The organism is Duganella paludis (genome assembly GCF_054461335.1).
In genome coordinates this window covers 5,731,922-5,842,442 of sequence record NZ_CM136922.1, presented here as the reverse complement: position 1 = coordinate 5,842,442, position 110,521 = coordinate 5,731,922, and the positions used below count along the sequence as shown (strand labels likewise).

At 63.7% G+C, this 110,521-nt stretch carries 106 protein-coding genes, 1 tRNA gene and 1 pseudogene (2 of these 108 cut by a window edge); 49 read left to right on the top strand and 59 right to left on the bottom strand.

Annotated elements, in window-relative coordinates:
* Window positions 1-2,030: the 5' portion of an ATP-binding protein gene (locus ACXZ1M_RS25895; RefSeq protein ID WP_459050468.1), read on the bottom strand. It extends 367 nt beyond the left edge of the window; the window shows 2,030 of its 2,397 coding nt (coding positions 1-2,030); it begins with the start codon at window positions 2,028-2,030; its stop codon lies off the left edge, out of view.
* A gap of 197 nt (window positions 2,031-2,227) precedes the next feature.
* On the opposite strand from ACXZ1M_RS25895, the gene ACXZ1M_RS25890 reads away from it, so the two are divergent.
* Window positions 2,228-3,361, top strand: coding sequence for a sensor histidine kinase (locus ACXZ1M_RS25890; protein WP_459050467.1), 1,134 nt, complete (start codon window positions 2,228-2,230; stop codon window positions 3,359-3,361).
* Between the two features lie 61 nt (window positions 3,362-3,422).
* On the opposite strand, the gene ACXZ1M_RS25885 is transcribed toward ACXZ1M_RS25890, so the two are convergent.
* Window positions 3,423-3,629 carry a hypothetical protein gene (locus ACXZ1M_RS25885; RefSeq protein WP_459050466.1) on the bottom strand — a complete coding sequence of 69 codons (207 nt, stop codon included), beginning with the start codon at window positions 3,627-3,629 and terminating at the stop codon, window positions 3,423-3,425.
* 315 nt (window positions 3,630-3,944) lie between these two features.
* Between ACXZ1M_RS25885 and ACXZ1M_RS25880 the strand changes: the two genes are divergently transcribed.
* The 3 genes from ACXZ1M_RS25880 to ACXZ1M_RS25870 are packed head-to-tail and all read left to right on the top strand — an operon-like array spanning window position 3,945 to window position 7,119.
* Window positions 3,945-5,267, top strand: a complete 1,323-nt coding sequence (locus ACXZ1M_RS25880) for a hybrid sensor histidine kinase/response regulator (RefSeq protein WP_459050465.1) — start codon at window positions 3,945-3,947, stop codon at window positions 5,265-5,267.
* Window positions 5,267-5,683, top strand: a complete 417-nt coding sequence (locus tag ACXZ1M_RS25875) for a hypothetical protein (protein WP_459050464.1) — start codon at window positions 5,267-5,269, stop codon at window positions 5,681-5,683. The genes ACXZ1M_RS25880 and ACXZ1M_RS25875 overlap by 1 nt, the downstream gene beginning before the upstream one ends.
* Entirely contained in the window at window positions 5,680-7,119 is a 1,440-nt protein-coding gene (locus ACXZ1M_RS25870; RefSeq protein WP_459050463.1) for an ATPase domain-containing protein, read from the top strand. Before ACXZ1M_RS25875 ends, ACXZ1M_RS25870 begins: the two co-directional genes overlap by 4 nt.
* A gap of 7 nt (window positions 7,120-7,126) precedes the next feature.
* On the opposite strand, the gene ACXZ1M_RS25865 is transcribed toward ACXZ1M_RS25870, so the two are convergent.
* Entirely contained in the window at window positions 7,127-8,104 is a 978-nt protein-coding gene (locus ACXZ1M_RS25865) for a proline iminopeptidase-family hydrolase (RefSeq protein WP_459050462.1), read from the bottom strand.
* Between the two features lie 86 nt (window positions 8,105-8,190).
* A complete protein-coding gene (locus ACXZ1M_RS25860) occupies window positions 8,191-8,991 on the bottom strand; it encodes a GNAT family N-acetyltransferase (protein WP_459050461.1) in 801 nt (266 codons plus the stop codon).
* Between the two features lie 95 nt (window positions 8,992-9,086).
* Here ACXZ1M_RS25860 and ACXZ1M_RS25855 point away from each other — a divergent pair, with 95 nt between their 5' ends.
* Complete coding sequence (locus ACXZ1M_RS25855) at window positions 9,087-9,725, top strand: TetR/AcrR family transcriptional regulator (RefSeq protein ID WP_459050460.1); 639 nt, start codon at window positions 9,087-9,089, stop codon at window positions 9,723-9,725.
* Window positions 9,726-9,727: 2 nt separating this feature from the next.
* On the opposite strand, the gene ACXZ1M_RS25850 is transcribed toward ACXZ1M_RS25855, so the two are convergent.
* Entirely contained in the window at window positions 9,728-10,453 is a 726-nt protein-coding gene (locus ACXZ1M_RS25850) for a DUF6624 domain-containing protein (RefSeq protein WP_459050459.1), read from the bottom strand.
* A gap of 204 nt (window positions 10,454-10,657) precedes the next feature.
* Between ACXZ1M_RS25850 and ACXZ1M_RS25845 the strand changes: the two genes are divergently transcribed.
* Window positions 10,658-12,985 (top strand): hypothetical protein, encoded by a 2,328-nt coding sequence (locus ACXZ1M_RS25845; protein WP_459050458.1) that lies wholly within the window; start codon window positions 10,658-10,660, stop codon window positions 12,983-12,985.
* A gap of 83 nt (window positions 12,986-13,068) precedes the next feature.
* Here ACXZ1M_RS25845 and ACXZ1M_RS25840 read toward each other — a convergent pair.
* Window positions 13,069-13,153, bottom strand: a tRNA-Leu gene (locus ACXZ1M_RS25840).
* A 104-nt stretch (window positions 13,154-13,257) separates the two neighbouring features.
* Here ACXZ1M_RS25840 and ACXZ1M_RS25835 point away from each other — a divergent pair.
* A complete protein-coding gene (locus tag ACXZ1M_RS25835; RefSeq protein ID WP_459050457.1) occupies window positions 13,258-14,895 on the top strand; it encodes a mechanosensitive ion channel family protein in 1,638 nt (545 codons plus the stop codon).
* Window positions 14,896-15,393: 498 nt separating this feature from the next.
* Here the strand turns inward: ACXZ1M_RS25835 and ACXZ1M_RS25830 are convergent, their stop codons facing one another.
* The gene (locus ACXZ1M_RS25830) at window positions 15,394-16,659 is read right to left on the bottom strand and encodes a voltage-gated chloride channel family protein (protein WP_459050456.1); all 1,266 of its coding nucleotides are present in this window, start codon (window positions 16,657-16,659) and stop codon (window positions 15,394-15,396) included.
* Between the two features lie 109 nt (window positions 16,660-16,768).
* Between ACXZ1M_RS25830 and ACXZ1M_RS25825 the strand changes: the two genes are divergently transcribed.
* Complete coding sequence (locus ACXZ1M_RS25825) at window positions 16,769-17,434, top strand: hypothetical protein (protein WP_459050455.1); 666 nt, start codon at window positions 16,769-16,771, stop codon at window positions 17,432-17,434.
* On the opposite strand, the gene ACXZ1M_RS25820 is transcribed toward ACXZ1M_RS25825, so the two are convergent.
* The 5 genes from ACXZ1M_RS25820 to ACXZ1M_RS25800 are packed head-to-tail and all read right to left on the bottom strand — an operon-like array spanning window position 17,431 to window position 22,395.
* A complete protein-coding gene (locus tag ACXZ1M_RS25820) occupies window positions 17,431-18,801 on the bottom strand; it encodes a multicopper oxidase family protein (protein WP_459050454.1) in 1,371 nt (456 codons plus the stop codon). The genes ACXZ1M_RS25825 and ACXZ1M_RS25820 overlap by 4 nt on opposite strands.
* Entirely contained in the window at window positions 18,798-20,180 is a 1,383-nt protein-coding gene (locus tag ACXZ1M_RS25815) for a TolC family protein (RefSeq protein ID WP_459050453.1), read from the bottom strand. Before ACXZ1M_RS25815 ends, ACXZ1M_RS25820 begins: the two co-directional genes overlap by 4 nt.
* Before the next feature lie 57 nt (window positions 20,181-20,237).
* Entirely contained in the window at window positions 20,238-20,627 is a 390-nt protein-coding gene (locus tag ACXZ1M_RS25810; RefSeq protein ID WP_459050452.1) for a hypothetical protein, read from the bottom strand.
* A 31-nt stretch (window positions 20,628-20,658) separates the two neighbouring features.
* Window positions 20,659-20,898, bottom strand: coding sequence for a hypothetical protein (locus ACXZ1M_RS25805; protein ID WP_459050451.1), 240 nt, complete (start codon window positions 20,896-20,898; stop codon window positions 20,659-20,661).
* Window positions 20,899-20,958: 60 nt separating this feature from the next.
* Entirely contained in the window at window positions 20,959-22,395 is a 1,437-nt protein-coding gene (locus tag ACXZ1M_RS25800; RefSeq protein ID WP_459050450.1) for a M20/M25/M40 family metallo-hydrolase, read from the bottom strand.
* Between the two features lie 132 nt (window positions 22,396-22,527).
* On the opposite strand from ACXZ1M_RS25800, the gene ACXZ1M_RS25795 reads away from it, so the two are divergent.
* The 9 genes from ACXZ1M_RS25795 (at window position 22,528) to ACXZ1M_RS25755 (ending at window position 33,790) form a co-directional block, all read left to right on the top strand.
* A complete protein-coding gene (locus ACXZ1M_RS25795; RefSeq protein WP_459050449.1) occupies window positions 22,528-23,058 on the top strand; it encodes a GNAT family N-acetyltransferase in 531 nt (176 codons plus the stop codon).
* A gap of 139 nt (window positions 23,059-23,197) precedes the next feature.
* Window positions 23,198-23,659, top strand: a complete 462-nt coding sequence (locus tag ACXZ1M_RS25790; protein WP_459050448.1) for a glycine zipper domain-containing protein — start codon at window positions 23,198-23,200, stop codon at window positions 23,657-23,659.
* Between the two features lie 83 nt (window positions 23,660-23,742).
* Entirely contained in the window at window positions 23,743-24,780 is a 1,038-nt protein-coding gene (locus tag ACXZ1M_RS25785) for a serine/threonine-protein kinase (protein ID WP_459050447.1), read from the top strand.
* The gene (locus tag ACXZ1M_RS25780; RefSeq protein WP_459050446.1) at window positions 24,780-27,314 is read left to right on the top strand and encodes an FtsW/RodA/SpoVE family cell cycle protein; all 2,535 of its coding nucleotides are present in this window, start codon (window positions 24,780-24,782) and stop codon (window positions 27,312-27,314) included. Before ACXZ1M_RS25785 ends, ACXZ1M_RS25780 begins: the two co-directional genes overlap by 1 nt.
* A 3-nt stretch (window positions 27,315-27,317) precedes the next feature.
* Entirely contained in the window at window positions 27,318-28,946 is a 1,629-nt protein-coding gene (locus ACXZ1M_RS25775) for a hypothetical protein (RefSeq protein WP_459050445.1), read from the top strand.
* 5 nt (window positions 28,947-28,951) lie between these two features.
* Window positions 28,952-29,443, top strand: coding sequence for an SH3 domain-containing protein (locus ACXZ1M_RS25770; protein WP_459050444.1), 492 nt, complete (start codon window positions 28,952-28,954; stop codon window positions 29,441-29,443).
* Window positions 29,440-30,516, top strand: coding sequence for a PP2C family protein-serine/threonine phosphatase (locus ACXZ1M_RS25765; protein ID WP_459050443.1), 1,077 nt, complete (start codon window positions 29,440-29,442; stop codon window positions 30,514-30,516). Before ACXZ1M_RS25770 ends, ACXZ1M_RS25765 begins: the two co-directional genes overlap by 4 nt.
* Window positions 30,517-30,610: 94 nt before the next feature.
* Window positions 30,611-32,128, top strand: a complete 1,518-nt coding sequence (locus ACXZ1M_RS25760; protein WP_459050442.1) for an FHA domain-containing protein — start codon at window positions 30,611-30,613, stop codon at window positions 32,126-32,128.
* Between the two features lie 93 nt (window positions 32,129-32,221).
* Complete coding sequence (locus ACXZ1M_RS25755) at window positions 32,222-33,790, top strand: adenylate/guanylate cyclase domain-containing protein (protein WP_459050441.1); 1,569 nt, start codon at window positions 32,222-32,224, stop codon at window positions 33,788-33,790.
* Here the strand turns inward: ACXZ1M_RS25755 and ACXZ1M_RS25750 are convergent.
* The 3 genes from ACXZ1M_RS25750 to ACXZ1M_RS25740 form a co-directional block, all read right to left on the bottom strand.
* A complete protein-coding gene (locus tag ACXZ1M_RS25750) occupies window positions 33,787-34,665 on the bottom strand; it encodes a pirin family protein (RefSeq protein WP_459050440.1) in 879 nt (292 codons plus the stop codon). The two genes, ACXZ1M_RS25755 and ACXZ1M_RS25750, sit on opposite strands and share 4 nt — an antisense overlap.
* Before the next feature lie 4 nt (window positions 34,666-34,669).
* On the bottom strand, window positions 34,670-35,068 hold the full coding sequence (locus tag ACXZ1M_RS25745) for an OsmC family protein (RefSeq protein ID WP_459050439.1): 399 nt from the start codon (window positions 35,066-35,068) through the stop codon (window positions 34,670-34,672).
* Between the two features lie 76 nt (window positions 35,069-35,144).
* Window positions 35,145-35,429, bottom strand: coding sequence for a DUF1330 domain-containing protein (locus ACXZ1M_RS25740; RefSeq protein WP_459050438.1), 285 nt, complete (start codon window positions 35,427-35,429; stop codon window positions 35,145-35,147).
* Window positions 35,430-35,531: 102 nt separating this feature from the next.
* Here ACXZ1M_RS25740 and ACXZ1M_RS25735 point away from each other — a divergent pair, with 102 nt between their 5' ends.
* On the top strand, window positions 35,532-36,410 hold the full coding sequence (locus ACXZ1M_RS25735) for a LysR substrate-binding domain-containing protein (protein ID WP_459050437.1): 879 nt from the start codon (window positions 35,532-35,534) through the stop codon (window positions 36,408-36,410).
* A gap of 257 nt (window positions 36,411-36,667) precedes the next feature.
* On the opposite strand, the gene ACXZ1M_RS25730 is transcribed toward ACXZ1M_RS25735, so the two are convergent.
* Entirely contained in the window at window positions 36,668-37,033 is a 366-nt protein-coding gene (locus ACXZ1M_RS25730) for a hypothetical protein (protein ID WP_459050436.1), read from the bottom strand.
* 54 nt (window positions 37,034-37,087) lie between these two features.
* Between ACXZ1M_RS25730 and ACXZ1M_RS25725 the strand changes: the two genes are divergently transcribed.
* Window positions 37,088-37,729, top strand: a complete 642-nt coding sequence (locus ACXZ1M_RS25725) for a GNAT family N-acetyltransferase (RefSeq protein WP_459050435.1) — start codon at window positions 37,088-37,090, stop codon at window positions 37,727-37,729.
* Here ACXZ1M_RS25725 and ACXZ1M_RS25720 read toward each other — a convergent pair.
* The 8 genes from ACXZ1M_RS25720 to ACXZ1M_RS25685 all read right to left on the bottom strand — a co-directional run bounded on the left by ACXZ1M_RS25720 (window position 37,713) and on the right by ACXZ1M_RS25685 (window position 50,276).
* Entirely contained in the window at window positions 37,713-38,057 is a 345-nt protein-coding gene (locus tag ACXZ1M_RS25720; RefSeq protein WP_459050434.1) for a zinc ribbon domain-containing protein YjdM, read from the bottom strand. The two genes, ACXZ1M_RS25725 and ACXZ1M_RS25720, sit on opposite strands and share 17 nt — an antisense overlap.
* A gap of 36 nt (window positions 38,058-38,093) precedes the next feature.
* Window positions 38,094-40,421 carry an SUMF1/EgtB/PvdO family nonheme iron enzyme gene (locus tag ACXZ1M_RS25715; RefSeq protein ID WP_459050433.1) on the bottom strand — a complete coding sequence of 776 codons (2,328 nt, stop codon included), beginning with the start codon at window positions 40,419-40,421 and terminating at the stop codon, window positions 38,094-38,096.
* Between the two features lie 20 nt (window positions 40,422-40,441).
* Window positions 40,442-42,616: a hypothetical protein gene (locus ACXZ1M_RS25710; RefSeq protein ID WP_459050432.1), complete on the bottom strand. Its 2,175-nt coding sequence runs from the start codon at window positions 42,614-42,616 to the stop codon at window positions 40,442-40,444.
* Window positions 42,617-42,705: 89 nt separating this feature from the next.
* A complete protein-coding gene (locus tag ACXZ1M_RS25705; protein ID WP_459050431.1) occupies window positions 42,706-43,752 on the bottom strand; it encodes a hypothetical protein in 1,047 nt (348 codons plus the stop codon).
* Window positions 43,749-44,900: a hypothetical protein gene (locus tag ACXZ1M_RS25700; RefSeq protein ID WP_459050430.1), complete on the bottom strand. Its 1,152-nt coding sequence runs from the start codon at window positions 44,898-44,900 to the stop codon at window positions 43,749-43,751. The genes ACXZ1M_RS25705 and ACXZ1M_RS25700 overlap by 4 nt, the downstream gene beginning before the upstream one ends.
* Window positions 44,901-45,485 carry a hypothetical protein gene (locus ACXZ1M_RS25695; RefSeq protein WP_459050429.1) on the bottom strand — a complete coding sequence of 195 codons (585 nt, stop codon included), beginning with the start codon at window positions 45,483-45,485 and terminating at the stop codon, window positions 44,901-44,903.
* Between the two features lie 11 nt (window positions 45,486-45,496).
* Complete coding sequence (locus tag ACXZ1M_RS25690) at window positions 45,497-46,825, bottom strand: hypothetical protein (RefSeq protein WP_459050428.1); 1,329 nt, start codon at window positions 46,823-46,825, stop codon at window positions 45,497-45,499.
* A gap of 88 nt (window positions 46,826-46,913) precedes the next feature.
* Entirely contained in the window at window positions 46,914-50,276 is a 3,363-nt protein-coding gene (locus ACXZ1M_RS25685; RefSeq protein ID WP_459050427.1) for a penicillin-binding transpeptidase domain-containing protein, read from the bottom strand.
* 190 nt (window positions 50,277-50,466) lie between these two features.
* Here ACXZ1M_RS25685 and ACXZ1M_RS25680 point away from each other — a divergent pair, with 190 nt between their 5' ends.
* From ACXZ1M_RS25680 to ACXZ1M_RS25670, 3 genes are all read left to right on the top strand, one after another.
* Window positions 50,467-50,691, top strand: a complete 225-nt coding sequence (locus ACXZ1M_RS25680; RefSeq protein ID WP_459050426.1) for a hypothetical protein — start codon at window positions 50,467-50,469, stop codon at window positions 50,689-50,691.
* A gap of 241 nt (window positions 50,692-50,932) precedes the next feature.
* Entirely contained in the window at window positions 50,933-51,454 is a 522-nt protein-coding gene (locus tag ACXZ1M_RS25675; RefSeq protein WP_459050425.1) for a YXWGXW repeat-containing protein, read from the top strand.
* Window positions 51,455-51,474: 20 nt separating this feature from the next.
* The gene (locus ACXZ1M_RS25670; RefSeq protein WP_459050424.1) at window positions 51,475-52,197 is read left to right on the top strand and encodes a ribonuclease HI family protein; all 723 of its coding nucleotides are present in this window, start codon (window positions 51,475-51,477) and stop codon (window positions 52,195-52,197) included.
* Here ACXZ1M_RS25670 and ACXZ1M_RS25665 read toward each other — a convergent pair.
* Both ACXZ1M_RS25665 and ACXZ1M_RS25660 read right to left on the bottom strand, forming a co-directional pair.
* On the bottom strand, window positions 52,168-53,826 hold the full coding sequence (locus ACXZ1M_RS25665) for a methyl-accepting chemotaxis protein (protein WP_459050423.1): 1,659 nt from the start codon (window positions 53,824-53,826) through the stop codon (window positions 52,168-52,170). The genes ACXZ1M_RS25670 and ACXZ1M_RS25665 overlap by 30 nt on opposite strands.
* A gap of 91 nt (window positions 53,827-53,917) precedes the next feature.
* A complete protein-coding gene (locus ACXZ1M_RS25660) occupies window positions 53,918-54,412 on the bottom strand; it encodes a chemotaxis protein CheW (protein ID WP_459050422.1) in 495 nt (164 codons plus the stop codon).
* A 197-nt stretch (window positions 54,413-54,609) separates the two neighbouring features.
* Here ACXZ1M_RS25660 and ACXZ1M_RS25655 point away from each other — a divergent pair, with 197 nt between their 5' ends.
* The 6 genes from ACXZ1M_RS25655 (at window position 54,610) to ACXZ1M_RS25630 (ending at window position 59,853) form a co-directional block, all read left to right on the top strand.
* On the top strand, window positions 54,610-55,269 hold the full coding sequence (locus tag ACXZ1M_RS25655; RefSeq protein WP_459050421.1) for an HD domain-containing protein: 660 nt from the start codon (window positions 54,610-54,612) through the stop codon (window positions 55,267-55,269).
* 17 nt (window positions 55,270-55,286) lie between these two features.
* On the top strand, window positions 55,287-56,540 hold the full coding sequence (locus ACXZ1M_RS25650; protein ID WP_459050420.1) for a TCR/Tet family MFS transporter: 1,254 nt from the start codon (window positions 55,287-55,289) through the stop codon (window positions 56,538-56,540).
* Window positions 56,537-57,331, top strand: a complete 795-nt coding sequence (locus tag ACXZ1M_RS25645) for a substrate-binding periplasmic protein (RefSeq protein WP_459050419.1) — start codon at window positions 56,537-56,539, stop codon at window positions 57,329-57,331. The genes ACXZ1M_RS25650 and ACXZ1M_RS25645 overlap by 4 nt, the downstream gene beginning before the upstream one ends.
* Window positions 57,332-57,555: 224 nt before the next feature.
* Window positions 57,556-58,605, top strand: a complete 1,050-nt coding sequence (trpS, locus tag ACXZ1M_RS25640; RefSeq protein WP_459050418.1) for a tryptophan--tRNA ligase — start codon at window positions 57,556-57,558, stop codon at window positions 58,603-58,605.
* An 11-nt stretch (window positions 58,606-58,616) separates the two neighbouring features.
* On the top strand, window positions 58,617-58,889 hold the full coding sequence (locus ACXZ1M_RS25635) for a DUF1294 domain-containing protein (protein WP_459050417.1): 273 nt from the start codon (window positions 58,617-58,619) through the stop codon (window positions 58,887-58,889).
* A 4-nt stretch (window positions 58,890-58,893) separates the two neighbouring features.
* Window positions 58,894-59,853 carry a DMT family transporter gene (locus ACXZ1M_RS25630; RefSeq protein ID WP_459050416.1) on the top strand — a complete coding sequence of 320 codons (960 nt, stop codon included), beginning with the start codon at window positions 58,894-58,896 and terminating at the stop codon, window positions 59,851-59,853.
* A gap of 6 nt (window positions 59,854-59,859) precedes the next feature.
* Here ACXZ1M_RS25630 and ACXZ1M_RS25625 read toward each other — a convergent pair whose 3' ends face one another.
* From ACXZ1M_RS25625 to ACXZ1M_RS25605, 5 genes are all read right to left on the bottom strand, one after another.
* On the bottom strand, window positions 59,860-60,477 hold the full coding sequence (locus ACXZ1M_RS25625) for an LON peptidase substrate-binding domain-containing protein (RefSeq protein ID WP_459050415.1): 618 nt from the start codon (window positions 60,475-60,477) through the stop codon (window positions 59,860-59,862).
* A 142-nt stretch (window positions 60,478-60,619) separates the two neighbouring features.
* Window positions 60,620-60,910: an H-NS histone family protein gene (locus ACXZ1M_RS25620; RefSeq protein WP_459050414.1), complete on the bottom strand. Its 291-nt coding sequence runs from the start codon at window positions 60,908-60,910 to the stop codon at window positions 60,620-60,622.
* Window positions 60,911-61,138: 228 nt separating this feature from the next.
* Entirely contained in the window at window positions 61,139-63,409 is a 2,271-nt protein-coding gene (locus ACXZ1M_RS25615) for a GAF domain-containing protein (RefSeq protein ID WP_459050413.1), read from the bottom strand.
* Window positions 63,406-63,681: a hypothetical protein gene (locus ACXZ1M_RS25610; protein WP_459050412.1), complete on the bottom strand. Its 276-nt coding sequence runs from the start codon at window positions 63,679-63,681 to the stop codon at window positions 63,406-63,408. Before ACXZ1M_RS25610 ends, ACXZ1M_RS25615 begins: the two co-directional genes overlap by 4 nt.
* A gap of 114 nt (window positions 63,682-63,795) precedes the next feature.
* Complete coding sequence (locus ACXZ1M_RS25605) at window positions 63,796-65,901, bottom strand: TonB-dependent receptor plug domain-containing protein (RefSeq protein ID WP_459050411.1); 2,106 nt, start codon at window positions 65,899-65,901, stop codon at window positions 63,796-63,798.
* Between the two features lie 180 nt (window positions 65,902-66,081).
* On the opposite strand from ACXZ1M_RS25605, the gene ACXZ1M_RS25600 reads away from it, so the two are divergent.
* Both ACXZ1M_RS25600 and asd read left to right on the top strand, forming a co-directional pair.
* A complete protein-coding gene (locus ACXZ1M_RS25600; protein ID WP_459050410.1) occupies window positions 66,082-66,315 on the top strand; it encodes a hypothetical protein in 234 nt (77 codons plus the stop codon).
* A 359-nt stretch (window positions 66,316-66,674) separates the two neighbouring features.
* Entirely contained in the window at window positions 66,675-67,520 is an 846-nt protein-coding gene (gene asd / locus ACXZ1M_RS25595) for an archaetidylserine decarboxylase (protein ID WP_459050409.1), read from the top strand.
* On the opposite strand, the gene ACXZ1M_RS25590 is transcribed toward asd, so the two are convergent.
* Window positions 67,521-68,432 (bottom strand): LysR family transcriptional regulator, encoded by a 912-nt coding sequence (locus ACXZ1M_RS25590; RefSeq protein ID WP_459050408.1) that lies wholly within the window; start codon window positions 68,430-68,432, stop codon window positions 67,521-67,523.
* Between the two features lie 118 nt (window positions 68,433-68,550).
* Here ACXZ1M_RS25590 and ACXZ1M_RS25585 point away from each other — a divergent pair, with 118 nt between their 5' ends.
* Window positions 68,551-69,150, top strand: coding sequence for an FMN-dependent NADH-azoreductase (locus ACXZ1M_RS25585; protein WP_459050407.1), 600 nt, complete (start codon window positions 68,551-68,553; stop codon window positions 69,148-69,150).
* Between the two features lie 22 nt (window positions 69,151-69,172).
* Window positions 69,173-70,066, top strand: coding sequence for a pirin family protein (locus tag ACXZ1M_RS25580; protein ID WP_459050406.1), 894 nt, complete (start codon window positions 69,173-69,175; stop codon window positions 70,064-70,066).
* A gap of 64 nt (window positions 70,067-70,130) precedes the next feature.
* Here the strand turns inward: ACXZ1M_RS25580 and ACXZ1M_RS25575 are convergent, their stop codons facing one another.
* Window positions 70,131-70,406: a hypothetical protein gene (locus tag ACXZ1M_RS25575; protein WP_459050405.1), complete on the bottom strand. Its 276-nt coding sequence runs from the start codon at window positions 70,404-70,406 to the stop codon at window positions 70,131-70,133.
* The gene (locus tag ACXZ1M_RS25570; RefSeq protein WP_459050404.1) at window positions 70,403-70,780 is read right to left on the bottom strand and encodes a hypothetical protein; all 378 of its coding nucleotides are present in this window, start codon (window positions 70,778-70,780) and stop codon (window positions 70,403-70,405) included. Before ACXZ1M_RS25570 ends, ACXZ1M_RS25575 begins: the two co-directional genes overlap by 4 nt.
* A 614-nt stretch (window positions 70,781-71,394) precedes the next feature.
* On the opposite strand from ACXZ1M_RS25570, the gene ACXZ1M_RS25565 reads away from it, so the two are divergent.
* From ACXZ1M_RS25565 to ACXZ1M_RS25550, 4 genes are all read left to right on the top strand, one after another.
* On the top strand, window positions 71,395-71,877 hold the full coding sequence (locus ACXZ1M_RS25565; RefSeq protein WP_459050403.1) for a hypothetical protein: 483 nt from the start codon (window positions 71,395-71,397) through the stop codon (window positions 71,875-71,877).
* 305 nt (window positions 71,878-72,182) lie between these two features.
* Window positions 72,183-72,713 (top strand): TlpA family protein disulfide reductase, encoded by a 531-nt coding sequence (locus ACXZ1M_RS25560; protein ID WP_459050402.1) that lies wholly within the window; start codon window positions 72,183-72,185, stop codon window positions 72,711-72,713.
* 96 nt (window positions 72,714-72,809) lie between these two features.
* Entirely contained in the window at window positions 72,810-73,394 is a 585-nt protein-coding gene (locus ACXZ1M_RS25555; RefSeq protein ID WP_459050401.1) for a nucleotidyltransferase family protein, read from the top strand.
* A gap of 156 nt (window positions 73,395-73,550) precedes the next feature.
* The gene (locus tag ACXZ1M_RS25550) at window positions 73,551-73,982 is read left to right on the top strand and encodes a hypothetical protein (protein WP_459050400.1); all 432 of its coding nucleotides are present in this window, start codon (window positions 73,551-73,553) and stop codon (window positions 73,980-73,982) included.
* On the opposite strand, the gene ACXZ1M_RS25545 is transcribed toward ACXZ1M_RS25550, so the two are convergent.
* From ACXZ1M_RS25545 to ACXZ1M_RS25535, 3 genes are read right to left on the bottom strand one after another with little or no spacing between them, the layout of a single operon-like run.
* Complete coding sequence (locus ACXZ1M_RS25545) at window positions 73,945-75,108, bottom strand: acyltransferase family protein (RefSeq protein ID WP_459050399.1); 1,164 nt, start codon at window positions 75,106-75,108, stop codon at window positions 73,945-73,947. The two genes, ACXZ1M_RS25550 and ACXZ1M_RS25545, sit on opposite strands and share 38 nt — an antisense overlap.
* A gap of 13 nt (window positions 75,109-75,121) precedes the next feature.
* Window positions 75,122-75,409: a hypothetical protein gene (locus tag ACXZ1M_RS25540; RefSeq protein ID WP_459050398.1), complete on the bottom strand. Its 288-nt coding sequence runs from the start codon at window positions 75,407-75,409 to the stop codon at window positions 75,122-75,124.
* A 2-nt stretch (window positions 75,410-75,411) separates the two neighbouring features.
* Window positions 75,412-76,029: a glycoside hydrolase domain-containing protein gene (locus tag ACXZ1M_RS25535; protein ID WP_459050397.1), complete on the bottom strand. Its 618-nt coding sequence runs from the start codon at window positions 76,027-76,029 to the stop codon at window positions 75,412-75,414.
* 160 nt (window positions 76,030-76,189) lie between these two features.
* Between ACXZ1M_RS25535 and ACXZ1M_RS25530 the strand changes: the two genes are divergently transcribed.
* The 5 genes from ACXZ1M_RS25530 to ACXZ1M_RS25510 are packed head-to-tail and all read left to right on the top strand — an operon-like array spanning window position 76,190 to window position 81,350.
* Window positions 76,190-79,450: an nSTAND1 domain-containing NTPase gene (locus ACXZ1M_RS25530; protein ID WP_459050396.1), complete on the top strand. Its 3,261-nt coding sequence runs from the start codon at window positions 76,190-76,192 to the stop codon at window positions 79,448-79,450.
* Complete coding sequence (locus ACXZ1M_RS25525; RefSeq protein WP_459050395.1) at window positions 79,447-79,809, top strand: hypothetical protein; 363 nt, start codon at window positions 79,447-79,449, stop codon at window positions 79,807-79,809. The genes ACXZ1M_RS25530 and ACXZ1M_RS25525 overlap by 4 nt, the downstream gene beginning before the upstream one ends.
* Before the next feature lie 5 nt (window positions 79,810-79,814).
* Entirely contained in the window at window positions 79,815-80,774 is a 960-nt protein-coding gene (locus ACXZ1M_RS25520) for a M14 family metallopeptidase (RefSeq protein ID WP_459050394.1), read from the top strand.
* A gap of 16 nt (window positions 80,775-80,790) precedes the next feature.
* A complete protein-coding gene (locus ACXZ1M_RS25515) occupies window positions 80,791-81,150 on the top strand; it encodes a DUF1304 domain-containing protein (RefSeq protein WP_459050393.1) in 360 nt (119 codons plus the stop codon).
* A 2-nt stretch (window positions 81,151-81,152) separates the two neighbouring features.
* A complete protein-coding gene (locus ACXZ1M_RS25510) occupies window positions 81,153-81,350 on the top strand; it encodes an entry exclusion lipoprotein TrbK (protein WP_459050392.1) in 198 nt (65 codons plus the stop codon).
* 2 nt (window positions 81,351-81,352) lie between these two features.
* On the opposite strand, the gene ACXZ1M_RS25505 is transcribed toward ACXZ1M_RS25510, so the two are convergent.
* Entirely contained in the window at window positions 81,353-82,354 is a 1,002-nt protein-coding gene (locus tag ACXZ1M_RS25505) for a hypothetical protein (protein ID WP_459050391.1), read from the bottom strand.
* Between the two features lie 127 nt (window positions 82,355-82,481).
* Here ACXZ1M_RS25505 and ACXZ1M_RS25500 point away from each other — a divergent pair, with 127 nt between their 5' ends.
* Window positions 82,482-82,772 (top strand): ArsR/SmtB family transcription factor, encoded by a 291-nt coding sequence (locus tag ACXZ1M_RS25500; RefSeq protein WP_459050390.1) that lies wholly within the window; start codon window positions 82,482-82,484, stop codon window positions 82,770-82,772.
* Window positions 82,773-82,784: 12 nt separating this feature from the next.
* Entirely contained in the window at window positions 82,785-83,840 is a 1,056-nt protein-coding gene (locus tag ACXZ1M_RS25495) for an alkene reductase (RefSeq protein WP_459050389.1), read from the top strand.
* Window positions 83,841-83,844: 4 nt separating this feature from the next.
* Here the strand turns inward: ACXZ1M_RS25495 and ACXZ1M_RS25490 are convergent, their stop codons facing one another.
* From ACXZ1M_RS25490 to ACXZ1M_RS25460, 7 genes are all read right to left on the bottom strand, one after another.
* Window positions 83,845-84,789 carry an MBL fold metallo-hydrolase gene (locus ACXZ1M_RS25490; RefSeq protein WP_459050388.1) on the bottom strand — a complete coding sequence of 315 codons (945 nt, stop codon included), beginning with the start codon at window positions 84,787-84,789 and terminating at the stop codon, window positions 83,845-83,847.
* A gap of 95 nt (window positions 84,790-84,884) precedes the next feature.
* Window positions 84,885-85,943, bottom strand: a complete 1,059-nt coding sequence (locus ACXZ1M_RS25485; RefSeq protein ID WP_459050387.1) for an acetate kinase — start codon at window positions 85,941-85,943, stop codon at window positions 84,885-84,887.
* A 19-nt stretch (window positions 85,944-85,962) separates the two neighbouring features.
* A complete protein-coding gene (locus tag ACXZ1M_RS25480; RefSeq protein WP_459050386.1) occupies window positions 85,963-86,457 on the bottom strand; it encodes a hypothetical protein in 495 nt (164 codons plus the stop codon).
* A 14-nt stretch (window positions 86,458-86,471) separates the two neighbouring features.
* Window positions 86,472-87,149, bottom strand: a complete 678-nt coding sequence (locus ACXZ1M_RS25475) for a C39 family peptidase (RefSeq protein WP_459050385.1) — start codon at window positions 87,147-87,149, stop codon at window positions 86,472-86,474.
* A 10-nt stretch (window positions 87,150-87,159) separates the two neighbouring features.
* Complete coding sequence (locus ACXZ1M_RS25470; protein ID WP_459050384.1) at window positions 87,160-87,510, bottom strand: hypothetical protein; 351 nt, start codon at window positions 87,508-87,510, stop codon at window positions 87,160-87,162.
* Between the two features lie 62 nt (window positions 87,511-87,572).
* Window positions 87,573-89,039 carry a hypothetical protein gene (locus ACXZ1M_RS25465; protein ID WP_459050383.1) on the bottom strand — a complete coding sequence of 489 codons (1,467 nt, stop codon included), beginning with the start codon at window positions 89,037-89,039 and terminating at the stop codon, window positions 87,573-87,575.
* 204 nt (window positions 89,040-89,243) lie between these two features.
* A complete protein-coding gene (locus ACXZ1M_RS25460) occupies window positions 89,244-90,584 on the bottom strand; it encodes a sigma-54 dependent transcriptional regulator (protein ID WP_459050382.1) in 1,341 nt (446 codons plus the stop codon).
* Between the two features lie 143 nt (window positions 90,585-90,727).
* Between ACXZ1M_RS25460 and ACXZ1M_RS25455 the strand changes: the two genes are divergently transcribed.
* Window positions 90,728-91,345, top strand: coding sequence for a 1-acyl-sn-glycerol-3-phosphate acyltransferase (locus tag ACXZ1M_RS25455; protein WP_459050381.1), 618 nt, complete (start codon window positions 90,728-90,730; stop codon window positions 91,343-91,345).
* A 3-nt stretch (window positions 91,346-91,348) separates the two neighbouring features.
* Here the strand turns inward: ACXZ1M_RS25455 and ACXZ1M_RS25450 are convergent, their stop codons facing one another.
* The 8 genes from ACXZ1M_RS25450 to ACXZ1M_RS25415 form a co-directional block, all read right to left on the bottom strand.
* Entirely contained in the window at window positions 91,349-91,897 is a 549-nt protein-coding gene (locus ACXZ1M_RS25450) for a HupE/UreJ family protein (protein WP_459050380.1), read from the bottom strand.
* A gap of 8 nt (window positions 91,898-91,905) precedes the next feature.
* Window positions 91,906-92,529 (bottom strand): urease accessory protein UreG, encoded by a 624-nt coding sequence (gene ureG / locus ACXZ1M_RS25445; protein WP_459050379.1) that lies wholly within the window; start codon window positions 92,527-92,529, stop codon window positions 91,906-91,908.
* Between the two features lie 10 nt (window positions 92,530-92,539).
* Window positions 92,540-93,220 (bottom strand): urease accessory protein UreF, encoded by a 681-nt coding sequence (locus ACXZ1M_RS25440; RefSeq protein ID WP_459054073.1) that lies wholly within the window; start codon window positions 93,218-93,220, stop codon window positions 92,540-92,542.
* A 97-nt stretch (window positions 93,221-93,317) separates the two neighbouring features.
* A complete protein-coding gene (ureE, locus tag ACXZ1M_RS25435; RefSeq protein WP_459050378.1) occupies window positions 93,318-93,821 on the bottom strand; it encodes an urease accessory protein UreE in 504 nt (167 codons plus the stop codon).
* Window positions 93,822-93,837: 16 nt separating this feature from the next.
* The gene (gene ureC, locus ACXZ1M_RS25430) at window positions 93,838-95,538 is read right to left on the bottom strand and encodes an urease subunit alpha (RefSeq protein WP_459050377.1); all 1,701 of its coding nucleotides are present in this window, start codon (window positions 95,536-95,538) and stop codon (window positions 93,838-93,840) included.
* Between the two features lie 9 nt (window positions 95,539-95,547).
* A complete protein-coding gene (locus tag ACXZ1M_RS25425; RefSeq protein WP_459050376.1) occupies window positions 95,548-95,874 on the bottom strand; it encodes an urease subunit beta in 327 nt (108 codons plus the stop codon).
* A gap of 11 nt (window positions 95,875-95,885) precedes the next feature.
* Complete coding sequence (locus tag ACXZ1M_RS25420) at window positions 95,886-96,188, bottom strand: urease subunit gamma (RefSeq protein ID WP_117010090.1); 303 nt, start codon at window positions 96,186-96,188, stop codon at window positions 95,886-95,888.
* A gap of 13 nt (window positions 96,189-96,201) precedes the next feature.
* On the bottom strand, window positions 96,202-97,065 hold the full coding sequence (locus tag ACXZ1M_RS25415; RefSeq protein WP_459050375.1) for an urease accessory protein UreD: 864 nt from the start codon (window positions 97,063-97,065) through the stop codon (window positions 96,202-96,204).
* 31 nt (window positions 97,066-97,096) lie between these two features.
* Between ACXZ1M_RS25415 and ACXZ1M_RS25410 the strand changes: the two genes are divergently transcribed.
* The 3 genes from ACXZ1M_RS25410 to ACXZ1M_RS25400 all read left to right on the top strand — a co-directional run bounded on the left by ACXZ1M_RS25410 (window position 97,097) and on the right by ACXZ1M_RS25400 (window position 99,033).
* Window positions 97,097-97,345, top strand: a complete 249-nt coding sequence (locus ACXZ1M_RS25410) for a hypothetical protein (protein ID WP_459050374.1) — start codon at window positions 97,097-97,099, stop codon at window positions 97,343-97,345.
* A gap of 72 nt (window positions 97,346-97,417) precedes the next feature.
* Window positions 97,418-97,939 (top strand): Csu type fimbrial protein, encoded by a 522-nt coding sequence (locus ACXZ1M_RS25405; RefSeq protein ID WP_459050373.1) that lies wholly within the window; start codon window positions 97,418-97,420, stop codon window positions 97,937-97,939.
* 200 nt (window positions 97,940-98,139) lie between these two features.
* Window positions 98,140-99,033, top strand: a complete 894-nt coding sequence (locus tag ACXZ1M_RS25400) for an NAD-dependent epimerase/dehydratase family protein (RefSeq protein WP_459050372.1) — start codon at window positions 98,140-98,142, stop codon at window positions 99,031-99,033.
* Here ACXZ1M_RS25400 and clpP read toward each other — a convergent pair.
* Window positions 99,030-99,632 (bottom strand): annotated as a pseudogene (clpP, locus tag ACXZ1M_RS25395) (ATP-dependent Clp endopeptidase proteolytic subunit ClpP); the annotation flags it as partial. The gene ACXZ1M_RS25400 and the pseudogene clpP overlap by 4 nt on opposite strands.
* A 139-nt stretch (window positions 99,633-99,771) precedes the next feature.
* On the opposite strand from clpP, the gene ACXZ1M_RS25390 reads away from it, so the two are divergent.
* Window positions 99,772-100,443, top strand: a complete 672-nt coding sequence (locus ACXZ1M_RS25390) for a sigma-70 family RNA polymerase sigma factor (protein WP_459050371.1) — start codon at window positions 99,772-99,774, stop codon at window positions 100,441-100,443.
* A gap of 6 nt (window positions 100,444-100,449) precedes the next feature.
* Here ACXZ1M_RS25390 and ACXZ1M_RS25385 read toward each other — a convergent pair whose 3' ends face one another.
* From ACXZ1M_RS25385 to ACXZ1M_RS25365, 5 genes are all read right to left on the bottom strand, one after another.
* Complete coding sequence (locus ACXZ1M_RS25385; RefSeq protein WP_459050370.1) at window positions 100,450-101,037, bottom strand: nucleotidyltransferase family protein; 588 nt, start codon at window positions 101,035-101,037, stop codon at window positions 100,450-100,452.
* Window positions 101,038-101,124: 87 nt separating this feature from the next.
* Window positions 101,125-102,897: a DUF885 domain-containing protein gene (locus ACXZ1M_RS25380; RefSeq protein WP_459050369.1), complete on the bottom strand. Its 1,773-nt coding sequence runs from the start codon at window positions 102,895-102,897 to the stop codon at window positions 101,125-101,127.
* 16 nt (window positions 102,898-102,913) lie between these two features.
* On the bottom strand, window positions 102,914-105,097 hold the full coding sequence (locus tag ACXZ1M_RS25375) for an EAL domain-containing response regulator (RefSeq protein ID WP_459050368.1): 2,184 nt from the start codon (window positions 105,095-105,097) through the stop codon (window positions 102,914-102,916).
* Between the two features lie 48 nt (window positions 105,098-105,145).
* A complete protein-coding gene (locus tag ACXZ1M_RS25370) occupies window positions 105,146-107,707 on the bottom strand; it encodes an ATP-binding protein (RefSeq protein WP_459050367.1) in 2,562 nt (853 codons plus the stop codon).
* Between the two features lie 88 nt (window positions 107,708-107,795).
* Window positions 107,796-109,451, bottom strand: coding sequence for a SulP family inorganic anion transporter (locus ACXZ1M_RS25365; protein ID WP_459050366.1), 1,656 nt, complete (start codon window positions 109,449-109,451; stop codon window positions 107,796-107,798).
* A 137-nt stretch (window positions 109,452-109,588) separates the two neighbouring features.
* Here ACXZ1M_RS25365 and ACXZ1M_RS25360 point away from each other — a divergent pair, with 137 nt between their 5' ends.
* Window positions 109,589-110,521: the start of a hypothetical protein gene (locus ACXZ1M_RS25360; protein ID WP_459050365.1), read on the top strand. 1,365 nt of this gene lie beyond the right edge of the window; the window shows 933 of its 2,298 coding nt (coding positions 1-933); its start codon is at window positions 109,589-109,591; its stop codon lies off the right edge, out of view.

The following is a 110,521-nucleotide window of genomic DNA, read 5'->3' as shown; positions in this document are numbered from 1 at the left end:
GCCAGCTCGGCGGACTGCATGCCGCCGAGCATGTGCGTGAAGTCCGCACCGTCCACCTCGGCCGGCAGGGTGACGGTGAAGCGGCTGCCTGTGCCCTGCCCGCGACTCTGCGCCGTGACCTCGCCCCCATGCAGCGCGACGATCGATTTGACCAGCGCCAGACCGATGCCGAGGCCGCCCTGCCCCCGGTCCGGCGAGCGCTCGGCCTGGGTGAACAGATCGAAAATATGCGGCACCAGTTCGGCCTCGATGCCGATGCCGTTGTCGCTGACGCAGATCCGCACCTGCCCGGCCGCCATCGTGACGTCCAGCACGATCTCGCCACCCGGCGGCGTGTATTTGGCTGCGTTGTTCAGCAGGTTGGTGAGCACCTGCACCAGCCGCGTGCGGTCACCCTGGACAAAGACCGGCTCTTCCCCGATATGCACGATGAGATGATGCCTGCGCAGATCGATCAGCCCGCGCGCCTGCTCGATGGCGTTGGCCACCACCGGCTTGATATTGATCGACTCACGCTCCAGCGCCACCAGGCCGCGCGTGACGCGCGAGACGTCCAGCAAATCGTCGATCAGGGCGGTCATGTGCTTGACCTGGCGGCCGATCACCTCGCTCGCGCGCTGAACGCGCGCATCGGTGGGAGCCACCAGCTTGAGCATTTCGGCGGCCGTGACGATGGGCGCCAGCGGATTGCGCAACTCGTGCGCCAGCATGGCCAGGAATTCGTCCTTCTTGCGGTTGGCGACACGCAGCTCCAGCTCCGCGCGATAGCGTTCGGTCACATCAACCGTCACGCCGCGCATACTGGTCGGCCTGCCGTTGATGTCGAACTGCACCTTGCCACGGCTGTCCACCCAGATTTGCTGGTGGTTGTCCGGACGGATGAAGCGCACCACCTGTTGATAGCTGCCCGTCTCGGCAATGGCCTGCCGGTGGGCGGCCGCCACCTGTTCGCGATCTTCCGGATGCACGCAGTCTTGCAGCGCTTGCATTTGTGTCGGTGTGCAGCCTAGCACCGACGGCATGTTTTCGGAATAGGCCAGCTCGCCGGTGTCGATGATCCAATCCCACACCACCATCTTGGCGGCTTCCATGCCGTCGCGCAGGCGCTCCTCGCTCTCGCGCTTGGCCGCCTGCGCCTCGACCGCGTCGGTGACGTCGTAGCCCTGGGCGAAGATGCCGATGGTCTTGCCGTTGGCATCCTTGTAGGGCTGATAGACCAGATCTATGTAGCGTTGTTCCAGCGGCCCGTCCGGCAGCGGCTGAAGCGATATCGGCATGGCGCGCGCCGCCCACTGCTCGCCGGTACGGTACACGCGGTCAAGAAGTTCATCGTAGCCCTGTCCGGCCACTTCAGGCAGGGCTTCCAGCACCGCCTTGCCGATCAGGTCCCGATGCCCTACCAACTGGTAGTACGCCTCGTTGACCATTTCAAAAACGTGCTCCTCACCCATCAGCACCGCGACGAAACCGGGCGCCTGGTTGAACAGGCTGCGCAAATGTTCGCGTTCGTTGTTGAGGATGCGGGTCAGCGCCTCGTGCATCTGCCCCTGGTTGAAGCGATGCGCACCGGCGCCCTCGATCGCAGGCGGTTGCAGCCGCTTGGGCGCGGCTTGTCCATCAAAATGGTAGAACTCGGTCAGGTCGACCGGATTCTGGACCACCAGCGCAAGGCGGCCATCGTCGTCGAAGATCGGCGTGTGCACCGAGCTCCAGTAGCGCTCTTCGAAACGCGGGCCGTCGGCCGTCGGCACCGGCACGGCATAGCGGATAAATGCGCTGGTGTCGGGCTGGCCCTTGGTCAGGGCGCGCATCAGGGAGGCGCGCACCTCAGTCACATCGGTGGCGTCCGGATCGTCGGGATCCGGCGGAAAGGCGTCGAACAAGTAGAGACCGACGAGATCATCTTCGCGCCGCTGAACCGCGCGCAGATAGGCGTCGTTGGCCGCAACGATCCGCAGATCGGGGTCCATGACCAGGTACGGGTACGGCGAGGCCCGCAGCACCGATTCGTAGAGCGAATGTTTCTTCATATTTCATTATCGCATGTTGCCCGGCGTGCGAACGCCCCGTCCACCGGTAAACCGCGACGATAAGCCGATTGCTCAGTGCGCACCGTACGCTGCTGCACGTTGGACGCCGTTGCCGATGGTGTTACTATCAAACCGCCGTCAAGATTGCCACGCACATCTGCGGCCGATGCGGGCTAGTTGCCTGCGGCGAGGCCCCCATGATGCACACTTTCCTGTCGAATAACCGCGCGGAGCTTGAGCGTCGCTGCCGTCAAAAGGTTGCCGCGCGCGACGGGCGCGCCGCCACGGCAAAGCAGCTTCAGGAAGGCGTCCCGCTGTTCCTCGATCAATTGATCAGAACGCTGCAGGTCGAACAATCCGATACGCCTTCGGCGAGCCGCCGCATCTCCGGCCCTGCGGGCGGCGGCGCGGCCTTATCGGAAGTGAGCGTGTCGGCCGCGCAGCACGGCAAGGACTTGCTGGACCTCGGACTCAACGTCGACCAGGTGGTGCACGACTATGGCGACCTGTGCCAGTCGATCACCGACCTGGCGGTCGAACGCGACGTACCGTTCCACGTCGATGAATTCCGTACGCTCAACCGTTGCCTGGACAACGCCATCGCCGACGCCGTCACCGAATTCGGCTACCAACGCGACGCCTTGGCGATCGCCAGCAGCATCGCCGCCTCCGACCTCCGCATCGCCATTTTCGCGGACGAACTACGCAATCTGCTCAGCACCGCCGCGCTGGCCTTCTCTGCGGCGAAGACCGGGAATCTCAGCCTGAGCGGCGCCACAGGGACCATCCTGGAACGCCAACTGAACGGCATGGAGAAACTGATCGTCCGCTCCCTCGACGATTTGCGCCACAGTGCAACAGACCGGGCGAGCCTGATGCTGTATTCGCTGGCGGATTTCATCGAGGAGGTGTATGCGGCGTCGATACCGACGGCGACGCGCTGCGGCTGCACCGTGCGCACATGTGCGGTGGCGCCGGAGCTGGCCTTGCAGGGGGAGCGCGAGATGCTGATGGCGGCGGTGGCGAATCTGCTGCAGAACGCCTTCAAATTCACGCACCCCGGCACGGAAGTCCTGCTCACCGCCTACGCCTCGGGCGAGCGCATCTTGATCGACGTGCGGGATCACTGCGGCGGCTTGGGGAAAGGCGTGGTGGACACGATGTTTTTGCCGTTCTCCCGATCCGGACCTGACCGCACCGGCATGGGCCTAGGCCTGACCATTGCCAAGCAAAGCGTGCTGGCCCATGGCGGAGAATTGACGGTCGTCGACTTGCCGGGAGAGGGCTGCGTGTTTACCATCTGTTTGCCGCGCCATACCTTACTGAACTAAGGTTCTTCAAGTGACGCCGACGGTGTTGGCGGCTTGCTAGGGCAAGATGCGTATCAAGGGATCAGCTTTTGAACCGTTCCACAGCCTTGAAAGCCGCAAGCGTTTTGGACCGCGCCGCGTTGACGCGGTCGAACAGGTCAGCGGCAAGAAGTCCGTACTTTTCGATCTTGGCGCACTGGGCCAGCTCGTGGGCCGTTTCATGCTCTTCGGCCGCCGCCATTGCGTAAGCGCGAAAAGCATCGATACCGTCGGGACTGTAGGTCTGCATAGTTGCCTCATGGTTGTGCACATCGCCTGGCATAAACCAAAGTGGCTACCGCATCAGCATGGGTGTACCTCCAGTACATGGCGACAGTTAAAGTAAATACAAGAGACATGTGACTAGTGTTAGTGTAAGGTGGTAGCTTGTGATCTCGGTTTGCAGCAAATCAGCTGGCGTGCATCGCGGACTTCAAGTTCGACAGCGATGGACGTAGAAAGGCATGCACCGCCGCAGGGCTGATTACTCACCATGAATATCGAAACTCCAGCGGTGCCGGAACTGCCACCCTCCCCGCCCACCCCCATAGCGGATTTGCAGAGAATGCACTTGCAGCAAATCGCGCAGCTGCGCGGCACCATCGCCGACATGGTGCGCCTGAGCGAGCAGAACAGCCAGATCAAACAGCGCTTCGAAGTCTATGACCGGTTGGTCCCGCAGCTGCGCGAAGCCAACGAACACCTGATCCTGGCCACGTTCGAGGCACGCGACTCGCAGGCGGCCGCCGAAGCGCTGAACCGCCGCCAGACGGAGTTCATCTCAATGCTGGCCCATGAGCTGCGCAATCCGCTCCATCCCATCGTGCTGGCCAACAACCTGATCGGCCGCTTGTTCGGCGAGGCGCCGGGCCTGCCGGCCTTGCAGGCGATCGTCACGCGCCAGACCGAACAACTGATGCGCCTGGTCGACGACTTGATGGATGCGTCGCGCAGCGATGCCGGCAAGATGATCTTGCAGCGCCGCCGACTCGATGTGATGCAGGTTATCGACAGCGCCGTGGAAACCAGCCGGGGCGCCATCGACGCCCGCCGCCAACGGCTGCAATTGAACGCGGGCGGGCAGCCGCTCTACATTGATGGCGACCTCGGCCGCCTGACGCAGCTGTTTACCAACCTGCTGCTCAACGCCAGCAAATACACGCCGGAGTACGGCCAGCTCACCATCGGCATCGAGGCCGACGGCGCCCAGGTGCTGATCAAGATCAGCGACAACGGCGCCGGCATCCCGCTCGAGATCCAGTCCCTGGTGTTCGAGCTGTTCATCCAGGGACCGCCGGCACCGCACAGCGCACCGGGCGGCCTGGGCATCGGCCTGGCGCTGGTGCGCCAGATCGCCCAGCTGCACGACGGTTCGGTGACCGTATACAGTGCCGGCCAAGGCTTGGGCAGCGTATTCACCGTGACCCTGCCGCTGGCCGGGCAACCGGATCCGGCGCCGCAGGCCGCGCCGCGCCGCGAGGTCAGCGCGCCGACGCTGGCGCGCCGCATTCTCTACATCGAGGACAATGCCGACGCCAGCGACATGCTGAGCCAACTGCTGGAGATGGATGGCCATACGGTGGTCTGCCGCGCCGACGGTCCGAGCGGCCTGGCGGCCGCGCAACAGGGCGGCTTCGACGCCGTCATCATGGACGTCGGCCTGCCGGGCTTGACCGGCTATGCAATAGCGCGTACGCTGCGCCAGCAACCGGGCGGCACCAAGGCCTGCCTGATCGCCTTGTCCGGTTTCGACGCTGCCGAACCGGAATCAACGTCGTCCTTCAGTTTCGATCACTACCTGGTCAAACCCGTATCGATACCCGCGCTGCGAACGATCTTACAACAGCTGGATGGACCGGCACCGGCGCCGCAAAACGAGATAACCTGATGGCCTTGAACGACGAGCAGCGATACCGGACCATACAGCGCAAGGTGCTGTGCGAGCCGGCACGCGTGGCCGAGGTCAGCGTGGCGCTGTGGATCCAGCTGGAACTGCAGCTGAGCGCGATCATCGGCGAACGCGGTTTCATCACCTTGTACGCCCGCAGCGTGCACCAGGCCAGCCAGACGTACCCATGGCTGGCCGACCAGGCCTCGCCCTTGGGCGCGGCCCCCTTCACCGAACTACAACAACGCCTGCAGGCGCGCGGCATGCCGGAATCCGGCGAGGCCAGCATTGCCCTGCTGAGCATTTTCATCGACACACTAACCCTACTCATCGGCGAACTCGTAACGACCAGCATCCTGCGCGCGGCTTGGGGGGATGACACGTTAAGCCCTGCTGGATCGGAGTCACACACATGAACAAAGTCGAAATAAGGCGCCTGCGCACCGGCGTTCCCGGCCTGGACGAACTGCTGGGCGGAGGGATCCCCGAATACTCGTTCAACCTGCTGGCGGGTACCCCGGGCAGCGGCAAGACGACCCTGGCGCACCAGATCATGTTCGCTCTGGCCGGGCCGGACCGCCGCGCGCTGTTCTTCACCGTGCTGGGCGAGCCGCCACTCAAGATGCTGCGCTACCAGCAGCAATTTCCGTTCTTCGACGCGGCCAAGATCAACCAGTCGATCAAGTTCGTCAATCTGGCCAGCGATCTGGTCGACGGCGACTTCGACCGAGTGCTCGAACGCATCGCCGCCGAGGTCCAGGCGTTCAGCCCGGCCCTGGTCTTTGTCGACTCGTTCCGCTCCGTGGTGCAGTCGGGCAAGGGAGCGGACGCCGCAAATGGCGGGCTGCAGCGCTTCGTCCAGCACCTCGGCATGCAGATGACCAGCTGGCTGGCCACCACCTTCCTGATCGGCGAATACCTGACGCCGGAAGCCGAATCGAGCCCGGTGTTCACGGTGGCCGACGGCATCCTGTGGCTGTCGCAGCAGGTGCACCGCGACGCCATGGTGCGCAAGATTCAGGTGGTGAAAATGCGCGGACAGGCCCAGAGCCTGGGCGTGCACACCTTCCGCATCAACGACCATGGGCTGGAGATATTTCCCCGCGCGGTCGTCAATGCCGGCCCGCACGTCTCGTTCCCCAGCGACCTAAGGCTCTCGACCGGCGTGCCGACGCTGGACCAGATGCTGGGCGGCGGCCTGCCGGCCGGCTACTCGCTGCTGGTGGTCGGCCCCACCGGATCCGGCAAGACCGTGCTCGCCACGCAATTCCTGGCCGAGGGCGCGCGCATCGGCGAGCCCGGCGTGATCGCCGCGTTTGAAAAAAGTCCGAACCAACTGCTGAGTTTGCAGCTGAGCGGTCTGGTAAGCAGCGGCAAGGTCGGCGTGCTCAACACGCGTACCTTGGACCTGTCGCTGGACGAGATCCTGAACGACCTGATCGTCATGATCGAGCGCATGCAGGCCAAGCGGGTGGTGATCGATTCCCTGTCCGGATTCGAATTGACGCTGGCCCCGGTGTTCCGGGAAGATTTCCGGGAATCGCTGTACCGCCTGGTCGCGGTGCTCACCGGAATGGGGGTGACGGTCCTGATGACGGCCGAGCTGGAAGACCGCTACACCTCGCTGAGCTTCAGTTCCTATGGCAACGCCTTCCTGGCCGATGCCATCGTGATGCATCGCTACGTTGAACTGCGCGGGCAGCTGCAGCGCGTGATCTCGGTGGTCAAAGTGCGCGGCAGCGACCACAGCAAGGAGATCCGCTTCTTCGAGATCGGCGATGACCACATCAGCATCGGCGCACCACTCAGTCAGTATCGCGGCATCCTGTCCGGCCAGCTGGGCGACGAATAAGCCCGCGTCATACCGTCCTGAGAAACTTAAGCAGGTGCTCGAAGTAGAACGCCTGATCGTCCCACATGCACAGGTGGCTGCCGCGCTCGCAGATGACCGCGCGGGCGCGCGGCATCAGTTGCGCCATCTTGCGCATGTCGTCCGGATTCATCTCGTCGTACTTGGCGCCGATGGTCAGCGCGCGTACTTTGATTTCGTGCAGGCGGTCCCAACGCTCCCAGTCCTTCAGGTTGCCGGTGACGACGAACTCGCTCTTGCCCTGCATCTGGTTGTAGACCTTCTGGTTGGCATGGCGGAAGGTGCGGTCCACCGCGTCCGGCCACGGCGAGAGGCGGCAGATCACTTTCGGGTACAGCTCCTCCATCATGATCTGCTGGTATTCCGGCGCATCGTAAGCTTCGCGCGCCTCCAGCGCCTGCAGTTGCGCCAGCTTGGCCGGCGGCAGCTGCTGCTTGATCTTGTCCAGGTTCTGCAGCAGCGACTGGATGCCGGCCGTCATATTGGAAATCACCAGCCCGCGCAAATGGCGCTGGTGATGCAGCGCGTACTCCAGCGCCAGCACGCCGCCCCACGAGTGGCCGTACAGCACGAAGTTATCCAGGCCTAGGCCCTTGCGCACTTCTTCCACCTCGTCCAGGTAGCGCGGCAGCGTCCACAGCGACGGATCGTCCGGCTGGTCGGAATTGCCGCAGCCGAGCTGGTCGTAGTAATACATCTCGATCCCGGCCTGTGGCAGGAAGGACTCCATCGCCTCCAGGTATTCATGGGTAAAGCCCGGGCCGCCGTGCAGCAGCAAGACCTTGACCGGGCCGCTGCCGATCTTCTTGGTCCACACCTTGTACTTGCCGCCCACCACCGGCACCATCTTGACGCCGGCCGTGCGCACGCCCTGCGGATTCAGCGCATCCTGAACCACTTCCGTGCCCGCTACCGCACCACCAGCCACCGCCGCCATGCTGGCGGCCAGAAAATTTCGACGATCCATGACATTCCCCGTTCCGATAAAACCAGCTTTACGCTGTAAAGTCCGGCAGCATACAACAGTCGACCTTACACTGTAAAGTTAACGATTCAAACGTCGCAGAGGTAGTTGATGCGAGTGCCGATCTCGCGGAAACCCGCGCGCCGGATATTGTTCAGGGCCGGCAGCACTTCACCCGGCGCCGGCGCGGCCGTCTCGATGGAGGCCGTGACGCAGCCGGCGGTACTGGCGGCGGACAGCCGCGCATTCAGCAAGGCCAGCTGCGCGCCGCGCCTGCGCGCTGCGGGCAAGGTGGCGCCCATACCCAGCCATGCGCGGCTACCCTCGATCAGCAGCGTACCGGTGGCAAGCGGCACATCGTTCTCGTCGCAGGCGAAAAACACCTGCCAATGCGCATCGCCGACCAGGCCCGCCATCCAGTCGACCATCAGAGGCATGCCAAAACTGGCGGCCAGAATCTGGCCGGCAAGCGCGTATTCATGATCCTTGGCGAGGCGCAAGCGCAGGCCCGGCTCTGGAGCCGGCCGCGCGATGCCGGTGAGGTCATACTGGAACATAGTCCAGGCGCCTTGGGGCTGGCAACCGTGTATGCGCAGGCTGTCGGCGAGCGCGGATGCGCCGGGCTGCTGCCAGTCATGCAGCCAAAATTGGGGAATCCCGCGTGCGCGGAACACCGCCTTGATCCCTGCCATGGCGGCATCCGGCAAGGCCTGCTCGGCCGGCAAGCCGACCACGCGATTCATGATCGGTGACGGCATCGCCGTCACGCTGAGCAGCGTTCCCGGCGTGTCGGGCAAGTCGATAACGGCACAACCGAACGCCGCCGGCGCCGCCGCAAAAAAGCGGCGTCGTGCCTGAATCTCGATGTCTTCAGCGATTTTTTTCTGCACTGCGCAAATTCCCTTCCTGATGCGATAATGTGGCCGAACGGCGCAGACCTTACACCGTAAAGCGATAAAAATAAATAGCGATGGAAAAGAACAGCGTGAAAAACAAGATCGAACCGTTGGATCGCCAGCGCATCGCCCGCGTGGCGTTGGCGCTCATCGACGCGCACGGCATCGACCAGCTGAGCATGCGCAAGCTGGGCGGCGAGCTGGGCGTGGAGGCGATGGCGCTCTACCACCACTTCCGCAACAAGGCCGAGCTGCTGGACGGCATCCTCGACATTGTGCTGGAAGACGTGGACGCCACGCTGACAACGGACGGCACGCCGCTGGAACGCGTGCGCCGCACCTTCGACGCCCTGCGCGAGATCGCCATCAGCCATCCGCACGCCTACCTCAGCATGGTGTCGCGCCGCTTCCGCACGCCGACGGCGCTGAAATTCTACGAGCAACTGCTGGGACTATTTAACGAGGCCGGGCTGAGCCCCGAACAAAGCGCGCGCTATTACCGCATGATGGCCAACTTCACGGCCGGCGCCGGCCTGGCCGAAGTGGGCAGCCGCGCCAAACAGCCGGACGCGACGCCGATCGTGCTGGAGGACTTCAACCGTCCCGACGAATTCCCCCACATCACCGCCGCCATGCCCTATCTGCGCGTCAGCGAGATCGACGGCATCTACCACGCCGGCATGGACATCCTGTTCGCGGCGCTGATGGTGGAGCAGGCTAAGCGCTGAGCCTACTCCACGAAAGTGACGAGGATGCCGGCGCGCTGCGCGCCATAAATGATTCTGCCTAACGTCGTGTAGTGGACCTCGTTCGATGTGCTCTTCACGCGGATCTTGAGTATCTGCCGCGCGGCGAGCAGTTTCATCAGCTCTTCCGGCGTCTGCACGGTTTCGCCGGCCACCACGATGCCATCCTTGGCCACCACCACGTCTTCGCCCTCGCTAAGTTGGGCTTTGCGGAACTGCAGCGCCGAGCTGGCTGGAAGGTAGCCGTCCACGCAAATACCGTTCATCTGTTTGACGTATTCATCCAGCGACGACAAGCCGGCGGCCTTGCGCCGGTCCGCCAAGCCGGCGGGATCTTCGGTCTCGAATGGTTGCCACTGCTCGCGGCTAACGCACAAACCTTGCGTAGCGTAGCGCTGCGGATCGTGCGTGCGGTCATAGAGATAGGCATAGTCCTTGAGCGCAGCCTGGCCTTGCGCCAGCAGCGGCTCCATCAACGCCAACACCTTGCGCTGGAAACGGATATCGCGGTCGGCATGCTGTGCCAGCAGCCAAGCGGCGTGACCGCCATCCTCGCCCACCATCGCAAACGTCGGCCAACCGTATTGCACAGCGATTTCCTGCAACCGCTTCAGATGCGGGCCATCGACATCCTTGTTCGACATCATGGCTTTGCGGCTGGCCTGATCGACTTCCGCCATCGCTAGCAACTCGTCGCGTAGTGCCGGCAAAGTGGGTTCGGCCGCGTGGACACGGAGGACTGTCAGCAATAACAACAAGGCAAAAAGTCGATGTGTGGTCATGCCTAAAGGATAACACGCAGATTTTTTGAGTGCAAAAATACTAAAATTTTCAAAAAAACCAACACAATTGTTGCAATAATTTCACTTATCAAATATCGTTTTCAAATTAATAACCAACTTAGAGTACAAAAAATGTCACGAAAACTACTACCGATTTTGATAGGTGCAGCTCTCGCAAGCCTAGCTGAGGCCGCTCCCGTCGATACCAACGCTTGGCCCGCGATCAATGCCAGCGATCTCAAAATCGTCGCAGGCAGCCCGCTTGACTTCAGCGGATTGATTCCTGCCGGTCCGGCAGGAATCAATGGCCGCGTCATCAAGAACACCAACAACCGTCTGGCATTTGCCAATACGCCAGACACGCCCGCCCCATTCCACTGCGCATCGCTGGCATGGTCGCCACTCAGCGGCTCGTTCCCCGGCGGCGTCACGGCCGAAACTTATGCCGAGCAACTGAAGCGACACGGGTATAACCTGGTGCGCTTGCACTACGTGGACGCCACGCTGATGCACCAAATGAATTCGGACTTTGGCTACAATTCGACGCAGCAAAATAACTTCTACTATTTGCTAAACGAGTTGAAGAAGCGCGGCATCTACTGGATGATCGACATGATGACGTCGGAGAACGGTTCCATTGGCGACACCAACAGCAACCGCTTCATTGCTCACCAAAATCTGAAGTTCCGAGTGCAGCTGGAAGCCGACGTCGCGGCCCAGAATGCGTGGAAGGGGCAGGTATCGGCGATTTATAGCACGATCAATCCTGGCACTCAACAACCAACACTGAGTGACCCTGCCTTGGCCGGTGTGGTATTGGTCAACGAAGGCGAGATCAGTTACCTTGCCCAATTGCGCGATGAAAACGGCAACATTCCTACCGTATATCGGCCCGAACTCAAGCCGCTATTTAACGCCTATTTGCGCACTAAATTCGGCGCCGACAATGATAAGTTGCGCGCGGCTTGGGTGACGGGAGACCAGATCGGTATATTGCTCCCTAGCGAAAAACTGGAGGACGGGAATATCGAGATGCCCAAGGTAGCAGAACTGTCACTGCGGATGGCCACGTTCCAGGAGTTTCTGTCGACCCTGGAAGTGAAAACCACCCAATGGATGAAAGATTATCTGCGCCAGAGCGGCTATCCGGGCGTAGTCACTTCATACAACAATTGGAACCGCTTGACTGCCAATGCGATGCGCAGCGCTAAATTGCCAGGCTCAAATGAGTCGGCGCTGGATATGATCGACTCACATGCCTATCTGAGCGCGGTGGATGGATTCAAACCAGGGGCCCAAATAACGCAAGTGAGTTTAGCCGATCACGCCACCATGGTGGAAAATCCTGCCACTAATTTAGCGGTCACGCGCCAGGCTGGACTGCCTTTCGGGGCCACCGAATACGGCCAGGTGTTCTGGAACAAATATCGGTTTGAAGCTTCGGCCATGGTACCGGCGGTCGCAGCACTGCAAGGTTGGGATTTCATGTGCGTCCATTCGGAAGGCGCGATCGATCTGCAATATGAGCCGGCTGGACCATTGCGCAAGCAAGCCATCAACCCCTATGGTATCGGCCTGGATCCGGTAGCGCGTGCGGGCGAGACCTTATCGGCCTTGCTTTTCCTGCGTCGCGACGTGGCGCCGTCACCGAATCGCGTCACAATCAGCTATCCCTCTCCCTATCGAACCCCTACGCAGAAGAAGCTGGAGTCCGGTAACGCGGTCTCGGACAGACTGCGTGTGATGGCTCTGCTTACCGGGGTGGAGATCAAATATCCCGTCCCCGGCCAAAGCTCCAACTCTCAAAATCTCGTCTTCTATGACGAAAGCAGTACTGACCCGGCCGACACAATCACAAAACTCAGTAATATCTTGGGGCCAGATAATGTGAGCGGATCATATAGCGACGGCAGCGATGCTTCCAAGTCCAACTACCGCTATCAGAGCGACACAAAGCAACTGCTGCTGGACGAGAAAACCAAACGCTTCACCATCAAGACGCCGCGTACTGAAGTCGTTACCACAGCTGTCGCATTAAGCAATCTCGCTCTGAACACTTTCAAGATTCAAAGCATCGATGATGCAGCGTTACTGTCAGCCAGCACGTTGAATATCAACGATACCCTCGCGACCAGCAAGAAGATTCTGATGATTTTTGCAACCGATGCCGCAAACACCAATATGAGCGTCACGGTAAATGGCAACAAGGAGATTCTGCAAAGTCCCGGGATCTTGCCGGTGCGCGTGCGCCCTGGTTCAGCGACTGCTTCTTTGCAGCTCAAGCACAAAACCCCGATGAAGTTGTGGGCGCTTGATCTGACTGGCCAGCATCAGCGCGAAATCCAGACGACCCAGATCGAAACAGACGACGGCATCGAATGGCAGTTCACACTGAATAATGCGGTAACGGGCTTCGATCCAACGACGTTCTTTGTGCTGGAAGAAGCGCCATCTAATTAACGACCTGCTTCCACAAACAAAAACGCCGCAGACCCTGATTGACTAAGGTTTGCGGCGTTTTATGGCATTTAGCCGAATGGGGCTGGTGCTCCGAGCCGGAATCGAACCGGCACGCCTTGCGGCGGCAGATTTTAAGTCTGCAGTGTCTACCAATTTCACCATCGGAGCCCATACAAGGCCGACATTATGCCACGATCCGGCCGTAACTGCCAGACAACTATTGAATCCGATAACATGGCATCATTGCTAACATCGATGCCATGAGGATGTTTATGACCGCTCTTTTCCGCCTGCTGTGCGCCCTGATGCTGGCCATGTTCTGCAGCAGCATCGCCAATGCAGCAGAGGCGTCCGCTGCCCCGCCGCCAACGCCAGGCACGCAAGCCGCCGTTACGCCGCAAGCGAAACTGGTTGTGGCCAACCGCACCATCTTCACCTTCCGCACCTCACTGGCCGGTTTCTCGGCCGACGACCGCGCCGAAGGCGCACGCAAACGCCTCGATGGCGCCCTCGCCCGCAACGGCCAGCAACAGGCCGGCATCCACCCGATCAACGAAGGCACGCAGGTCATGCTGGACGGCGCGCTGCTATTCCTCGTCACGCCGGCCGACATCAACCCGCTGGCCGGCGACACTACCGACAGCGTCGCCACCGACAGCGCGGCGCAGCTGACCAAGGCTCTGGCCGAGCGTCGCGAGCAAGCCAGCCCGCGCTACCTGCTGATCGCCGGCGCCATGTGCGCCGCCGCGACGCTGGCGTGGGCGCTGACGCTGCGCGGCTTGTTCCTGTTGCATCGCTGGGTGGGCGCGCGCTCGGCGAAGGCCATCAACCGGCGTCTCGGCAGCGTCAAGGTGAAGAATGTGCGCGTGCTCGATGCCGAACACTATGTGCGCTTCATGCGCCACGCAGTCAACCTGTTGATTTGGGCCTTGCGCCTGGTCGCCACCTATTTGTGGCTGGCCTTCGTGCTGGGAAAAATCCCCTACTCGCGCAGCTGGGGCGAGCGGCTGCAGGACTATTTGATCGACGTGGTGACAGGGGTCGCACAAAGCATGGTCAATGCCTTGCCGGGATTGGTGCTGGTCGCGGTCATCGCCGCCATCGCGCGGCTGGTGATGCTGACCTTGGGTTCGATCTTCAAGCGCGTGGAAAACGGCGAGCTGCAAGTGGGCTGGCTCGATAAGGACACGGCCGTACCCACACGTCGCATCGCCAACGTGGTGATCTGGCTGTTCGCGCTGGCCATGGCTTACCCTTACCTGCCTGGCGCGCAGACGGCGGCATTCCAGGGCGTGTCCGTGCTGGTGGGCTTGATGGTGTCGATCGGCGCGTCGAGCATTGTCGGCCAAGGCGCCAGCGGTTTGATACTGATGTATGCGCGTTCGCTGCGCAAAGGCGAGTACGTGCGCATCGGCGATGCGGAAGGCACCGTGGTGGAACTGGGCATGTTTGAAACCCGCCTGCGCACCGGCCTTGGCGAGGAAGTGACCATGCCGAATGCCTGGGTGCTGTCCAACACCAGCAAAAACTATTCACGCGCTTATCCCGGCACCGGCTTTGTGCTCGATACCACCGTCACCATCGGCTACGACACGCCGTGGCGGCAAGTGCACGCGCTGTTGGAACTGGCCGCGCAGCGCACAGACGATATCGCCGCCACGCCCAAGCCCTATGTGATGCAGGTCGCGCTGTCGGACTTCTATCCGGAGTACCGCCTGGTCGCCTACGCTACCGCCGAAACGCCGCGCCAGCGGGCCGAGGTGTTGAACCGTTTGCACCAGCACATCATCGACGTGTTTAACGAGTTTGGCGTGCAGATCACGTCGCCGCATTTCACGCAGGAGCCGGCCGCATCGCATGTGGTGCCGCAGGCAAAATGGCATGCAGCGCCAGCGAAGGAGCAGCCTTGAGAAAAAACCCATCAAGAAATGGAAGCCTCTGTTAGCGCCAAATGCGCTCTGTTTTAGAGTTGATATATCTCAATACTTCACGGCAGCGTAACGTTAAGCTATCGACTCATCACATGAGGCCGAGCTTATGGACATTGAACACAGCAAATTCACAGCCATCCAGTGGCGCCGGAATTACGTGACCGCGACGGCCATCGAAATCGGTGTGGGTATGCAGGAGATGTACGGTACCCAGATAGCGGCTCAATATATGCGGGTCATGGGCGTTAGATTGGACATGGCAGTGCGCGTGCTCGGCAGTAGTAAGCGCCGAACATGTTGGACGTCGTCCTTACCGCCAATGAGATGGCGAGAGTCAACGAGGTCGTTAGCTTGGATCGTCTATCAAGACGCGCCTTATGGTCAGGGAAAAATTGTCACGCATAAGATCGGTGTAAAGGTTGAGCTGAATAAGTCCGCATTTCAAAACCATTTGCTCAGCTCCGCCGCCTAGCCAGATTAGCTTGAAGGCGGCGTGCGGTCGCGCGCCACCGGTGGCACGCGGTGCTTGAAGGTGCCGACACGCTGGGCGCGATAGATGCCGCTATGGCCGGAGAACAGATAGGCCACCACGCACGCCAACGCAGCGTAAGGTCCGATCTGAGGACCGAATAATTCGATGGCCATGATGGTCGATGCCAGCGGCGTGTTGGCGGCGCCCGCAAACACCGCCACAAAGCCCAGCCCCGCCAGCAGCGCGAACGGCAGGTGCAGCAGCGGCGCCAATGCGTTGCCCAGGGTCGCGCCGATGTAGAACAGCGGCGTCACCTCGCCGCCTTTGAAGCCGCTGCCCAGCGATGCCACCGTGAATACAAATTTACCGAGGAAGTCCCACGGCGCCACCGGCTGCTGGAACGCTTCGACGATCACCGGAATACCGAGGCCGATGTAGCGTGTCCCCAGCCACCACACGGCCATCGCCACCACCGCGCCACCAAGCATGGGCCGCAGCGGCGCATACGCGATGTGGCGCTTCATGAAGGCCGACGCCGCGTGCGCGCTCTTAGCGAAGGCCATGCCCACCAATCCGAATATCACGCCGGCCACCAGCACGGCGACCACGCTCCAGATCGTGATCGGCGCGAAGGCGTTGATCGCGTAGTGCGTGTGCTGCACGCCCCAGGCCATGCCCACCTGGTCGGCGGCGATGGCCGCTACCATGCAGGGGAAGATGGCGTCGTAGCGCAGGCGGCCGATGGCCAGCACTTCGAGGCCGAAGATAGCGCCGGCCAGCGGCGTGCCGAATACGGAAGCGAAACCGGCGCTGATGCCGGCCATGAGGACGATGCGGCGTTCCGCGTGACGCAGGCGGAAGATGGGGCTCAGTTGATCGGCCAGCGTGCCGCCCATCTGCACCGCCGTGCCTTCGCGGCCGACCGAGGCGCCGAACCAATGCGACACCACGGTGCCAAACAACACCAGCGGCGCCATGCGCAGCGGGACGACGTTTTTCGGATCGTGGATTTCATCGATCAGCAGATTATTCCCTGCTTCCACGCTGCTGCCGACTTTAAGGTAAAGCCAACCGACCGCAAAGCCGGCCAGCGGCAGCAGCCAGATGATCCAGCGATGCGACTCGCGCCAGTTCGTAGCATAGTCCAACGCGAACAGGAAAAACGCCGACGCGGTGCCACTCAAGGCGGCAATGAGTCCGGCGAGCAGCATCCACTTGCCGATATACGGCAGCAAGGCGATTTGTTCTGGATATCGGAATGGTTTCTTCATGAGTCGTTGATACTAACAAATCCAATGACATGGATCAAATCTACTGTAGATAGGTCTAACACCTTATCAGCCCGCCATTGCCCCAACCGCTCGACAGGAGGACGATTTCATGATGGAAGAGCGCATAACACAACTGGAAATTACTTCCGACAGCAACGCAAACGCGCTTGCTGCGCTGGGGAATGAGATGAACGACCGATTCAATCGCATCGAAACCGAGCTGAGCGAGCTACGCCAGAACAAGGCCGACAACGAAACGACCTTGTACCGCCTGGAGAACCTGCAAGATGAGATGAATCGCCGCTTTGGCGAAGTCAAGGACGACGTGCAGCGGCGCACGATGGAGGTACAAGATGAGATGAATCGTCGCTTTGCCGAGCTCAAGGACGATGTACAGCGACGCTCGACGGAACTGCAAAATGAGATGAACCGCCGGTTTGGCGAACTCAAGGAAGATATGCAACGACGCGCGACCGAGCAGCAAGATGAGATGAATCGTCGCTTTGGCGAATTCAAGGAAGACTTGCAGCGGCGCACGATGGAACTTCGTGAGCATATCGATCGCACGACGAATGCCGCCAGGGAGGAGGTCGAGCGGCGCTTCCTCGACGTGAACAAGCAGTTCGATCAGATTAACAAGCAATTCGACCAAGTCAAGGAGCACCTGGACCGCCACAACAAAGAACTCCACACTTTCATGCGATGGATCATAGGCAGCCAGATCACCGTCGCCTTGGCAATATTGGGCCTGGCTGCCAAAGTTATCTACGGCTAGTGATGACGGTGCATGTCCCCATCCCGCTTCACGTCCATCGCTTCTGCCGGCTTGGATGGCGGAGCGCCGGGCGCGCGCGGGGCGGCGGGAAGTTCGCCGGTCCATTCATGCGCTACGGTGCCTTTCGGATGCTTGTACCAGCCGGGATCCTTGTAGTCATTGCGCGCCAGCCCTTCCCTCACCTTCACCACCGTGAACATGCCGCCCATTTCAAGATTGCCGAACTGGCCCTCGCCCATCATCATCGGCAGCGTATTTTCCGGTAGCGGCATCTTCATGTCGCCCATGGAGCCGCCCTTGTCGCCCATGACCATGTAGCCCGGCACCAGACCGTTGATCTTCTGCGCCACGCCGCTGTGATCGACCCCGATCATGGTCGGCACCGAGTGCCCCATGGCGTTCATGGTGTGGTGCGATTTATGGCAGTGGAAAGCCCAGTCGCCCGGCTCGTCGGCCACGAACTCGATCGCGCGCATCTGCCCGACCGCGATGTCGGCCGTGATCTCTGGCCAGCGCGCGGAAGGCTTCACCCAGCCGCCGTCCGTGCCGGTCACCTCGAAGGTATGGCCGTGCAGGTGGATCGGGTGATTCGTCATCGTCAGGTTGCCGACGCGGATGCGCACGCGGTCATCCTTGCGCACCACCAGCGGATCGACGCCGGGGAAGGCGCGGCTGTTGAAGGTCCACAGATTGAAGTCGGTCATGGTATTGATCTTGGGCGTGTAGCTGCCCGGTTCAATATCGTAGGAGTTAAGCAGGAATACAAAATCCCGGTCCACCGCATGCTGCTTCGGATCGCGCGGGTGCGTCACCCAGAAGCCCATCATCCCCATCGCCATCTGCGCCATCTCGTCCGCATGCGGGTGGTACATGAACGTACCCGCATGCTTGGCGACGAATTCGTAGACGAAGGTTTTGCCCGGCGCGATGCCTGGCTGCGTCAGGCCGGTGATGCCGTCCATGCCGTTCGGCAGGCGCTGGCCGTGCCAGTGCACGCTGGTGTGCTCCGGCAGTTTGTTGGTGACGAAGATGCGCACGCGGTCGCCCTCCACCACTTCGATGGTCGGGCCGGGACTCTGGCCGTTGTAGCCCCACAGGTTGGCCGTCATGCCGGGCGCTATCTCGCGCACCACCGGCTCGGCCACCAGGTGGAACTCCTTGACGCCGTCCTTCATGCGCCAAGGTAGCGTCCAGCCGTTCAGGGTGACGACCGGGTTATACGGGCGGCCGTTCGGTGGCGTCAGCGGGCCTTGCGTGGACGCCGACGATTGTAGCGGCGCTTCCGGCAGCGACGCCACGGCTGCCTTGGTCACCATGCCGGCGCCGATCAAGGCCGCGCCGCTCAGGAAAGATCTGCGGTTGGTCATGGTTGTACTCCTTTATTCATAGGCAAACGGCCGCCCAGCGCGGCCTCCAGGTTGGCTTGTGCAGTCCAGTAGTCCTTGAGCGCGGCGATGTAGCCGCTGACGGCCGTGGCCTGCTCGCGCGCATCCGACAGCAGCTCGAAGACGCTCATCAGCATGCCGTTGTAGCGCAACAGGGTCTGATCGGAGATCTGCTTGCGCAGCGGGACCACGCTGTCGCGGTAATGCCGCGCCAGGTCATAGGAGGCGCGATAGTCCGCATATCTTTCGCGCGCCTCGCTGCGCGCATCGACCGCAGCCTGCGCCAGCAGGTTCACCGATTGCATATACGTCGCCTCGGCGCGCGCCACGCGCGCCGAGCCCCAGTCGAACAGCGGAATCTCCAGCGACAGCTCATAGCCGCGCGTAGCCGTACCGCCCGCGCTATTGCGCACCACGCCAAGATCGAGCACATTGATGAAGCGCGTGGTCTGGGTCAGGCCCAGCGTGGATGCGGTGTGCTCCGTATCCAGTTTGGCGGCCTGCAGGTCCAGCCGCTCATTGATGGCGGTCTGCTCGATATCGGCCAGCTCGCGCGGCGCGGCCGGCAAATCGGGCAGATGATCGGGCAGCCGGTACGCGGCGGCCTGCTCGCCGCTCAGCCCCAGCAAGCGTGTCAGCTTTTCGCGCGCGGAGACGGCCGCCTTCTGCGCGTGCACGACGTCGGCCAGGGTCTGCGCGTGGTAGGCCTGTTCGCGCGCCATGTCGAGCGCACTCCAGTTGCCGGCCTTGCGCATGCGTTCCGCCAGTTCGGCACTGGCTTGCGCCGAGGCTTCCACCTGCTTGGCGTAGCTGGCGATCTGGCTCGCCGCCACCGCATCCACCCAGGCGCGGCGGGTATCGGCGGCCACCTTCAGCGCAGCATTCGCCACCAGCAGCTTGGTCTGCTCGAAGCGATTGCCTTCGATGTGGCTGGCCATCGGCGCCGTAATCAGGCCGATCAGGTTGAAGGTCAGCGTGCGTTCGATGCCGACTTCACCGCCGCCGTGGGTGCGCTTGAAGTCGAACACCGGGTTTTGCAGGCGGCCGGCTTGCACCAGGTCCGCTTCGGCCACGCCGAGCGACCAATAGCTGGCCTGCAGCCCGCGATTGTTGAGCAGCGCCACCTGGACCGCATCGTCGGCAGTCAGCGGCCGTTCCAGTTTTTTATTGATGACGGCGGCCAGCGCGCGCGCGTCGTCGTCATTGCGCGGCAGGCGTCCAGCGACGCTGGCGCTGGCGCCGGTGCGTTGTTCGCTGATGCCGGCGGCGGCGTTGAAGCCGCCATCGCCGGACAGCGACGCACAACCGCTCAGCAGCAGCACCAGGCTGGCGCCACCGGCGAGTTTATACAGGCTAGTCATGTCCTATACCTCAAAGATGATGATGAAAAGAGAAGCTCCGGACGGAGCTTGGGCATATCAGGCGTGGTGGCCTTGAGGGGGACGTTCAGGGTGGGCCAGGTCGACCGCAGGGAGGAAGCCGGTATAGAACGGCACGGCGCTTGCCGCCGGCAGCACGGCCGCAGGCAGTTCCAGCGCCAGGATAGGCGCGGCCGCAGCGCAGCACGCGGAGCCGCTGCACTTCATGTTGGTGTGTTTGGTCGAACTGTCGTCGGAGGACTGGTGCTGCGCATGCTGTGCTTGCTGGCCTTGCGCGGCCAGCATGGCTGCGTGGTCGTGCGGACCGGTCGGCATGGTCGACGCTTGCGCCGGAACGACGCACAGCATCATCTGTGCCGAAGCGTATCCCTGATAAGGGAGCGCCAGCAGCATCAACCAGATGATGAGGGATCGAAACAGCACGTTCATGCGGCTATGTTATCACAAGCCGCCCCGCCGTTCAGGCCATCCTGACCGACGGGTTGGCGATAATGTTATCGACCTGGATGCAAGCCTCGTCACATGCGGCCTTGAGCGCCTCACCTTCGGTATCGCGGACAAACTTCATGGTGGCGCCCTCGAAAACTTCCTTGCCGTCGGCGGTAAAGTGCACCAGGTCACAGCTGGCCGACCACTTGTGATCGGCGGTCGGCAGCGCGGTGGTAACGATTTCCCATCCCTTGTATTGAAGCGTATTCATGGCGGCCTCCTTTCATCAGGATTTCAGCATACCACCGCTGAAAAATGACCGCCGCCCGGCTCAATCCTGCGCCGGCACGCGGCCGATGTTCTCTTCCATATTGGCCAGGTACCAGGTCAGCGCGGTCATCACGGCCACATGGCGCTTCAGTTCCAGCGGGCTTACTTTGTCCAACGTGTCGGCCGTGGTGTGGTGGTAGTTGAAGTAGGCGCTGGAATCGACCAGCGGCTCGAACACCGGCACGCCGGCGCGCTCCAGCGGGCCGGTATCGGCCGCGCCGGCGATGTCGTGACGCTCGAAGATGCCGGCGCCGATCGGCTCCAGTGCGGTTTTCAACGGCGTGAAGTACTTCACCATCGGCTGCGTCACGCTGCCGATAAAACCGAACGGACGGCCGCCGCCGCTGTCCGATTCGATGGCCGCGAAGTGCTTATCGAGCTTGGTCTTGTTGTCTTCAAAGTAGGCCTTACCGCCACGGGTGCCGTTTTCCTCGTTCATCCAGGCGATCACGCGGATGGTGCGGCGCGGCTTAAGGTTCAGCTTTTTCAGCGTGTCGATCACCGCCATCGCGCCGGCGACGCCGGTGCCGTCGTCATGCGCGCCGGTGGCCAAATCCCACGAGTCCAGGTGTCCGGAGACGATCACCACTTCATCCGCTTTGTCGGTGCCCGGCAGGTCGGCGATGACGTTGTAGCTGTCGGCGTCCGGCAAAGTCTGCGGCGTCACCACCAGGCGCATTTTCAGCGGGCCGCGCGCCGACAGGCGGTTCATCAGCATCGCGTCTTCCGCCGTGACGGCGGCGGCGGGAATGCGCGCGCCATCGACCACGCCGGTGGCGCCGGTGTGTGCCAGGCGGTAGTTGGCGCCGCCGACCGAGCGCACCAGCGCCGCCGCCGCACCCATGTCCGCCGCCAGTTTAGGACCGGCGAAGCGCAAGCCGGCGCCACGGCCGTAGGCCGGGCCGGCGTGGCCGCGATCGGCCATCTCCTGGTCAAACACGAAGTCGAACAGCACGATGCTGCCCTTCACCTGGTCGCCCTTGGCCTTCAATTCGTCGAAGCTGCGCACGATGATGACCGGCGCGGTCAGGCCGGCGGCCGGCGTGGCGCCCGAGCCGCCCAAGGCGGTCAGCACGACTTTCTGGGTGATGCCGGCGGGACGGCCGCTGTACTCGACCAGCTCCGCCGTCTCGGCGCCGCGCACCCAGTGCGGGACTTTGACCGGCTGCAGCGTCACCTTGGCGCCCAGCTTGCGCATGGCGGCCGCCACCTGCTCCACCGCCGCCGCAGCGCCGGGAGAGCCGGACAGGCGCGGTCCCACCAGGTCGGTCAGGTCGGCCAGGCGCTCGTAGGCCCAGTCGCTCTTCATGGCGCTGTCGCGGATCTGGCCCAGCGTGGCGGGATCGTTGGCCGGCGCCGGCGCGGCGGCCGCGCCAAGGCTCAGCAGTGCGGAGGACAGGATGGTGAGCGACAGCGAGTGTTTGAAGACGGATTTCATGCGGTTCCTGGTCTAATTAAGAGGTGACAAGATCGGCTGAAACGATAACCTATCGTGATGATCTTGTCATCCATGTTGATTTGCTATGCCACTTGCTCTACGATGTAACTCCACCTACCGGAGAAAGCGGCCATGCTCAAGGGTCAACTCTGCACCGTTCGTCATCTGGTTACCGCCGATCTGAACACCTTCATCGCGCTGGCCAACCACCTGCCGTCGCGCGGCGATTACTTTTCCACGCATTTCAAATCGCCGGAAACCATGCGCAAGGAGTTCATGCAGCACGGTTTCGTTACCGAGGACAGCGAGTTGTTCGTCATCGAGGATGCGCTACACCACGTGGTAGGGGTCATCACCCACTTCAAGAGCCGCACGCCGACAACGCGTGAAATCGGCTACCGCCTGTTCGAATCCAAGCTCTCCGGACGCGGCTTCGTTACCGAGGCATGCCGGCTGCTGGTCGATTACCTGTTCAGCGTCCACACTTATCACCGTCTGGAACTGTTGACCGCCCCGGAGAACGTGGCGTCGGTGCGGGTGGCGCAGAAATGCGGCTTCAAGGCCGAGGGCACGTTGCGCCAGTCCTTCTTCATCAACGGGCGATACCAGGACGTGACGGTATTCAGCCTGCTGCGGCCCGAGTGGGAAGCGCGGCAGCTTTAGTCTAATTGTTACAAGCTATTACGGCGCCACACTGTTTGTAAGCATGTGTATTAGGCGTGGCGTTAATTTTTGTAAAGGCTATAGTGGAGTCACTGGCTAGCGGATCATGTCGATTCCGGGCCACAGCAAGGGGACTACCATGTTGAGCAAAAAATTATTGGGTGTGGCGTTTCTGACTACTGCGGCACTGTCGTCGTCGGCATTCGCAGGCGACCGTGATTTCAACACGGTCGCCGGTGCTGTGGTCGGCGCGGCAATCGGCAACAGTGCCGGTGGACGCGATGGCGCCATCGTCGGCGGCCTGGTTGGCGCTGCGGTGGGCAACAGCATCCGCACGGATGACCGCCACTATCGCGGCGGTGGCCGTGGCTACGTCGAGACGCGCGTGTATTCGCAGCCGGCTCCCGTGTACTACGAACGGCCAGCGCCGGTGTATTACGAGCGCCCGGCGCCTGTCTACTACGAGCGTCCGGCACAGGTGTACTACTCGCCGCCACCACGCGTGGTGTATGTGGAGCCGCGCTCCTACTACCGTGACAGCCGCTGGGAACGTGATCGCCACCATGACCGGCATGACCGCCACGATCGCTGGGATCGTTAATTCCCTGCCATCCATCAAGCCCCGAAGTCTTCGGGGCTTTTTTTTCGTCCGCCCTCCGCTAGCACTTGGCGACGGAGGAATCTATGACGACAGCAGAGGCAATCATCGCTTTGGAACTGGGCCACTACCGGCTGCGCGAGCAGATCGGCGGTTCCGCCTACGGCATCATCTGGCGAGCAAGCGGCCCGCACGCGACGCGCGATGTCGCCATCAAGTTAATCAATCAGGAGCAGATGGCGCGCGCCCTGCCCGCACAGCGCGAGCGCTGGATCGCCTCCGCCAATAACGAAATCGCCTTCCTGCAATCCCTGGAGCCGTGGGATGAACGTCATATCGTACGCCTGCTGGACAGCGGCTGGCACGAAGGCCTGCCGGTACTCGCGTTGGAACTGCTGGGCTCCGACCTGGGCAAACACATGGTGTCGTTGAAGGGACGCGGCGAATCCATGCCGCTGCCACAGGCGCTGGGCTGGATCGCTCAAATCAATCAGGCGCTGGCCAAGGTGCATCAATACGGCTGGCGTTATCTCGACCTGAAACCGGCCAATGTGCTGCTGGACCCGCATCTGCTCACGGTGAAGCTGGCCGATTTCGGCACCAACCGGGAGCTGGGCAGCCTGCAGGCGCACTCGTATGCCGGCACCGCCAATTGGCAGGCGCCGGAACAGTTCTTCCCGGCCGATGGCGGCGGCTACGCCACCGGAGCGCGCAGCGATTATTTTTCGCTCGGCGCGATGCTGTATTTTCTGGTGGCCGGCGGCCTGCCGCTGCGCTTTTGCAGCGATTGCGGACAGGCTTACCGTGAACATCACGTCGCCGGCGCGGACCATCTGCGCAACCGCAACGGCGGTCAGATTCCAACCGCGCTGCAGCCGAGTGAAGAGGAGCGCTTTGCCGCCGCCATCCCTGCCGACAGGCGTGATGCGGCGCTGGAGCTGCTGCGCGCGCTGCTGCAAATCGATCCCGCCAACCGTCCGCGCCATGCGATACAGATCAGCCGCATGCTGAATGCGATACAGGGCGTGAAGACGGAGCGCGGCGCGTTCGATGCGGTTGATCCGGCGCTGGGCATGCATCGGCCGTCGGCGGTCAATGGCTGGCAAAGCCTGCAGGGGATGTGATGCGCGCCGCCGCCCTTTCCTCCTCCCGCGCGCAGATGCGCAATGCGCCGCAGGCGACGTCTATCGCTGCGGTTCGCCATGGCGGCACGGCGCTGACGCTTGCGGTGCTGGCGGGCCTGTGCGGCTTGCAGGCGCTGGCCCTGCTGCGCGCGCCGGCGGCCTGGATGCCGTCCGCAATCAGTATCCGCCTCGCGGCCGGCGACAGCATTGTCTTGGGACAGCGTGAACTGGCCGCACCGCAAACCGATCGTCAGCACTTGTCGCTGCGCCGTGATGCCGATGGAGGCTGGTTGCTGCGCAATCTCAGCGCGTCGAAACAGGTGGTGCTGATGCGCGATTCAGCCGAGCAGCGCATGGGCAGCGAGCCTTTGCAGGGCTTGCAACGGTTTCAGGTCGACGGCGCGGTGTTCGACGTGCGCGCGGCCGATGCGCGCTCCGTCACCTTCGCGCGCGGCGGCCATGAATGGCGCTATGACGGTGCGGTGCTGTATCGCGACGGCCGCCAGCAAGCCAGTTGCCCGGAATCGCGCATGACGGGAAAGGCGCTGTCAGGATGGAACCGCATCATGTCCTTGCCGGTGACGATAGCGCGGCCGCTGTCGTTTGGCGGCAATCTGTATTGTGACAATCGGCTTGGATTGGAAGGGCTTGCGCCAGGCGCGGCGCAGATCGCACGCGTGAATGGGCGGTTGCAGCTGTCGGCCGCCAATCCCGATGGCGCACCGGCGGCCGTGCTTGCGGGCCAGACCGATCTGCGTCGGGAGGAAGCCTCGCTGGCGAGCGTGAGCGCGATCATGGTGGGCCGCACGCGCCTGCAAATATCCACCAGCGGCGACCAACTGACGCTGCATCCGAGCCGCCACGTCAAGCTATATAACGAGCCGGAGCTGAAACTGCCAGAACAAGTGCGTTGGCAATGGCAGCAGCGCGCACTGTGGAGCGGCAGCCCGACCGAGGCAATCGGTATCGCCCTGGCGCTATGCCTGGCGGGCATCGCCACCAGCGCCGCCGCCCGCCTCGCCAGCAACGGCGCGCGGCTGGCGAGCGCGCGCCCGGTGGCGGCACTCGGCAACACGCAGCCAGCCGGCGGTCGCGCAACGGCGGCTGTGGACGGCGCACGGCGGGCCGGCGCTCGCGCCATGGCGACGCTCGGCAGCTCTCGGCTGGCGGGTCTGCGCTCCTTGGCGGCTGGTGGCGGTGCGTTGATGGCGGCGGTGGGGATGCTGGTGGCGGGATTGATTGCGTTGGTCGCGCAACGCACAGGCTATCCGCCGGCGGCCGCCTGCTCGCTGATGCTCGGCGCCGGCGCGCTGCTGTTGTGGCTTGCGCTGCCTGGCCGCCTCACGCTGGCGACCGCCGCTGGCGCCATCCTGCTGGCCATCGGCCTGCTGGTGCAACTTGAACTCGGCCTCGGCGCACCCGAATCATCGTGGCTGCGCTACTATCAAAAATCCACCGCCCTGCTGGCCATCGGCACAGGACTCGGCGGCCTCGCGCGCCTGTGGATGCAGTACCAAACCGCACGCGGCGCCCACCTCCAGCAACGCACCATCGAATGGCTGCTCGCGCTGTTCGCCGCCATCGCATTGACGGCGCTGGCCGCGCAAGTGCTGTGGGGCGATGAAACCGGCGTGTTCGACCTGCAGCCGGTCGAACTGGCCAAGCTCGCACTGGCCGCCCTCGCCGCCCACTGCCTGGCCCTGCGCTTCAACTGGCACAACGGCCCGCAACAACTGGCCCACCACGGCGCGCGCTGGCTGCGGCTGATCGCGCCGGCGCTGCTGTTCCTCGCGCTGCTCGGCCTCGCACTGGTGCAGGTCGATGACTTCTCGCCGCTGATCCTGCTGCTGCTCTGGAGCGCCAGCATGGGCACCGCCTACGCACTGGCCGCGCGCAACCGCCTTCTGCTGGCGATCCTGCTGGGCGCCGCACTACTGGGCGTGTGCGCCGTGACCAGCCTGCGCATGGCCGGCAGCGAAGAGCTGATCCGCTGGGGCTTCTACGCCGACCGTTTCCTGGTCTGGCTCAATCCCGCCGAACATCCCCACACCGGCCAGCAACTGCTGCTGGGCGCGCGCGCCATCGGCGAAGGCGGCTGGTTCGGCGCCGACCAATGGCTAGGCCTGCGCGCGCTGGGCCAGCCAGCCGGCAACGTGCTGCACATCCCCGCCGTGCAGGACGACTTTGCCGCGTCCTTCCTGCTCAACCGCCACGGACTGCTCGGCGGCCTGCTGCTCTGGACGGTGCAAGCCGCCTTCCTCATCGGGATCGTGCTGACCGCGCTGCGCTGCCACCGCAGTGCCACCGGCGCGCGCAACTACCGCGCCGCGTGGCTGGGCCGCTTCCGCTACTTCGCGCTGTGCGGCGGCGGTGCGTTCGTGCTGGGCCACTTCCTGCTGTCCTGGGGCACCAACCTGGCCATCTTCCCCATCATGGGACAGCCGATGAGTTTTCTCTCCGCCGGCGGCAGCCACCTGCTGTTTTTCCTCTGCCCCCTGCTTACCTTCAGTGCGATATCTTCAGAAGGAGTTTGAATCATGCCGACCTATGTCCAACACGCCGTCCTGGGACGCATTCCGGACGTCTTCAACGCCGAAGCGATCTGGCAGACGCCGGGCCTGGCGCTGTTCTCCCGCCGTCCACTGCTGCGCGACCTGCTGGAACGCAGCCCGCGCGAACATAAGGGCCGCGCCGCCACGCGCTGCTTCTCGCACGTGACGCTGGTGCTGCCGCAGGAAGAAGTCGATGACGACTACCACCTCACGCGCGGCGCCCGCGCCCGCGATCTGGCGCAGACGCTGACCACACTCCATCAAAAAGATTTCGGCGACCTGCTGGGCAGCGACCAGGTGCGGTATGACGTGGTGGGCGACGCGACGCTGGCGCCCGGCGAAATCGAGGTCAAGTTCGGCCATGCGGTGTACCTGTCCGCGCCTGATGAAAAGATCCTCTACAACGTCAGCGTGTCGCGCGACAGCGCCATCTGGCAGGCGGTGTGCCCGATCTATCCCAACCAGCGGCTGGTGCTGATCGGCGGCGAAGGCGGCGAAACCAGCGCCGTCGCCCAGGGCTGGCCCTTCGGCCCCGACGCCGCGCTGCTGATCCTGAACGATGGTCCCGACACGCCGCCGGTGGTGCAAATGCGCCCCAAAGATGCCTTCGATTGCCGCTACGATCCGCGCAGCGGCTACTACACCATCAAGTCGCAGCGTGAACCGCAAGGCGGCCAGCGCCTGCTGCTGAAAATAGCGCCCACCTCCGCCGCGCCGGCGCGCAGCAGCAGCAGCGCATCGGCATCGGCATCGGCATCGGCATCGTCGGTGACAATATCCGCGCCGCGCGCTGCGCCGCAGACGGCGACGTCCGGCCGCCCCGCCGTCTGGCAGAGCCGCGCCGGCATGGACGCAGACGGCGCAAGCGGCCGTGCCGGCGCCAGCACCGGCCCGATCGACCTCACCGCCGTACCGGTCGCCTTCAGCCACAAGCCAGCGAACCGCGCCGGCGAAAGCGACGCCACCTACGCACCTGTATCGCAGCAGCGCGTCAGTCTGGTGGCATTGGCCTTGCCACGTCTGAGCCGCTACCGCGACACCGGCGCGCTCTCGATCGAGCTGCCCTTCAACCGCGCACTGGACCTCTCGACCGACGCCCAGCCCACCATCAGCGTCATCGTCGATGCCGCCGACGAACTGTACGCCTGCACCGCCGCCGGACGCCAGCGCATCGAAGCGCCCGTCACCTTTGCCCCAATCGACACGCGCACCTTGCGCGTGCTGCCCGCCGCGCCGGAAATGTCGGACCGCTACCGCGCCCTGATCTGCCTTGCGCAACCAGTCAGCAGCGGCGTCGCCAGCGGTGCTCGCTTCACCTTCGGCCGCAACTCGCCCATGCTTGCCGCCTTGCGCCTGCTCGACTCACCGCGCTTCCTCAAACACGCCGACGGCGCCAACGCCACCAGCGCGGACCGCATCGGCCTGTCGCGCACCGCCTTCAGCTTCGAGGCCGTCGCCAAGGGCTACACCATCGGCCGCCTGAGCGCCACGCAAGCGCTCTACCACCTGGACGACAAACTGCAATTCGTCGCCAGCGTAGGCGATGTACCGTACACGCTGCCGCACGGCCACCACCTGGTGGCCGGCCACTACGTGCTGCGCTTCGAGGCCTGAGGCACATGGAAGCGGTCAACCTCCACACCGTCGCGGCGTTCGGCGCGGGCCTCATCGTCACGCTGTTCCTGGCCGCATACCTGACGCCGCGCGCATGGTGGCGGCGTGCCAACGCGCGCGCCATGCTGATTACGGCCGTCGGCACCTGGAGCATCGGCAGCTTGATCCTGTACGCCACGCACACACCGGCCGCCGCCAGCGTCAATGAACAAGCCGTCGTGGCGCCTGTCCAGACGCCAGCCGCGCCGCGCCGCGCCGGCGACACGGCAAACGCCTACACCGCCACCGCCGGCCAGTCCTTCCGCGTCCACCGCGACCTGAACCTGCGCGCCGCCCCCGGCGTGCACGCCGCCCGCATCGCCGTGGTGCCGGCCGGTGCCACCGTCACGCCCACCGGCGCGCATGACGGCGACTGGTGGCAGATCAAGGCCACCGTCAACGGCAGCGAAGCAAGCGGCTGGGCCAGCAGCCTGTGGCTGCGCCGGGGCGGCGAATGACGCTCACGCCAGCCACCGCCGCCGGCGCTTTTTCAGCTAAGCTGTGGCCTTTCGCATCCCGCGCCCCGGCGCCCGCCCCGATGACACGCATCACCGACCAACTCGACTTCGGCTCCGCGCTGGACATCGCCGCCCGCAGTGCCGCCAGCATCAGCAAGCTGCAAGTGCCCGAGAACCAGGACAACCTGCTGCTGATCGACGCCACCGGCCGCGCGGTGCTGCTGCGCGACCAGGCGCCGCACGTCGCGCAAGTCGAAGGCTGGCCGCAAGGCCACGTGCGCCTGGCAGTCCTGGACGGCATGGGCGGCCACGGACACGGACGCCAGGCCGCCGAAGCCGTCGCCGCCGGCCTGCTGCGCATCCCCGCCTGCAGCGCGCCGGAACAGCTGGGCGCGCAACTCGACCAGCTGCACCACGAACTGCAAGCCCAGTTCCGCCAACCGGGCGATCAAGACAGCTTCCGCCGTCCCGGCACCACCCTCACGCTGCTGGAAATCCCGCCCGGCCAGGCGCCGCTGCTGTACCACGTCGGCGACTCGCGCCTGTACGAAATCACCGAACACGCCGCGCGCCCGCTGACGGTGGACCACGTGCCCGCCACCGCCTTCGCCATGCACGGCCTGCTGGGCGAGGACGAATGGTGGCAGCAGGTGCACGGCGAACACCGGCCGCAAATCTCGCAGGCCTACATCCTCGGCAACGCCTTCGCCAATCCGCAGATCCTCGACAACGGCCTGCTGCCGCTGGACGCCGTCAACCTGCCGCCGTTCCTGGGTCACCTGGCCGACCGCCGCGTGGTCAGGGTGCGCGCCAACGCCAGCTACCTGCTGGCCACGGACGGCTTCTGGTCCTGCGCCGATCCGCAAGCGTGGATAAGCCGCTGGCCGGCACTGCTGCGCACGAACAGCGCGGCCGGCTTGGACGCGCTGTTCAGCGACTACGCCACGAATCCACCGCCCCAGCTCCATATCGACAACCTCAGCGCCATCGTGATCCGCTTCACACCGCCTGCGCAGCCCTACAATGTTGACGAAACGGCACTGCCGACAGCAGCAATTCCGTCGCATTTTTGACAGCCGCACAGTCAAGCTCAAAAAACGGCGGCAAAGTTTGCCAAACAGAGTGTAAACCGCATAAACTGGCAGGTATTCCATCGGTCGGTTTGCCATGAAAAAATGCAGTAACGCCCAGCACCCGCACTGCACTTATTGGGTCTTACCGGGAGAGCAAAATTGCGAAGGCGGCCACGCCCAAGCAGAGCCTTCCAGCTATGACCTGCTGAATGCCTTGCGCGCCACCCGTGCCGCCTCCCCGGTCACGGTGCTGGATGCCGTCCCTGCCCCTACCAGTTACGCCCGCCCGCTGCAACGCGCACACGCCGAACGTCCGCAACTGCACATCAGCGGCTTCGACCCGCGCGCCGCCGGCGGCCGTCAAACGCTGAAGATGGAACTGCGCGGCATGCCGGAAGCCTGCGCGCCGCAACTGACCCTGCAACTGCAATCGGACCTGATTCCCCACGGCGCCTCACGCCAGCATTTCGTGCGTGCGGTCGATGGCGAATGGCGTCCGGCTTTCGTCGAGTTCTCCTCGCGCGGCAAGGAGCATGGCCAGTACCAGATCAGCATCGAACTGCTTAGCCAGCACGCCGGCATGGCCGCGCGCAAATGGGTCTGCACCTTCGTGATCCTGGTGCCGCGCCTGGACGCCACGCTCACCGAAATCCACCGCATCTTCCTGAGCACCCACAAGAACGTGCGCGTGATGGCCGACGACGCCTCCATCGCCCGCGTCAGCGCGCAAGGCGGCGAAAGCCTCGATATCGACGTCACCGCCCGCAACGCCGGCATCGCGCACCTGGACCTGAACGCCCCGGCCGGCAAAGTGGACCTGGGCTTCACCACCATCGCGTGGGACGAAGACCTGATCGAAATCGACATGCCGCAAGCGGCCGCGCTGCATCCGCATCCAAGCGCCGCCGCCTCGCTGGTGAACGCGGCGCCGGAAGCCGGCGCGCAGCGCCAGATCCGCCTGTTCGCCATGGAGGAATGCGTGATCGGCCGCTTCGAGCTGGTCGATCCGGAAGCGGACATGCTGCTGACCCACTACACCGCCGACGGCCAGGACACCAACGGCCTCACACGCCGCCTGTCCGGCCGCCATGCCGTCATCCGCCGTTCGGGCACGGGATTTGAAATCGAAGACGTCTCGCGCTACGGCATCCTGCTGGATGGCGTCTGGCCGGGCAAGCACAAGCCGACCGCGCTGCGGCTGGGCATGCGCATCGAATTCAGCGCCAGCATCAAGGACATCGTCACCCTGTCGGTATCGGCCATCATGCCGCACGGCGTGATCCTGCACCGCGTGGACCACGGCGCCAATGCCGAAAGCTTCTACCTGCTGGCGCCGGAAACGCATCCGGGCTATCCGGTCAAATCGTTCGCCGCCGCACCGCACGCGGCCGCGCTGCCGCTGCTGTTCCACCGCGACGGCGGCTACTGGCACCTGGACCAATTGACCGGCAAGGAAACCGCGCTGGCGCCGACCGTCTCGCTCGATAAACTGAGCCGCATGCCGCGCCACACCCGCTTCGCCAGCGATCCGTATCCGGAACACTGGATCATCCGCACCGGCGCCAGCGACATGTACAGCACCGTGGCGGCCAACGCCTTATCCACAGCCTGATCACGGCCTGATCTTACTTTCCCCGAACGCATGGTGACATGCTAAGATGGCAAAATTGGCAACTTCGGTTGCGGCCATCGCCAGGCGTCCGCCGTGCTCAAATCCACTACCGTTCATAACCGTCGCTGGGAGCGTATTGCGCTCGCCTCCCTCATCCTTTTGCTGATTGGCCTGCCGCTCGCGGTCTGGGCCGACATGCAGAACATCGCCGCCGCCCGCCTGCGCAGCCAGGCCGGCGACCTGAACTCGATGATCACCAGCATACGCGGCTACTACGCCAGCGCGGTGGTCGGCCGCATCCGCGAAAATCACGGCAAGGACACGCAAGTCATCCACAACTACGAGTCGGTGCCCGGTGCGATACCGATTCCCGCCACGCTGTCGCTGGAACTGGGCCGGGTGATCGCGGACAAGCAGTCCAACGTCAACTACCGCTTCGTTTCCGACTATCCCTTCCGTGGCCGCGCGGCGCACCAGCTGGACGATTTTGAGAAGACTTCGCTGGCGTCGCTGCGCGCCTCGCCGGAACAGCCGCCGCTGGTGCTCGCCACCAGCAACGGCACCGCATCGCAGGTGCGGCTGATCGCGCCGGTGTTGATGAGCGCCGCCTGCGTCCAGTGCCACAACAGCCATCCGGACAGCCCGAAGAAGGACTGGAAGATCGGCGACGTGCGCGGGCTGCAGGAGATCGAGATCCACGACCAGATCAGCACCAGCGTGTGGTCCTTCAAATACAGCCTGGCCTACTTCCTGCTGGCGGCGGCCGCAGGCCTGGGCTTCATCCTGCTGCAACGACGCCAGAACGCCGTCATCCGCGGCATGAACGGTGAACTCACCAACGCCAACGACTTCCTGGCATCGATCTCGATGAAGATCTCGCACTACCTGTCGCCGCAAATCTACAAGAGCATCTTCAGCGGCGAGATGGAAGTGTCGCTGCGCACGCAGCGCAAGAAGCTGACCATCTTCTTCTCCGACATCAAGGACTTCACCGCGCTGACCGAGTCGCTGCAGCCGGAGGCGCTGACGGAACTGATCAACGAATACTTCACCGCCATGTCGGCCATCGCCAACCGCCACGGCGGCACCATCGACAAATTCATCGGCGATGCGCTGCTGGTGTTCTTCGGCGATCCGGAAACCAAGGGCACAGCGGAAGACGCGCGCAGCTGCCTGCGCATGGCGGTCGAGATGCAGCACGCGCTGACGGAACTCAACGTCGGCTGGCACAAGCGCGGCGTGGAAGCGCCGCTGATGGTCCGCATGGGCATCAACACCGGCTACTGCAACGTCGGCAACTTCGGCAGCAGCGACCGCATGGACTACACCATCCTGGGTGCGGAGGCGAATCTGGCGGCACGCCTGCAATCGATCGCGCCACCGGGCGGCATCGCCGCCAGCTACGAGACCTATGCGCTGGTGCGCGATATCGCCGTCGGCAAGGCGCTGCCGCCGGTGCACATGAAAGGCATCGCCCGCGAAGTCGTGCCGTACGAGATCGAAGGCCTGCTGGACAAGGAAGGCTATGCCACGCAGGTGTTCAGCCACACGGGCGATGGCCACGACCTGTATCTGGACCTGGGCCGCATCGATGCAGCTTCCGCGCGCAACCTGCGCGGCGTGCTGCATGAAGCCATCAGCGCCCTCGATAACAAGGCTTAAACAGGACGCCGTGGCGGCAAGGGAATGCGCTCGGTTTCGCCGGGTACTTGCGGGAAGCGCAGCGCTTCCCAATCCTCGCCCGCCTGCACGATGCGCTCCTTGCTCGACGAGACGAAATTCCACGACATGTAGCGGTGGCCGTCCAGCGCCTCGCCGCCGATCACCACGAAGCGCGCATCGCTGCCGGCTTTCACCGTGCGGGTGTCGATGGTGTTCAGCAATGCCATGTTGTGCAGTTCCAGCGGAACGCCGTCGACTTCCAGCTCGCCGCTGATCGGGTAGATCGCCGCTTCGGCCGGCAGCTCGGTCAACGCCAGCTCGGCGCCGGCTTTCAATGCCACGTCCAGGTACAGCGTCTGGCTGTAGGTCTGCACCGGCGAGGTCTGGCCGAATGCGGTGCCGATCAACACGCGGATATCGGCGCCGCCGATGGTCAGCTCAGGAATCGCGGCGGACGGCGTATGACAGAAGCCCGGTTCGGATTCCTCATGCGCCACCGGCAGCGCGGCCCACAGCTGCAGGCCGTGGGTGCGGTGCGGCACGCCCACCAGGTCTTTCGGCGTGCGCTCGGAATGGACGATGCCTTTACCGGCCGTCATCCAGTTGATGGCGCCCGGTTCGATGCGCTGGACGGTGCCCAGGCTGTCGCGGTGGTCCATCGCGCCCTCGAACAGATAGGTCACGGTGGCCAAGCCGATATGCGGGTGCGGACGCACATCGTGATCGGCGTCGGCCGGCACGTCCACCGGGCCGAAATGGTCGAAGAAAATGAACGGGCCAACGGCCTGCTTGATCGAAGACGGCAGATAGCGGCGCACCACGAAGCCGCCGCCCAGATCTTTTTCGTGGCCCTTCAACAGGTTGGAGATGGTCATGGTCTTACCCCAGAACGGTGGTGATCTCGGTGGTCACGGAAGTCATCAGTTTGTGGATCGGGCACTTCTGCGCGGCGGCCAGCAGTTCGGCGCGCTGGATCTCGGACAGGTCGCCGGTCAGGTGCAGGGTGGCGGCCAGGCGGTAGGTACCCTGGCGCTCCTCGCTGGCGTCGCGCTCCATGCTCACTTCCACGTGTTCGAGCGGGATGTTCTTGCGCTTGGCGTACCACACCACGGTCAACGCCTTGCAGGCGCTCAGCGCCGCATCGTACAGGTCGTGCGGCGACGGGCCGGCATCGTTGCCGCCCTCTTCCACCGAACCGTCGGTGGAGATAATGTGGTTGCGCACATGGAGAATATGGCGCATCGGCAGGGATTGATCCCGCAGGGCTTTGATAGTCATTCGGTGTTCCTTGTTTGGCGTGAAATCAGAACCAACAATGTACACCGAATGGCAGGCTTGTGCTTCTACTAAAAGACTACGCGCCGACCAGCACCATGGAGAAATCGGCGCCGGACTGGCGTAGCGCTTTCAGGCGCGTATGTTCGGGATCCTCGTACCACGCCTGCGCGTGTGCGGCCGACGGAAACTCGATGACCACCATCGCTTCCGGCAGCACCGGCGAGCCTTCCAACGGCTGCGGCGCGGACTTCGCCATCAGCTTGCCGCCGTGCTTTGCGGTCAGCGCCGGCATGTGGGCGCTGTATTCCTGCTGCCAATCCGTGTTGCGCAAGGTTGCGAATCCGATTGCGTATGCTGCCATGATGAACTCCTGTGATGGATGGGTGAGGCTTCATTATCACCATAAGCAATCAATGCATAAATGCGCTAGAATTTCACTCACTCCTAACAAATAGTTCTGAATATGAGCGACAAGCTACGCAGCATGGAAGTCTTCATGGCGGCCGCCACGGCGGGCAGCTTCGCGGCGGCGGCGCAGGAGCTGGGCGTCTCGGCGGTCATGGTCGGCAAGCATGTGCAGGCGTTGGAGCGGCAACTGGGCGCGCGGCTGATCGAACGCAGCACGCGGCGGCAAACGCTGACCGAGATTGGGGCGGCCTATCTGGAGCGCTGCCGCGACGTGCTGGCTAGCGTGGCGGCCGCCGATCACGTGGCCGAGAACCTGCGCGCCGAGCCGCAGGGCAGCCTGCGCATCTCCGCGCCGGCCACCTACGGCGAGCAGCGGCTGACGCCCGTGATTGCGGAATACACGGCGCGCTATCCCAAGGTCAGCATCGATCTGGTGCTCAGCAATTGGGTGATCGACATGGCGGAAGAAGGCGTGGACGTTACCATCCGCTCAGGTCCGGTGACCGACGCCACCCTCATCGCCCGCCCGCTACAGCCGGGGCGCGTGCTGCTGGCGGCCAGCCCGGCCTACCTGAAGCGGCACGGCACGCCCAAACATCCATCGGATCTGGAGCGGCACAACTGCCTGGTGTTCGCCGGCGCCGGCACCACCTGGCGCTTTCGGCGCGGCGAAGAAAAAGTGGAAGTCAGTGCGCGCGGCACGCTGGTCAGCAATACCGGCGCATCGCTGGTGGTGGCGGCCGTCGCCGGCATGGGCGTGGTGGTGCAGGCGGATATATTAATGGAACCGGCGCTGAAAACCGGCCAACTGGTGCGGCTACTGCCGAAATGGGAGCTGCCCAGCCGCGCCATGCACATCCTGCGCCGCCCCGAAGTGCGGCCCAGCGCCAAAGTCCGCAGCTTCGTCGACTTCGCACTCGAACGGCTGGGCTGAGGGGCGCGCGCTGCTAGCCCGTCGTGGTGGAAATAAGTTGCAGCTTACTCATCCTTTTTCTTGCGTACAGTGTCGGACTGCTCCTGCGCGGGTTTTGTGGCGGGCGGAGGGGCGATCGGCAGTGGGAAACCCAGGAAGACCATTACCAGCAGCACCGGCAACAGCAGGTAGAATAAGGGACGCCGCCAGTTAAGCTTGAATTTCCACATGGCTGGCAGGTGACGCCAGATGCGATTTTATCAAGCCCCCGCCTCCATCTAAAACTGCACCCAGTTCGCCCAGATTGCACCAAGCAAGCCGAGGATCGCGCCGAGCAGCGTCGCCAGCATGATCGCCTGGGCCGGCCAATGCCAGATGACGGCGATGGCGAGGCCGCACGCGCAGCCCACCAACAGACGGAGGAACGGCCGGTTCGGAGTGTCCCGGCCAGACTCCTTGTCGAAGGCATGGATGGCTCCGAGCAGCAGACCGAAGCAAGCGAAACTGCATACGCCGCGCGCGTAGTCGTTGAACGGCAGGCCTTCAAACATCAGACTGAAAGCAGCATAGATGGCGCCGGCGGCGGCCATCAAGCCCATGAGGATGAGCGCCTCGCCGTAATACTTTCTGCGTCCGATAGTCATCCCGTGCTCCATGATTTAGACTGTGCAAATATACACGCTTTGAAATCAGGGCCGATGAAGAATCAAGTGGATGCCGAACTGCTGGAACACTGGCTGCGCGCTCGCTCGGTGGTGCGCGATCTGCCGCAGCCGGTGGCCGATCGCGGCGCGCTGCGCGTCGACAGCGGCCTGCCGCATGAGCTGCGCCGCTACGTCTTTGCCGGCCCGTCGCCCGCCATCACGGAACTGGCGCGGGAGATCCACGAGCCCTACGTTTTCATCAAGATGTGCGGCAACGGCGCGCTGTTGCAGTCGCTGGTGCCGCCCAGGTGGCAGTTGCAGCCGATGGCGTATCTGATGACCAAGGAACCGGGACGCAATCCGGTGCCGTCGCTGCCACCCGGCTACTGGCTGCAGGTGAAGACTGAGTCGCAAGTCACCACCGCGCGCATCTGCGCGGAAGACGACACGCTGGCCGCCAGCGGCTACGCGGTGGAGCATGAGGGAGTGTTTGTATTCGACCGCATCGCCACCGCGCCGGCGCACCAGCATCAAGGCTTGGGCGCGGCGATCATGGCGGCGTTGGGAACGGCCCAGCAATCGCAAGCCGCACAGCGCGTGCTGGTGGCGACCGAAGCCGGCCGCGCGCTGTACGCAACCCTGGGCTGGCGCGTGCAGTCGCACTACGCCACGGTGACGATCAAACCACCTTTTTAACGAACTCCGTCTTCAGGCTCATGGCGCCGAAGCCTTCGATCTTGCAGTCGATATCGTGATCGGAATCGACCAGGCGAATGTTCTTCACCTTGGTGCCGACTTTGACCACGCCACCGCCGCCCTTCAGCTTCAAGTCCTTGATGACGGTGACCGTGTCGCCGTCCTGCAGCACGTTGCCGACCGCGTCACGATAAACGCGCGCGCCTTCTTCGGCGGCCGCCGCGCCGCCGGCGGTCCACTCGTGCGCACACTCTGGACATACCAGCTGCGCGCCGTCTTCATAGGTGTACTCGGAACTGCATTTAGGGCATGGTGGCAAGGCGCTCATCGTAAATCCTGACTTTTCAAAGTCCGGCAGTATACCTTATGCCAGCTTGCGGGCGACACGGAAGCCGACAATGTCATTGGCCAGCACTGCAGAAAAACCATTGCGCACCGCCGAGCGCAGATAGCGCGGGTTGTACAGCCACGAACCGCCGCGCAGCACGCGCCGCACTGCATCGCCGCCCTCTTCCCACGCGCTGCCATCGGTCGGCGCGCCGACGTAGTTATCGTGCACCACGTCCTGCGTCCACTCCCACACATTGCCGTGCATGTCGAACAAGCCCCAAGGGTTCGGCTGGTACGCGCCCACTTTGCTGGTGCCCTGCACGTACGCACCGCGCTGGCCGCCGTTGTAGGTGTAGTGGCCGTCGTAGTTGGCCTGATCCGGATGGATGGTATCGCCGAAACTGAAGGCGGTCTTGGTGCCGGCGCGGCAGGCGTATTCCCACTCGGCTTCGGTCGGCAGGCGATACACCTGCCCCGTTTTCTGCGACAGCCAGCGCAGGTACAGCTGCACGTCCATCCAGCTGACGCCGACCACCGGATGCTCGTCATTCTGCGCAAAGCCCGGCGCGCGCCAATCGGTATCGGACTGCGACTCCCAGCCCGTATCCTTGACGAAGCGCCGCCACTGCGCCACCGTCACCGGATAGCGCCCCATCGCGAACGAATGGTCGATGCCCACCCAACGCTGCGGCAGCTCGCGCTCCAGCCAGTTCTTCTGCGCCCCGGCCTTGATCGCCAGCGCCTGCTCATGTTCGTGGGAGCCCATCTGGAATCGGCCGGTCGGGATCAGCACAAGATCCGGCCCCGCACCCGTGCCGTCGAGGAAGCGGTCGCGCAGCACGCCGCTGGCGTCGGCGACCGGCGTGGTCGACGTCAGCGCGGCCAACTCCACCGCATGGCGTTCGGCCTGCTGCTTGCGGTGGCGCTCCTGTTCCTGACGATAGGCCACCTCCGCCTTCAGCTGCGCGGCTTTGCGCGCTTGTTCGTCGCGCTCCTCGCGCGCTTTCTTGGCGTCGGCTTCGCGCCGCGCCTGCAACTGCTCGCGCAGCACCTGTTTGCGCGCCAGCGCTGCGGCTTCCGCCTCGGCGCGCTGCTTGGCTTCCAGCGCGCGGCGCTGCTGTTCCTGCCGCTGCTTTTCAACGGCCGCCGCCTGCGCCTCGGCCTGGCGACGCGCAGCCAGTTCCGCCACCATCGCCTTGCGCTTTTCCTCGCCCAGGCGTGCCTGTTCGGCTTGCGCGACTGCCTGTGCTGCTGCCTGCTCCGCCGCTTCCTGCTTGCGCTGCCGTTCGCGAATCTCGCGCTCGCGCGCCTCCTGCTCCGCCTGCGCAGCTTGCGCCGCCAGCTCCGCTTCGTTCGGACCGGCGGCCCGGCCCAGCTCCGCCAGCAGTTCGTTCACCGAGGCCGGACGGCGTTCCTGCAGATATGCGAAGCCAGTCTGTAGCACCTGCCACTGGCGTTCATTCAGTTCGCGCGGCGGCGAGGGATGAAAGTCCGCCGGACGCATATCATCGAACGGCATGCGACCTTCCAGCAGCTGGTAGATCATCACCGCCACTGCGTACACGTCCAACTTGGGCGCGGGCTGACGCTGGTGCGTGCCCGCCTCCGGTGCGCGGTAGCCGGCGGTGCCGGCGTTCGGCGTCTGTAAACCGAGACTGCTGCCAGCGCTGCGCGCGCGCGAGGCGATGCCGAAGTCCAGCAGCTTGATCTCGCCGCGCTGGGTCAGGAACACGTTGCCCGGCTTGATGTCGCGGTGCACCAGCTTGTGCTTGTCCCACGCGTACTGCAGCGCCTCGCCCACCGGCGACAGCAGCTTGAGCACCGACTCCAACGGCAACGGCCCCTGCTCCGCCAGATAGGCGTCCAGGTCCTGCCCCTCCAGGTACTCCATGATGATGAAGTAGCTGGACGTAGCCGGGTCCTGCGCCCACTCGTACACGCGCACGATGTTTTCATGTGCCAGCTTGCGCGCCTGCGTGGCTTCCTCGATCAGCAGCTTGGCGTGGGTGGCGCTCTGGGTCAGCTGCGGCGGCAGGATTTTCAGGGCCACCAGCTCGCTGTGCCCCAGTTCCGCGTGCGTGGCCAGGTCCGTGGCCAGCCACACCTGTCCCATGCCGCCCATGCCGATCAGGCGTTCCAGCCGGTAGCGGCGGTTTTGCGGGCCGATCTCCTGCCCGGTCATCAGGCCCAGTTCCGTACCCTGGCGCTGCGGCATGGCCACCGGCGTGGCGGTGCCTCCCGGCGGCGCGTATTCCGCGTCGAGGATGGCGTTCTTGCGACGGTCGAATTCCTGGAGACTCAACAGACCATCATCATGTAAGGCCCGCAGTTCGCGGATCTTGTCTCTTGCTGTTTGCATCATTACTCGAAGTGTACCGTTCCCTACATCAAAGGTGCGCCGCATTCGGCGCAAAATTTGTCATTCGCGCGCGCGGCCGGCACGGTGTGGCCGTTGGCGCAGCGGCGCGTGATTTCCTTTGCCACGTTCTGGGTATTCAGCAGTTCTACCTGATAGCGGCGGTCCTTTTCAAGTTCCGCATCGCGGTGTGCGCGTTCTTCCAGCACCCGTTCATAGGCCAGCCGCGCCGCTTCCACCGGCGACACGCCGTGTTCGGCCGCCACCACTTCGGACAGCGCCTGGATCTGCTCCGGCGTCATGCCGCCCTGGATTTGCAGCTTCATAATCTGCGCCACCGCTTCCACGTTGGACGGCGCGGCCACGGCGGCGATGGCGATGTCGCTCAGGCGATTGATGGTTTCCATGCGGCGGATCTCGTGATCCTGCTGCGATTGCTGCACGCTCAACGTGGCGGCGCGTTCCTGCTCGAACTTCCTCAGTTCGTGCTGCCATGCTGCTTCCTGCTCCTTCTGCTTGAGGATCAGGCGCTGTTCATCCACCGCCAGTTGATCGAGCATGGCCTGCTTGGTGTTGGCCTGGTTCTGGCGCGAGTGGACGCCGTCCGCCTCGATGGTGCGCAACAGCTTTTCGTACTGGGCGACGGCATCCGCCTGCGCGCCGCTGCGCTTGAGGTCTTCGATCTTCTGGTTGATCTCCGCCACTTGCACCGCATTGGCGGCATCCTTGACGGCGTCGCCGCGCAGCAGGTCGCGCTGACGCGCCAGCGCCAACTGGTCTTCCCACTCCTGCACACGTTCGCCCTCGCGGCGGCGCGCGGCGTTCGCCAGCGTCATGCCCTGGATGCGCGCCGCATGCGCTTCGGCTTCGATCTGCAGCTCGCGCGCCTTCTCGTCCTTTTCGCGCTGGCGCAAGGCGGTCAGTTCGCTGCGGCGGTGCGATTCGTCTTCGATCAGCAAGGCCTGGGCGATCTGATTTTCGATCGCCTGCTGGCGCAGTTGATGCGACAGACGCTGCTGCGCCAACTGGCGCTGTTCGGCGGCGGTCTGCTGCAGCACCTCCAGCTCCGTGCGCATGCGGATCTGCGCCAGTTGGCGCACATGTTCCCAGTCGGCCTGCTCGCCCACGCGGTGCGACTTGTTGCGGGCCAGTTCATGTTCCAGGTCCGCCAGCACGGTGCCGGCGCCTTTGTCCAGCGCCACCTTGCGGGTCTTGGCGTCCATCACGCGGCTGTACAGTTCCACCTCGCGCACGCGCAGCGCCTGCAGGCGTTCGGCCTCCTTCAGGCTCAGCTCCGCCTTATTGACGCTGGCGTCCTGACGCAGCTCGGCGCGGCGGAAATCTGCCTGCAGCTTCTGCTCTTCGCGCAGGATGGCTTGCCATTCCTCGTCGTTGTAGATCTCGTCCAGCTGCTTCACGTGCTCCAGCTGCACATGGCGTTCATCGGCCACCAGCCACATGGTGCCCACGCGTTCGCGGTTGTGATCGAATTTATCGTGGCGCAGCGCGGCGGTTTCCACGCCATCCACCGCCAGGCCGTAGCTGGCCAGGCGCAGTTTGAGCGCGGCTTGCAGGCGCTCATTCAGTTGCAATCGCAGTTCGGCGTTGCCGGCCATCTCGCGCATCGAGCGGCTGCCGACGAATTCCGCCGCCAGCTGGCGTACCGACGGCTCCAGCAGTTCGTGCAGGTGCAAGGTGCTGACCACGCCGGGTACGGTCATGAAGTGCTGCGCAAACGCCGGCACGTTCTCAATGCGAATGGAGACGGTGAAGCGGGCAGCGATCTTCAGGTGCTCGGCGGTGTGCAGGTCGGTAAAGGAGAACTCCACCGGCAGCGGCAGGCTGCGCGTGATCAGGATTTCGGCGGTCTGGTTGCGCAGCAGGTGGTTCAGGCGCGTGAAGAAGCCTTCGATTTCGTATTCGCCCTGCGGCACTTCGGTGGCCTTGTCGGCCTGCAGGATGTAGGCGCGCGTGGTGGCCGGCACACGCAGCGTCTTGGTGAAGATGCCCGAGAGCGTGCTCACGCCGAAGTACACGGCCAGTTCGTTGTCGCCGGGGATCCAGCGGTTGTCGCGCAGGACCGGCTCGCTGCGCGGGGCGCCCAGCGTCAAGCCGCAGTGCTTGCAGTAGCCCGACTGGTCGCCGTTTTTGTGCTCGCACCGCGGGCATTTAACGCCACCAAAACCAAACATTTGAAACATGTCAGACTCCTTCTACGATTCATCTTGCCGGCGGCCCTGCGATCCGCAGATTTTAGCAGGGCGTGCCAGATTTGTTTCCCGCGCACGGTTTAAATCATGCCTATCTTGTCGATGCAGGCCAGGCTCGCGCCTTTCTGGCGCAGTCCGGCCGCGTATCCGGGCGGTAGTTGCGCCTGCCAATCCTTGGGCAGGAGCACGCGGTCGCCGTTGTTTACTTGATTGAATATTAATTCCAGCTTGGCCTCGCGGCCGTCCACGGTGTCGACCCGGCCGGCGTGCCAGGCGCTGGAGCAGCCGCTGGCGATGAGGCGGCCGCGCGGGACGAACTCCCTGCCGCGCGCGAGGCGATCGGCCATCACCAGGGCCAGCTGGTAGGAGCCGCCCTGGAAGCGCGGCTGGCCGAAGCGAACCACGGTGCGCCAGCGGTGCAGGCCTTTGCCGTCGAAGTGGCGCGATGCGGCCAGCGTTTGGCGGACTTCCTGTTGGGCGGCCAGGTCGAGGCCGGGGGCGGCGATGCTGTCTTCTTCGCTGTCGGCGGGGGCGTCCAGCGGGAAGACGCTGACTTCGAGCCAGCTGAGGGCGTCGTTGATGCCGCCGCTGTGCAGCGGGAACCAGGTACGCACGGTGGAGACGGCGGCGGACAGGTCGGCGTGGCCGCTCAGCGCGCCCAGGTGGGTGATGTGGAGCGGCGCTGTTTCGGCGTCTTGCGCTTGGCCTTGCGCTTGGCCTTGCGCTTGACCTTGCATCTGGCCTTGCACTGAGCCTTGAACGCGGCCGAGGTGCCAGGCATCTGAGCTGCCTTGCGCCGTGACGGACGTTGTCGGGTACAGGCCGCGCACCATGCGGTCGGCCAGCACGGCGGCCAGTTCCCAGTCGCGCTCTGTGGTGCTTGGCGTGATGTCCATGCTGAGCACCACCTGGTCGCGGCTGTCGAGCCGTACTTCGGTGTGGCGGGCGAGGCGGACGACGTGCTGCATGCGCTCCGCTATCGCTGGCGCGTTGGGTACGCTGCATTTGACGTCGGCGCGGTTGGCGCGGGGACGGCGGCTGGCGGTGATGGTTACGGTGCGGCCGTCGGCCAGCACGCTGCGGCATTCGGCGTTGGTGGGGACGGTGCTGGTGGAGATGGCGGTCATAGCGATGGCTCCGTGCGCGGCGGTTGTGCGATGCGGCGCAGGGATAGGCCGGTTTCCAGGTTGGTGCAGATGCGGTCCGCTTCGTCCAGCAGCTGCGGCCATTGCGCTGGTGTCGCCAGTTGAAGGCGTGCCAGCAGGGACCAGGCTTCGTCCAGCGCGGATTGCGCGATCAGGGTTTGGGCGCAGCGGCGGGATTGGTCTTCGGCGGGCAGCGGGCGGTCGGGCGCGGACCAGGCCAGGGCCGGCATGGTGTTCACGTTGAGCGCAGCCATGCCGAGGCGGAGCAGCAAGGCTTGGTGCTGCTGGAATACGGGCAGCCCTTCGGGCAGCGCGAGCAAACGCAATTCGCCGCTCAGCGCGGGCAGCTCGATGAACAGGCGACGCAGCGCGCGCGCATCCTGCGCAGCACCCAGCGCCGGCTCTCCGGCCGCCCGCGTGGCAGAGGGAGCGGCCGGCGCGCTGTCTGGCGGCGCGGCGAAAAATTGCGGCGTGGCAGACGGGGGAACTGCGGCGGGCGGCAGCGCAGACGCTGGCTGCGGCGTGGCGGCGGGGGGCGATACCGTCGGTGCGGAGGCGGCGCGGGCTTGGAGTGTGGCGGCGTAGTCGGTCTGGTCGCCCAGATCGACCGGCACGCAGTCGTCCACCGTGACGCCGTAGCGCGTGTACATCAGCTGATTGAGGCCGGCGCGGAAGGCGTGCCACTCTTCCAGCGTGGTACACGGCGGGAGATCAAGCGCGCCCTGCACCAGTTCCGCCTGCAGCGCCAGCTGCACCGAGGCACCGAAATCCGACAACGCCATTCGCCCGGCCGTCTCGCTGTACAAATACAAATCGAAACGCTGCTGCGTCACGCGCGGATTGGCGGCATCCACCACGAACCGCAGCCGCAGGCCCCATTCCGGCGCGGCGGCAAACGGCATCAGATCCACCGTGTACGGCCCCGGATGAAAACAGAACGCCATCTCCCCCTGCTCGCAAGCCACCTTGCCGGCAGCCGCGCGGCGCGCATACCCAGCCGCATTGAAGACCACCACAATGCTATGCGCCGGCGCAACCTCCCCCGCCTCGATCCGCAAGGCGATCAAGGTGCTTCCCAGGCCGCCGACATCGGCGCCCTGCTTGCGGCGGCGGCTGAATAAACCCATCATTTACGGCGCTGCCGGTTCAACGGCAAAGCCGGCTCCATACAGTTGAAAATGCGATGCCGGCGCGGTGGCGAACGGCCACGCACGCTCGCACTCGCCGTCCGCGTCCAGACGTCCTTGCAACACAATCGCACCGCCACCGTCGATCACCCGCAATTGCGGCTGCTCGCGCAACAAACGCGCGGCAAACGGCGCCTGCGCCGACAAGCTCAGAATCACCTGCCAACCACCATCCTGCGGCAGGAAATGCAAAGTCCAGTGGCCGTCGTCGGTCACCAGGGATTCCAGCGCATCCGTCGCCGACGACGTGGAGGCCGCGCGCAGCATGCCGCTGCTGCCGGTCCATACCGGATCGTTGGCCGCCTCCGCCACCACCGCACGCCGCTCAAGCGACAAGTGCCGGAAGCGGCGCAAGGTCAACGGCGAAGCGGCCAGCGCCTGCCGCTCGTTGACCGTCAACGGACGCGTGCCGTCCAGCGCCGCTAGCAGCGTGGCGTCGGCCAGCATCAGGCGGTCGCCCGGCGTTGGCCGCGACAGCAACACGCTTTCACGCAGGCGCGCATCCAGATTATCTTTTGCTGAATTCAACTCATTCTCCTTCATCGCGCGCCGGCTGCCTGCAGCCTGGCGATTGCTTCATTACGGCGCTTGCGCAGCGTCGGCATCGAAATCTGATCCAGCGCCGCCAACTGCTGCAGCGTTGGCAGTTCGCCGGTGACCGGGTCCAGCCAGGCGTCGGGATAGGTATCGTCGGCGGCGCCCAGCAGCTTGTGGTACACGGCCAGCCGTATCGGCAGCGATTCGTCGCGCAGCATGCGCACGGTCCAGCTGCCGGCCTCTTGTGCTGCCCGCGCCAATTCAAGGTAGCGGAGGGGCAAGGAAAGCGCGCCGGCGCGGGACTGCTCGGCGGCCAATTCCGCAGCGCTGAACGCGGGCAGGCCGCTTCCGTCTGCCGGAGGGTCGTCCGCGTCCGCGTCAGCGTCAAGATCATCGTCCGCGTCCGGCTCCGGCGCCATCAGGATACGATCCTCCTGCGGCTCGCCGCTGGCCTCCGCCTGCTCGGACTCGCCGAACACGCGCCAGTAGTCTTCCAGCCAGGCCGCAGCCTCGCCGGCCTCGGCCCGACCATCCTCCACCCGGTCCATATTGGCGGACAATTCCTCATAATCGCCGATTTCCGCCAACAGCGCCGCAATCTTGTCCGGGCTGTTTTTCAGGCTGGCGAAACGCTTGGACCTGGTATGCAGCGGCCCCGGCGAACCGCCGAAGCGCTCCAACGTTTCGCTCCAGCGGATAATCCACTCGGCCTTGCAACCGGCGATGGATTTCATCTGCCGCACCTCGATCGGCGTGCCGGCCAGCGGACGGCCAAGTATCGCCCCGACCTGTTCCGCATGCTGCTCCCACGCCGCAAACAGGCCGGCGATCTCGCGATAGGCCGTATCGAGCATCCGATAGGTGTAGATTTTGTTGGGCGAGCAGTCGCGCACCGTGGCGACGATGTAGTTGTCAGCATCGACCTTGTCGCGCAAAGTGGCGTACATGTCGTTGACCTTCTTGCGCAGCACGCCCTCGGCCGCCGGGTCCAGCCAGAACGCGCCGCTGCGCGCATGTTCGCTGGCCATGGCGGCGGCGAACGCCGGCCAATACGCCGGCTGCGCCCGCAGTTCGTACAGCAAGCCGAGCGACAGCTCATGAACGCTCTCGCCGTAACTGTTCCCCTCCGCCTCGCTGCGCCCGCTGCGGGCGTTGGCGCGCAACGACGCCGCTACCGCATCGGTATAGGCGTCGAGCAGCACCGCGTGCTGCGCGGGATCGAGCATCTGGTGCATCTCAAGCTGCCGGAAAGCCTGCAACGAGCAAAGTCCCAGCAGTTTGCGCACTTGTTCCCAGCCGTGCTCCTGATACCGGGTTCCTGGCAAGCGCATAAAGTCCTGTATGTAGATGGTTTGATTAAATCAAAAGGCTTCCCAAGGATGCCATAAAACGCCGCTTTTCATTGTCCCGTTTACAAGGCTATTTCCCCTTCTGTTCGGCATTCTGCGCGGCCAGCGTGGACAGGATGGCGGCGACCACGGGCGCCGCGTGTTCGCCGCCAGTGACGTCCGAATGGCTGGCGAAGGCGGCCAACGCCAGCCGGTGCGTCTGCCCCGGCACGCTGCCCGCCTCCAGCCAGCCGGTGAACCAGACCGTGGCCGTATGCTCGCCGCTGGGCGCGGTGCCGGTTTTGCCGTACAGGCCGGGACGCACGCCGGCCAACGCCGCGCCACGGAAAGCGCCGGCGCCGGTGCCGACATCCACGACGCCCTTCATGCCGGCTTTGATGCGGTCCAGGCGGATGCCCAGCGGCGGCGCGGACGGTGTCACGCTGTCCTTGCCGTCCAGGGACAGCAACATGCGCGGCGCCACCACCCTGCCCTGCCCGACCGCCGCCGAGGCCAGTGCCATTTGCAGCGGCGTCACCTGCATGCGCAGGCCGATGGCCATCTGGCGCAGCTCATGGCGGGTGTGGATCGGGTCCATGCGGGCCGGCGTAGCCTGCAGCGCGTCCCAGGTGCGCCAGTTGAAGTCCGGCGCCAGCAGGCCGCCGTCCAGCCGCAGCGATTGTTCGAAGCCCAGCCGGTGTGCAGCGGCGACGATGGGACGGATGCCGTCCAGCGCATCGGCGTCCAGCGCTTGCAGGTCGGGGGCGCCGCCGTCCGGACGGCCGAACAGGCTGCGGTCACTCAGTTCGCTCGACCAGGCGAACCAGGTATTCAGGCTGTAGGTCAGTGCCTGCGCCAATCCGAGACGGCCCTCCTGCGCGCGGCGGTCCAGGCTTTGCTCGTGGTAGTTGGTGATGTGGGCGCGGCGCGGATTGAGCGGGTAGCTGGCGGCGTCGGTCTGGAAGCCCCAGCCGCGTTGCGCGGCCAGCTTGTTGATGGCGGGGAGCGGCATGCCGCCCAGCAGTGCGTCGATCTGCGGGTCGCTTTGCGCGGCGATTTCCAATCCGAGCGCGCTGACCACTTTGAAGGTGGAGCCGGGGCTTTGGTGGGCGCCGCCGTCGTGCTGAAGTGCAGGTAGCCGCAGTGGGCTGCGCGCGGGACTGGTGCGGTCAAAGTCGCGCACTTCGGCCCAGTTGGCGCTGGTGACGCTGCCCGCGCCGGCGCCCGCTGCGGCGAGAATGTCGCCGGTTTCGGTGTCCACGATGACGATGCCGGCGTGGCGGCCTTCCGGTGCGGGTTGGCCGCCGGCGCAACGGCCGGATTCCCAGCGGCCGCGCCGCATGGCCACGCAATCGACGATGCGCTGGCTGAGCGCTTGCAGCGGCAGGTCGAGGGTCAGCCTGGCGTTGACGGCGCCGTCCGCGCGCACGCGGCCCAACATGCCGGCGATGCTGCTGGTGTGTTCGGCGTTCACGCCCAGCAGCGGGGCCAGGCCGGCTTCGATCGCTGATTCGGTGGGTGCGCCGTCGGTCCACAAGGTGGTGCCGTTGCGGTCTTGCAGTTGCACCGCTGATGGCGAGGCGGCGCGCGATAGGCCGTTGTCGGCGATGGCGAGGGCTTGCCACGTCAGGCTTCCGCCAGTGACGCGCAGGTGGCGGTACTTCTGGTCTTCGGGCGCGTTGAAGTCCAGCGCTTGCACGTTGAGCTGGATATTGCGGGCACCGGCTTGCAGCGTGAGCGTGATTTGCTGTGCATCGCTGGCGGTGGCGCACGCGCGGCCGGTGCAGGCGGGGGCGAATTGCGGGCTGGCGCCGGTGATGCCGCTTACGCGGCCGGCCACCAGCAGCTGTACTATTTCACCGCCGTAGGCCGGGCGTGGCAAGGACAGGGTCAGTTGCACGCCCCGCTCACCGGACTGCGGCCAGCGGGCGACTCGGTTCCAGGGTTGCCAGTTTTGCGGCAGGGAGTCGAATAGTCTCGATGCGGAGACTGGCATCTTGCTGGTGGTGGCAATCGGCACCGGCGTGTCTCCACCGGCTGCAGTGACGGCGCTGTCGAGCATGAGGCCTTCAGGGGCCTTGACGCGCCAGGCCAGCAGGCGGCGTTCGCTGTTGTAGATGTCGATCTGCTGGCGGACGTAGACGCCATCGGCTTGCTGGTAGAGGCGTTTGAACAGTTTTTGCGTCGCCGAGCCGGTTGTGACTTGCTTCCAGTTGCGCAGTTCCGCTGCGCGCTCGGTGATGGCGGCGGCTTGCCATTGCGGCAGGTCGCGCGGGGCGAGTTCGATGGCGCCATCGGCGTTCAGGCGGATCAGGCCATGCGCTTGCAGTTGTTCGAACAGGGATTGGTCTTCCAGTGCGGCGGGGGCGGCGCTTGGGACTTGGTATGGGCCGGGCGTGAGGTAGGCGTTGACGGCGTGGCCGCGCGCGGGGAAGACGGTCACCAGCGCGGGGGCCGACGATGCGACGGTGGCGGATACGAGCGACGAGGCGGGTGCGAGCCATGCGGCGGCGGCAGCGGCGGTGGCCGTGGCGGCGGTGACGGCTGTGGCGGCGGCTGGGCGATACATTTGCACCAGCAGCTCGCCCGCCTGCGGGCACATGGCGTTGGCGCGACGCTCGATGCGCAGCGCCGATGAGGCGCCCCATAGTAGCCAGCCTTGCCGGCGCAGCGCGACCTGGCCGCTGGCGCCCTGCTCGATCTGGCCAAGACTGGCGTCGCTCAGCCAGCGTGTGTCGGATTGCTTGCTGTGCCAGCGTAGTTGCAACGGCTCGCTCAGTGGGTCGTTGAAGTCGGCGCGGGCCGTGCCTTCGATCTGGATTTCGGGCATGGCGTCGGCACCGCCGCTGCGGTCGGCCACCAGCAGGACGTTGCGCAGGGCGACCTGGGAGTCGGCGCTCTCGTTGCCGGCTACCCAGCGCTTGACGTCATCAAAGCGGTAGCCAAGGCGCAGTGGGAGCAGGCGCGGATCTGTTGGGCTGCGCATCTGGCTGCACAAGTCCACGCGCACCGGCGGCGCGGGCTGCATGCCGGCGATGATCAGCATCGCGCCACCGGGTTGTAAGGCCGTGCTGATGCCAGCCAGCGCCGGCACGGTGAAGGAGACGCCAGGCAGAACGGCCTGGTAGGCATCGGCAGCGCGGGCGTTGGCGGCCGATTGCGGCGTGCTGGCGGTGGACGCGGCCAGATGACGCGCATGGCCGGCGATCAGCGCACCGCCGCCGAGCACCACGCACAGTCCAGCCGCCGCCAGCCACACCGCGCGCGCGGGAATGGTGCGGCGACCGGTGGCGTTGCGGTCGGCAGCAGGCGGCGGGACTAGCGCCATCGCTGGGCCGCTGGCGCGGCCATCCAGGCGGCCTTTCGCGCGGCCGGCGCGCAGGTTGGCGCTGCGGCGGCGGGCGCGGCGGCGCTCGGCCCAGGCTTGCAAGATCGTATGGATGAATCGCGGCATTTGCCCCTCGCGCAGATAGTGGGAATTCGCCTTCACTTAGCAGAGGGGCAAGGAAAAACGCCCCTTCCATCGCGCCAAAACGCATTTCGGCCCGCAGAAAATGCGGCTCGTCGCAATCCCGTCGCAGCTTGCCTAGGCTTTGGATAAAGTGAGCACATCGAAACTCACTTAACCACCGAAAGGAAGCAAAATGAACACCCTGAAAAACTTCGAAGCCCTGTTCGTCGTCACCGTCGCCCTGGCTTGCGGCGCCACCTACGCGCTGGACAAATCCAGCGTCGAAGCGCAAGACCCGAACATGCAGGTTGTCGTCGTCAGCGCCAAGCGCATGACCGCCGAACAAAAGCTGCACTCCGCGATGGAAGAACGCGCCCTGACGCTGGCCGCTGAAAGCAAAAAAGCGAGCGCCATTTGAACGCCCGCAACACCTTCGCCTGTACGCGTACCGCGTAACAGGCGAAGCGCTTATCGTCCGCAATCACCTCCTGCCTAGCGCCACTCCCGCCCAACAATCTGTTCGCGACCGCACATAGCGGAGCACAGCTTTGTGTCATATGTAAAAAACTGCATCAGTCAAGGCAATCCCTTGTACTGCTTGATATAGTTCATTCCAAGCGCGAAACCCAGCGCAGTCAAAAGAAGACGGAGGACTTATCATGATCAAGCCAATTTTAGCTACCGCCATGCTGGCGCTGAGCGCAGCAGCTTTCGTACCATCCATCGCATCCGCCCAAGTCGGCGTGAGCGTCGTGATCGGTAACCCGCCGCCACCGCCTCGCTATGAGCGCATGCCTGCACCACGCGTTGGTTATGTCTGGGCTCCCGGCTATTGGGACTGGAACGGCCATCGCCACGTATGGGCTGGCGGCCACTGGGAACGTGACCGTCCTGGCTATGTCTATGCGCAGCCGTACTGGGTAGAACGCGGCGGCCGTTGGTATCGCGAGGAAGCCCGCTGGAATCGCGGCCCGTACGGCGACCGCGATCATGACGGCGTCCCGAATCGCTACGACCGCCACGACAACCGTGTCGACTATCGTAACGACCACCGCGGCGACCATCGTGGACGCGGCGACCGTGATCATGACGGCGTTCCAAACCGCTACGACCGCGATCGTGATGGCGACGGCGTGCCAAACCGGTATGATCAACATCCGGACAACCGCCGCCGCGACTAATATGCGCGGCTAAATGATTAATGCATAAGTTTGAATTCGAGACTCTGGCCACGGCCGCCTTCAAAGGCGAGCGCGTGGCCGCTCGTCGTTTGGCGGCGCGCATGGAGCTCACCGAGCTGCAAGCCCTGCTTCAAGTATTGACCATTGCCGCCGGCGTGGCCGGACTGGCGCAATTACTGGCCGAGCGCGAACAACTGCGCCTGCGAGACGAACAACGGCGTGCAGCACGGCAGGCCGACACCGCCCGCAAGCTGGCGCTGCGCCAGGCCGCGATCCGACCAACACTCACCGGATGGCGTGGATGGTTCGATGGCTCGGCCCATCCGAATCCGGGCCGGATCGGCATCGGTGCGCTGCTCTGCGGGCCGGACGGCCAGCGCGTGGAAGTGAGCCGCCGCGCCGGCCATGGCAACAGCAGCGAGGCCGAATACCTGGCCTTGACGACGCTGCTGGAGGAAGCCGTAAAAGCCGGCGCGACGGAGTTGTCGGTGTGCGGCGATAGCCAGGTGGTGGTCAACGACGTCAACCAGGGTGCGGCGCGCGGAGCAAAGGGACTGGAGGAATACCGCTCGCGCGTAGTCGACTTGATGTCGGCGCTGGGTGAGGTGCAATTACGCTGGGTGCCGCGTCACCGCAATGGCGACGCGGACCGCCTGTCGCAACAGGCCATCGCCAACTGCCGCGAAGGCAGCGTCGGCGACGGGCCGGCCGAATCAGGCGCGGCGGGACATCTGGATAGCTAAACGGCTCGAAGCCGGCGCTTGCGGCGCAGTGCCGGCGCCGCTGCGGCTACCACCACTGCGTGGCGCGAACGCCGCCACATTGTCGGTCACCTTGAACACGCTCACCGCTTTCGCCAGCGCGGCCGCCTGCTGCTGCATGGATTCCGCCGCCGCTGCGGCCTGCTCCACCAGCGCCGCATTCTGCTGCGTCACCGCATCCATCGAACCGATGGCGTGATTCACTTCGTTGATGCCGGCGCTTTGCTCGGTGCTGGCGGCGGTGATTTCCGAAATCATGTCGCTGACCTTGTGCACGCTGGCGACAATTTCGTCCATCGTGCTGCCGGCATCGGCCACCAGCTTGCTGCCCAGGTTGACCTTTTCCACCGAATCGCCGATCAGCGCCTTGATCTCCTTGGCGGCGGAGGCGGAACGCTGCGCCAGGTTGCGCACTTCCGACGCCACCACCGCGAAACCGCGTCCCTGCTCGCCGGCGCGCGCCGCTTCAACGGCCGCGTTCAAGGCCAGGATATTGGTCTGGAACGCGATGCCATCGATCACGGCGATGATGTCCACGATCTTGCTGGACGATTGATTGATCGAATCCATGGTGCCGACCACCTGCGCTACCACCGCGCCGCCCTTCACCGCCACCTGCGCGGCCGATGCCGCCAACTGATTGGCCTGGCGTGCATTGTCGGCGTTGTGCTTGACGGTGGAGGTCAATTCCTCCATCGACGACGCGGTTTCCTCCAGCGCACCGGCCTGTTGCTCGGTGCGGCGCGACAGATCCTGGTTGCCCTGCGCGATTTCGGACGACGACGTGGTGATGTGATCCGTACCGCTGCGCACCTCGGTCACGATGCCGAGCAGCGACGCATTCATGTCCTTCAAGGCCGACAGCAGCTGGCCCGTTTCATCCTTGGCGCTATCGTCGATATGGCCGGTCAGGTCGCCGCTGGCGACGCGGCGCGCCGCCGTCACGGCCACGCGCAGCGGACCGGTGATGCCACTGGTCAGCAGCCATGCGCAGGTCATGCCAAAGGCCAGCACCAACACGGCCAGCGCGAGCAGCAGCTTGCGGCTGCTGGAAGCGATGTCGTCGATATGCTGGGCCGCCGCGTCGATCTTCGCGCGCTGCATTTTCAGCAACTCGACGATCAGCGCCTGATAGCTGGCGGTGCCGGGACGGAAGACGGTGTCGAAAATCTTGCTGGCTTCTTCCAGCTCGCCGGCGGTCTTCAGCTTGGCGATCTGGTCGCGCGAGGACAGGTAGACCTTGCGCTGCTCGCCGATGCGGGCGAACAATTCCTTCTCGTCGGCGTCGGAAATCAGCGTCTCGATTTTCTTTTGCAGTTCGGAGGAAGCGGCCGAAGAGGCCTTGGATTCGTCGGCGAAGTAGGCGCCGAGGGACGCATCGCTGCTGCGCGCGATGGCCGTGGTGCGGCGAATGCCGCTGTCGATCTTGCCCGACCAGTCGGAGATCATGCGCTCCTTGGCCAGCGGCACCTGCATCATTTCGCTGGTGGCCGAGGCCACGTCCTGCAGGCGCCACACGCTGATGCCGGTAATAAGCATCGCAAACGCCAGGATGACGGTGAAGCCCAGGGCCAGGCGTTTTCCGATACTGATATTCGCCAACATATTCATTCTTTACCTTACCTCTCAGAGTAACTTCGAGTAAATCAAAAACAAAACTACGGGATCAGCATCGGGCATGCCCGGCCAAGTTGGTGCGTGCTTACGCCGCCATGGCGGTGTTTTCGATCAGGCCCATGTCCGCACTGGACATCAGCTTGTCGATGTCGACCAGGATCAGCATGCGGTCGTCGATGGTGCCCAGGCCGACGATATGGTCGGTGTTCAGGGCCGAGCCGATTTCCGGTGCCGGCTTGATCTGGTCCGGCAGCAAGGTGGTCACGTCCGAGACGCGGTCCACCACCATGCCCACCACGCGGTGGCCGATGTTCAGGATGATGACGACGGTGAACTGGTCATAGGTCGGCTTGCCCAGGTTGAACTTGATGCGCATGTCCACGATCGGCACGATGATGCCGCGCAGGTTGACCACGCCCTTGACGAACTCAGGAGCGTTGGCGATGCGGGTTGGGGTTTCGTAGCTGCGGATCTCGCTGACTTTTTGAATATCGATACCGTATTCTTCCTGGCCCAGGGTGAAAGCCAGGTATTCGCCCGCGTTCGACGCGGTGGCATGCAATTCGCTTACGTTAGACATGGGGTTTTCCTTCATTGCTAAAGTTATTGCCCGCAATGTTACCTCAAGTCAAGTTACCGTGCAGCAAATAAATGCGATACAGAAACAAATAAACTTATAGCAAGTTACAGATTATTATTTCAACCACAGGTTAGACTGCACAATTCCGGCCTCAGGCTGTATGATTTGTGCAAAATCGTCGACACTCAGGGAGACCGATGAATAGCTTGCTCAACAGCTGGCACCCACGCCTTGTCGCTTTGGCCAACGCAGCCCAAGGGATCGATGGCGCCCACGACACCAATCACCTGCACCGCGTATGGCGCAACGCCAGCCTGTTGCTGGATGATTATCCCGATGCCGATCCGCTGGTGGTGCTGGCCGGCTGCTACCTGCACGACCTGGTCAACTTGCCCAAGAACGATCCCGAACGCCATCTCGCTTCGCGCAAGGCGGCGCGGCTGGCCAGCCGCCAGCTGGCCGAGCTGGACTTCCCGCCCAACAAGCTGGCCGCCGTGGCGCATGCCATCGAGAGCCACAGCTTCTCGGCTGGCATCCGCGCCGAGACCATCGAAGCCAAGATCGTGCAGGACGCCGACCGCCTCGACGCGCTGGGCGCGGTCGGCCTGGCGCGGCTGTTCTACACCGCCGGCCGCATGGGCACGGCGCTGGCGCATGCCGACGATCCGATGGCGCTGCACCGCGAGCTGGACGAGAAAGCCTACGCGCTGGACCACATCGACACCAAGCTGGCCACCCTGCCCGGCAAGATGCAGACCGCCGCCGGCCGCCGCCTGGCCGAAAACCGTCTCAAGGAATTGATCGCCTTCCGCGACACCTTCATCGCGGAATGGGCAGCCAGCCCTGCCGCGCCGTAACCGCCTATCGAGCACTCATGAGCACACCTGATTCTGCCGCACCCGCTGCATCTTCTGCACCCGCCGCACCCGGAAATCTGAATTTTGTACTGATCTGCGTTTTCATCGACATGCTCGGCATCGGCCTGATCGTGCCGGTGCTGCCGGTGCTGGTGGGCGAATTCACCGGCTCGCGCGACAACCAGGCCTATTGGTATGGCGTGATGAGCGCCGTCTTCGGCCTGATGCAGTTCATCTTCATGCCCATGCTGGGCGCCATCAGCGACCGCGTCGGCCGCCGTCCGGTGCTGCTGTACTCGATGGCCGGCATGGCCATCAACTTCTTCACCACCGCCTGGGCCCCCAACCTGGCGTGCCTGTTCATCGGCCGCGTGATCGGCGGCATGTCGTCGGCCAGCATGTCGGTGGCGTCGGCGTACGCGTCGGACATCTCGACGCCGGAAAACCGCGCCAAGAGCTTCGGCAAGGTCGGCGCCGCGTTCGGCCTGGGCTTCATCTGCGGCCCGATGCTGGGCGGCCTGCTGGGCACGGTCGACCTGCACCTGCCGTTCTACGTGGCCGGCGGCCTGTCGCTGGCGAACTTCGCCTATGGCTACTTCGTGGTGCCGGAATCGCTGCCGCTGTCGCGCCGCTCGCCGTTCACGCTGTCTAAGATCAATCCGTTCGCGGCGCTGGCCAAGCTGGGGCGCCGCACCGACATCCGTGGTCTGGTCGTCACCTACGCTCTGGTGACCCTGGCCGCCATGATGCTGCAAACCACCTGGGTGCTGTACACCACCTTCCGCTTCAACTGGACGCCGGGCCAGAACGGCGCCGCACTGTTTTGTGTCGGCCTGACGGCGGCCGTGGTGCAGGCCGGCCTGCTGGGCGTGCTGATCAAGCGCTTCGGCGAGGTGCGCCTGTCGGTGCTGGGCATGGCCTCGGGTGCCGTCACCTATCTGTTATATGGCCTGGCGACGCAGGGCTGGATGATGTATGTGCTCATCCTGTGCAATGTGCTGTCGTTCGCCATCGGCCCGGCGCTGCAAGCCATCATCTCCAAGAGCACGGCGCCGAACGAACAGGGCGAGTTGATGGGATCGCTGCAGTCGATCAGCAGCGTCGGCGTAATCTTCATGCCGCTGCTGGGCTCGGCCATCCTGGCCGAAGTCAGCCATCTGAGCGCCAGCGACTGGCGCGTGGGCAGCACCTTCTTTTTGTGCGCCGCGATGCAGACGGTGGCGATTTTCGTGGCGCGGCGCTACTTCGGCAAGCACGCGGTACAAGCATGAAGCTGCCGGTTCTGATCGCCACCCTGCTGCTGGCGCACAATGCCGCCGCTACTTGCTCGCGCGATATCGCCGCGCCGGTGTCGGCCAATGGCGCCAGCGTGATCGTCGACGGCGCCAACGTCAAAGGTATTTATCCCGACCTGCTGCGGCAGATCGGCCCCACGGCCGGCTGCCACTTCGTCTTCACGGTGGTGCCGCGCGCGCGCCAGGTGGCGCTGTTCAAGGCCGGCGCGGCGGACCTGCTGGTACCCGCCTCGCGCACACCGGCGCGCGACCAGCTGGGCACCTTCATCCCGATGATCAACCACCGCGCCATGCTGATCTCCTTGAACAACGGCCGCGCGCCCATCACCAGCGCCCAGGATCTGCTGGCGCGCAAGGAGTTGCGGGTGGCCGTGGTGCGCGGCTTCGACTACGGCGAGCCATACACGGCCTTGATCGATGAGCTGAACAAGCAAGGCCGCCTGTTCGTGGAAGTGGACGTGATCGCCATTGCGCGGCTGCTGCACGCCGGATCGGCCGACGTCACCATCATGGGGCCGACGCTGATGGCCGGCGCCATCCGCCGCGACCAGCGCGTGCACAACTTGCAGGAAAAGCTGAAGTTCGAGGCCATACCGGAACTGCCGTGGCACCAAAGCGGCGCCTATATCTCGAACGCGCTCAAGCCGGAAGACCAGGCGGTGATCCGCGAGGCGTTGGAAAAAGCCGGCAAATCGAATCAGATCATGGACGGCTACCTGCACTACTTCCGCCCCGAGATCCTGAACGACAGCGTACGGCCGCGCTAGGCGCATGGTTCCGGCCTTGACAGACCGCCACCAAACTGCAACCATACGGCCATGATTTTTTATGCCCCACTTCACGCTTGCACGTATTGGCGCCGCTCCTAGCGCGAGCGGCCACTGTTTATTCATAGTGATGTGATATTTTTATCAACGCCGCCCTCGTCTGGTGGCGTTTTTATTTCCACGCATCGGACCGGGGCAAGCAATAGCAAACCCAAGGAACCCTGATGAGTCTGCCTGACCAACCACAAACCGCCGCCGCACCCACCGCCGCCAAAGGCCCCGCCGTCATCCTGACCGGCGACCGCCCGACCGGCCCGCTGCACCTCGGCCACTTTGTCGGCAGCCTGCGCAACCGCGTGGCGTATCAGCACGAATACAAGCAGTTCATCATGCTGGCCGATTCCCAGGCCCTGACCGACAACATGGAAGACACCGGCAAGGTGCACCGCAACGTCGTCGAAGTGGCGCTGGACTACCTGGCCGTCGGCATCGATCCGGCCAAGTCGACCATCCTGATCCAGTCGCAGATCCCGGAACTGGCCGAGCTGACCTTCTACTACCTGAACCTGGTGACCGTGGCCCGCCTGGAGCGCAACCCGACCGTCAAGGCCGAAATCGTGCTGCGCGGCTTCGAGCGCGACATCCCGGCCGGCTTCCTGACCTACCCTGCCTCGCAGGCGGCCGACATCTCGGCCTTCAAGGCCTCGCTGGTGCCGGTCGGTGAAGACCAGATCCCGATGATCGAGCAGACCAACGAAATCGTGCGCCGCTTCAACCGCCTCGTCGACAAGGAAATCCTGGTCGAGTGCAAGGCGCTGGTGCCGGACATCGGCCGCCTGCCGGGCATCGACGGCAAGGCCAAGATGAGCAAGTCGCTGGGCAACACCATCAACCTGGGCGCCACCGCCGCCGAAATCACGGCCGCCGTGAAAAAGGTCTACACCGACCCGCTGCACCTGCGCGTGGAAGATCCCGGCCACCTGGAAGGCAACGTCGCCTTCATCTACCTGGATGCCTTCGACCCGGAAAAAGACAAGCTGGAAGAAATGAAAGCCCACTACGTGCGCGGCGGCCTGGGCGACTCCATCGTCAAGAAACGCCTGGAAGTGGTGCTGCAGGAAATGCTGGCGCCGATCCGCGCGCGCCGCGAGGAACTGGCCAAGGACAAGGGCTACATCATGCAGATGCTGAAGGAAGGCACCATGCAGGCGCGCGAAGTGGCGGCCAAGACCGCCGATGAAGTCAAGGCCGCGCTCGGCCTGAGCTACTTCTGATCAGCCTCACCATGCTCTGGCTGGCGTCGCTCTACGGCGCCGCCAGCGTGGCCTGCTTCACCGCCTACGCCATGGACAAGTCGGCGGCGGTGCAGCAACGCCGGCGCATCCCGGAGCGCACCCTGCTCCTGCTGGGCCTGTTCTGCGGCTGGCCCGGCGGCCTGCTGGCGCAGCGCCTGCTGCGGCATAAAACGATCAAGACTTCTTTTCAAATCGCCTTCTGGTGCAGCGTGGCGGCCAACCTGGCCGCGCTGGGCTGGCTCAGCACTCTTTATTGGGAATAACAATATGTGGCAAGGCGTGATGTGCGGTTTGCTGGCGGGAGCCATGTGGGGCATGGTGTTTATCACGCCGGTGTTCCTGAGTTCGTTCACGCCGCTGGAGATGGCCTGCGGCCGCTACATCGCCTACGGCCTGATCGCCGCCGCGCTGATGGGCACGCGCCTGGCGCCGCTACTACGCCGGCTCGACCGCGATGACATCATCGCCATGGTCAAGCACGCGTTGGCCGGCAATATCGTCTACTACATGCTGCTGGCCCTGGGCGTGAAATTCGCCGGCGTGGCCGCCACCTCGCTGATCATCGGCGTGCTGCCGATTTCGGTCACGCTGATGGGCCACAAGGACCACGGCTCGGTGCCGCTCAAGCAATTGATGCTGCCGCTGCTGCTGGTCGCGGCCGGCATCGCCTGCATCAATGTCGACGTGTTCACCCACGACGCAGGCACCGGCATGCCGTTGGCCAGCAAGCTGCTCGGCGTGGCCTGCGCCGCCGGCGCGCTGGTGTGCTGGACCTGGTACTCGGTCGACAATGCGCGCTATCTCAAGCGCAATCCGCATTTCAGCAGCGGCGAGTGGTCGGCCCTGTACGGCGTGTCCAGCGGCCTGATCGCGCTGGTGATCGCACTGGTGGCGTTTGCGGTGTTCCATGCCGACGTAACCGGCGCGCCCGGCGTTGCCAGCGGCCGCGACTGGACAGTGTTCTGGATCGTCAATGCGCTGCTGGCGTTGGGCGCCTCGGTGATCGGCAACCATTTGTGGAATGTCGCCAGCCGCAAGGTGCCGCTGACCTTGTCCGGCCAGCTGATCCTGTTCGAAACGCTGTTCGCGCTGCTGTACGGCTTTATCTACAAGCAGCAGCTGCCGCGCGCGCTGGAGATCGCGGCCATGGTGCTGCTGGTGGCGGGCGTGATGTGGTCGGTGCGCGTGCACGCGCTGGAAGATCCCAGCGAAGCGCACGCCGATTGAAGCGGATCAGAGGTCGAGCAGGCCGTTCTCGCTGAGCACGTCCTGCACCAGCTCCAGCCGCAGCACGGGATTTTCCTGCAGCAGCAGGCGCTGCTTTTCTTCCATGTCCAGCCGCAGCAACTCGCACCAGCGGTTGGCGACCCAGCCAGCTTCGTCCAGCCGGTAAGGCGGCGCCAGCGACATATTCGCGGTAGAAATCTGTTTCTTCTGCAGCGAGCGGATCAGGGCGCCGAGGGCGTTGGCCACGTCCTGCTGCTCGGTCGGAATCGGCACCACCATGTCTTCGGCCACCTCTTCCACCTCGGCCATCCACAAGCCATGCTTGAGCTGCTCGGCCGACTTCACCTGGAAGCGCGTGGTGCCGATGCAGGAAATCTGCAACAGGCCCGGCAGCGGCGCGCTCCAGTCGAGGATGCGCGCCATGGTGCCGGCGGCCGACAGCGTTTCCTGCTGGTCCGGCACGCGGATTTCGCTGCCGTCGAGCAGCGATACCACGCCGAACTCTTCGCCCTTGGCGATGCAGCGCTTCACCAGATCAAGGTAGCGTACTTCAAACACCTGCAAAGGCAGATGGCCGTCCGGAAACAGGATCGTTTTCAGTGGAAAAAGGGGGATCGATGGCATTTCGCTATCATCTCATGAAACAGATGAACTCGTCTCGTGACTGGTAGAAAAATAGTCGCCGACCGAGTATATGCGCCGCCAATGAAAAAGCCGGCGCCGGGTTATCAGAGATAACCCAAACGCCGGCTTTTTGAAGACCTGATTACTTAATCAGATAATCGTCTTTGTTCTTGCCTTCGAGCCATTTTGGTGCACGGCCACGGCCGGTCCAGGTTTGGCCGGTCGCGTCGTCGCGGTATTTGGTTGGCACCGGAGCGCGTGGCTTGGACGTTTTCACCTTGGCTACACCGCCCAGATCCGCAATGGTCAGACCATATTCACGCATGATAGCCGTGACTTTCTCTTTCGCCTGCGTGATTTCATTTTTGCGGGCGGATTCGGCCAGATTCTCCAGTTCAGCGATCTTCGCTTTGTATTCCTGGTAAGTCGTCATCGTAATTCCTCTGTGCGATAGGTTGGATTCTAAAAAATACCACTAGTGACATTGTGTGACATTTGATAGCCGCAATTTACCATAACTTGGCGGCCACACTCCAGATATATCCTAACAAATATCAATATAGCGATGAAAACGGATATTTTCCACAACTGTTTGGATGAATATATAAGACCGTTTCTAATAGGAGATACTCTCCGCTGATTAACTCGCAACAGCCCGCATTCACTTCGATTCCATGATAAACGTGCCGTCCCAATCCTCCGGCGGCGGATTGACCGCCATATGCCGGCAGCGCTCCACATACAGCTGCGCCACCTGGTCGCGCGGGTTCAAGGCCACCACTTCCTCGAACACCCGGCAGGCGCCGCCCCAGTTGCGCTTGCGGTAGCTCTGCAGCCCGCTGCGGAACAGGCCCATGGCCTCCTGCAGAGACGGATAACTGTCGTCGGTGTGATAATCGAGCACTTCATAAATCGAGACCGGCCGGGTTTTTCCCTTGACCACCACAATATCGACCTCGCGCGTGCGGTAGGTGCCGCGCAGCGCCCGGTAGGTAAATTCGCTGATCAGGATGCGCGCGCCATATTGCTTGCAGGCCGACTCCAGCCGCGCCGCCAGATTTACGCCATCGCCGATGATGGTGTAATCCATGCGCTTTTTCGAGCCGATATTCCCGGAAACGACCTGATCCGTATTTAATCCGATACCGATCTCCACCGGCGGTTTTCCCTCGCCCGCGCGCATCTGGTTCCAACTCCGCAATTCGTTCACCATGGCAATGGCGGTGCGCACCGCGCGGTCGGGATCGTCTTCATGGCCGACTGGAATGCCGAAGGCGGCCATGATGGCGTCGCCGATGAATTTATCGAGCATGCCCTCCTCACGCTGAATACAGTCGACCATCAGCGTGAAATAATCATTCAGCATGGAGACGGTGCCCTGCGCGCCCAATTGCTCGGTTATCGTGGTAAAGCTGCGTATATCCGAGAAAAGAATGGTGGCCAATACATTTTTACCGCCGAGCATTTCCGCGCCATTGGCCACCATCTGATCGGCAATGCCGGGGTCCATATAACGCGACATGGTCGAACGCAGCCGCTTTTCGCTGGAAATATCCTCGATCATCAGCATCCAGCCTATGCGTTTCTTTTCCATCGACAATAGCGGCTGCACGCTGAGGTTGACCGAGCGGGTGTCCTCGCCCAGCACCAGTTCCACGTCCATCAGGTGCTCGGCCGCCTCGTTGACTTCCACCTGACGCAACTTGTCCATCATCCAGCTATTGGCGGCGCCGAAGAACTCGCCCGCCGCGCGGCCGATGATACCGGCCGCGCCGGTGCGCAGGATGCGCAGCCCGGCCTCGTTGCAGGTGACGATTTTTTCCTGGCTATCGAGCGTGATCACGCCGTTCGACATCGACTCCAGCATGGCCTCGGTGTAGTTCTTCATCTGCTGGACGTCGGCAAACAACTTGGCGTTCTCCAGCGCGATGGAAATCTGCGCGGTGAAGGCGCGCAGGCGCGATTCGTCCTCCGCGCTGAACGGCCCGCCGCGCTTGTTCAGCACCTGCGTCACGCCGATGATCTTGCCGGCCTTGTTGACGATGGGCACGCAAAGGATGGAGCGCGTGAAGTAGCCGGTGCGCTTGTCGAAGGCCGGATTGAAACGCAGGTCGGCATAGGCATAGGGAATGTTGATGGTTTTGCCCGAGGTGAACACCGCGCCGGCGATGCCGGCGTTGTTGGGCAACCGGATCTGCAGCGACTCCAGGCCCTGCCCCACCTCCGACCACAACTCGCCGGTCTTCTCGTCGTTGAGGAACAGCGTGGAGCGCTCGGCGTTGAGCAGGCGCGTGGCTTCGCCCATCACCTTTTGCAGCAGCGAGCCAAGCTTGATGTCGGCGGTCACCTCCGACACCACGTCGATGAATTCCATCTCCTGGCGGCGGATCTTTTTCATGCTTTCCAGGAAGCGCGCGCTTTGCAGCGCCAGCGTGCCCTGCGTGGTCAGCGCTTCCAGCAGTTCCAGATCGCCACGCGTGAACTTGCCGCGCCGCTTGTTGAGCGTTTGCGATACGCCGATGACCTCGCCCTTCACGGTCTTGATCGGCACGCACAGGATGTTGCGGGTGACGAAGCCGGTCTGTTCGTCGATGGAGCGATTGAAGCGCGCATCGGCGTAGGCGTCGGAGATGACCACCGCCTCGCCGGTGGTGAACACGTGGCCGGCAATGCCGGTGTGATTGAGGAAACGGATCTCGCGCTGGATATTGCCCTGGGCGACGCGGGAGAACAGTTCGCCGGTTTCGGCATCGTTGAGGAACAGCGTGCCGCGCTCGGCGTCCAGCTCTTCGGTGGTGACCTCGACCAGGGCGGTGAGGATTTCATCCAGCGTATCGTAGGCGGCCATGCGACGCGACACTTCCAGCAGCAGCTCCACCTGGCGCAGTCGCTTGCGCTGGGCACTGGCGGCGGGCTGCTCGCCGGTGGTCATGGTTTGGACTCCAGCGCGGTGCGCATGGCGCGGATGGTGTCTTGCAGCTGGGCGATTTCGGCGTGGTGGGCGGCGGAGGCGGACTGCAGCGCATCGATGCGCTCCTGTGCCGCGCGCTCCAGGCTCAGCCGCAGGGCGACGATGGTGTCGCGCAGTTGCAGGATGTCGCCCTGGGCGGCCGAAACGGCGTCCTGCACCTGCCGCTGGCCTTCCTGCTGCGATAGCTCCAATTCCGCGCGCAGCGCCACCACGGTGCGCTGTAGATCCCGCACCTCGGCCAGCGCCAGACGCAGGCTTGCATCGTCGGGCTGGAGAATATCGGTTGCGTCGGTGGTTTTCAGAATATTCCCACGGCAAGAGAGTTCACCGTGGAAATCATACCATCGTCAGAAGCGGGCCTCTACCGTTACTCGCAGCTGGGTTTCGCCGCCGGCCACGGTCATGCGGTTGAGCGAGCCGTTGGCGTCGCTGTACAGGCTCTCGGTGGTGTAGTCCTGGGCCAACAGATTGGACACCGCCACGCGCAGGCTGTTTTGCTGGTCGAGCTTCCACAAGGCGTACACATCCAGGTCGCGGCGCACCGAGGTGTAACCGCCCTGGGTGCCGCTCAGGCGGGCCAGGCCGCCGTTGCGGAAGCTGAAGCTGCTGCCGGTGCTGACCTGGCCGTCCGGCGTCTTGTAGTCGACGCCGAGGGTGGCGCTGAGCGGTACTTGCTGGTCCAGGCGGTTGTCCGGACCGGGCACGATGTCCACCCGCGACCAGTTGCGGCTGATGCTGGCGCGCAGGTCCAGCTTGGGCGCGTCGTCCATCAGCGCGCTGACCGGGAACTTGGCTTCCAGCTCGATGCCACGGGTTTCGGCGCGGCCATCGTTGATGGAGGTCGAGATCCAGCGCTGGTCTTCGTACAGTAAGCCTTGGTGGGTGTAGTTCTGGATGCGGCGCACGGAGGCGCTGGCGCTCAGCAGGCCGCCGTCGCCCCAGTAATGTTCGAAGGAAGCGTCCAGGCCCAGCGCCAGTTCCGGCTTCAGGTCCGGATTGCCGCGACGGTCCGGCTCGGTCGGGCTGTTGTTGATCGAGCTGAATTTGCGCGGAATCAGCGTGGCGGTGGATGGCGCCTTGTAGGTGCGGGTCACGGCCAGGCGCACCTGGTCTTTTTTGTTGGGCAGCTTGAACAGCGTCTGCATGATCGGGCTGAATACGCTGGAGCGGTTTTGCACGGCGTCGATGGCGCCGCCGTCGGCGCGCGTTTCCAGGCCTTCCCAGCGCACGCCGGTGTAGATCGACCAGCGCGGCGTGATGTTCCACTCGTCCTGGCCGTACAGCGCCAGGCGCGTGACCTTGGCGGTGAAGCCTTCGTCGCTGTTCATCGGCGAGCTGCCGGGCAGGTCGGCGTCGCGCTGGACGCGGCTGTCGTCGCGGTCGGTGATGCCGGCGTCCCAGCCCATGGACAAGGCGTGCTCGGTGGCTTCGGGCTCGCCTTCGGCCGGCTTGCTGAAGGTGTATGGCAGCGAGTATTTACCCTGCGTGCTCCAGCCCTGCTCCTGGCTTTCGCCGTGCACGGTGCGCAGCAAGGTGGCGGGCAAGCCGTTGCTGCCGGCGAACTGCAGCGAATCGGCGGTGCTGCGCGCCATGCTATAGGCGGCCTTCAAGTCCAGCTTGGCGCCCTGCCCCAGCTTGTGCACCCAGTTCAGGTCGGTGCGGCCGAAGCCGTTGTGATTGCTGTAGGTGTTGTCGCTGCGGTCGTAGTCCGGACCGGCGCCGAACTCGGTGGTCGTGCGGCCGTGGCTGTTGCTGGCGAAGGTGTTCCAGTTCAGGAAGCTTTGCGAGGTGACGGTGTCGCCGTTCTCCAGGTTCCAGTTGATGCGCGGCGACAGGTTGAAGCCCTGGCCGTGTCCCTGGTCCTGCCAGGTGGAGGCGCGTGAGAGGTTGGGCACGCCGTCGCCGTCGGCGCCGGTTTCCCAGGTGGGCGTCATGCGGTTGGACATGAAGCGCCAGGCGTTGGCGCCCAGCGAGTACGAAGTGCCGACGCCCTTGTCCGACATCTGCAAACTCACGCTCGGCGAGCTGGACTTGCTGCCCTTGGCCTGGCTGAATTTGACTTCGCGCTGGGCCGATTTGAGCGCCTTCTTCAACACGATATTGATGGTGCCGGCGATGGACTGGGTGCTAAATTCCGCGCTGGCGGCGCGCAGCACCTCGATGCGTTCGATGACGTCCGGCGCCAGGCTGTCGATGGAGAAGCCGGCCGGTGCGCGTTCGCCGTTGATCAGGATCTGGGTGTAGCCGGCACCGAGGCCGCGCATGCGGATCTCGCCGCCGGGACGGCCGGCAGCGCCGCCGACGGTAATGCCGGGCAAGCGCTTGAGCACATCGTTGACCGAAGTATCGCCGTATTTCTGGATTTCCTCGGCGCTGACTACCGTCTTGCTAGCGGTATCATCGCGGCGCGCATCATATTTCGCGGCCGAGCCCTTCACCTCCACCTTCTGCATTTCTGCCTCTTTAGGCCGCTCCACCTCGGCTCGGGCAACGGCACACACAGACAACACGGCGAGGGCGATGGCAGGCTTCATACGAATAAGGGTCAGTTGTAGGATGAGTTAGCGTGGATTATGCCAGATCAAACCCGCGTGTAAAAAAACGCGCATAATCGAACATCCAGGAGGCCCGCCATGAACCGCAAACTCAATACCGCGCCCGTCAATACCGAACAACCCTACCTCACCAACGACCGCCCCGCCATCCTGGGCGGCGCCCAGATGGACAGGCCAGAACTTCCACCAGGCTTTGACCTAAGCTACCACAAGAAAGTCCTCGCTTCTGGCAAGATAAAGCCGGCGACAGAAGAAGATTTCGCTAACGAAATCGCGTCATTGAAACAAAAGATCAAAAACGGCCTTGGTTAAATTCGACTTCGAAAGCGACCGCCGCTTCCGAGACAGCTTGGCTGACTTGGGTAGCGTCGCATCCATTGAGGTTTTCGAGGGACTGAGAAAAATTACTTCACAGCAGTACAGCTGGGAGGAATTTATTAGTCAATTCGGCTGGGAGCCGATAGCCTTAACTGGATCAGACACATTCCCAGGAGGGAATGAATTGCATCAATTCATTTTCCCGGCTCCATCCGCACAGCTGTACAAGGTATTCGGCTATACCTAAGAAAATGTGGTGATCATTTGCGCCGTTGTTCGAAAGGCGTGAAATTGCAGTTTTCCGGCCATACAACGCTATAATGCGCGATCGTTAATTTGTATGGATTGTTATCGTGTCCGACCGTTTAGCTGTTTTGCCGCAATATTTGCTCCCGAAGAGCGCGCTGACTAATTTCGCGGGCTGGGTGGCCGGCTCCAAGTGGGGCAATAACACGACGCGCCTGATCCGCTGGTTCGTGGGGCGCTACAACGTCAATATGGACGAGGCGCTCGATCCGAATATCGCCAATTACAAAAGCTTTAACGAATTCTTTACCCGAGCCCTGCGGCCGGACGCGCGTCCGTTGGCCGACGCCGCCTACGTCTGCCCGGTCGACGGCCGCATCAGCCAGTTCGGCGATATCGACGACGACCAGATCTTCCAGGCCAAGGGCCACCAGTTCAGCACCACCGCGCTGGTCGGCGGCGACGCCCAACTGGCCGCGCAGTTCCAGCACGGCAGCTTCGCCAACCTCTACCTGAGCCCGCGCGACTACCACCGCATCCACATGCCGATCGACGGCAAACTGACCCGCATGATCTACGTGCCAGGCGAACTGTTCTCGGTCAACCCGACCACCGCGCGCGGCATCCCGGGCCTGTTCGCCCGCAACGAACGCGTGGTCTGCGTATTCGACACCGCCCACGGCCCGTTCGTGATGACGCTGGTCGGCGCCACCATCGTCGGCAGCATGGCCACCGTGTGGCACGGCGTGGTCAATCCGCCGCGCCTGCCGCAAGTCACCGAATGGACCTACGCCGACCAGAACATCGTACTGAAAAAAGGCGATGAACTGGGCCGCTTCCTGCTCGGCTCCACCGTGGTGATGCTGTTCCAGAAGGATGTGCTGAAGTTCAATCCCGCATGGCAAGCCGCCGCCCCCGTCCAGCTGGGCGAGGAAATGGCGCAGCTGAAGTAATCACATCCCGGCCGGCGCCCCGGTCGCAAAGGCCGCCTCCAGCGCATCGATAAACACCCGGGTCTTGGCCGGCATCAGCCGCCGTCCCGGGAACACCGCCCAGCCCGTCACCTGCGGGAAGCTCCACTCGGGCAGCACTCGCACCAACTCTCCCGTCGTCAAATACGGCCGCGCAATCGCCTCGGTCGACGCGCCGATACCGATGCCGGTGGCCGCCATGCGCACCAGCAGCTCCGGCGAATTCGCCAGCAAGCGCACCGGCAACTCGCGCTCCCACGAGGTTTTGCCGCGCAGCAGATGCCAGCGTATCAGCCCGTTCAGGCGCGGCGGCAAACTCAGCAAATCGTGCTTGAACAAATCGTCGGGATGCTCGGGCAGGCCGCGGAAATTGGTGTACATGGGCGAGGCATACAACGCCAGCGAACTGAAGGTGATGCGCCGCGCCGCCAACGTAGCGTCGTCCGGCAGATTGCCCATGCGGATCGCCAGGTCGAAGCCCTCCGCCACCAGATCCACCCGGCGCGGCGACAAGTCCAGCTCCAGCGAAATCGCCGGGTAGCGGTTCAGGAACGCGGCCAGCACCGCGCTGGTGGCCACATTGGCGAAGTCGGCCGGCATCGACACCCGCAACAAGCCGCTGGGCGCGCCCTGCCGGTGCTGCGCCAGCGCGCCGGCCGCCTCGGTCTCGTCGGCCACCTTGCGCGCGTGCTCCAGCAGGCTGGCGCCAAACTCGGTCAGCACCAGCTTGCGCGTGGTGCGCTGGAGCAGGCGCTCGCCCAATTTCCCTTCCAGCAGCGTGATACGCCGCGAGACGGTGGATTTCGGCAGTTGCACCCGCTCCGCCGCCAGGCTGAAACTCCCGCATTCAACAATGCGCGCGAACAAAAGCAGGTCGCCAGGGTCGATTTCCATAGGATTGTTCCATCAGTGGATTAATGTTATCCATTTTAGCGTCTTCCGCATTGGTTTTGAAACGATTAAAGTTACTCCATCGACGCAGCACATCACACAACTTTTTAGGAGCAACGCCATGAACATCCTGCAAATCAATTCCAGCGCCCGCAGCACCGGTTCCGAATCGACCCGTCTGGCCGATGCCCTGGTAGCCAAAATCACCGCCGCCAACACCGGCGCCACCCTGACCCGCCGCGACCTGGCTGCCGATCCACACCCAGTGCTGGACGAAACCGCGCTGCAAGCGCTGTTCACCCCGGCTGAGCAACGCAGCGCCGAGCAAGCCGCCCGCGTAGCGCAGGACGACGCCCTGATCGCCCAAGTGCAAGCGGCAGACGTGATCGTGATCGGTGCGCCGACCTACAACTTCGGCATCACCGCCCAGCTGAAAACCTGGTTCGACGCGATTGCCCGCGCCGGCGTGACCTTCAAGTACGGCCCAACCGGCCCGATTGGCCTGCTGACCGGCAAAAAAGTCTACGTGACCCTGTCGCGTGGCGGCCTGCACCGTGATGGACCGACCGATACGCAACTGGCGCACATCAAGATGTTCCTGAGCTTTGTCGGCCTGACCGATGTGCAGTATGTGTTTGCCGAAGGCCTGGGCATGGGTCCGGAAGCCGTCGCCAAGGCGCAAGCCCAGGCGGAAGCGGAGATCAACGCAGTACTGGTATAAATTTTAGAAACTGGAGAACGCCATGAATGTGCAAGTAAATGCCAAAGTAAGTGATCAAGTATCGAACGCACGCAGTGTTGAACGCATCATCACCGGCCAGGCCGTCATGGATGGCGCCGGCGTGAAGATCAACCGCGTGCTGACGCAAACGCTGCAACGCCGCCTCGATCCGTTCCTGATGCTCGATAACTTCGGCAGCGACCAGGCCAACGATTACATCGCCGGTTTCCCTAGCCACCCGCATCGCGGCTTCGAAACGGTGACCTACATGATCGAAGGCCGCATGCGCCACAAGGACAGCGCCGGCAACGAAGGCCTGCTGACCAACGGCGGCGTGCAATGGATGACGGCCGGCCGTGGCGTGATCCACTCCGAAATGCCGGAGCAGGAAGACGGCGTGATGGAAGGCTTCCAGCTGTGGCTTAACCTGCCCGCCAAGGACAAGCTGCGCGACCCGTGGTATCGCGACTTCAACGGCGCCGATGTACCGGTGTTCGACACCGAGCAAGGCGCGGCGGTCAAAGTGATTGCAGGCCGTAGCCACGGTGTGGATGGCGCCGTGCAGCGCGAAGTCACCGAGCCGCTGTACCTGGATGTGCATCTGCCGGCCGGCGCCAGCTTCAGCCAGGTGCTGCCGGAAGGTCACAACGCCTTCATCTTCACCTATCGCGGATCGGTGAATGTGGACGGCAAGGCGGTGGCATCGGGCCGCATGGCGATCCTGGCCAACACCAAGGGTGCGGATGGCGTGGTGGTGAGCACGGACGAAGCCAGCCGCTTCATCCTGATCGCCGGCCAGCCGCTGAACGAGCCGATTGCGCAGTACGGCCCGTTCGTGATGAACACCCAAGCCGAAATCTTCGCCGCCGTCGAAGACTTCCGCGCCGGCAAGCTGGGCGAAGAAGCCCAGGCGTAAAAGTTACAACAGCCGCCAGGCGGGGACCTCCCGCGCCTGCGGCTGCCGAAACACACTCTCCCTATTAGGCCGGGCCAGTCCCGGCTTTTTTTTCGCGCACGGCAAGCAGGCTTTGCATCACGCGAAATAACGCCCTCTTCCGCTCACCACGCTCGCGCCGGTCGCGCTCCGCCAGCAAGCCGCGAACCTGTTTTCGCAACTGAAAATTGTCGACGGCATAGGCCACCAACAGCAGCACCAGCACCGCAAAGGTGATGTGTTCGCCCCACCAACGCCACGAAGCCCACGCCGCCAACGAACAAATGCCAGCACAAAGAAGCAGCGCGAAGCGATCTCTCATGGCCGGCTCCAGGACTGGCGATAGTGCTTTCTGGATTTCACCTCTGGCTGATAAATGCCAGGCCAGCGCATCAGCACGCCCGCGAGCCAAGGTCGATGCAAGTGATTGCTTTGGGCCTCCATCAATACATCCGCCAATGAAGTACCACCAGCCAAACTCCGCCCGGTAGCGACCGCAATGCTGCCGACCGCCGCGCCAACGTAGAACGAAGCCCGCAACGCCCCGAGATAAATGAGCTTTTCGAGCCCAGTTCCCGCACCAATCAACTCCGCCACGGTGACCTTGGACCCGTGCTGCTGAATGGCGGTCAAAAATTGGTGCCGCTGTCGAAATTGCGGTGCCCTTGGTGGCAAATAGCGTTTCAGGGCAATCAAGCCCCAGGCTGTACATGTTCTCTTTGAAGTACTTGTAAAAATCAGATGCTATGATCGTCTCCTATGAAAGCACCGAGAACTTCGGCGTTATAGGAGCATATGCACAAGATGTGAGCGGTATATTGAGGCGCCACATGAGCTAGGTGCAACTGCACGGCCCCTTACCTGAGTTGTGATTGGCTTAAATGTACAAGCGGCTCATTTGCCTAGGTGGACTATTGTGATAATCAGTGTATTTTCATCACATGCAAAATGCTATGCTGAGTGTCGGGTTGGTTTCGGCCATGAGCAGGCAATTGCAGAAAACGGTGCAACTAAAGGTAAGCAAGGTGAAGATATAGGGAGGGCGCCATGTCAGTTTTCGATTGCACAAAGCGTAGCATAGGAATAGTTCTGGGAGATTTTGTTTCCTTGGTCGGTATCATGGCATTTATGACCGGGACACAGACCTTCGGCGGCATTCTATTCGTCACCGGCATTTGTATATATAGTGTCGCTGCTATGGCGAAATGGTTCTTTGCAAAGGCGTACGGAATCACGCGTGGCACGCACTCCTGACAGGAGCAACTGAGTTCGGCCATTAGCGGTGATCCAAAAATTTAGAGTCGAAATCTATGGTGTTAAGAAATTCACTTCTTGAAATTATTTTTGGTGTGATTGCATTGTTCCTGATTTCAAATGCAAATGCCCAATTGACGGCTAGTCAGGAAAATTGCTTGGTTCAACAACCTCCCAGCGACGCAGGCGAGAACGTCGCCCATGGATTGAACCTGAAAGTTTTTCCGATGGCGCATAAGATACCCCAAGAATACTCGGGCTGCCAGATTGCTTGGCAACAGGAACAAAATGGCTGGACCATTTTCGTTAGATTTCATTTCGAGAACGGTCAAGTAGTGGCAATTTCGTCTCTTGAAATGGAATGTAAATATTCTAATGGCTTACTGACTCAGGGAAGCTCGGATGAGTGTCCTCCAGATCCACCCTCGGCTATGTTGTCAATGGCAAGGGAATGTTTTAACGATGCCAAGGATGGCGGTGGCTCTATGGCAGAAAAATGCTCGTTTGGCAGGAAGCCAAAAAAGGGTCACACTGGATAACCGTCGATCCGAATCGTGACAAATTGCGAGATTTACAGGAAAGCAAAATGTTATTATCATCAACATAGCAATTCCCAAAAATCCAACTGACCTCCGTTATGCCTCCACTTCTCAAAAAAATAGCATCAGTTCCGTTGTTTTTATTTTTGATTCACCTAGATAGCGTTCATGCGGATGAAGGAAAAAAATCAACAGACGCATTAAAAGAATCAAATTTTCAAGCGCAGATTGGATTATAAGGTTACAACAATGTTGAATACAGAGATGCCCTAGGTCGGAAGATAGATTTCCAGAAGTTCCAAAGCATGCTGAGCAATTATGACTTCAGTATGGAAAAACGGAAAACTGGCGATCAAGGTTTCGCAGTAGTTCGGTTGAAGGCAAAGCAGACGCCTGTGGCCCCGATATATAAAGTGAAATTCGGTTCGGCGTTTCCGAAATTCAAACTGCATTCTGTTGATGGTACTCTAGTAACCAACGATACCCTCCTTGGGCGCTACACCCTGATCAGCTTCTACTTCGCCGAGTGCTCACCTTGTATCAAAGAAGTACCGATGCTTAACGCCTTCGCTAAAAAGCACAAAGATGTTACGACCCTTGCAGTGACGTTCGACTCGATGGACGAGGCAAAAGGTTTCGCAAAACGGATGAACTTTAACTGGCGTACCGTCGTAAAGGGCAATAATTTAATCGAGAAAGTTGGTGTTCGTGGTTACCCAACCTTTGCGCTGATCGACCCCAAAGGCAACGTCGTCACGATTGGCGATCAGCTTGAAATAGGGGCAAAAAATGGCGCTTTGGAAAAGTGGGTAGAACAGGCGATTAACCGCAACTAGCGCGAAATATCGACCTAGTAGCTAGCGCAACAGAGTGACTGCCGCAGCCAGGAACGGGCATTCATGCTTTAGATCCGGCTATTTCCTGAAGGATATATGCAAGAGAAATTTCGTTCGGACATACTCTCCAACTATAACAACCGCATAATTCTGGACCGCTGGGATGCTTTAGCGCTTCCAGATGGTTGGTTAGTAGCAGGCTGCCTGTTTCAGACGGTATGGAATTTAAAAGATGGACGCGCTCCCGACGCTGATATCAAGGATTATGATTTATTTTATTTCGACGACAGTGACTTGAGTGAAGAAGGTGAGCGTCGCGTTCAACGGCGTGTTAACGAAGTGTTGGCCGATTTGCTAGTCCCCATTGAAGTTAGCAACCAAGCCCGAGTACATATATGGTATGAGTCATACTTCGGCCACCCATATCCACCACTTCAGAGTGCTCGTGATGGAATTGACAGATTCCTTATCCCTGCCACCTGTGTAGGAGCGACGCCGGACGCTATCTATGCGCCAAATGGACTACAAATGCTTTACGAGGGTGTTCTCACAATGAGCTCGCTGACTCCGCATTTAGAACTTTTCGAAGCAAAGGCGGCATCGTATCGTTCCCGCTGGCCTTGGCTTATAAGTGATTGCGCCAGGACTGGCGTCACTGGTGGTTACCAGGTTGGCCGATAGCGGCTGCGGATACCGCCGGTCGTCAGTCACACACTCTGTGTCAGATCAGACCGGAACTACGACAGCTTATCCCTGCCGGCGGCAGCCAATCCGGATCGGATTGAAAGCAGCTAAAATGCCGGGATGATGCCTACTTTGATTAAATGGTTGCGCCGTTTGAGCCACTTGCTTGGCTTTGAGACGGCCGATTCCTTCCCGCCCGGTCACCCTTACGAACGCACGCGCTGGAATGGCGCGTATTTCGATATCGCTTCCGATGTGAAGCCCGATGATATCGAGCGCCGGCTGTGCGAGGCGATTTCGAATACGCCGCTGGTGTTCGGCTATATCGACAACCCCACGCCGCGCATGCAGCGCGCCTTGCTGGCGGTGCTGGAGGAACGCATGCGTAACAATCGCGGCCGCGCCACCGAGCTGGCCGCGCTGCTGGTCGAGGCGTACGACAGCCCGCACATCACCGAAGTCATTCCCGGACTGCGCCACGTGGTCGACGCCACCCGCGATCACGACATCGGCGACCGCGCGCGCGCCGTGATGGGCTTCCTCGGTTCTACACAGTCGCCGTTTGATGTGATTGAGATGGGCTAGGCGCCTTGCGGTAATTCGATGGCACGTAGCGGTCGCGCAGTTTCATGAACGGCGTTTCCACCAGCAGATACAACAACCAGCCCACCAACACGCTGGCCGTGCCCATGATGATCAGGGCCTGCCAGCTTTCCGGTCCCCATCCCTGCGCCTGCAATGGCGCGCGCAGCAGCACGCACAGCTGCTTGTGCGTCAGATAGATCGCATACGACCACAACGCCAGGCTGGCCGCACCCGGCACGCGCCAGCGCTGCAGCAGCGAGCCGGAACTCAGCGCCGCGATCAGCAGCAGGCTGAAACTCAGGCCCAGCAGCGGGTAACCGTACACTGTCATCGCATAGCCGTAGTGGTCTTCCAGCAGCAGGTTCCAGGTCACCGTCAACAGCGCCGCGCCGGCGGCCAAGGTCCAGTTGCCATAGGACGTGACACGCGCCCAGGCGCCGGCGTGATAATTCTTCAGCAGCGCGATCGCCACGCCGCACACCAGTTCATCGAAGCGGCACCATGAGGCGTAATAGATCGTCGTGTAGTAGCTGCTGCCGCCAAACTCGGCCGACTCCAGGCCCTGCCAGAGCACGCTGCGGATCACCATCCCGCCGACCAGCGCGGCAAGCACCGCCACCCAGGCCCACACCAGCGACTTGCGCAGCATGGCGATCGACAAGGCCAGCGCCGGCAGCAGGAAGTAGAACTGCTCCTCCACACACAGCGACCACGCATGCGAGAACGCCGTGCCCGGCGTCAGCGAGATATTCTGCGTAAAGGTCAGGAACTGCCACAACGGCGGCATGCTGCTGGTGCCGCGCATCGCCGGCCACAAGGCGTACAGCGCCAGCACCACATAAAAATTCGGCAAGGTGCGCAACAAACGCCGCGCGTAAAACCGCGCCAGCGAGAAGCGCGCCATCCCCGCCTGCTGCTGGCGGATGCCGCCCAGGATCTGGTTGCCGATCAGGTAGCCGCTCAGGGCGAAGAACAGGTCCACGCCGGCCCAGCCGATCTCGCTCACCCAGCCGAAGGTCGGATTGCCGCTGACGAAGATCATGTAGTGGTTGGTAAACACCAGCACAATGGCCAGCGCACGCAGGGTGTCGAGGCCGGAATTGCGGCCGATGGAAGGAGAATTCATCGGCCACATCTTATCAGCCAGACACTGTCATTGTCATCACGCTGTTGGCGATGGTCAGCACCGCCGTGCAGTTGCCGGGGATCGCAACGTTCTGGCTGTGGCAGGAATAAAAGTCGGTCTCGCCGACCCGCAGGTGATCGATGGCCGCGCTGATGCCGGTGCTGATCGCATACGCTCCCAGCACATAATCAGGCGCGGTGACAAACTTCAGCGTCACATCCTGCCCGGTATTGTTCAGGAAGATGGTTCTCGATGGCTTGACGGTCTTCAGCGATGGGGTTTCGGTAAAACAGATATTCATCGTTACAGCACCCGGAACAAGCCCGCCGGACGCTCGGCGCTGGTGCAGGCCCGGCCGACGCTGATGCGGCGGCCGTCGTCCACCGGCAGCAGCGCAGCGGCCTGCTGGCGCAGACTGTAGCCGGCGTAGGCCCATTCGTCGTCATCGGCCAGCCAACTCAGGCTGGCCAGGCCGCGCGCCATCATCGCCTCGCAGCAGGCGGCCGAGCCGTACACGCCCACCTGATAGTGGCGCTCGCCCGGCGCGGCGGCGCGGAACGCCTGGTTCACCCCCTCCAGATAGCGGACGATGGCGCCGTCCGCCTCGGCCAGGTCCGGCGCGGCAAAGTAAATCACCGAGCCGGACGGCTGGGCGATGACCGATTGCGCCATCAGGAAAGCCGCCGCGCCGTCGGCGCAACCCTGGGCCCGGGTGTAGTAGCTGAGATGCGCGTCCGGCGCCTCCCACAGCACGCCGATCTGCAACCCGGCCTCCGTCAACGCGCGCGCCTCGGCCAGCGACAAACTCTTGCCGGCCTGGTGGCTGTAATGGCGAATCACGAAATCGATCCCTTGTTGTTTGATCGCTATCGCGTACTGGGTCAGTTCAAACGGTGCTTTCACGCCGGTTAAAACAGTCATGGGAACTCCGTGATAATTGTTCAACTATTTCCTCGTGGATAATGTTATATTTTCCGTGTCGATGACTGTACCCGGTGGCTTGCATACCAGCCTTCCGAAAACCTTCCGAAGGTTAAGTCATTGATTATTAGCGTGTTTATTTGAAGGAAAAGAAGGCAGGATGAAGCACAAGAGTTTCCGTTTTGGCGAGTGGCGGGTCGATCCGGCCACCAATACACTCAGTTGCGGGGTCCTGAACCGCCAGCTTGAACCCCGTGCCATGGATGTTTTGCTGTATCTGTGCAGCCATCCGCACGTGGTCGTTTCCGCCGAAACCCTGCTCGACGCCTGCTGGGGCGACGTCTCGCCGAGCGACAACGCCATCCACAAAATCATCACCCAACTACGCCGCGCGCTGGACGATTCGGCTACCGAGCCGCGCTATATTGAAACCATCCGCAAGCGCGGTTACCGCCTGCTGGCAGAACTGAGCTACGACGATGAAGTGAGCCAGGGCAGCTGGCTGCACGCCTCGCCGTTCCGCGGCCTGGAAGCGTTTGAAGAGCAGCACGCGGCGATTTTCTTCGGACGCAAGCTCAGCGTGGACCAGCTGGTGCAAGTGGTGGTAGCCCAGGCCCAGGCCGCTTGCGCCATGGTGCTGGTGCTCGGCCCTTCCGGCGCGGGCAAGACCTCGCTGGTGCAGGCTGGCCTGATTCCGGCCCTGAAAGCCGGCGCCGCCCCGGCCGAAACCGGCATCGCCATCAGCGAGCACGTCCAGCTCGATTGCGCCGACATGGGCCAGTCCGGCCTGCTGGAAACCCTGGCCAGCGTGCTGCTTGACGCCGAAATCGACGGCAAGCTGCTGTTTGAAAACACCAGCGCGGCGGCACTGGCCCAGCGCATGGCGCAGGACATGCCGCTGCTGGTCGAGCACCTGCAACGCCGCCTGCCCGCCATCCAGCTGCTGTTGTTCATCGACCGTTTCGAGGCCATCTTCCGCCTGCCGCACGTCGGCGACCAGGAACGGGCCGTGTTCGTCAACGTGCTGGATCAGCTGGCGCGCTCGGGCTGCATGCAGCTGGTGCTGGCCTGCCGCAACGATTTTTACCCGCAACTGGCCTCCTACCCGGCCCTGATGACCTTGAAATTGAGCGGCGGCCACTTCGACCTGACGCCGCCCGGCAGCGCCGACATCGCCCAGATCGTGCGCCATCCGGCGCAGGTGGCGCAGCTGCGCTACACCGTCGACGAGCACGGCGAAGGCCTGGACCAGGTGCTGTGCCACGCCGCCCGCGCCGGCGCCGATAGCCTGCCGCTGCTGCAATACTGTTTACAAGAGCTGTACCGCCAGCGCAGCGCCGACGGCGAATTGAGCCACGCCGCCTTCCACGCCATGGGCGGACTGGAAGGCGCGATCGGCGCGCGCGCCGAGCAAGTCATCTCGGCGCTGGGCAGCGCGCAGATCGCCGCCCTGCCCCACGTGCTGTCGCAGCTGGTGCTGGTGGCGGAAGACGAAGCCACGGTCAGCTCGCGCCGCGTGCCATGGTCGGCCTTGCGCAACGATGCGGAAAACAAGCTGGTGCAAGCGCTGGTCGACGCCCATTTGTTCGTCAGCGATCTGCAAGGCGGCGCCCCGGCTTTCGGCCTGGCCCACGAAGCCCTGCTGCGCCGCTGGCCACGCGTGGTGGCGTGGATCGAGGAACACCGGCAAGCACTGCAAGTGCGCAGCCGCATCAGCGCGCAAGCCAAGCGCTGGCAAGACAGCGGCCGCAAGCGCGACATGCTGCTGCCCTCCGGCACCCAGACCAACCAGGCGCGTGCGCTGCTCGCAACCAACGGTTTCGGCCTCACGCCCCAGGAACAAAGCTTCATCCAATCGTCCCTCCAAAGCGAACGCCGTAACGAACGCGTGCGGATGGCGGTAATGATCGTCGTAACTGGTCTGGCCATCCTGGCCGCCATCCTCGGCCTGACCGCCCGGTCGGCGCAAACGCAAGCCGAGGCCCACCGCACCGAAGCCGAGGGCCTCATGGCGTATATGCTCGGCGAGTTCGTGGACAAACTGCGCCCTCTCGGCAAGCTGGATTTGTTGGACAGTGTCAGCAATCGCGCCTTGAGCTATCTCTCCGATCCTGCCCGCGCCAACGATAGCGATGCTTCCCTTGTCCAACGCGCCAAATCATTGCAGCTCATCTCGGAAGTCAAGATTGCGCGGGCGGATCCGATTGGCGCCAATACCGCCTTGCTGGCAGGACGCGCAATACTCAAGCAACAACTGCAGACCAAACCAGCCGACGTCCCGCTGTTGAAAAGTGCTGGAGAAAATGCTTTTTGGCTGGGCCAGATCCATTTCGATCAAAAGGAATCGGACAAGGCAGAGCAATACATGGAGGAATACCGCGTCTACAGCGATCAGCTAGCCGCAGCGGCACCGAACGATCCCGCGAGTTGGATGGAGCAATCGTTCGCGCACAACAGTCTGGGCAGCATCGCACTACAAAAAGGCGACGTGGCGCGCGCTGCCAATGAGTTCGCGTTGTCGGTCGAGCTCAAAGCACGGGCCCATGCCAAAACACCGGACGACAAGCAACTGACTACCGATCTGGCCGATAGCTTGTCCTGGCAGGCCCGCGCGGATATGCAACTCGGAAAGCTGAGCTCCGCCGAGTCGCTGTACGGGCGCGAGCTGAAACTCCTGCAATCGCTACACGGCAAGTATCCAAAAGAAACGCAATGGGTCAAGGCGCTGTCCGCAGCTTGGTCGCATCAGGCGGAAATCAAACAAGCCCGTGGCAACATGGCGGCAAGCTATGACGATCTCACGCAAGCCCACAAGCTGATTCAAGCCGTCGTCGAAGAGGATCCCAGCAACCGTATCTGGCAAAGCAGTTTGTATTTTGCTCAATTTCGTCTACTGGAAACCAATGCCAATCATATAGCGACGAGGCAAGCACTTGGTCAACTGGATAAGCTGGAACAAGGCTTTGCAGAGTTAAGTCGCCTCGAACCCAAAAAACTCAATCTGCAAATGCTGCTGGCCAATGTGCAGCGCTACAAAGCCAAGTTGCAATTACGCGAACAACAGTCGAGAGAAGCCGCCATCACGCTGCAACCAGCCCTCGAACAACTGCAGCTCATTCACACTCGCGCTCCCGCCGACCAAGTGATTCTCAATAGTCTGATTGACGCGCTCTTGCTGGATGCCGATGCCAATCCGTCGCAAGCGCAGAAGCAATGTGAGATCGCCCAAAGCAAGCTGCGTCCGCTGATGCGCAACACCGGTGATTTTAAACTGCTGTCGCGCTGGGTCCAGGCGCATGCCTGCCTGAACCAGCTTGATGGCGCCAGTGCGGCGAAAAAAACGCTCGAAGCGATGCGCTATGACGACCCGGATTATGTGCAGTACCTCTCCACCCACCCACTAAAGAAAGCTAGCTTATGACCCTGAATTCCGCCACCCAATTCCTGAACGTGCTGGTAAAGGTACAACCGGCCGCCACGCCTGGTAAATACATTGTGAAGACCGCACCGGCCGTTCCATCTGTAACGTTGCAAGACACGATTATCAACTATCAAATTTACGACACCAACGGTTACGACATCGTATTTACCGGCATGACCGTCGTGCCGGCGGACAATGATCAGTTGAGCCCGGCGAGCGTCAGCATCAGCGGCAAGCAGTTGACGTTCAGCGATGCCAATACCAAGGCCGAGACCTTGAACGTCACGCTAAACTTCAAGGACCAGGACGGCGTCGAATTCCTCCACGATCCGCAAATCAAAAACGAACCCCAGGGCTAAGGTCCATGAGTGAGATCAGCCGTTTCCAATTCAGTTCGCATCAGTACAGCGGCCAGCAGGCGGGCATACGGCTGATCATCACAGGCGCGGTGCATGGCAATGAAACTTGCGGCACGCAGGCGATCCGGCGTGTGATGAAGGAACTGGACGGCGGCGCGCTGATCCTCCTCCGGGGCAGCGTGACGTTCGTGCCGGTCGCCAATCCCTTGGCCTATGCCAAGGGCGAGCGGGCCGGCGAACGCAATCTGAACCGCAATCTGTTTCCGAATTCGAATCCGCAGGATTTTGAGGACCGGGTGGCCAACTGGCTCTGTCCTTTGCTCGCACAGCACGAGGTGCTGCTCGACCTGCATTCCTTTAACGCGGCCAGTGAACCGTTCGTGATGGTCGGGCCGCGCAACAACGATGGACCGCTGGAGCCGTTTCAGCACGAAGCGCAGGAACGCGCGCTGGCGCGACGCCTCGGCGTGCGCCGCTTCGTCGACGGCTGGCTGCGCACCTACGGCGACGGCGTGCAACGCCGCCTGGCCGGCAGCGGCGAGCTGCAAACTGTGCTGCGCTACGGCATGGGCACCACCGAATACATGCGCTCCACCGGCGGCTACGCGCTGACCTTGGAATGCGGCCAGCACAGCGATCCGCAAGCGCCCGAAGTCGCCTACCGCGCCATCCTCAACACCCTCGCCTTCCTCGGCCTGATCGACGCACCACCGCCGGAGCCGGTCGCGCCTGAGCAGATGGAAGCGCTGAGCATGGTCGCCGTCTACGACAAGCAGGACGCCGGCGACGCCTTCAGCCGCAACTGGTCGAGCTTCGATCCGGTGCAGCAAGGCGAGGAAATCGGCCGCCGCGTCGATGGCACACCGGTGCTGGCCGAATTCGACGGCCGCATTCTGTTCCCGGACAGCGGCGCCGGCGCCAATAGCGAATGGTACTATCTCACCCGCGCCAATTTATTATTCTAAGAAAAAGGGAACCCTCATGCAGCTGGCAGCGCAAATCGTCACCGCCCTGGTGGCGCTGATCCACGTGTACATCGTCTTGCTGGAAACAGTATTGTTCAATTCGCGCGGCCGCCGCGTTTTCGGGCTGAGCAAGGAAAAAGCCGAGATCGTGCAACCGGCCATGTCCAACCAGGGCTGCTACAACGGCTTCCTGGTGGCGGCGCTGGTGGTCGGCCTGCTGCATCCCGATGCGGCCATCGCCTCGGCCTTCACGGTATTCGGCCTGAGCTGCGTTGCCGTGGCCGGTGTGTGGGGCGGCGTGACCGTCAAGCGCACCATCCTGCTGATCCAAACCCTGCCTGCCGTGATCGGCTTGGCCCTGCACTTCGCGGCCTGACCATGCAAACCAAGTTCAACTGGATACTGGTGGCCTGCGCCACCGCCGCCCTGGTCGTTATCGGCTACAAAGAGATGAGCAGCAAGCCGGAGCCGCACGTGGTCGACCAAGCCTCCTGCACGCAGGACGCGATCAAAAGCATCAACAGCATCACCGAGCGCGCAATCCAATCGGCCAACTGCGCGCAACTCGGCAAGTAAGCCTATTTCCGCAAGCTCGGCAGCGTGGTTGCGGTTGATGGGGCGGCGGTGGTTTCCGCTGGCGGCTTGACGCCGGTGCCGCGCAGCGCCAGCAGCCAGCCGACGCCGTCGAACCAGAACGGCGACCCCAGCGAGGCGGCGAAGGCCGTGGCGATCCAGCCGATCAGCGCATACACAATAGCGATGGTGATCGGCCAGGCGCCGCTGATGCCGGTGAAGCGGTCCGACGGCCAGCCTATCGGCAGCTGCTGCAAGGATGCCGCTTGCGCCTTGGCCTGTTTGGTTTGCTCCAGCGGCACAGTTGGCGGTGGCGTGGCCGGCTTGGCGGTTTCGGCCTTCTGCACCAGCTCCGCCGTCAGCGCGGCGTCGGTCCACAGCCGCTGCGACAGTTGCAGCGCGTCGATGTTCATCGCGCAGGCATAGAACAGCCCGACCAGAAACAGCACGAACTGCGAGCGCCGCTTGTACCAGCCGCTGATGCGTTCCATTACCGTGTCGTACCAGATGCGCACCGCATCCTCCAGCGCCGCAGCGTCGCCCGGCCCCTCGCCCATCAAGGCCAGCAATGTGCGCGTCAAACCTTCGTTGCCTACGCTGTTCAGCAGCGCCGCCGCCGTCTGGCCCTTGCCATAGCGCGCCGTCAGCGTCGAAACGAAGGCGCGCGCGAAGATCGATGACGGAATGTAGGAAGGCATGCGCCCGCGCTGCGCCATGCCGGTGATGAGAGGGTGGCGCATCACATCGGCCACCAGCGACTTGTCGCCCAGCCGGTCAAGCCGGAAACCGCCTTCACGCCGGAACAGGCGCAGGATCGACGGCACGATGCCGCGCACGCGCGGTTTGACCGACGACTCATGCAGCATGGTCAGCACGCCGTCCAGCAGCACCTTGGCGCGCGTCTGAAACAGCGAGGCGATCGCTTCCCGCGTGGCGCTGCACAGCAGGCTCACGGCCAGGAAAGTGTAGGACAGCCCCACCGCCACATCCATGTAATGACTCGACATACGGTCCCCGTTAGAGTTCCAACAATATTCTCACAAAATAAACGATTTTTCGGCCGCCAGCAGATTTTTCTTTTATATCGTAAGATGGCGATATTGAAATCGGAAAAACACGATACATATAGCCACCATGGACATAGACGCTATCCACAAAGCCCTCGCCAACCCGATGCGACGCCAGATCCTGGCGTGGTTGAAAGAGCCGGACGTGTACTTCTCGGAACAGCAGCATCCGCTGAACCTGGGAGTTTGCGCCGGCATGATCGACCGCCGCGCCGGCTTGTCGCAGTCGACCATGTCAGCCCACCTTGCCGTGTTGGTCAAGGCTGGGCTGGTGACGTCGCAGCGCGTTGGCCAGTGGAGCTATTTCAAACGTGATGAAGAAGTCATCCGGGCCTTCATCGATCAAATGCAACTATAAGGAATTTTTATCATGGCAACTCTGTTCGATCCGATCACCATAGGCGATATCACCCTGAAAAACCGCGTCATCATGGCGCCACTGACCCGCGCCCGTGCGATTGGCGGCGGCCGCGTGCCGAACGCGCTGATGGCCAAATACTACGGCCAGCGCGCCAGCGCCGGCCTGATCTTGAGCGAAGCAACCGCCGTCACTCCGCAAGGCGTAGGCTATGCCGATACGCCGGGCCTGTGGTCCGACGAGCAGGTGGAAGGCTGGAAGCAAGTCACCGCCGCCGTGCACGCCAAGGGCGGCGTGATCTTCGCCCAGTTGTGGCACGTGGGCCGCATCTCGGACCCGAGCTTCCTGAACGGCGATGCGCCGGTTGCACCGAGCGCCATCGCGGCCGAAGGCCATGTCAGCCTGCTGCGTCCGCAACGTCCATATCCGGTGCCGCGCGCGCTGGATACCGAAGAGCTGGCCGGCGTCGTGGCCGCCTATAAAAAAGGCGCGGAAAACGCCAAGAAAGCCGGCTTCGACGGCGTGCAGATCCACGGCGCCAACGGCTATCTGCTGGACCAGTTCCTGCAAGATCAGAGCAACCAGCGCACCGACCAGTACGGCGGCCCGATCGAAAACCGCGCGCGCCTGATGCTGGAAGTGACCGATGCGGTGATCGAAGTCTGGGGCGCGGACCGCGTCGGCATGCACCTGGCGCCGCGCCGCGATTCGCACGGCATGGGCGACTCCAATCCGGCCGAGACCTTCGGTTACGTGGCGCGTGAGCTCGGCAAGCGCAAGATCGCCTTCATCGCCGCGCGCGAAGCGGTAGGCGAGGACAGCCTGGGCCCGCTGCTGAAGAAGGAATTCGGCGGCGTGTTCATCGCCAATGAGAAGATGGACAAGGTCGTAGCGCAGTCCGTGCTGGACAGCGGCAATGCCGATGCGATCGCCTTCGGCAAGGACTACATTTCGAATCCGGATCTGGTGGAGCGCCTGAAAACCGACGCGCCGCTCAATCCATGGAATGCTGAAACCTTCTACGGTAGTTCGGAAGTCGGCTATACCGACTATCCAGCCCTGGCGTAAAAGTCTAGCGCGGTTGCGTATACGTCACTGGAACGAACACGTAACCGCCCTTGCCGTTGGCCCTGACATGGCCTAGCGCAGGGAACGACAAATGGGGCGCGCCGATCAGGTAACCCTCTTTTGCCGCCGCCGCGAATGCTTCCTTGCGTTCCGCAATCGCGATCTTGCTGTCGGTGTCGAACTGGATGCCGACACCGGGATCGTCAAACTGCACCGCCTGCACATGCAGCAGGTCGCCCAGCAATACCAGCTTCTGTCCCTTGCTCTCCACCACATACGTGATATGGCCCGGCGTATGCCCGCCGTTGAAGTAGGACTTGATGCCCGGCACCAGCTCGGTGTTGGCGACTATCGGCTGGAACTTGCCCGCCTTGACGTAGGGATTGATCGAGACCATCGGCCCCTGGAAATTATCCTTGGCGTCGGCCGACGCCTTCTCCAGGTTGGTCGGATTCAGGTAGTAATCCGCATCGAGCTTGCCGGCCCGGACCACCGCGTTCGGGAACACGCGCTGCTCGCTGGCCGCCAGCCCGCCCACGTGGTCGCCGTGCATGTGGCTGATGTAGATCTCGTCCACCTGCTCCGGCTTGTAGCCGGACGCCTTCAGATTACCCAGCAGTTGACCCAGCGTCGGCCCGAACAGGCTGGCCGCGCCGGTGTCGATCAGCACCAGCTTGCTGCCGGTGTTGATCAGGAAGCCGTTGACCGAAGTCTGCAACGGGCTTTTCTGGAACGCCTTGTCCAGCGCCGCAATGGTCTTGGCCGGCGGCTGCTTCAGCAACTTGTCGACCGGCAGGTCCAGTGTGCCGTCGTTGAGCACCGTGATTTCAAAGTCGCCCAGCGTGGTGCGGTAGAAACCCGGCGCCTGGAAGCGGGCCATGGGCGCAGCGGCCTGCGCAGTCGCGCTCACCAGCAGTGCGGCAATGATGGTCAAGGTACGTGTGCTCATGGCTCCCCTATTTTAAAAATTATCAAGAGCATTACAATACCTTAAATGCACGAAACGCATGCGTTCGCGTTGTAAAACAGGCGTTGCGACCGAATTTAAAACGTCATCGGCAGCCGGAACGACAGTTGCACGTCCGGCGTGTCGCGCGTCAGGCCGGCGCCGACAGCGACGTTGATCGTGGCTTTGTCGCTGATGCGGTAGGAAAAACCGGTCAGCAGCGTGCCCAGCTGGGTACGCACCGAGCCCGGCACCGGAATGCCGTTCTGCTTGGTGCGGGCGACCGAGCTGTGGTCGTAGCCGAAGCTGATCAGCGCCCTGTCGTTCAAGGCCAGGCCGATGCCGAAATTGAAACCGATGACGTCTCCCGGCGCGACCGTGCCCAGCGGCTCCGACTCGCCGTTCAGCACCCGACGGCTCAAGCCGCTACGCTTGAAGTTGTGCAGGTAGCTGACGCTGCCGAACAGAATCGCCGGGTCGCTCGGGTACAGCCAGGTCAGGCTGGGCTGGAGGGCGTAGAAGCCGGAGCCGGTCGGCAGTTCCAGCGGCAGGCCGGTGCCGGTGGCGTTGGGGCCGACGCAGCGCTGGGTGCAGTCCGTTACCACGCTGAACGGATCGTTGCCGGTGCGCGATTTGAAGCGCAGCCCGGCCACGTAATAGGCGCGGTCGGCGCCGCCGGCGTTGAGCTGGTAGCGCACCGCCAGTTCGGCGTCGCCCACGGCCCGGCCGCTGGTCTCGAACACGCGGTCGACGCCGGTGCCGGTGAAGATCTCGCGGCTGACGGTGGAGTCGCTGCGGTAGACATACGGCAGCTTGATTTCCAGCTCGGCGCGGTTGCTCAGGCCGTAGCGGCCGGTCAGCGCGCCGGTGATGGTGTTGCGCTTGACCTCGCGCACGTCCACCAAGCCGATCAGCAAGGCCGGGATGATGGTGTACCCCACCAGCACCACCCGGTTGCTCGACGAATAGCCGAATTGCAGCGACGGCTCCACCACCAGCTTGCCGCGCGGCGTCAGCACGCCCGGCTGCTCGAACAGCGGCGCCACCGCCGGCGGGCGGCCGTCGTCGGGATTTTGCGCCTGCGCTTGGGCTTGGACACCCGCGCTCCATACCATCATCGCCAGCACGCTGGCATGTCGCTTCACACTCGAACGCATCGTCGCTCCTCAAGTTGAATTACTTGACGACCGCAGCGCTCAAGGCATCGCGCAAACCGCTTTCAAAATTGACCGCCCTGAGCAAGGCCAGGTTGCTGACGGTAGTGTTGATCGTCGTCTGGCTGCGTATCGCCTGGTCGTTTACGCTGTTCTGGATCACCAGCGCCCCCAGTCCCTGCGCGGACAGCGGCTCGGCCAGATTGCCGACGCCATTCTGTACCACCACGGCGGCCAGCGCTTCGCTGGCCATCGCGGCTTCCGCAGCACTTAACTGTGTCATATCGGCGATGGAAAAATGGGTGCTGGCTACAACACTGCCATTGATCGAAACCAAACGTTCGACACCTAGCGACAGCATCAGCCCGCCGCCGACCGCGTAACCGCCGCGCGCCTGCTCCAGCTCGCTGTCGTCGACCGCGATCCAGTCATCGACAACGGAAGCCTCGGCCCCGGCCTGGGACACGGCGGCGCAAGCCAGCAGCGCGCCCGCCAGGATGGAATAGCAGCTACGCATGGTGGATCTCCGTTTCAAAAATTACCGCTGCCGTTCTTGGGCAGCACCACGTCGGACAGGCTGCCGCGGCCGATGCCGGCGCCCAGCGGCGCCTGCGGCGCGATCCGCCATTCGGCGGCCTGGTTGAAGCGCGGCTGGCCCGACCAGTTGTGGATCACGAACAGCAGCCGGTCGGGCCACATGGCCTCGAAGGCGTCGCGGCTCAGCGCGCGGGTACCGCCGGCCGGGTCGCCGATCAGCACGCGCTGCTGGTCCAGGCCCTTGATGACGACAAAATGCAGGTAGCCGTTCTCCACAATGCGGGCGATGGCGGGAAAGCGCGCCTCGGCCAGCTTTTGCAGCGGCTGCTGGTAGCCGTCGGCGATAAAGCCCAGCTGCGCCAGGTAGCGCTTCATGTCCAGCAGCGAGAAGCCCTCGCGCTGGATGCGCGCCTGGTCGCCCTGCGCGTACATGGCCGAAAACACCTGTTCCTCGGTGACCGGCTTGTCGTAGTGATAGCTCAGCAACGTCGCCAGCGCCGCCGAACCGCAACTGAAGTCGTGCTGCTGGCGTATCGTCGAGCGGAAACGCAGCGCTTTCAGGCTGGTCACGGGCAGCGTGTAGCCGGCGCCGCCCACGCTGGGCAGGTCGGCGCCGAACGCCGCTGCCGATGTAGCGCAGGCGGCCAGCAATATCGTGGCAAAAAGTTTCATTGGATCTGCTTCATTGCATCTGGATGTTGATGATGGTGGCGTTCTGTATCAGCACATTGGCGCCGGAATTCTGTATCGCCACCGGCAGGCCGGAGGCATTGCTGAACGAGGCGCTGCCGATGCTGTTGGCGCCCGTCACGACGTTGACCGCCGCGTTGCCGCTGACCGCGCCGTTCAGTTGCAGCTCGTTGCTGACCGTGTCGGCGCCGCCGCGCAGCTGCGCCAGCAGCTCCAACGACACCGGCGCAACATCGAAGCCCGGCGGATCGTCCGGCGCGGGCGCCGGCGCCGCATCGGCGGCCACGGCCTGCCAGCAGGCGGCGCAGGCCAGCGCCGCCAGGTAGTTACCGAGTAATCGCATAGTCTCTCCTTCCCTCAAGGGAGCGGGGCAAGCCGGCATGCGCCTGCCCCGCCCTGCTGTGCTTAGCGACCCACCGACAGGTTGGCCTGCACGTTGACGCTCTGCTGCACCAGCGAAGCGATGCCGCTGTTCTGCGCCGCCACCATGATGCCGGCGGCCGACTGGCCGACGCTGCTCATCGTGTTGGACATATTGAACGTGCCGGCATCGACCGTGATGGCGGCGCCCGCACCGCCAGTGCCACCCGCGCCGGCGCCCCCCGTTGCCGCGCCAGCGGTATTGGTGCCGCCCGAGCCGCCGGCGCCGGCGGTGTTGCCGCCGCCACCCGCACCGCCTGCTCCGCCGGCGCCGCCCGTGGCGTTGCCATTGGTCGGATCGCCATTGCTGGCCGTGCCGCCGGTGGCCGCCCCACCTGCCGCGCCGTTACCGCCCGTGTTCGAGGCCGCGCCGCTGTTGCCACCGGTGCCGCCGGCCGCGCCCGCGCCGCCGGCTGCACCGGTGCTGCTGGCCGTGCCGCCTGCCGCGCCGGCGCCACCCGCACCGGTGGTAGCGGCCGCCCCGGCGCCGCCGGTACCACCAGCCGCACCCGCACCACCGGCGCCGCCGGTGGCCGCGCCCGAAGTACTGGTGCCGTCACCCGAGCCGGCACCGCCGCCGGTTCCCGCGCCCGAGGTCGCGGTACCGGTCTGCGCCACCGGCATGCCGCCGCCGTCGCTGGTATTGCTGTTCGACGAGCTGGCCGCACCGCCCGTGCCCGCGCCGGCGGTCGCAGCGCTGCTGGTGTTGCCGGAGCTGCTACCGGCGCCGCCGCCATACGACCCTGCGCCGCCCGCACCCGCCGCACCGCCGGCGCCGCCGCCGGCCCCGCCGGTGGCGCCACCCTGGCCGCCGGTACCGCCGTAGGTTTCACCGCCGGCGCCGCCGGCGCCGCCCAAGCCGCCCGAGCCGCCGGCCCCGCCGGCGCCGCTGTTGGCGTTGGCGGCGTTACCACCCGCACCGCCATTGCCGCCGACGGTAGTGCCCACCGACGGCGCACCATTGGAGGCGCTGCCGTTGCTGGCATTGCCACCAGTGCCGCCTGCGGCGCCGTAGCCGCCATAGCTGGCGCCACCGCTGCCGCCGGTGGCCGCCGCAGCGCCGCCGGTGGCGTTGCCGCCGACGCCGCCATAACCATCGCCGCCGGTGCTGTTGCCGCTATTGCTGGCGCGGTTGCCGATGTCGTGCACGGTGTTGCCGTTGACCGTGCCGGTCAGCGTGCTCGTGGCGTTGGCGCTGGACTGGTTGTAGGCATTGCTCAAGGTCGACGTGGAGGTGCCGCCGTTGTTGGCCGCCGCGCTGCCGACCGCACTGGCGGACGCGCCGCCGGTGCTGTGGTTGTTGTTGTTGTGATTGTTGGTGCTGCTGTCCTGGACGGCGCTGGAATTGTCGTTGGCGCTGGGCCCGGCGCCCGATTGCGTAGTAGCTGTTTGTGCATAAGCCTGTGCACTGAAAGCCAGTGCGATGGCGACCCCGATGATTGATTTTTTCATAGCTGCTCCTGCCTGAAGAATGGATGTAATGTGAACCAACGTGTGTAAACGCGCGCCTGAAGACCTCTCTTCCGGCCTGTCCTCTTTTGCAATCTTGGTGCCAGTCGCCGCAAGCTCTTGATATCGCTGCGAAAGCGCGCCAGGCGCGCCCTGGCGCCGCTTGATTTGCGCCGCAAACCGTCACACCGCTGCGACAGCGCCGCTTCATTCGCTGGGGACGTCGGTGTAACGGCCTTGCGACGGCGCATTGATCCCGTGCTTGGCCAACAGGCGATACAACGTCATGCGCGATACACCGAGATCGCGCGCGGCCAAGGTGATATTGCGGCCGGCGCGCAGCAGGCTGGCGTCGATGGCGTCGCGCTCGGCGCGGATGCGGGCGTCGTCCAGTTGCAGCGGCGCCTTGGCCGAGGCGGCCGGCTCCAGGCCCAGGTCCTGCGCCAGGATCAGGCGGCCCTCGGCCATCACCATGGCGCGCCGCACGCGGTTGATCAGCTCGCGCACGTTGCCGGGCCAGTTGTACTCGCGGATGGCCTGCTCGGCGCGGCTGCTGAAACCGCGCACGCGCGGCGCGCGCTCGCTGGAGAAGGTGCGGAAGAAATGCTCCGCCAACGACAGCAGGTCCTCGCGCCGTTCGCGCAGCGGTGGCACGTCCAGCGCCAGCACGTTGAGCCGGTAATACAGGTCTTCGCGGAAGGCGCCGCGCTGCACCGCCTGCGCCAGGTTGACGTGCGAGGCGGCGATCACGCGCGCATCGACCGCGATGCTGCGGGTGCCGCCGACGCGGTAAATGGTGCGCTCCTGCAGGAAGCGCAGCAGGTTGGCCTGCAGCTCCATCGGCAGATCGCCGATTTCGTCGAGGAAGATGGAGCCGCCCTGCGCGCTTTCGATCAGGCCGCGTTTGTCGCGCGCGGCGCCGGTGAAGGCGCCGCGCTCATGGCCGAACAGCTCCGATTGAATCAGCGAGCCGGGAATGGCGCCGCAATTGATCGGCACGAACGGCCCCTTGCGGCGCGGCGAATGCGCGTGCACGGCCTGCGCCGCCAGCTCCTTGCCGCTGCCGCTCTCGCCCCAGATCAATACCGGCGCGCTGGCCGCCGCCACCTTGACGATCTGCCGCCGCAAGCGCGTGATGGCGGGACTTTTCCCGGTCAGCGCGACATCGTCGGCGCCGCCTGCGGGCGCGGGCTCCTCGCGCAAGGCCGCCATGCCGAGCGCATGGCCGAGCGCGTGCCGCAGCCGCTCGCCATCGACCGGCCAGCTGTGGTAATCGGCGCAATGGTCGAGCAGCAGCTGGCGCCAGCCGGGGTGCGCCAGCGCGGCCGGCGGCAGCACGGCGATCCAGTGCACCATCCAGTGATCGCACAGGAAGGCGTTGAGATCGTCGCAGCTGTCCGTCTCCCGCACCAGCAACAGGCCGACCGCGCATGGCCGCGCCTTGAAATGACGGCGCGCTTCAGCCGGCGTGGCGGCCGGAATCACGTCCCAGTCCGCCGGCAAAGACGGTACGCCGACGCCCAGGCAGAGTATCGTTTTCGTCGTCATGCTTATTGGACGGGCAATGATGAGAAAAGTTCAAGCTTGTGCCACCGTCGGGTCCGCTATAGAATGCGCGCTACTTTTTGAACAGCTGAATAACAAGCTGTCAATAGTATAAAGATATAAAAAATAAAACGGGATGTAGTGAGATGAACGAATTTGAATTGAAACTGGCGGACCTGCCGGGTTGGCGCCAGCGCGTCGCGCTGCGCGTGCTCAAGCTGTTTGGCTGGCGCATGCTGTACCGTCCCCTGCCCGGTCCGCGCGGCATCGCCGTGGTGTATCCGCACACCTCGAACTGGGACTTCATGATCGGCCTGTTCGGCAAGTGGGCGCTCAACCTGCCGTTCCGCTGGCTGGCCAAGGATTCGCTGTTCAAGTCGCCGCTGGGCGGCTGGTTCCGTTCGCTCGGCGGCGAGCCGGTCGACCGCAGCGCGCCGCAAGGCATGATTCGCGCCCAGGCCGAGCGCATGAACGCGGCCGACTGGTACTGGGTCGGCATCACGCCGGAAGCCACGCGCGGCTATCGCCCGCACTGGAAGAGCGGCTTCTATCACCTGGCGCTGGAGGCCAAGGTGCCGCTGTGCCTGGTGTACATCGACTATCCGAACAAGACGCTGGCCGTGAAGGACCACCTGCACCTGAGCGGCGACAAGGATGCCGACATGGCCGCCATCCGCGCCGTCTACGACGGCCATCACGGCCTGTATCCGGAAAACGAAGCGCCCATCGTGCTGCAGGAACGCCGCACCGACGAGCGCAAATAACGCTTAGGCGGTCGCCGCCAGCACCACGCCGGTGGCGGCGATCGCCGCACCCGAGGCCTTGACCGCCAGCGACGGGCTCACCCGGCCCAGTAGACTCCCACCGTAGACCAGCACCAGGCTGGCCGCCAGCAATCCGGCGGCGCTGATCGCCTGCGGCAGTTCATGGCCGTGGGCGTTGCCGTGCAGGATGGCAAACGTCCCCACCATCACCGCGCCCACAGCCGCCGGCAGACGTGCCGCCAGCGCCACCAGCAAACCCATCAACACCACCGTCAACGCGATGCCGGTTTCCAGGCCCGGCAGCGACAGCCCGACCATGCCGCTGGCCATGCCGGCCAGCAGCATGCCGATGAAGGTGGCGGGCAGCCATTTGGCGTTGGGCTGGCGCACGCTCCACGCGCCCACCGCCAGCATCGCCAGCAAGTGATCGAGACCGGTGAACGGATGGGTGAAGCCGGCCAGGAAGCCGTGCGAGTGCGCGCCGGCGCCGCTGTGGGCCAGGGCGGCGCCGCTGGAAGCGGCCAGGACCAACGCTGCTGCGATTTTTTTCATGTGTGCTCCTAGTGTGGGGTTTGGCCCAGCAGGCCTTGTTCGCGGATGAAGTCGATGACCTTGGTCACGCCCTCGCCGCTGCGCAGATTGGTGAAGAAGAACGGCCGGTTGCCGCGCTGCTGCTTGGCGTCGCGCGCCATCACGTCCAGGTCCGCGCCCACGTGCGGCGCCAGGTCGGTCTTGTTGATGATGAGGAGGTCGGAGCGGGTGATGCCGGGACCGCCCTTGCGCGGGATCTTCTCGCCGCCGGCGACGTCGATCACGTAGATGGTCAGGTCGGACAGCTCCGGACTGAAGGTGGCGGCCAGGTTGTCGCCGCCCGACTCCACCAGGATCAGGTCGAGATTGGGGAAGTCGGCCTGCATGCGGGCGATGGCTTCCAGGTTGATGGACGCGTCTTCGCGGATGGCCGTGTGCGGGCAGCCGCCGGTTTCCACGCCCATCAGACGCTCGGCCGGCAGCGCGTCCGCGCGCAGCAGGATCTCCATGTCTTCCTTGGTGTAGATGTCGTTGGTGATGACGGCCATGTCGTAGTGGTCGCGCATGCCCTTGCACAGCATTTCGCACAGCGCGGTTTTGCCCGAGCCGACAGGGCCGCCGATGCCGACGCGCAGAGGATTGGAGGTAGTCATATTTGCTCTTTCAGGATCTGTATAAACGGCTGTATTGAACTTCGTGTTGCATCGACAGCAGCGACAGGCCCGGCGCCCAGTTGCTCATGTCGTCGTCGCCGACGGTTTGCGCGTAACGGGCGGCGGCTTCGATTTCTTCGCGCAGCGACAGCAGCATGCGCTGACCCGCCACCTGCCCCAATGGCACCGACTTTACGCACACCAGCACCTGGTTCTCGGCCCAGGCGAACAGCATGGCCAGCAGCGCGGCCTCGTGCGGGATGTTGAGTGCGGCGACGGCGCAGGCGAAGGCGGTCGGCAGCGCCACTTCCGGTTCGGCCTGGAGTTGCGCCAGCATCTCGGCATCGGTAATGCCCAATTCGGCGACCAGCTTGGTGAGCGAGTAGCCCATCTGGATGGTCTCGGCGCGGAACTCGGCGCTGTCGCGCGAGGCGATGAATTTTTCGCTCCAATCGGCGACGGCACGCCAGTCGCGGCGCGACCAGGCTTGCATTAGCCGCCAGCTGATCGGCGCTTCCCATTGCGCCACCACTTCGTGCAGGTGACGGGTTATCCAGGCGCGCGCGGTGTCGGCGTTGTGCACCGTGCCGTTTTCCAGCGCGGCCTCCAGCCCTTGCGAATAGCTGTAGGCGCCGATCGGCAAGGCCGGGCTGGCGAATTGCAGCAGATGCAGCAGCGCGGTCGCCTGCATCACCACCCCGTCGTTCCCGCGCACGCGGGAACCCATAGGCCGCGTGCCGATAAGCTCAGCATGGGTCCCCGCTTTCGCGAGGACGACGGGGCGCGGGTCATTTCGGGTCTCCCGGACGATGGATTTTCTGGCGCAACGGGATCGGCGCCAGCGGGCCGTTTTCATGGTGGTGGCCATGGCCGCCGCCGTAGGCGCCGGATTCCGGCTCGAACGCCGCCATCTCTTCCACCACGGTGGCGCCCAGTCCCGCCAGCATTTCCTTCAGCACGGCGTCGGCGCGGATGCGCAGGAAGCCATCGCCCACCTGCGCCTGCGTGTGGCGGTTCCCCAGATGGAAGGCGCAGCGCAGCAGCGCGTGCGCGTCGGCACACGTGACTTTGTAGGTCGGCTCCGGCGCGGCCACCACGCGCACCACGCGCTGGTCTTCGCCGGTCAGCAGGTCGCCGTCGCGCAGCACGGTGCCGCGCACGGTGAACACCGCCACGTCTTCGCCGTTGTCCAGCGTCGCGCGCAGGCGGCACTTCTCGCGCAGTTCGTAGGGCAGCACCAGTTGGGCGGCAATGGTCTCAGCGTGCGGGATTTTCGTATGTAATGTCAACATAATGAGGTGAGCATAATCAGAACAGGAAATAGCGCTGCGCCATCGGCAGGACGTCGGCCGGCTCGCACACCAGCAACTCGCCATTGGCGCGCACTTCATAGGTTTCGGGATTGACGTCCATCTTCGGCGCCAGGCTGTTGTGGATCATGTCGGACTTGCGCAGCGTGCGCATGCCCTTGGCCACGATCAGCGTTTTGTTCAGTTTCAGCGCATCGCCGATGCCGGCGTCATACGCCGCCTGCGACACGAAGGTGAAGGACTTCTTCAAGCCGCCGCCGAAGGCGCCGAACATCGGCCGGTAGTGCACCGGCTGCGGCGTCGGGATCGACGCGTTCGGATCGCCCATCAGCGCCGCCGCGATCATGCCGCCCTTCAGTATCATGGTCGGCTTGACGCCGAAGAAGGCCGGCCGCCACACCACCAGGTCGGCGATCTTGCCCACTTCCACCGAGCCCAACGCATGCGCGATGCCGTGCGTGATGGCCGGGTTGATGGTGTACTTGGCGATGTAGCGCTTGACGCGGAAGTTATCGTTGCGCGAAGAATCCGGCGCCAGCGGCCCGCGCTGCACCTTCATCTTGTGCGCGGTCTGCCAGGTGCGCATCACCACCTCGCCCACGCGGCCCATGGCCTGCGAGTCGGACGACATCATGGAGATGGCGCCGATGTCGTGCAGGATGTCTTCCGCCGCAATGGTCTCGCGGCGGATGCGCGATTCGGCGAAGGCCACGTCTTCGGTGATGGCGGCGTCCAGGTGGTGGCATACCATCAGCATGTCCAGGTGCTCGTCCAGCGTGTTGATGGTGTACGGCCGCGTAGGATTGGTCGACGACGGCAGCACGTTCGATTCGCCCACCGCCGCAATGATGTCCGGCGCATGGCCGCCGCCCGCGCCTTCGGTGTGGAAGGTGTGGATGGTGCGGTCCTTGAACGCGGCCAGCGTGTCGGCCAGGTAGCCGCCTTCGTTCAGCGTGTCGCTGTGGATGGCGACCTGGATATCCATTTTGTCGGCCACGGACAGGCAGTTGTCGATGGCGGCCGGCGTGCTGCCCCAGTCCTCGTGCAGCTTGAGGCCGATGGCGCCGGCCAGCACCTGCTCCTCCAGCGGCGCCGGCAAACTGACGTTGCCCTTGCCGAGGAAGCCCAGGTTCATCGGGAATGCATCGGCCGCCTGCAGCATGGAATGCAAATGCCACGGCCCCGGCGTGCAGGTGGTGGCCGAGGTGCCGGCCGACGGCCCGGTGCCGCCGCCGATCATGGTGGTGACGCCGCTCATCAGCGCCTCCTCGATCTGCTGCGGGCAGATGAAGTGGATGTGCGTGTCGACCCCGCCGGCGGTGACGATCATGCCCTCGCCCGCGATGATCTCGGTGGCGCCGCCGATGGCCATGGTCACATTCGGCTGGATGTCCGGATTGCCGGCCTTGCCGATGGCGGCGATCATGCCGTTTTTCAGGCCGATGTCGGCCTTGACGATGCCCCAATGGTCGACGATCACCGCGTTGGTGATCACCGTGTCCATCACGTCGGCGGCCACGCGCTGCGACTGGCCCATGCCGTCGCGGATCACCTTGCCGCCGCCGAATTTCACTTCTTCGCCGTAGGTGGCGAAGTCCTTCTCGATTTCGATAAACAGTTCCGTGTCCGCCAGGCGGATCCGATCTCCGGTCGTCGGACCGAACATCTCCGCGTAGGCGCGGCGCGAGATTGTAGCCATGAGAACCTTTTAGCTTTTTGGTGGTGTGGAGTCCAGCTTGCCCATTACTTTGCCGCTGAAGCCATAGATTTCCTGGTCGCCGTCCAGCTTCACCAGTTCCACGGTGCGCTGCTGGCCCGGTTCGAAACGCACGGCGGTGCCGGCGGCGATATTGAGCCGCATGCCATAGGCCTTCCAGCGTTCCAGCTTGAGCACCGAGTTGGCTTCAAAAAAATGGAAATGCGAGCCCACCTGCACCGGACGGTCGCCCTGGTTGGTGACGACCACGGTGACCGTCTCGCGGCCCACGTTCAGGTCGATCTCGCCGTCTTCTAGCTTGTATTCACCTGGGATCATGATGAACTCCTTTATGGGATGGGATTGTGGACAGTCACAAGCTTGCTCCCATCGGGGAACGTCGCTTCGACCTGGATGTCGGGAATCATTTCGGGGATACCTTCCATGACGTCGGCGCGCGTGAGTATGCGCGTGCCGTCGGACATCAGTTGAGCGACAGTTTTGCCGTCGCGGGCACCTTCCATGATGGCGCAGGTAATCAGCGCCACCGCTTCCGGGTAGTTCAACTTCAGGCCGCGGGCAAGGCGGCGTTCGGCCACGATACCTGCGGTAAAAATCAACAGCTTATCTTTTTCGCGTGGCGTTAAATCCATGTTGTATTCTCTTTCAGGTTTGCCAGATGCGCGGCGTGACGGCCGCGCGGCCCAGCAGATGCGGGCGCACGCGGCGCCATACGGTGAGCATCAGGCGGCGCGCGGTTTCGCTGTCGTCGCCCAGATGGCGTGCCACCAGTACGCCCTTGGTTTGTGTCACGCCGAAGACATGCTCGCCGTCGGCGGCGATGTCGGCGCGGATCTCGTTGATGACCGCCGCCGGCAGCGTCTTGCCGGCGGCGGTCAGGGTGGCGCAGACGGTACGGCCGTTGAGCGCCAGCGGGCTGTCGAGCCGGCCGCCGATCAGGTCGCCCTGCTCCCACCAGATCAGCTTGCCGTCGCGGCGGATGCTGCTGCGCTGGCGGATGCTGCCGCTGTTGAACACCTCGCCCGAGCCGCGCCGGCCCATGCACAGGATCTCGCAGCCGAGGAAGGTGGCGCCAGCGGCCAGTTCGACATGCTGCTCCAGCACGACGTTAGCGGTATCAAAAAAGATGGTTTCCTGCGGCAGCCATTCCAGCGCGGCGTCCTGGTTCACATGCAGGTGGATGGTCTGGCGCGACACCTTGCTATTGGCCTGATACCACTTGGCCGCGCCCGGCGTGGTGATGAAGGCGTGGGCGCGGTCGCCGACGCCGATGTCGATCTCCAGCCGGTCGCCGCCGACCACGCCACCGGGTGGATGGACGATGATGGCGTGGCAAACCTTGCCATCCTCCGGATACAGCGCCTTCTGCACGCGCAGCGGGCCGTAGTGGAGCTTGTCGAACAGCCGCGTGGTGCCGGCGTCGTCCGCGAAACCGAGGGTGAGACTGGCCTGCCAGGCACTGTGGCCAGTGCTGGCGGCGAGGTCGCGCGGTGCGGTGCAATCGGGCATATAAACAAACTTGTTAAATGATGTCTGTCCTATGCAATCGCTGTGCCAGCTGAAGCAGGGGCGACCCGCCGATCTGCGCACCAAAGTGTTGCATCAGGCACCATATTGGTGCACACCTATCATCTTCCTTTCCGATCGCGGCAATAAAAAGCTTTACCGCCGGGCGCAAAACCCGTGTGTTGTAAAAAAGTGCCGCACAGCAAAATATTTTTCGGATTTCTACGCCGCCAAAAGTTTCACCACTTTTAGCAAAAGCGCGTTTTTTTCAGTTGATGAATAATTGATTCCATTGAAGAGCGGAAACAAAAGTTGTCTTATCCGCGATAAACGATTTACTTAAATGGAGGTCACCATGATCAGCAAGTCCCTGTCCCGCGCAGCGTTGGCAACCGCACTTGGCGTCACCTTGTTGCCGCTGCTGAGCGGCGCCGCCACCTACAACAACGGCAACCGCACCACCACCTTCGACGTCACGCTGAAGATCATCGCCGACTGCACCATCGCCGCCAACCAGCTGGACTTCGGCCAGTCGCAAGGCGTGCTGGCCACGGCGGTCAACGTCAACACCACGCTCAACATCGTGTGCACCAACACCACCCCCTACAACGTCGGCCTGAACGCCGGCACCGGCACCGGCTCCAGCATCGGCGCACGCGTATTGAGCGGCACGGCCGGCAACACCAGCACCGTGAACTACGCCCTGACCCAAACCGCCGGCGGCGCCAACTGGGGCAACACGCAAGGCACCGACACCGTCTCGGGCACCGGCAGCGGCAGCACGCAAAATCTCACCGTGCACGGCTCCATCCCGGCACAGGCAACGCCGCAACCGGACACCTACCGTTCGACCATCACCGCGACCGTGTACTTCTAAACTGCTTCCCCCGCCGCAGCCCGCAAACCAGGCTACGCGCTTCGCAATATCCAGCGCCCAAACCCGCGCGAAATTTCCCCTCTAGTTTTATCGCAGTCGATTCTTGCCCCTCGCTCAATTGAACTTTGCGCGTTGCTGTCTATTTACGCCCGTGCTTTGTCCCCATACTGGTGGCTTCCTGAATTTAAGTGGAGCACAGCATGAAAGTATTCATCACCGGCGCGGCAGGTTTTATCGGAAGCTCAATTGCCGCAGGCCTGGTCAAGGCCGGGCATGAAGTCGTGGGTCTGGTACGCAAGCCCGAACAACTGGATGAAGTTCGCAAAATCGGCGTGACCGGGGTACTCGGCTCCCTCACCGACCGCGAACTGCTGATCGCGCAGGCGCGAGCCGCCGACGCCGTCATCAACGCCGCCAGCAGCGACAACCGCGCGGCGGTGGAAGCCTTCGTGGAAGCGCTGGCCGGCAGCGGCAAGGTATTCCTGCACACCAGCGGATCGAGCATCGTCGGCGACGCCTCCGGCGGCGAAGGCACGGAACAGATCTACTACGAAGACAATCTCCCCGAACCAACTGCGGACAAAGCCGCGCGCGTCGCCATCGACAAGCTCGTGCTGGACGCGGCCAACAAAGGCGTGCGCTCGGCGGTGCTGTGCAATACCCTGATCTACGGCCACGGCGCGCTGCCGCGCGACTCGGTGCAGCTGCCACGCCTGCTCAAGCAGGCGCGCAAGAGCGGCATCGTGCGCCACGTCGGCCCCGGCCGCAACATCTGGTCGAATGTGCACATCGACGACGTGGTGGACCTGTATCTGCTGGCCTTGGAGAAAACCGAAGCCGGCGCCTTCTACTTCGTGGAAAGCGGCGAAGCGGCGTTCCGCGACATGACCGCCGCCATCGCCAAGGCGCTGAACCTCGGCCCGGCGCAGGACTGGCCGCTGGATGAAGCCAAGGAAGAATGGGGCTACGAGATGGCCTCCTACGGCCTCGGCTCGAACAGCCGCGTGCGCGGCGAACGCGCGCGCAAGCAGCTGGGCTGGCAGCCGCACCGCCCGTCGGTGCTGGACTGGATCGCCGGCGACATGCTGCGCTAATCCAGCACGCGGGTGACCAGCACACGGTCGATCAAGCCGTACTCCACGCCTTCGCCGGCGGACATGAAGTTGTCGCGGTCCGAATCCCTTTCGACCTGCTCCACCGTCCTGCCGGTGCGCTCGGCGAGGATGCTGTTGATGCGGTGACGCTGATACAGCACCTCGCGCGCCTGAATCTCGATATCGGACGCCACGCCCTGCGAACCGCCGTGCGGCTGGTGAATCATGATGCGGGCGTTGGGCAAGGCAAAACGCTTGCCGATCGCGCCGGCCGCCAGCAGGAAGGACCCCATGCTGGCGGCAAAGCCGGTGCAAAGGGTGGACACATCCGGCTTGATGAACTGCATGGTGTCGTACACCGCCATGCCGGCATACACCGAGCCGCCCGGCGAATTGATGTACAGCGAAATATCCTTGTCGGCGTTGTCCGACTCCAGGAACAGCAGCTGGGCCACGATCAGGTTGGCCGATTGCTCGGTCACCTCGCCCACCAGAAAAATCACGCGCTCCTTCAGCAAGCGTGAATAGATATCGAATGCGCGCTCGCCGCGCGCGGTGGTTTCAATCACAGTGGGTATCAAACCGTTCATGGTCGTCCTTTTTGCGGTAGAGTGGGATTACTGTCCGCTTGACGCACGCGGGCGGCCGCGTGTGACCGGCAAAAAATAAATCGCCGGCGTGTCACATCCGGGCCGCGACCAGCGTCATGGTGAGCCAGCCCACCAACGGAGATCCGCCATGCCCTGCCTTGCCGACATTGCCCTGTTCGAACAGCTACGCCCGCGCCTGAAGGCGATCAGCTGCCGCATCGTCGGCAGCGAGGCGGAAGCCGAGGACATCGTGCAGGATTGTTTTCTGAAGTGGCGTTGTATGGATACGGCGACGCTGGCCACGCCGGCGGCCTGGCTGACCACCGTGGTGCGGCACCAGTCCATTGATCGCCTGCGCAAGCACGCACGGGAGACGGCGGCGGCGCAGATCTCCATGGAACTGGTGCCAGAAGCCGCGCCCTTGCCGCCCGAGGACGGCCTGCTGCGGCGCGCGGAATTGGGCGAAGCGCTGGGCCGCATGCTGGCCTGCCTGTCGCCGTCCGAGCGCCTGGCGCTGGTGTTGCATGAAGTGTTCGAGTGCGAGCACGCCGACATCGCGGCGGCGCTGGGCACCAACGCCGCCAATGCGCGCCAGTACCTGGCCCGTGCGCGCCGCCGGCTGCGCGAGATGACGGCGGAGACACCGCCCAGCGAAAAACTCAACCGGGAACTGGTGCGCCGCTTCCAGGCCGCCATCAATGGACTGGATCTGCCGGCGATGCTGACGCTGCTGGGTGAGCAGCAACCCGTGTCGGTGCGGCGCATCCACGCCGGCCCGAGCGCCAACGAGGCTTGCTATCGCCTGGCGCTGGCGGCTTGAGTCGGGCTAGTCCTGCAGCACCGTCACGCGCGGCCAGCGCAGCGCGTACTTCTTCTGCTGCACGCGCATGTGGTAGGTGTCGACGCTGACGCGCGTCGGATTGCGTCGCACGACGCAGTTGAACAAATCCTCCAGGCCATGCGGCGCGATCACTTCGATGGTGTCATCCGCGCGCAAGCGCAGACCGACCGAGGTGGCGTATTCGGGCCACGAGGCCACCGCCTCGTGCAACGATTGCAGCGGCTCGACCGCATGGCCGAATTGGTCTTCGAACCATAGATGGACCGCCGCCTGATTGGTTACTTCCCAAGGAGTGCCGGGCATCGCCAGCGACAGTCGATGCTGAAGTTCGGCCTCACGCTCCGGCGACAGGTCGGTCGCATCGAAGTAGACCAGATCAAGGTCGGCCAGCGGCGTCGGCGTGGAGTAGCCGTGCAAGGCGTCCCACACCAGGTTGCGCACCGCCCCGGCGCCGATGCACCAGGACGATAGTTCCAGCTCGCGCGCGGCGCGCAGCGCCGACACAAACCATCTGGAAGAGCGCGCGATCTGGCACAGGCGCTGCTCAAGCTCATCTCGCGCTGCGGTCGTCATGATTCTTTTTTCCGAAAAGTGAGGCATGCATGATTGTAGCCGCCCCACCGCCTCCGGAAATACGCGCATTGTCACTACGTTACACCATCACTCCAGGTCGGGATACGGGCTCTTACCGCCTTCGGCGATGAACTGGTCGATACGCGCCTCCATCACCGGCAACGGCACCGAGCCCAGTTGCAGCACGGTGTCGTGGAAGGCGCGGATGTCGAACTTGCTGCCCAGCGCCTTCTCCGCCTTCTTGCGCGCGTTGATGATGCTCATCTCGCCGAGGTAGTAGGACAAGGCCTGGCCCGGCCACGAGATGTAGCGGTCCACTTCCGTTTCGATTTCGTGCTCCGACAGCGCGGTGTTGGCGTGCAGATAATCCTGCGCCTGCTTGCGGTTCCAGCCCTTGCTGTGCAGGCCCGTATCCACAACGAGGCGCGAAGCGCGCCATGCCTGGTAACTGAGCATGCCGAATACTTCATACGGCGTTTCGTACATGCCCATCTCCACGCCCAGGCGCTCGCTGTACAGCGCCCAGCCTTCGCCGAAGGCCGAGATATACGCGTTGCGGAACGGCGGACGGCCCTTCTGCTCCATCGCCACCGGCATCTGGAAGGCGTGGCCCGGCGCCGATTCGTGCAGGGTCAGCGCCGGCATGCTGTACAGCGCGCGCGACGGCAGGTTGTAGGTGTTGACCAGGTAGACGCCCGGACCGCCACGGCCCGAGGTGTAGAACGGCGCCTGGTCGTCCGGCACCGGGATCACCGCGAAGCGGCGGCGCGGCAGGTAGCCGAAGTACTGCGACACCTTGGCGTCGAACTTCTTGGCCACCCACGCGGAGCGCATCAGCAGCTCTTCCGGCGTCTTGGCGTAGAACTGCGGATCGGTGCGCAGGAACTGCAGGAAGGCCGGCAGGTCGCCCTGGAACTTGACCTGCTTGATCACCTCGTGCATCTCGGCGCGGATCTTGGCCATTTCCTCCAGGCCGATGTTGTGGATCTGGTCCGCGCTCATCGAGGTGGTGGTGAATTCAACGATCTTGGACTGGTAGTAAGCCTTACCGTTCGGCAGGCTCTCGGCCGCCAGTTCCTCGCGCGCTTTCGGCACATACTCTTCGCGCATGAACTTCAACAGCGCCTGGTGCGCCGGAATGACGTAGGTCTGGATCGCCTTCACGGCCTGCGCCCGCAGCTCTTCCTGCTGCGCCGCCGGCATGGTGGCCGGCATGGTCTTGAACGGCAGGTAGTACACCGTGTCCTGCGGCGTTTTCGCCTCGCTCACCGAGGTGATGGAACTGTCGCGGCCCACCAGCGTGACTTTCGGCGGCGTGAAGCCGCGCGCCAGGCCGGCGCGCATGTTAACGACTTCCTCATTGAAGTAGCGCGGCACGTCGGTGAGCTGCTTGAGGTAGTCGCGGTACTCTTTTTCCTTGGTCATCGGGCGGCGCGCGGTGCCGGCCATGTTGGACCAGAAGGCCGAGTCGGCGTTCAGCGGCTTTTCATATTCGCGGAATTCCTGGGCCGCGATGTAGGCGGCGATCTGCGCCTTGTACACCTGGTAGTTGATGCGCTCCGGCGCCGACAGGCTGGCTTCCTTGATGCCGTCCAGCTTCTTCATCACGCCCTGCCAGTAGGCCGTGCGCTTGTTCTGGGTGGCGACGTCGATGCGCGGCAGCGATGGCGACACGCCGCTGCTGTCGTCGTCCTCGCCGTCTTCCTGCTTCTGGCTCAGGCGCCATTTCCATTCCTGGGTGTAGATCGCTTTGAACTGGGCGTCGGCCGGGCCGGCTTTCAGGGCGGGGGTGGCGGCGCCGGCGCTAATGCAGACCAGCATGACGGCGCCCGCAATGGCGCTACTGAACTTCTTTTCCATAAGACTCCAGGTTGATTTATATGTCCGACAAAGTACGGCGTTCGCGCAGCAGCGCGGTGAAGCTTTCGGCGTTGACCGGGCGGCTGAAATAATAGCCCTGCATTTCATCGCAACCGCGTTCGGCGAGGAACTGCACCTGCTCGCGCGTTTCCACGCCCTCCGCGATCACGCGCATGTTCAGGTTGTGCGCCAACGAAATCACGGAAAGCGCGATCGCCGCGTCGGCACTGTTGGTGGTGACGTCGTCGACGAACGATTTATCGATCTTCAGCACGTCGATCGGGAAGCGCTTCAGGTAACTGAGGCTGGAATAGCCGGTGCCGAAGTCGTCCAGCGAGATGCCGACGCCGATGTCCTTCAGGCGGCGCAGCGCCGCCACCGCCTTGTTCGGATCGCCCATCACCGTGCCTTCCGTGATTTCCAGCCCCAGGTATTCCGGCGACACGCCGAACTTGCGCAGCGTGCTTTCCACATAGGGTACCGTGGCGTCGTTGGCGAACTGCCCCGCCGCCAGGTTGACCGCCACCTTGATCTCGCCCAGGCCCTGGTCGTGCCACACCTTCATCTGCGCGCACACGCTTTCCAGCACCCATTCGCCGATCGAGTTCACCAGGCCGTATTCCTCGGCCAGCGGGATGAAGCGGTTCGGCGGCACTTTGCCCAGCACCGCGCTGTCCCAGCGCAGCAGCGCTTCGGCGCCGACCATGGCGCCGGTCTTCAGGCACACCTGCGGCTGGTAGTGGACTTCGAATTCGTCGCGCGCGATGGCGCCGCGCAGCTGGCCCTGGATCGCCAGCTTGTCGCGGATCTCGGCGTCCATGCGCTCGGTGAAGAAGGCGTAGTTGTCGCGGCCGATTTCCTTGGCGCGGAACAGCGCCGTGTCGGCGTTGCGCACCAGTTCATCGAAGCTCTCGCCGTCGGTCAGGCTGACGGCGATACCGATGCTGGAGGTGACCGTGATCTGCTGGCCGTCGATCACCAGTTCCTTGCGCAGGCCGGCCAATATCTTTTGCGCCAGCGCGATGGTGGCGGTCAGCTGGGTGTCGTCGGCAACGATGATCTGGAATTCGTCGCCGCCCTGACGGGTGACGGTGTCGTCTTCGCGCACGGTTTCGCTCAGATAGCGCGACACCACCTGCAGCGCCTTGTCGCCCATGTCGTGGCCGTAGGAGTCGTTGATGCTCTTGAAGCGGTCCAGGTCCAGGCACATGACGGCCACGCAGCGCCCTTCGCGGCGCGCGGCGGCCAGCGTGTGCGTGAAGCGCTGGCGGGCCAGCATGCGGTTCGGCAAGCCGGTCAAGGCATCGTGGTTCGACAGGAAATCGATCAGGTGCTGCTCGGCCTTGCGCTCGGTGATGTCCATGAACACCGCGACGTGATTGATCACGCTGCCGTCTTCGTCGCGCACCACGGAGGCGCTCAGCAGGCCGGGATAGGTGTCGCCGTTCTTGCGGCGCGCCAGAATCTCGCCCGACCAGTGGCCGGTGGCCACCACCGATTGCACCATGGCGCCGAACGACGAGGCATCGGCGTCGCCGGCGTGCAGCAGGCCCACGCTCTGGCCCTGCACCTCGGCCGCCGTGTAGCCGGAGATTTGCGTGAAGGCCGGGTTAGTGGCGACGATATGCCCCTCGCGGTCGGTCACCACGATGGCGTCCTGGGTCGCCTCGAACACCTGGCTGGCCAGGCGCAGGAACTCTTCGTTGGCGCGGCGCTGCTCCACTTCCTTCGCCAGTTCGGCGGTGCGCTCGGCCACGCGTTCCTCCAGCAAGGCGCGCTCGCTGGCCAGCGCCTTCTGCGCCCGGCCCAGTTTGACGTGGGCGTCGGTGCGCGCCAGGATCTCCTCGGCCTGGAACGGCTTGGCGATGAAATCGACCGCGCCCAGTTCGAAACCGCGCACCTTGTCGTCGGTGTCGTGCTGCGCCGACAGGAAGATCACCGGCACCTGGCTCAGTTCCGGCGTGGCCTTCAGGCGGCGGCAGACTTCAAAGCCGTCGATGCCGGGCATGCGGATGTCGAGCAGGATCAGCTCCGGCGGACGCGATTGCGCGGTCCACAGGGCCAGCTCGCCGTTGGGCGCCTGGCGCACGTAGTAGCCGGCCTCTGTCAGCAGGTCGCTCAGCAGCTTGAGCGAGGCCGGCGTGTCCTCCACGATCAGCACTTCGCCCTTGGTGTGTTGTTCCGATAAATCCCGGTGCATGTAAAGTTCTCTCGCCTGGTCAACTACGCAACTGCCATGATATACCGGTCAGGCCTGTGGTTCCAATTCGTTTCCCGCCTGATCGAGCAAAGCGCACAGTTGCGGATACTGGTGCAGCTGGATCATGTGATCGATGCTCGCCACCACCCCGGCCAGCGCCGGCGGCAAAGGCTCCAGCAGCAGGGTCACGCGCGACAGGTTCAGTTCCTGCAAGGCGGTCTTCAGCTCCTCGCGCAGGGCCGGTTCCAGGCGCCGCAGGTCGGCGTGCGACAGCGGCGCCGGCGTGGCCGGCCGCGCGCCGTGATGGCGCCGCACAAACTGCAGGTCCAGCTGCTGCTCCAGCACCGCGTACAAGCGCTCCTGCTCCACCGGCTTGCGCATGAACTCATCGGCGCCGGCGTTCAGCGCCTCGTCGCGCTCCTCGGCGAAGGCCGAGGCCGTCAGCATCACAATGCGCGGCTGCTTGCCTTCCCGGTTGGCGCGGATGCGGCGCGTGACGCTGATGCCGTCCAGCGCCGGCATGCGCCAGTCCATGAACACCAGGTCCGGCTGCCATATGTCGACCATGGCCAGCGCCTGCGCGCCGTCGCCGACCACGGCGACCTCGAAGCCCAGCGGCTTGAGCAGGCTTTCCAGCAAGGTGCAGCCGTCGGCGTTGTCGTCGGCCACCAGGATGCGGCGGCGCTGCGGCGGCGCCAGCGCGCTGACTTCATCCACGCCCGCCGGCGGCGCCTCGTCGGCCACCTGCACCGCCACCGTGAAGTAGAAGGTGGCGCCGGCGCCGGGCGCCGACTGCAGCGCCAGCGTGCCGCCCATCAGCTGCACGAATTCGCGCGAGATGGTCAGGCCCAGGCCCGTGCCCTCTTTCGCGCCCGGCCCCTCGGCCTGGATGAACGGCTCGAAGATGCGCGCCTGGTCTTCCAGCGCGATGCCGGGACCGTCGTCGATCACGGCGAAGGCCAGCTCGCAGGCGCCGTTGCGCGAGGTGCCGCGCACCCGCAGCGTGACCCGGCCCTGCGCCGTGAATTTGACCGCGTTCGACATCAGGTTCAGCAAGACCTGGCGCAGCTTGGTGCCATCGACGCGCGCGCTGACCGGCAAGCCGACGCTGTCGACCACCAGCTCGACGCCGGTCTGGCCGGCGCGCATGCTCACCATGTCCATCACTTCCTGCAGCATTTCATCGAGGTTGACCACCTCCGTTTGCAGTACGGCGCGGCCGGCCTCGATCTTGGACAGTTCCAGGATGTCGTTGATCAGCGTGAGCAGGTGCTGGCCGGAGCGATGGATGATGGCCAGGTTGCGCTTCTCCTCCGGCAGCATGTTCTTGGAGTCGGCCATCAGGCGCGAAAAGCCGATCACGGAATTGAGCGGCGTGCGCAGCTCGTGGCTCATATTGGCCAGGAAGGTGCTCTTGGCGCGGTTGGCGCCCTGCGCCTGCCGCACCGCCACCGACAAGGCATTGGTGCGCTCGGCCACCAGTTCTTCCAGATGGATGCGGTGGCGGCGCAGTTCCGCTTCGGCCATGCGGCTATTGGTGACGTCGTAGTTGACGCCGACCATGCGCAAGGGATGGCCTTCCGCGTCGCGGAAGATCATGGCGTCGGCCTTCAAGTAGTGAATCGAACCGTCCTGCCAGATCAGGCGGAACTCGACGTCAAATTCGGCGGTGCCGTCGAGCGCCTGCTGCAGCAGCATCTCGGTGGGAATGGCGTCGTCCGGATGCACCATCTTGCGCCAGGCCTCGAGCGGCTCGTGCACCTTGCTGTTCTCCAGCCCGTGCAGGCGGTACATCTGCTCATCCCACACCATCTCGTTGCTGGCGATATTCCAGTCCCAGATGCCGATGGCGGCGGCGCCGGAGGCGATCTGCAAGCGCTCCTCGCTGGCGTGCATGGCCACGTAGCGGCTCTCCATCAGGCGCACCATCTCGCGGATCGAGGCGTTCAGGGTTTTCAGCTCGCCGGTGTACCAGTCGCGCGGCGGCGAGGCGCCCGGATTCTGGCCGGCCTTGACGCTGGCGGCGTAGCGCTCGATCTTGGTCAGCGGCTTCAGGATCAGCTGCCAGAGCAGCAGGTAAAGGCTCAGCACCAGCGTCACATCGAGCACGAAAATCATGCCGGCGATGGTGTACAGACGCTGGCGCAGCTGCTCGATCAGCAGCGCCGGCGAGGCGTACACGGTGATGGTGCCGATGTTCTGGCCGCCGGCGACGATGGGCCGCTGCTCGGCCAGCAGTTCGGGATCGGACGGCAGGTGGTCGGAAGGCGCCAGTTGCTGCTGGGCGTTGCGGGCCAGGATGAAAGGACGGCTGCTGGCCGCCGGCGCCACGGCGCTGGCGTGCAGGTCGCGGTTGCTCAAGCCGCTCTTCATGATGGTGACGATCTGCGATTCGTCGAAATTCCAGGCCGGCAGGGCCACGGCGGCGGCCAGTTCGTCGGCGCTGTTGGCCAGGGTTTTATGCAGCTGCTCCCAGCGCTGCGCGCGCTCGACCTGGTAGAAATACAGCGCGAAGGTGGTCAGCACCAGCGTCACCACGGCGGTCAGCGTCACGCTGACGAACACGGCGATCGATACTCTTCCTAAACGGCGGGCAAGTCGGACCAACATCTGAAAACCATTCTTGGGGGTTAATCGGCGTTGTAGTACGACTTAGATCATAGATTCAAACGGCGTTGAAGTCCATGAATATTTGCGCTCAAGCAACATCCTTAACAGTATGTAATTGGTCCCAGGCGTTGGCGGTACTCAGGAACAGCTTGCCGTTCAGCTCGGCCAGCAGCGTGCTGTGGCGCAGGCGATCCATCACCGGCCCCTTCACTTCGGCCAGATGCAGGCCGATGCCGCGCCGCTTCAGGCTCTGGTTCAGCTCCGACAGCGCCATCAGCGCCGTGGTGTCGATCGAGCTGACGGCCGTCATCACCAGCACCAGGTGGCGGGCGCTCTGGTGGGTGGCCAGTTCGCACTCGATGCGCGCGCTCACCGCCTCGACATTGCCGAAGAACAGATTGGCGTCGATGCGTAGCACCAGCAGCTCCGGCTGGGTTTCGGCCGGATAGCGTTCGATATTGCGGAAGTGCTCGGTGCCGGCGATGCGGCCCAGCACCGCGATGTGCGGCCGGCTGGCGCGCCAGATCAGGGTGCCCATGGACAGCGCCACGCCGATCAGTACGCCCGCCTCCACGCCCAGCACCAGCACGCCGAGGCAGGTGGCGCCCCAGGCCAGCGCGTCGCCACGGTCGTACTGCCAGGCGGTGCGCAGGATGCCCATCTCCAGCATGCCCAGCACGGCGACGATGATGGTGGCGGCCAGCACCGGCAGCGGCAGCAGCGCCAGCCAGCCGGTCGGCATCAGCAGCGCGCAGGCCAGCAGCGCGGCGGTGATCAGGCTGGCCAGCGGCGTATTGGCGCCGGCGGCGAAATTCACGGCCGAGCGCGACAGGCTGCCCGTCACCGGGAAACCGCCCGAGAACGCGCTGGCGACGTTGGCCGCGCCGAGGCCGATCAGCTCATGATTGCTGACCAGCTTCTCGTTGCGCTTGAGCGCCAGCGCCTGCGCGCCCGACATCGACATCAGGAACACCACAAAGCCGATCAGCAGGCCCGGCTGCAGCAACACGCGCCAATGCGGGCTGGACGACGCCAGGTTCAAGTGCGGCAGGCCGGCTGGAATCGCGCCGGTGGTGCGCACGCCGGTCTCGGCCAGGCCGGTGCTGGACATCAGCAGGATGCCGCCCAGCACCACCAGCATCGGCGCCAGCTTGGCGCCGATGTCGGCGGCGGTGGGCGGCAGGCCGCAGCGCCGCAGCAGCGCAGCCATGTAGAAGCGCGCCAGCACCAGCAGCGCCAGCGCGCCGATGCCCAACGCCGCGCTGGGCGCATGCACGTGCGGCAGCTGCGCCAGCTCGACGCCAAGCAAGGTATGCAACTGATCGAAAGCGATCACGATGGCCGAGCCGACGGTAAAGCCGCTCATCACGGGACGCGAGAAGAAGTTGGCGAGGAAGCCCATGCGCAGCAAGCCGCACAGCAGCAGCACCGCGCCGGACACCAGCGCCAGCTGCGCCGCCAGCACGCCGGCCAGCGCCGAGCCGGCCGGCGCCAGCGGGCCGATGACGGCGGCGGTCATCAGGGACACGATGGCCATGGGACCGACCGATTGCGTCATGCTGCTGCCGAACAGCGCATACACGATGGGCGGCAGGATGCTGGCGTAAATGCCGACCACCGGCGACAGCCCGGCCACCATGGCGTAGGCCATGCCTTGGGGGATCATCATCATCGCCACCACCAGCCCGGCGCTGATGTCGCCGGGAAGTTGGTCGCGCCGGTAAAGCTTCAGCCATTGCAGCATTGCGGTTCCAGATACATTAATTGCCGACAGTTTACCTTAAATGCGAAAACCAAATTAGCTAATCCGGAAAACGCATATGCTGTAATTGCCAATTCGGTAATTTTGGCTTACCTTATCCTGACAGCGAGGGAGGTCACATGAGCGAGCGTATTGCGGTTGTGGCGGTGCATGGCGTGGGCGACCATCGGCCCGGTGGAACCTCCGCAGCGCTGGCGCAGCAGTTGATGCACTTCTATCCGTCGCAATGCGCCAGCTTTGAATGCACGCCGCTGCAAGTTCCCGTCGATATGGAGCAGCTGCCGGTGCAGCCGGCGGAAGCCGCCGACGCCAAAATGCGACGCGCCGGAATGCCGCGCGCCGGCGGCTCGCGCGTCACCGCCCACGCCGCCGCCTTCCCCTCAAGCGCCACGGCCGATATCAAGTTCACCGAAATGGCGCTCTCCGGCGGCGCCAACTACAAGAGCTTCTATGCCACCACGCGCCTGCGCGGCAGCTACGGCAAGACCGGCATCGACCTGTTTGAAATGTTCTGGTCCGACCTCTCGCACGGCGGCATCCACGGCGGCTTCTCCGTGCTATCGCAACTGCTGCAGATTTTCCTGCACATCGCCAGTCTGGGCCGCTCCGCCATCGCCACCGTACTCGAATCCATCTTCAGGGACGCCGCGCCGCCCTCGCGCCTGGTGTGGCTGAACCGCACCGTGGCCTGGGGCTACTGGCTGCTTGCCCTGCCCATCGCCCTGAGCAACCTGCTGATGTTCACCCTGGGCGCGGCGCTGCTGCCGCATCTGATACCGTCCACCGAGACCGGGCGCATGGTCGCGGCCGTGGTGGTCGGCGCGGCGGTGGCCGTGCTGCTCGGCATGCTGCTGGCGAAGCGGATGAAGCGCACCGACAAGCCGGGCTGGCTGCTCGGCCACGGCATGTTTTTCGTGCTGGCCATCGGCGTGGCCTGCGCCGCCGTGGGCGCGTCGTTCGACTGGGAGCGCGATCTGCCGCCGGGCACCGTGGTGTTCGTGATCGTGCTACCGCTGTTGCTCGGCCTGACCACGCTGCTGGTCCAGCAGTAC

What these genes read in the sequence shown, in the direction of transcription:
- ACXZ1M_RS25615 (WP_459050413.1), bottom strand. Translation starts at nt 63,409, where the DNA reads ATGACCACCGGCGAGCAGCCCGCCGCCAGTGCCCAGCGCAAGCGACTG.
- trpS (WP_459050418.1), top strand. Translation starts at nt 57,556, where the DNA reads ATGAGTCTGCCTGACCAACCACAAACCGCCGCCGCACCCACCGCCGCC.
- ACXZ1M_RS25590 (WP_459050408.1), bottom strand. Translation starts at nt 68,432, where the DNA reads ATGGAAATCGACCCTGGCGACCTGCTTTTGTTCGCGCGCATTGTTGAA.
- ACXZ1M_RS25875 (WP_459050464.1), top strand. Translation starts at nt 5,267, where the DNA reads ATGGCCTTGAACGACGAGCAGCGATACCGGACCATACAGCGCAAGGTG.
- ACXZ1M_RS25585 (WP_459050407.1), top strand. Translation starts at nt 68,551, where the DNA reads ATGAACATCCTGCAAATCAATTCCAGCGCCCGCAGCACCGGTTCCGAA.
- ACXZ1M_RS25645 (WP_459050419.1), top strand. Translation starts at nt 56,537, where the DNA reads ATGAAGCTGCCGGTTCTGATCGCCACCCTGCTGCTGGCGCACAATGCC.
- ACXZ1M_RS25385 (WP_459050370.1), bottom strand. Translation starts at nt 101,037, where the DNA reads ATGACGACCGCAGCGCGAGATGAGCTTGAGCAGCGCCTGTGCCAGATC.
- ACXZ1M_RS25390 (WP_459050371.1), top strand. Translation starts at nt 99,772, where the DNA reads ATGCCCTGCCTTGCCGACATTGCCCTGTTCGAACAGCTACGCCCGCGC.
- ACXZ1M_RS25775 (WP_459050445.1), top strand. Translation starts at nt 27,318, where the DNA reads ATGCCGACCTATGTCCAACACGCCGTCCTGGGACGCATTCCGGACGTC.
- ACXZ1M_RS25845 (WP_459050458.1), top strand. Translation starts at nt 10,658, where the DNA reads ATGTCACGAAAACTACTACCGATTTTGATAGGTGCAGCTCTCGCAAGC.
- ureG (WP_459050379.1), bottom strand. Translation starts at nt 92,529, where the DNA reads ATGACTACCTCCAATCCTCTGCGCGTCGGCATCGGCGGCCCTGTCGGC.
- ACXZ1M_RS25665 (WP_459050423.1), bottom strand. Translation starts at nt 53,826, where the DNA reads ATGAATATGTTGGCGAATATCAGTATCGGAAAACGCCTGGCCCTGGGC.
- ACXZ1M_RS25505 (WP_459050391.1), bottom strand. Translation starts at nt 82,354, where the DNA reads ATGTCGAGTCATTACATGGATGTGGCGGTGGGGCTGTCCTACACTTTC.
- ACXZ1M_RS25655 (WP_459050421.1), top strand. Translation starts at nt 54,610, where the DNA reads ATGAATAGCTTGCTCAACAGCTGGCACCCACGCCTTGTCGCTTTGGCC.
- ACXZ1M_RS25620 (WP_459050414.1), bottom strand. Translation starts at nt 60,910, where the DNA reads ATGACGACTTACCAGGAATACAAAGCGAAGATCGCTGAACTGGAGAAT.
- ACXZ1M_RS25670 (WP_459050424.1), top strand. Translation starts at nt 51,475, where the DNA reads ATGCATAAGTTTGAATTCGAGACTCTGGCCACGGCCGCCTTCAAAGGC.
- ACXZ1M_RS25555 (WP_459050401.1), top strand. Translation starts at nt 72,810, where the DNA reads ATGCAAGAGAAATTTCGTTCGGACATACTCTCCAACTATAACAACCGC.
- ACXZ1M_RS25410 (WP_459050374.1), top strand. Translation starts at nt 97,097, where the DNA reads ATGCAATCGCTGTGCCAGCTGAAGCAGGGGCGACCCGCCGATCTGCGC.
- ACXZ1M_RS25525 (WP_459050395.1), top strand. Translation starts at nt 79,447, where the DNA reads ATGACCCTGAATTCCGCCACCCAATTCCTGAACGTGCTGGTAAAGGTA.
- ACXZ1M_RS25405 (WP_459050373.1), top strand. Translation starts at nt 97,418, where the DNA reads ATGATCAGCAAGTCCCTGTCCCGCGCAGCGTTGGCAACCGCACTTGGC.
- ACXZ1M_RS25810 (WP_459050452.1), bottom strand. Translation starts at nt 20,627, where the DNA reads ATGAACGTGCTGTTTCGATCCCTCATCATCTGGTTGATGCTGCTGGCG.
- ACXZ1M_RS25545 (WP_459050399.1), bottom strand. Translation starts at nt 75,108, where the DNA reads ATGAATTCTCCTTCCATCGGCCGCAATTCCGGCCTCGACACCCTGCGT.
- ACXZ1M_RS25530 (WP_459050396.1), top strand. Translation starts at nt 76,190, where the DNA reads ATGAAGCACAAGAGTTTCCGTTTTGGCGAGTGGCGGGTCGATCCGGCC.
- ACXZ1M_RS25765 (WP_459050443.1), top strand. Translation starts at nt 29,440, where the DNA reads ATGACGCTCACGCCAGCCACCGCCGCCGGCGCTTTTTCAGCTAAGCTG.
- ACXZ1M_RS25750 (WP_459050440.1), bottom strand. Translation starts at nt 34,665, where the DNA reads ATGACCATCTCCAACCTGTTGAAGGGCCACGAAAAAGATCTGGGCGGC.
- ACXZ1M_RS25425 (WP_459050376.1), bottom strand. Translation starts at nt 95,874, where the DNA reads ATGATCCCAGGTGAATACAAGCTAGAAGACGGCGAGATCGACCTGAAC.
- ACXZ1M_RS25515 (WP_459050393.1), top strand. Translation starts at nt 80,791, where the DNA reads ATGCAGCTGGCAGCGCAAATCGTCACCGCCCTGGTGGCGCTGATCCAC.
- ACXZ1M_RS25705 (WP_459050431.1), bottom strand. Translation starts at nt 43,752, where the DNA reads ATGACCGCCATCTCCACCAGCACCGTCCCCACCAACGCCGAATGCCGC.
- ACXZ1M_RS25475 (WP_459050385.1), bottom strand. Translation starts at nt 87,149, where the DNA reads ATGAAACTTTTTGCCACGATATTGCTGGCCGCCTGCGCTACATCGGCA.
- ACXZ1M_RS25365 (WP_459050366.1), bottom strand. Translation starts at nt 109,451, where the DNA reads ATGCTGCAATGGCTGAAGCTTTACCGGCGCGACCAACTTCCCGGCGAC.
- ACXZ1M_RS25720 (WP_459050434.1), bottom strand. Translation starts at nt 38,057, where the DNA reads ATGAGCGCCTTGCCACCATGCCCTAAATGCAGTTCCGAGTACACCTAT.
- ACXZ1M_RS25690 (WP_459050428.1), bottom strand. Translation starts at nt 46,825, where the DNA reads ATGCGCTTGCCAGGAACCCGGTATCAGGAGCACGGCTGGGAACAAGTG.
- ACXZ1M_RS25500 (WP_459050390.1), top strand. Translation starts at nt 82,482, where the DNA reads ATGGACATAGACGCTATCCACAAAGCCCTCGCCAACCCGATGCGACGC.
- ACXZ1M_RS25375 (WP_459050368.1), bottom strand. Translation starts at nt 105,097, where the DNA reads ATGCACCGGGATTTATCGGAACAACACACCAAGGGCGAAGTGCTGATC.
- ACXZ1M_RS25605 (WP_459050411.1), bottom strand. Translation starts at nt 65,901, where the DNA reads ATGCAGAAGGTGGAGGTGAAGGGCTCGGCCGCGAAATATGATGCGCGC.
- ACXZ1M_RS25470 (WP_459050384.1), bottom strand. Translation starts at nt 87,510, where the DNA reads ATGCGATTACTCGGTAACTACCTGGCGGCGCTGGCCTGCGCCGCCTGC.
- ACXZ1M_RS25800 (WP_459050450.1), bottom strand. Translation starts at nt 22,395, where the DNA reads ATGAAATCCGTCTTCAAACACTCGCTGTCGCTCACCATCCTGTCCTCC.
- ACXZ1M_RS25485 (WP_459050387.1), bottom strand. Translation starts at nt 85,943, where the DNA reads ATGCGTTCGAGTGTGAAGCGACATGCCAGCGTGCTGGCGATGATGGTA.
- ACXZ1M_RS25560 (WP_459050402.1), top strand. Translation starts at nt 72,183, where the DNA reads ATGCTGAGCAATTATGACTTCAGTATGGAAAAACGGAAAACTGGCGAT.
- ACXZ1M_RS25480 (WP_459050386.1), bottom strand. Translation starts at nt 86,457, where the DNA reads ATGCGTAGCTGCTATTCCATCCTGGCGGGCGCGCTGCTGGCTTGCGCC.
- ACXZ1M_RS25725 (WP_459050435.1), top strand. Translation starts at nt 37,088, where the DNA reads ATGAAGAATCAAGTGGATGCCGAACTGCTGGAACACTGGCTGCGCGCT.
- ACXZ1M_RS25685 (WP_459050427.1), bottom strand. Translation starts at nt 50,276, where the DNA reads ATGCCGCGATTCATCCATACGATCTTGCAAGCCTGGGCCGAGCGCCGC.
- ACXZ1M_RS25730 (WP_459050436.1), bottom strand. Translation starts at nt 37,033, where the DNA reads ATGACTATCGGACGCAGAAAGTATTACGGCGAGGCGCTCATCCTCATG.
- ACXZ1M_RS25830 (WP_459050456.1), bottom strand. Translation starts at nt 16,659, where the DNA reads ATGAAGAAACCATTCCGATATCCAGAACAAATCGCCTTGCTGCCGTAT.
- ACXZ1M_RS25630 (WP_459050416.1), top strand. Translation starts at nt 58,894, where the DNA reads ATGTGGCAAGGCGTGATGTGCGGTTTGCTGGCGGGAGCCATGTGGGGC.
- ACXZ1M_RS25735 (WP_459050437.1), top strand. Translation starts at nt 35,532, where the DNA reads ATGAGCGACAAGCTACGCAGCATGGAAGTCTTCATGGCGGCCGCCACG.
- ACXZ1M_RS25795 (WP_459050449.1), top strand. Translation starts at nt 22,528, where the DNA reads ATGCTCAAGGGTCAACTCTGCACCGTTCGTCATCTGGTTACCGCCGAT.
- ACXZ1M_RS25400 (WP_459050372.1), top strand. Translation starts at nt 98,140, where the DNA reads ATGAAAGTATTCATCACCGGCGCGGCAGGTTTTATCGGAAGCTCAATT.
- ACXZ1M_RS25455 (WP_459050381.1), top strand. Translation starts at nt 90,728, where the DNA reads ATGAACGAATTTGAATTGAAACTGGCGGACCTGCCGGGTTGGCGCCAG.
- ACXZ1M_RS25825 (WP_459050455.1), top strand. Translation starts at nt 16,769, where the DNA reads ATGATGGAAGAGCGCATAACACAACTGGAAATTACTTCCGACAGCAAC.
- ACXZ1M_RS25745 (WP_459050439.1), bottom strand. Translation starts at nt 35,068, where the DNA reads ATGACTATCAAAGCCCTGCGGGATCAATCCCTGCCGATGCGCCATATT.
- ACXZ1M_RS25700 (WP_459050430.1), bottom strand. Translation starts at nt 44,900, where the DNA reads ATGATGGGTTTATTCAGCCGCCGCCGCAAGCAGGGCGCCGATGTCGGC.
- ACXZ1M_RS25420 (WP_117010090.1), bottom strand. Translation starts at nt 96,188, where the DNA reads ATGGATTTAACGCCACGCGAAAAAGATAAGCTGTTGATTTTTACCGCA.
- ACXZ1M_RS25680 (WP_459050426.1), top strand. Translation starts at nt 50,467, where the DNA reads ATGAACACCCTGAAAAACTTCGAAGCCCTGTTCGTCGTCACCGTCGCC.
- ACXZ1M_RS25490 (WP_459050388.1), bottom strand. Translation starts at nt 84,789, where the DNA reads ATGAGCACACGTACCTTGACCATCATTGCCGCACTGCTGGTGAGCGCG.
- ACXZ1M_RS25415 (WP_459050375.1), bottom strand. Translation starts at nt 97,065, where the DNA reads ATGCCCGATTGCACCGCACCGCGCGACCTCGCCGCCAGCACTGGCCAC.
- ACXZ1M_RS25660 (WP_459050422.1), bottom strand. Translation starts at nt 54,412, where the DNA reads ATGTCTAACGTAAGCGAATTGCATGCCACCGCGTCGAACGCGGGCGAA.
- ACXZ1M_RS25600 (WP_459050410.1), top strand. Translation starts at nt 66,082, where the DNA reads ATGAACCGCAAACTCAATACCGCGCCCGTCAATACCGAACAACCCTAC.
- ACXZ1M_RS25625 (WP_459050415.1), bottom strand. Translation starts at nt 60,477, where the DNA reads ATGCCATCGATCCCCCTTTTTCCACTGAAAACGATCCTGTTTCCGGAC.
- ACXZ1M_RS25465 (WP_459050383.1), bottom strand. Translation starts at nt 89,039, where the DNA reads ATGAAAAAATCAATCATCGGGGTCGCCATCGCACTGGCTTTCAGTGCA.
- ACXZ1M_RS25370 (WP_459050367.1), bottom strand. Translation starts at nt 107,707, where the DNA reads ATGTTGGTCCGACTTGCCCGCCGTTTAGGAAGAGTATCGATCGCCGTG.
- ACXZ1M_RS25790 (WP_459050448.1), top strand. Translation starts at nt 23,198, where the DNA reads ATGTTGAGCAAAAAATTATTGGGTGTGGCGTTTCTGACTACTGCGGCA.
- ACXZ1M_RS25815 (WP_459050453.1), bottom strand. Translation starts at nt 20,180, where the DNA reads ATGACTAGCCTGTATAAACTCGCCGGTGGCGCCAGCCTGGTGCTGCTG.
- ACXZ1M_RS25650 (WP_459050420.1), top strand. Translation starts at nt 55,287, where the DNA reads ATGAGCACACCTGATTCTGCCGCACCCGCTGCATCTTCTGCACCCGCC.
- ACXZ1M_RS25740 (WP_459050438.1), bottom strand. Translation starts at nt 35,429, where the DNA reads ATGGCAGCATACGCAATCGGATTCGCAACCTTGCGCAACACGGATTGG.
- ureC (WP_459050377.1), bottom strand. Translation starts at nt 95,538, where the DNA reads ATGGCTACAATCTCGCGCCGCGCCTACGCGGAGATGTTCGGTCCGACG.
- ACXZ1M_RS25710 (WP_459050432.1), bottom strand. Translation starts at nt 42,616, where the DNA reads ATGTTTCAAATGTTTGGTTTTGGTGGCGTTAAATGCCCGCGGTGCGAG.
- ACXZ1M_RS25820 (WP_459050454.1), bottom strand. Translation starts at nt 18,801, where the DNA reads ATGACCAACCGCAGATCTTTCCTGAGCGGCGCGGCCTTGATCGGCGCC.
- ACXZ1M_RS25760 (WP_459050442.1), top strand. Translation starts at nt 30,611, where the DNA reads ATGAAAAAATGCAGTAACGCCCAGCACCCGCACTGCACTTATTGGGTC.
- ACXZ1M_RS25510 (WP_459050392.1), top strand. Translation starts at nt 81,153, where the DNA reads ATGCAAACCAAGTTCAACTGGATACTGGTGGCCTGCGCCACCGCCGCC.
- ACXZ1M_RS25880 (WP_459050465.1), top strand. Translation starts at nt 3,945, where the DNA reads ATGCACTTGCAGCAAATCGCGCAGCTGCGCGGCACCATCGCCGACATG.
- ACXZ1M_RS25520 (WP_459050394.1), top strand. Translation starts at nt 79,815, where the DNA reads ATGAGTGAGATCAGCCGTTTCCAATTCAGTTCGCATCAGTACAGCGGC.
- ACXZ1M_RS25715 (WP_459050433.1), bottom strand. Translation starts at nt 40,421, where the DNA reads ATGATGCAAACAGCAAGAGACAAGATCCGCGAACTGCGGGCCTTACAT.
- ACXZ1M_RS25785 (WP_459050447.1), top strand. Translation starts at nt 23,743, where the DNA reads ATGACGACAGCAGAGGCAATCATCGCTTTGGAACTGGGCCACTACCGG.
- ACXZ1M_RS25495 (WP_459050389.1), top strand. Translation starts at nt 82,785, where the DNA reads ATGGCAACTCTGTTCGATCCGATCACCATAGGCGATATCACCCTGAAA.
- ACXZ1M_RS25780 (WP_459050446.1), top strand. Translation starts at nt 24,780, where the DNA reads ATGCGCGCCGCCGCCCTTTCCTCCTCCCGCGCGCAGATGCGCAATGCG.
- ACXZ1M_RS25770 (WP_459050444.1), top strand. Translation starts at nt 28,952, where the DNA reads ATGGAAGCGGTCAACCTCCACACCGTCGCGGCGTTCGGCGCGGGCCTC.
- ACXZ1M_RS25440 (WP_459054073.1), bottom strand. Translation starts at nt 93,220, where the DNA reads ATGCAGGCGACCGCGCTGCTGCATCTGCTGCAATTCGCCAGCCCGGCC.
- ACXZ1M_RS25535 (WP_459050397.1), bottom strand. Translation starts at nt 76,029, where the DNA reads ATGACTGTTTTAACCGGCGTGAAAGCACCGTTTGAACTGACCCAGTAC.
- ACXZ1M_RS25565 (WP_459050403.1), top strand. Translation starts at nt 71,395, where the DNA reads ATGGTGTTAAGAAATTCACTTCTTGAAATTATTTTTGGTGTGATTGCA.
- ACXZ1M_RS25575 (WP_459050405.1), bottom strand. Translation starts at nt 70,406, where the DNA reads ATGAGAGATCGCTTCGCGCTGCTTCTTTGTGCTGGCATTTGTTCGTTG.
- ACXZ1M_RS25635 (WP_459050417.1), top strand. Translation starts at nt 58,617, where the DNA reads ATGCTCTGGCTGGCGTCGCTCTACGGCGCCGCCAGCGTGGCCTGCTTC.
- ACXZ1M_RS25865 (WP_459050462.1), bottom strand. Translation starts at nt 8,104, where the DNA reads ATGGATCGTCGAAATTTTCTGGCCGCCAGCATGGCGGCGGTGGCTGGT.
- ACXZ1M_RS25380 (WP_459050369.1), bottom strand. Translation starts at nt 102,897, where the DNA reads ATGGAAAAGAAGTTCAGTAGCGCCATTGCGGGCGCCGTCATGCTGGTC.
- ACXZ1M_RS25885 (WP_459050466.1), bottom strand. Translation starts at nt 3,629, where the DNA reads ATGCAGACCTACAGTCCCGACGGTATCGATGCTTTTCGCGCTTACGCA.
- ACXZ1M_RS25450 (WP_459050380.1), bottom strand. Translation starts at nt 91,897, where the DNA reads ATGAAAAAAATCGCAGCAGCGTTGGTCCTGGCCGCTTCCAGCGGCGCC.
- ACXZ1M_RS25580 (WP_459050406.1), top strand. Translation starts at nt 69,173, where the DNA reads ATGAATGTGCAAGTAAATGCCAAAGTAAGTGATCAAGTATCGAACGCA.
- ACXZ1M_RS25890 (WP_459050467.1), top strand. Translation starts at nt 2,228, where the DNA reads ATGATGCACACTTTCCTGTCGAATAACCGCGCGGAGCTTGAGCGTCGC.
- ACXZ1M_RS25675 (WP_459050425.1), top strand. Translation starts at nt 50,933, where the DNA reads ATGATCAAGCCAATTTTAGCTACCGCCATGCTGGCGCTGAGCGCAGCA.
- ACXZ1M_RS25540 (WP_459050398.1), bottom strand. Translation starts at nt 75,409, where the DNA reads ATGAATATCTGTTTTACCGAAACCCCATCGCTGAAGACCGTCAAGCCA.
- ureE (WP_459050378.1), bottom strand. Translation starts at nt 93,821, where the DNA reads ATGTTGACATTACATACGAAAATCCCGCACGCTGAGACCATTGCCGCC.
- ACXZ1M_RS25460 (WP_459050382.1), bottom strand. Translation starts at nt 90,584, where the DNA reads ATGACGACGAAAACGATACTCTGCCTGGGCGTCGGCGTACCGTCTTTG.
- ACXZ1M_RS25805 (WP_459050451.1), bottom strand. Translation starts at nt 20,898, where the DNA reads ATGAATACGCTTCAATACAAGGGATGGGAAATCGTTACCACCGCGCTG.
- ACXZ1M_RS25870 (WP_459050463.1), top strand. Translation starts at nt 5,680, where the DNA reads ATGAACAAAGTCGAAATAAGGCGCCTGCGCACCGGCGTTCCCGGCCTG.
- ACXZ1M_RS25835 (WP_459050457.1), top strand. Translation starts at nt 13,258, where the DNA reads ATGACCGCTCTTTTCCGCCTGCTGTGCGCCCTGATGCTGGCCATGTTC.